This window comes from Micromonospora sp. NPDC005299 (assembly GCF_042872345.1).
GTDB lineage: Bacteria > Actinomycetota > Actinomycetes > Mycobacteriales > Micromonosporaceae > Micromonospora.
In genome coordinates, this window is the sequence record NZ_JBIAKG010000002.1 from 562,055 (window position 1) to 676,078 (window position 114,024).

At 74.1% G+C, this 114,024-nt stretch carries 100 protein-coding genes (2 of these 100 only partly in view); 41 read left to right on the forward strand and 59 right to left on the reverse strand.

Annotated features, from left to right (window positions below; genetic code table 11):
* The 7 genes in view from ACFYPD_RS07945 to ACFYPD_RS07975 are tightly spaced (at most 41 nt apart) and all read right to left on the reverse strand, a layout consistent with a single transcriptional unit that may run on beyond the window.
* On the reverse strand, positions 1-758 hold the beginning of the coding sequence (locus tag ACFYPD_RS07945) for a hypothetical protein (RefSeq protein WP_387110193.1). It extends 898 nt beyond the left edge of the window; 758 of the gene's 1,656 nt are visible here — the first part of the coding sequence; its start codon is at positions 756-758; the stop codon falls past the left edge of the window.
* Positions 755-2,551: a hypothetical protein gene (locus tag ACFYPD_RS07950; protein WP_387110195.1), complete on the reverse strand. Its 1,797-nt coding sequence runs from the start codon at positions 2,549-2,551 to the stop codon at positions 755-757. Before ACFYPD_RS07950 ends, ACFYPD_RS07945 begins: the two co-directional genes overlap by 4 nt.
* A gap of 41 nt (positions 2,552-2,592) precedes the next feature.
* Complete coding sequence (locus ACFYPD_RS07955; protein ID WP_387110197.1) at positions 2,593-4,434, reverse strand: hypothetical protein; 1,842 nt, start codon at positions 4,432-4,434, stop codon at positions 2,593-2,595.
* A complete protein-coding gene (locus ACFYPD_RS07960; protein WP_387110199.1) occupies positions 4,431-8,942 on the reverse strand; it encodes a hypothetical protein in 4,512 nt (1,503 codons plus the stop codon). Before ACFYPD_RS07960 ends, ACFYPD_RS07955 begins: the two co-directional genes overlap by 4 nt.
* The gene (locus ACFYPD_RS07965) at positions 8,939-13,744 is read right to left on the reverse strand and encodes a hypothetical protein (RefSeq protein ID WP_387110201.1); all 4,806 of its coding nucleotides are present in this window, start codon (positions 13,742-13,744) and stop codon (positions 8,939-8,941) included. The genes ACFYPD_RS07960 and ACFYPD_RS07965 overlap by 4 nt, the downstream gene beginning before the upstream one ends.
* A gap of 1 nt (position 13,745) precedes the next feature.
* Positions 13,746-17,363: a DUF6603 domain-containing protein gene (locus tag ACFYPD_RS07970; protein ID WP_387110202.1), complete on the reverse strand. Its 3,618-nt coding sequence runs from the start codon at positions 17,361-17,363 to the stop codon at positions 13,746-13,748.
* 28 nt (positions 17,364-17,391) lie between these two features.
* Entirely contained in the window at positions 17,392-21,756 is a 4,365-nt protein-coding gene (locus ACFYPD_RS07975; protein WP_387110203.1) for a peptidoglycan-binding protein, read from the reverse strand.
* A gap of 295 nt (positions 21,757-22,051) precedes the next feature.
* On the opposite strand from ACFYPD_RS07975, the gene ACFYPD_RS07980 reads away from it, so the two are divergent.
* Both ACFYPD_RS07980 and ACFYPD_RS07985 read left to right on the forward strand, forming a co-directional pair.
* On the forward strand, positions 22,052-22,681 hold the full coding sequence (locus ACFYPD_RS07980; protein WP_387110205.1) for a LuxR C-terminal-related transcriptional regulator: 630 nt from the start codon (positions 22,052-22,054) through the stop codon (positions 22,679-22,681).
* Positions 22,682-22,780: 99 nt separating this feature from the next.
* Entirely contained in the window at positions 22,781-23,404 is a 624-nt protein-coding gene (locus ACFYPD_RS07985) for a LuxR C-terminal-related transcriptional regulator (RefSeq protein WP_387110207.1), read from the forward strand.
* Here the strand turns inward: ACFYPD_RS07985 and ACFYPD_RS07990 are convergent.
* The 6 genes from ACFYPD_RS07990 to ACFYPD_RS08015 all read right to left on the reverse strand — a co-directional run bounded on the left by ACFYPD_RS07990 (position 23,334) and on the right by ACFYPD_RS08015 (position 30,930).
* Positions 23,334-25,118: an ATP-binding cassette domain-containing protein gene (locus ACFYPD_RS07990; RefSeq protein ID WP_387110209.1), complete on the reverse strand. Its 1,785-nt coding sequence runs from the start codon at positions 25,116-25,118 to the stop codon at positions 23,334-23,336. The genes ACFYPD_RS07985 and ACFYPD_RS07990 overlap by 71 nt on opposite strands.
* Positions 25,115-26,782, reverse strand: coding sequence for an ABC transporter ATP-binding protein (locus tag ACFYPD_RS07995; protein ID WP_387110211.1), 1,668 nt, complete (start codon positions 26,780-26,782; stop codon positions 25,115-25,117). Before ACFYPD_RS07995 ends, ACFYPD_RS07990 begins: the two co-directional genes overlap by 4 nt.
* Positions 26,783-26,846: 64 nt before the next feature.
* Positions 26,847-26,966 (reverse strand): SapB/AmfS family lanthipeptide, encoded by a 120-nt coding sequence (locus ACFYPD_RS08000; RefSeq protein ID WP_387110213.1) that lies wholly within the window; start codon positions 26,964-26,966, stop codon positions 26,847-26,849.
* A 73-nt stretch (positions 26,967-27,039) separates the two neighbouring features.
* Positions 27,040-27,159 carry a SapB/AmfS family lanthipeptide gene (locus ACFYPD_RS08005; RefSeq protein ID WP_088974649.1) on the reverse strand — a complete coding sequence of 40 codons (120 nt, stop codon included), beginning with the start codon at positions 27,157-27,159 and terminating at the stop codon, positions 27,040-27,042.
* Between the two features lie 5 nt (positions 27,160-27,164).
* Positions 27,165-29,804 carry a class III lanthionine synthetase LanKC gene (gene lanKC / locus ACFYPD_RS08010; protein ID WP_387110215.1) on the reverse strand — a complete coding sequence of 880 codons (2,640 nt, stop codon included), beginning with the start codon at positions 29,802-29,804 and terminating at the stop codon, positions 27,165-27,167.
* Between the two features lie 265 nt (positions 29,805-30,069).
* On the reverse strand, positions 30,070-30,930 hold the full coding sequence (locus tag ACFYPD_RS08015) for a S1 family peptidase (RefSeq protein ID WP_387110217.1): 861 nt from the start codon (positions 30,928-30,930) through the stop codon (positions 30,070-30,072).
* A gap of 188 nt (positions 30,931-31,118) precedes the next feature.
* On the opposite strand from ACFYPD_RS08015, the gene ACFYPD_RS08020 reads away from it, so the two are divergent.
* From ACFYPD_RS08020 to ACFYPD_RS08035, 4 genes are all read left to right on the forward strand, one after another.
* Positions 31,119-33,917, forward strand: coding sequence for an FAD-binding and (Fe-S)-binding domain-containing protein (locus tag ACFYPD_RS08020; protein ID WP_387110219.1), 2,799 nt, complete (start codon positions 31,119-31,121; stop codon positions 33,915-33,917).
* Positions 33,918-33,941: 24 nt separating this feature from the next.
* The gene (locus tag ACFYPD_RS08025; protein WP_387110221.1) at positions 33,942-34,364 is read left to right on the forward strand and encodes a glutaredoxin domain-containing protein; all 423 of its coding nucleotides are present in this window, start codon (positions 33,942-33,944) and stop codon (positions 34,362-34,364) included.
* Positions 34,365-34,412: 48 nt separating this feature from the next.
* A complete protein-coding gene (locus tag ACFYPD_RS08030; RefSeq protein WP_387110223.1) occupies positions 34,413-35,444 on the forward strand; it encodes a nitronate monooxygenase in 1,032 nt (343 codons plus the stop codon).
* Positions 35,445-35,555: 111 nt separating this feature from the next.
* Complete coding sequence (locus ACFYPD_RS08035) at positions 35,556-35,681, forward strand: hypothetical protein (RefSeq protein WP_387110225.1); 126 nt, start codon at positions 35,556-35,558, stop codon at positions 35,679-35,681.
* A gap of 48 nt (positions 35,682-35,729) precedes the next feature.
* Here ACFYPD_RS08035 and ACFYPD_RS08040 read toward each other — a convergent pair whose 3' ends face one another.
* From ACFYPD_RS08040 to ACFYPD_RS08060, 5 genes are read right to left on the reverse strand one after another with little or no spacing between them, the layout of a single operon-like run.
* Positions 35,730-36,968 carry a styrene monooxygenase/indole monooxygenase family protein gene (locus ACFYPD_RS08040; protein ID WP_387110227.1) on the reverse strand — a complete coding sequence of 413 codons (1,239 nt, stop codon included), beginning with the start codon at positions 36,966-36,968 and terminating at the stop codon, positions 35,730-35,732.
* 19 nt (positions 36,969-36,987) lie between these two features.
* Complete coding sequence (locus ACFYPD_RS08045; protein ID WP_387110229.1) at positions 36,988-37,593, reverse strand: ATP/GTP-binding protein; 606 nt, start codon at positions 37,591-37,593, stop codon at positions 36,988-36,990.
* Positions 37,571-37,906: a DUF742 domain-containing protein gene (locus ACFYPD_RS08050; protein ID WP_387110230.1), complete on the reverse strand. Its 336-nt coding sequence runs from the start codon at positions 37,904-37,906 to the stop codon at positions 37,571-37,573. The genes ACFYPD_RS08045 and ACFYPD_RS08050 overlap by 23 nt, the downstream gene beginning before the upstream one ends.
* Before the next feature lie 25 nt (positions 37,907-37,931).
* Entirely contained in the window at positions 37,932-38,381 is a 450-nt protein-coding gene (locus tag ACFYPD_RS08055; RefSeq protein WP_387110232.1) for a roadblock/LC7 domain-containing protein, read from the reverse strand.
* Positions 38,381-39,532: a sensor histidine kinase gene (locus ACFYPD_RS08060; RefSeq protein ID WP_387110234.1), complete on the reverse strand. Its 1,152-nt coding sequence runs from the start codon at positions 39,530-39,532 to the stop codon at positions 38,381-38,383. Before ACFYPD_RS08060 ends, ACFYPD_RS08055 begins: the two co-directional genes overlap by 1 nt.
* Before the next feature lie 256 nt (positions 39,533-39,788).
* Between ACFYPD_RS08060 and ACFYPD_RS08065 the strand changes: the two genes are divergently transcribed.
* Genes ACFYPD_RS08065 through ACFYPD_RS08075 form a run of 3 tightly spaced genes read left to right on the forward strand, consistent with a single transcriptional unit; the run spans position 39,789 to position 41,174 of the window.
* On the forward strand, positions 39,789-40,439 hold the full coding sequence (locus ACFYPD_RS08065; RefSeq protein WP_387110236.1) for an SGNH/GDSL hydrolase family protein: 651 nt from the start codon (positions 39,789-39,791) through the stop codon (positions 40,437-40,439).
* 37 nt (positions 40,440-40,476) lie between these two features.
* Positions 40,477-40,857, forward strand: a complete 381-nt coding sequence (locus ACFYPD_RS08070; RefSeq protein WP_387110238.1) for a VOC family protein — start codon at positions 40,477-40,479, stop codon at positions 40,855-40,857.
* Positions 40,858-40,907: 50 nt separating this feature from the next.
* Positions 40,908-41,174, forward strand: a complete 267-nt coding sequence (locus ACFYPD_RS08075) for a YegP family protein (RefSeq protein WP_387110240.1) — start codon at positions 40,908-40,910, stop codon at positions 41,172-41,174.
* Positions 41,175-41,184: 10 nt separating this feature from the next.
* Here ACFYPD_RS08075 and ACFYPD_RS08080 read toward each other — a convergent pair whose 3' ends face one another.
* Both ACFYPD_RS08080 and ACFYPD_RS08085 read right to left on the reverse strand, forming a co-directional pair.
* A complete protein-coding gene (locus ACFYPD_RS08080) occupies positions 41,185-42,294 on the reverse strand; it encodes a glutamate--cysteine ligase (protein WP_387110241.1) in 1,110 nt (369 codons plus the stop codon).
* Positions 42,295-42,464: 170 nt separating this feature from the next.
* A complete protein-coding gene (locus tag ACFYPD_RS08085) occupies positions 42,465-42,785 on the reverse strand; it encodes a hypothetical protein (RefSeq protein WP_387110243.1) in 321 nt (106 codons plus the stop codon).
* Positions 42,786-42,903: 118 nt separating this feature from the next.
* On the opposite strand from ACFYPD_RS08085, the gene ACFYPD_RS08090 reads away from it, so the two are divergent.
* Together ACFYPD_RS08090 and ACFYPD_RS08095 are read left to right on the forward strand one after the other, a co-directional pair.
* Complete coding sequence (locus ACFYPD_RS08090) at positions 42,904-43,524, forward strand: L-threonylcarbamoyladenylate synthase (protein WP_387110245.1); 621 nt, start codon at positions 42,904-42,906, stop codon at positions 43,522-43,524.
* A gap of 76 nt (positions 43,525-43,600) precedes the next feature.
* Entirely contained in the window at positions 43,601-45,175 is a 1,575-nt protein-coding gene (locus ACFYPD_RS08095) for a Na+/H+ antiporter (RefSeq protein WP_387110247.1), read from the forward strand.
* A gap of 62 nt (positions 45,176-45,237) precedes the next feature.
* Here ACFYPD_RS08095 and ACFYPD_RS08100 read toward each other — a convergent pair whose 3' ends face one another.
* The gene (locus ACFYPD_RS08100; RefSeq protein WP_387110249.1) at positions 45,238-46,650 is read right to left on the reverse strand and encodes an endo-1,4-beta-xylanase; all 1,413 of its coding nucleotides are present in this window, start codon (positions 46,648-46,650) and stop codon (positions 45,238-45,240) included.
* Between the two features lie 338 nt (positions 46,651-46,988).
* On the opposite strand from ACFYPD_RS08100, the gene ACFYPD_RS08105 reads away from it, so the two are divergent.
* On the forward strand, positions 46,989-47,828 hold the full coding sequence (locus tag ACFYPD_RS08105; protein ID WP_387110250.1) for a S1 family peptidase: 840 nt from the start codon (positions 46,989-46,991) through the stop codon (positions 47,826-47,828).
* A gap of 48 nt (positions 47,829-47,876) precedes the next feature.
* Here the strand turns inward: ACFYPD_RS08105 and ACFYPD_RS08110 are convergent, their stop codons facing one another.
* The 3 genes from ACFYPD_RS08110 to ACFYPD_RS08120 form a co-directional block, all read right to left on the reverse strand.
* A complete protein-coding gene (locus ACFYPD_RS08110; protein ID WP_387110252.1) occupies positions 47,877-48,236 on the reverse strand; it encodes a hypothetical protein in 360 nt (119 codons plus the stop codon).
* Positions 48,237-48,335: 99 nt separating this feature from the next.
* Complete coding sequence (locus ACFYPD_RS08115; protein WP_387110253.1) at positions 48,336-49,511, reverse strand: zinc-dependent alcohol dehydrogenase; 1,176 nt, start codon at positions 49,509-49,511, stop codon at positions 48,336-48,338.
* 10 nt (positions 49,512-49,521) lie between these two features.
* On the reverse strand, positions 49,522-50,502 hold the full coding sequence (locus ACFYPD_RS08120; protein WP_387110255.1) for an SRPBCC family protein: 981 nt from the start codon (positions 50,500-50,502) through the stop codon (positions 49,522-49,524).
* Positions 50,503-50,824: 322 nt separating this feature from the next.
* Here ACFYPD_RS08120 and ACFYPD_RS08125 point away from each other — a divergent pair, with 322 nt between their 5' ends.
* A complete protein-coding gene (locus tag ACFYPD_RS08125) occupies positions 50,825-52,459 on the forward strand; it encodes an MFS transporter (RefSeq protein WP_387110257.1) in 1,635 nt (544 codons plus the stop codon).
* Between the two features lie 14 nt (positions 52,460-52,473).
* Here the strand turns inward: ACFYPD_RS08125 and ACFYPD_RS08130 are convergent, their stop codons facing one another.
* Positions 52,474-52,806 carry a putative quinol monooxygenase gene (locus ACFYPD_RS08130; RefSeq protein ID WP_387110259.1) on the reverse strand — a complete coding sequence of 111 codons (333 nt, stop codon included), beginning with the start codon at positions 52,804-52,806 and terminating at the stop codon, positions 52,474-52,476.
* A 46-nt stretch (positions 52,807-52,852) separates the two neighbouring features.
* A complete protein-coding gene (locus ACFYPD_RS08135) occupies positions 52,853-53,809 on the reverse strand; it encodes a hypothetical protein (protein WP_387110261.1) in 957 nt (318 codons plus the stop codon).
* 313 nt (positions 53,810-54,122) lie between these two features.
* Between ACFYPD_RS08135 and ACFYPD_RS08140 the strand changes: the two genes are divergently transcribed.
* Positions 54,123-55,199: a DUF6081 family protein gene (locus ACFYPD_RS08140; RefSeq protein WP_387110263.1), complete on the forward strand. Its 1,077-nt coding sequence runs from the start codon at positions 54,123-54,125 to the stop codon at positions 55,197-55,199.
* A 62-nt stretch (positions 55,200-55,261) separates the two neighbouring features.
* A complete protein-coding gene (locus ACFYPD_RS08145) occupies positions 55,262-55,567 on the forward strand; it encodes a DUF1330 domain-containing protein (protein WP_387110264.1) in 306 nt (101 codons plus the stop codon).
* Between the two features lie 10 nt (positions 55,568-55,577).
* Here ACFYPD_RS08145 and ACFYPD_RS08150 read toward each other — a convergent pair whose 3' ends face one another.
* The 3 genes from ACFYPD_RS08150 to ACFYPD_RS08160 all read right to left on the reverse strand — a co-directional run bounded on the left by ACFYPD_RS08150 (position 55,578) and on the right by ACFYPD_RS08160 (position 60,719).
* Positions 55,578-56,321 (reverse strand): N-acetyltransferase, encoded by a 744-nt coding sequence (locus ACFYPD_RS08150; protein ID WP_387110266.1) that lies wholly within the window; start codon positions 56,319-56,321, stop codon positions 55,578-55,580.
* 111 nt (positions 56,322-56,432) lie between these two features.
* Positions 56,433-59,576, reverse strand: coding sequence for a GH92 family glycosyl hydrolase (locus ACFYPD_RS08155; protein ID WP_387110268.1), 3,144 nt, complete (start codon positions 59,574-59,576; stop codon positions 56,433-56,435).
* 105 nt (positions 59,577-59,681) lie between these two features.
* On the reverse strand, positions 59,682-60,719 hold the full coding sequence (locus ACFYPD_RS08160; RefSeq protein WP_387110269.1) for a LacI family DNA-binding transcriptional regulator: 1,038 nt from the start codon (positions 60,717-60,719) through the stop codon (positions 59,682-59,684).
* 360 nt (positions 60,720-61,079) lie between these two features.
* Between ACFYPD_RS08160 and mmsA the strand changes: the two genes are divergently transcribed.
* The 3 genes from mmsA to ACFYPD_RS08175 are packed head-to-tail and all read left to right on the forward strand — an operon-like array spanning position 61,080 to position 65,081.
* Complete coding sequence (gene mmsA / locus ACFYPD_RS08165; RefSeq protein ID WP_387110271.1) at positions 61,080-62,627, forward strand: multiple monosaccharide ABC transporter ATP-binding protein; 1,548 nt, start codon at positions 61,080-61,082, stop codon at positions 62,625-62,627.
* Positions 62,624-63,922, forward strand: a complete 1,299-nt coding sequence (mmsB, locus tag ACFYPD_RS08170; protein WP_387110273.1) for a multiple monosaccharide ABC transporter permease — start codon at positions 62,624-62,626, stop codon at positions 63,920-63,922. The genes mmsA and mmsB overlap by 4 nt, the downstream gene beginning before the upstream one ends.
* 55 nt (positions 63,923-63,977) lie before the next feature.
* Entirely contained in the window at positions 63,978-65,081 is a 1,104-nt protein-coding gene (locus tag ACFYPD_RS08175; protein ID WP_387110275.1) for a substrate-binding domain-containing protein, read from the forward strand.
* Positions 65,082-65,159: 78 nt separating this feature from the next.
* Here the strand turns inward: ACFYPD_RS08175 and ACFYPD_RS08180 are convergent, their stop codons facing one another.
* The gene (locus ACFYPD_RS08180; protein WP_387110277.1) at positions 65,160-70,619 is read right to left on the reverse strand and encodes a carboxyl transferase domain-containing protein; all 5,460 of its coding nucleotides are present in this window, start codon (positions 70,617-70,619) and stop codon (positions 65,160-65,162) included.
* A gap of 319 nt (positions 70,620-70,938) precedes the next feature.
* On the opposite strand from ACFYPD_RS08180, the gene ACFYPD_RS08185 reads away from it, so the two are divergent.
* Together ACFYPD_RS08185 and ACFYPD_RS08190 are read left to right on the forward strand one after the other, a co-directional pair.
* Positions 70,939-71,655 (forward strand): NADPH-dependent F420 reductase, encoded by a 717-nt coding sequence (locus ACFYPD_RS08185; protein WP_387110279.1) that lies wholly within the window; start codon positions 70,939-70,941, stop codon positions 71,653-71,655.
* A complete protein-coding gene (locus ACFYPD_RS08190) occupies positions 71,652-72,719 on the forward strand; it encodes an LLM class flavin-dependent oxidoreductase (protein ID WP_387110280.1) in 1,068 nt (355 codons plus the stop codon). The genes ACFYPD_RS08185 and ACFYPD_RS08190 overlap by 4 nt, the downstream gene beginning before the upstream one ends.
* Before the next feature lie 60 nt (positions 72,720-72,779).
* Here ACFYPD_RS08190 and ACFYPD_RS08195 read toward each other — a convergent pair whose 3' ends face one another.
* On the reverse strand, positions 72,780-73,244 hold the full coding sequence (locus tag ACFYPD_RS08195) for a MarR family winged helix-turn-helix transcriptional regulator (RefSeq protein ID WP_387110281.1): 465 nt from the start codon (positions 73,242-73,244) through the stop codon (positions 72,780-72,782).
* A gap of 137 nt (positions 73,245-73,381) precedes the next feature.
* On the opposite strand from ACFYPD_RS08195, the gene ACFYPD_RS08200 reads away from it, so the two are divergent.
* Positions 73,382-73,942, forward strand: a complete 561-nt coding sequence (locus ACFYPD_RS08200) for an NADPH-dependent FMN reductase (protein WP_387110283.1) — start codon at positions 73,382-73,384, stop codon at positions 73,940-73,942.
* Between the two features lie 115 nt (positions 73,943-74,057).
* Here ACFYPD_RS08200 and ACFYPD_RS08205 read toward each other — a convergent pair whose 3' ends face one another.
* Entirely contained in the window at positions 74,058-74,801 is a 744-nt protein-coding gene (locus ACFYPD_RS08205; RefSeq protein WP_387110285.1) for a GAF and ANTAR domain-containing protein, read from the reverse strand.
* A 221-nt stretch (positions 74,802-75,022) separates the two neighbouring features.
* Here ACFYPD_RS08205 and ACFYPD_RS08210 point away from each other — a divergent pair, with 221 nt between their 5' ends.
* Complete coding sequence (locus ACFYPD_RS08210) at positions 75,023-75,385, forward strand: STAS domain-containing protein (protein WP_387110287.1); 363 nt, start codon at positions 75,023-75,025, stop codon at positions 75,383-75,385.
* An 87-nt stretch (positions 75,386-75,472) separates the two neighbouring features.
* On the opposite strand, the gene ACFYPD_RS08215 is transcribed toward ACFYPD_RS08210, so the two are convergent.
* The 8 genes from ACFYPD_RS08215 to ACFYPD_RS08250 all read right to left on the reverse strand — a co-directional run bounded on the left by ACFYPD_RS08215 (position 75,473) and on the right by ACFYPD_RS08250 (position 82,872).
* The gene (locus tag ACFYPD_RS08215; RefSeq protein ID WP_387110289.1) at positions 75,473-76,765 is read right to left on the reverse strand and encodes a MalY/PatB family protein; all 1,293 of its coding nucleotides are present in this window, start codon (positions 76,763-76,765) and stop codon (positions 75,473-75,475) included.
* A 10-nt stretch (positions 76,766-76,775) separates the two neighbouring features.
* Positions 76,776-78,026: an acyl-CoA dehydrogenase family protein gene (locus ACFYPD_RS08220; RefSeq protein ID WP_387110291.1), complete on the reverse strand. Its 1,251-nt coding sequence runs from the start codon at positions 78,024-78,026 to the stop codon at positions 76,776-76,778.
* Entirely contained in the window at positions 78,026-79,054 is a 1,029-nt protein-coding gene (locus ACFYPD_RS08225; RefSeq protein WP_387110293.1) for a phosphotransferase family protein, read from the reverse strand. Before ACFYPD_RS08225 ends, ACFYPD_RS08220 begins: the two co-directional genes overlap by 1 nt.
* Positions 79,051-79,503, reverse strand: a complete 453-nt coding sequence (locus ACFYPD_RS08230; protein WP_387110295.1) for a MaoC family dehydratase — start codon at positions 79,501-79,503, stop codon at positions 79,051-79,053. Before ACFYPD_RS08230 ends, ACFYPD_RS08225 begins: the two co-directional genes overlap by 4 nt.
* 15 nt (positions 79,504-79,518) lie before the next feature.
* Positions 79,519-80,274: a 3-oxoacyl-ACP reductase FabG gene (fabG, locus tag ACFYPD_RS08235; protein ID WP_387110296.1), complete on the reverse strand. Its 756-nt coding sequence runs from the start codon at positions 80,272-80,274 to the stop codon at positions 79,519-79,521.
* A gap of 65 nt (positions 80,275-80,339) precedes the next feature.
* A complete protein-coding gene (locus ACFYPD_RS08240) occupies positions 80,340-81,323 on the reverse strand; it encodes an NADPH:quinone oxidoreductase family protein (protein ID WP_387110298.1) in 984 nt (327 codons plus the stop codon).
* On the reverse strand, positions 81,320-82,102 hold the full coding sequence (locus ACFYPD_RS08245; RefSeq protein ID WP_387110300.1) for an SDR family oxidoreductase: 783 nt from the start codon (positions 82,100-82,102) through the stop codon (positions 81,320-81,322). The genes ACFYPD_RS08240 and ACFYPD_RS08245 overlap by 4 nt, the downstream gene beginning before the upstream one ends.
* Entirely contained in the window at positions 82,102-82,872 is a 771-nt protein-coding gene (locus ACFYPD_RS08250) for an SDR family oxidoreductase (protein ID WP_387110302.1), read from the reverse strand. The genes ACFYPD_RS08245 and ACFYPD_RS08250 overlap by 1 nt, the downstream gene beginning before the upstream one ends.
* Before the next feature lie 137 nt (positions 82,873-83,009).
* Here ACFYPD_RS08250 and ACFYPD_RS08255 point away from each other — a divergent pair, with 137 nt between their 5' ends.
* Positions 83,010-83,609, forward strand: a complete 600-nt coding sequence (locus ACFYPD_RS08255) for a TetR family transcriptional regulator (protein ID WP_387110303.1) — start codon at positions 83,010-83,012, stop codon at positions 83,607-83,609.
* A gap of 78 nt (positions 83,610-83,687) precedes the next feature.
* Here ACFYPD_RS08255 and ACFYPD_RS08260 read toward each other — a convergent pair whose 3' ends face one another.
* Entirely contained in the window at positions 83,688-84,503 is an 816-nt protein-coding gene (locus ACFYPD_RS08260) for a hypothetical protein (RefSeq protein WP_387110305.1), read from the reverse strand.
* Positions 84,504-84,667: 164 nt separating this feature from the next.
* On the opposite strand from ACFYPD_RS08260, the gene ACFYPD_RS08265 reads away from it, so the two are divergent.
* The gene (locus ACFYPD_RS08265; protein WP_355665092.1) at positions 84,668-84,979 is read left to right on the forward strand and encodes a hypothetical protein; all 312 of its coding nucleotides are present in this window, start codon (positions 84,668-84,670) and stop codon (positions 84,977-84,979) included.
* The gene (locus tag ACFYPD_RS08270) at positions 84,973-85,275 is read left to right on the forward strand and encodes a hypothetical protein (protein WP_387110307.1); all 303 of its coding nucleotides are present in this window, start codon (positions 84,973-84,975) and stop codon (positions 85,273-85,275) included. The genes ACFYPD_RS08265 and ACFYPD_RS08270 overlap by 7 nt, the downstream gene beginning before the upstream one ends.
* Before the next feature lie 67 nt (positions 85,276-85,342).
* On the opposite strand, the gene ACFYPD_RS08275 is transcribed toward ACFYPD_RS08270, so the two are convergent.
* Both ACFYPD_RS08275 and ACFYPD_RS08280 read right to left on the reverse strand, forming a co-directional pair.
* Complete coding sequence (locus ACFYPD_RS08275) at positions 85,343-86,971, reverse strand: acyl-CoA dehydrogenase family protein (RefSeq protein ID WP_387110309.1); 1,629 nt, start codon at positions 86,969-86,971, stop codon at positions 85,343-85,345.
* Positions 86,968-87,567: a TetR/AcrR family transcriptional regulator gene (locus tag ACFYPD_RS08280; RefSeq protein WP_387110311.1), complete on the reverse strand. Its 600-nt coding sequence runs from the start codon at positions 87,565-87,567 to the stop codon at positions 86,968-86,970. The genes ACFYPD_RS08275 and ACFYPD_RS08280 overlap by 4 nt, the downstream gene beginning before the upstream one ends.
* 215 nt (positions 87,568-87,782) lie before the next feature.
* On the opposite strand from ACFYPD_RS08280, the gene ACFYPD_RS08285 reads away from it, so the two are divergent.
* From ACFYPD_RS08285 to ACFYPD_RS08335, 11 genes are all read left to right on the forward strand, one after another.
* A complete protein-coding gene (locus ACFYPD_RS08285) occupies positions 87,783-88,601 on the forward strand; it encodes a basic amino acid ABC transporter substrate-binding protein (RefSeq protein WP_387110313.1) in 819 nt (272 codons plus the stop codon).
* Positions 88,602-88,680: 79 nt separating this feature from the next.
* Entirely contained in the window at positions 88,681-89,475 is a 795-nt protein-coding gene (locus ACFYPD_RS08290) for an amino acid ABC transporter permease (protein WP_387110315.1), read from the forward strand.
* 5 nt (positions 89,476-89,480) lie between these two features.
* Entirely contained in the window at positions 89,481-90,311 is an 831-nt protein-coding gene (locus tag ACFYPD_RS08295; RefSeq protein WP_387110317.1) for an amino acid ABC transporter ATP-binding protein, read from the forward strand.
* Positions 90,312-90,351: 40 nt separating this feature from the next.
* The gene (locus ACFYPD_RS08300) at positions 90,352-90,774 is read left to right on the forward strand and encodes an acyl-CoA thioesterase (RefSeq protein WP_387110319.1); all 423 of its coding nucleotides are present in this window, start codon (positions 90,352-90,354) and stop codon (positions 90,772-90,774) included.
* A 71-nt stretch (positions 90,775-90,845) separates the two neighbouring features.
* The gene (locus ACFYPD_RS08305) at positions 90,846-91,031 is read left to right on the forward strand and encodes a hypothetical protein (protein ID WP_387110321.1); all 186 of its coding nucleotides are present in this window, start codon (positions 90,846-90,848) and stop codon (positions 91,029-91,031) included.
* Positions 91,032-91,035: 4 nt separating this feature from the next.
* Positions 91,036-91,323, forward strand: coding sequence for a DUF1905 domain-containing protein (locus ACFYPD_RS08310; RefSeq protein ID WP_387110323.1), 288 nt, complete (start codon positions 91,036-91,038; stop codon positions 91,321-91,323).
* Between the two features lie 24 nt (positions 91,324-91,347).
* Complete coding sequence (locus tag ACFYPD_RS08315; RefSeq protein ID WP_387110325.1) at positions 91,348-92,127, forward strand: NAD-dependent deacetylase; 780 nt, start codon at positions 91,348-91,350, stop codon at positions 92,125-92,127.
* 191 nt (positions 92,128-92,318) lie between these two features.
* A complete protein-coding gene (locus ACFYPD_RS08320) occupies positions 92,319-92,810 on the forward strand; it encodes a low temperature requirement protein A (protein WP_387110327.1) in 492 nt (163 codons plus the stop codon).
* 68 nt (positions 92,811-92,878) lie between these two features.
* Entirely contained in the window at positions 92,879-94,231 is a 1,353-nt protein-coding gene (locus ACFYPD_RS08325; protein WP_387110329.1) for an extracellular solute-binding protein, read from the forward strand.
* An 8-nt stretch (positions 94,232-94,239) separates the two neighbouring features.
* Positions 94,240-95,190, forward strand: a complete 951-nt coding sequence (locus ACFYPD_RS08330) for a carbohydrate ABC transporter permease (RefSeq protein WP_387110331.1) — start codon at positions 94,240-94,242, stop codon at positions 95,188-95,190.
* Positions 95,187-96,110 (forward strand): carbohydrate ABC transporter permease, encoded by a 924-nt coding sequence (locus ACFYPD_RS08335; RefSeq protein WP_387110332.1) that lies wholly within the window; start codon positions 95,187-95,189, stop codon positions 96,108-96,110. Before ACFYPD_RS08330 ends, ACFYPD_RS08335 begins: the two co-directional genes overlap by 4 nt.
* A gap of 6 nt (positions 96,111-96,116) precedes the next feature.
* Here ACFYPD_RS08335 and ACFYPD_RS08340 read toward each other — a convergent pair whose 3' ends face one another.
* A complete protein-coding gene (locus tag ACFYPD_RS08340) occupies positions 96,117-96,887 on the reverse strand; it encodes an alpha/beta fold hydrolase (RefSeq protein ID WP_387110606.1) in 771 nt (256 codons plus the stop codon).
* Positions 96,888-97,071: 184 nt separating this feature from the next.
* On the reverse strand, positions 97,072-97,836 hold the full coding sequence (locus ACFYPD_RS08345) for a DUF427 domain-containing protein (protein ID WP_387110334.1): 765 nt from the start codon (positions 97,834-97,836) through the stop codon (positions 97,072-97,074).
* A gap of 112 nt (positions 97,837-97,948) precedes the next feature.
* On the opposite strand from ACFYPD_RS08345, the gene ACFYPD_RS08350 reads away from it, so the two are divergent.
* Positions 97,949-99,226, forward strand: coding sequence for a multidrug effflux MFS transporter (locus ACFYPD_RS08350; RefSeq protein WP_387110336.1), 1,278 nt, complete (start codon positions 97,949-97,951; stop codon positions 99,224-99,226).
* A 62-nt stretch (positions 99,227-99,288) separates the two neighbouring features.
* Positions 99,289-100,218 carry a diacylglycerol/lipid kinase family protein gene (locus ACFYPD_RS08355; protein WP_387110338.1) on the forward strand — a complete coding sequence of 310 codons (930 nt, stop codon included), beginning with the start codon at positions 99,289-99,291 and terminating at the stop codon, positions 100,216-100,218.
* A 4-nt stretch (positions 100,219-100,222) separates the two neighbouring features.
* On the opposite strand, the gene ACFYPD_RS08360 is transcribed toward ACFYPD_RS08355, so the two are convergent.
* From ACFYPD_RS08360 to ACFYPD_RS08375, 4 genes are all read right to left on the reverse strand, one after another.
* Positions 100,223-100,492, reverse strand: a complete 270-nt coding sequence (locus ACFYPD_RS08360; protein WP_387110340.1) for a hypothetical protein — start codon at positions 100,490-100,492, stop codon at positions 100,223-100,225.
* Between the two features lie 16 nt (positions 100,493-100,508).
* Entirely contained in the window at positions 100,509-100,907 is a 399-nt protein-coding gene (locus ACFYPD_RS08365; RefSeq protein ID WP_387110342.1) for a DUF2267 domain-containing protein, read from the reverse strand.
* A gap of 112 nt (positions 100,908-101,019) precedes the next feature.
* Complete coding sequence (locus ACFYPD_RS08370; protein ID WP_387110344.1) at positions 101,020-101,763, reverse strand: peptidoglycan-binding protein; 744 nt, start codon at positions 101,761-101,763, stop codon at positions 101,020-101,022.
* Positions 101,764-101,844: 81 nt separating this feature from the next.
* Positions 101,845-102,183: a hypothetical protein gene (locus tag ACFYPD_RS08375; RefSeq protein WP_387110346.1), complete on the reverse strand. Its 339-nt coding sequence runs from the start codon at positions 102,181-102,183 to the stop codon at positions 101,845-101,847.
* A gap of 128 nt (positions 102,184-102,311) precedes the next feature.
* Between ACFYPD_RS08375 and ACFYPD_RS08380 the strand changes: the two genes are divergently transcribed.
* The 3 genes from ACFYPD_RS08380 (at position 102,312) to ACFYPD_RS08390 (ending at position 105,253) form a co-directional block, all read left to right on the forward strand.
* Complete coding sequence (locus ACFYPD_RS08380; RefSeq protein ID WP_387110347.1) at positions 102,312-103,064, forward strand: dienelactone hydrolase family protein; 753 nt, start codon at positions 102,312-102,314, stop codon at positions 103,062-103,064.
* A gap of 64 nt (positions 103,065-103,128) precedes the next feature.
* Positions 103,129-104,448 carry an aromatic acid exporter family protein gene (locus ACFYPD_RS08385; protein WP_387110349.1) on the forward strand — a complete coding sequence of 440 codons (1,320 nt, stop codon included), beginning with the start codon at positions 103,129-103,131 and terminating at the stop codon, positions 104,446-104,448.
* 91 nt (positions 104,449-104,539) lie between these two features.
* Positions 104,540-105,253 carry an RraA family protein gene (locus tag ACFYPD_RS08390; RefSeq protein WP_387110351.1) on the forward strand — a complete coding sequence of 238 codons (714 nt, stop codon included), beginning with the start codon at positions 104,540-104,542 and terminating at the stop codon, positions 105,251-105,253.
* A 13-nt stretch (positions 105,254-105,266) separates the two neighbouring features.
* Here ACFYPD_RS08390 and ACFYPD_RS08395 read toward each other — a convergent pair whose 3' ends face one another.
* The 10 genes from ACFYPD_RS08395 to ACFYPD_RS08440 all read right to left on the reverse strand — a co-directional run.
* Positions 105,267-105,893 (reverse strand): response regulator, encoded by a 627-nt coding sequence (locus tag ACFYPD_RS08395; protein WP_387110353.1) that lies wholly within the window; start codon positions 105,891-105,893, stop codon positions 105,267-105,269.
* Positions 105,890-107,152 carry a sensor histidine kinase gene (locus ACFYPD_RS08400; protein ID WP_387110355.1) on the reverse strand — a complete coding sequence of 421 codons (1,263 nt, stop codon included), beginning with the start codon at positions 107,150-107,152 and terminating at the stop codon, positions 105,890-105,892. The genes ACFYPD_RS08395 and ACFYPD_RS08400 overlap by 4 nt, the downstream gene beginning before the upstream one ends.
* A gap of 9 nt (positions 107,153-107,161) precedes the next feature.
* Positions 107,162-107,611: an ABA4-like family protein gene (locus ACFYPD_RS08405; RefSeq protein WP_387110357.1), complete on the reverse strand. Its 450-nt coding sequence runs from the start codon at positions 107,609-107,611 to the stop codon at positions 107,162-107,164.
* Entirely contained in the window at positions 107,608-108,540 is a 933-nt protein-coding gene (locus ACFYPD_RS08410; RefSeq protein ID WP_387110359.1) for a hypothetical protein, read from the reverse strand. The genes ACFYPD_RS08405 and ACFYPD_RS08410 overlap by 4 nt, the downstream gene beginning before the upstream one ends.
* Before the next feature lie 83 nt (positions 108,541-108,623).
* Positions 108,624-109,433, reverse strand: coding sequence for a TIGR02452 family protein (locus ACFYPD_RS08415; RefSeq protein WP_387110361.1), 810 nt, complete (start codon positions 109,431-109,433; stop codon positions 108,624-108,626).
* Entirely contained in the window at positions 109,430-109,825 is a 396-nt protein-coding gene (locus ACFYPD_RS08420; RefSeq protein ID WP_387110608.1) for a VOC family protein, read from the reverse strand. The genes ACFYPD_RS08415 and ACFYPD_RS08420 overlap by 4 nt, the downstream gene beginning before the upstream one ends.
* Positions 109,826-109,846: 21 nt before the next feature.
* Positions 109,847-111,034 (reverse strand): DNA polymerase IV, encoded by a 1,188-nt coding sequence (dinB, locus tag ACFYPD_RS08425; RefSeq protein WP_387110362.1) that lies wholly within the window; start codon positions 111,032-111,034, stop codon positions 109,847-109,849.
* A 38-nt stretch (positions 111,035-111,072) separates the two neighbouring features.
* Positions 111,073-111,990, reverse strand: coding sequence for an NADP-dependent oxidoreductase (locus ACFYPD_RS08430; protein ID WP_387110364.1), 918 nt, complete (start codon positions 111,988-111,990; stop codon positions 111,073-111,075).
* 111 nt (positions 111,991-112,101) lie between these two features.
* A complete protein-coding gene (locus ACFYPD_RS08435) occupies positions 112,102-112,596 on the reverse strand; it encodes a DUF2231 domain-containing protein (protein ID WP_387110366.1) in 495 nt (164 codons plus the stop codon).
* Positions 112,597-112,650: 54 nt separating this feature from the next.
* On the reverse strand, positions 112,651-114,024 hold the 3' portion of the coding sequence (locus ACFYPD_RS08440) for a glycogen debranching N-terminal domain-containing protein (protein ID WP_387110368.1). Its footprint extends 777 nt past the window's final position; only the last 1,374 of its 2,151 coding nucleotides appear in the window; its start codon lies beyond the right edge, outside the window — the gene reads right to left on this strand; its stop codon occupies positions 112,651-112,653.

Here is a 114,024-nt window from a genome sequence, read left to right on the forward strand (position 1 = left end):
CAGACCTCGCAGCCGTTCGCCTTCGCCCAGGCGTGCATTCGCCGGTACCAGGCGGCGCAGCGGCTGCCGTCCGGGTCCAGGTCGGCGGGGAAACCGCCCGCCGTGGTGATCCGCGGATGGTTGATCTCGGCGATGCCCCACGGCTTCCCGGTGGCCCGGGCCAGCTCCACCATGATCGCCAGGGCGGAGGCGGGTTCCTCGTAGCCGGCCGGGCGGAACGGGTTGCGGGCCGTCGGGTCGTACGGGTACCAGTCGGCGAGGACCAGGTCCACGGCGTCGGCCTCGTGCTCCGGCCACCAGGTGCGCCAGTCGTTGACCCGGCGTCCGGCGGCGTCGACCCGGCGTACCCATTGCAGGGTCCAGCAGACCGCGAGCCGCAACCGGCCGTCGTGCCGGGCGGGATGGTCACCCACCTGGGTGCGGGTCCGGGTCCACGAGGTGCGGAACGCGGCCGGGGCCGGGTCGCCGCCGGTCTGCTGCTCCGGCTCGTGGTGAGGCACCAGGATCAACCGGCCGGTCCGGCCGGTGGCCTGCCAGGCGGCGACGAACGCGGCGGCGTCCACCTCCGGGTCCTTGTGCGAGACGATCACGTCGGCGTCGGCGGGCGCCTGGGACAGCCGCTGCCGCGGGTCGGTCCAGGCCGCCGCGGGCAGCCCGTCGCCCGGCCCGAAGAAGATCCGCACGCAGCTCGTCCCCGGGTAGGTGCCGAGCATGCCGGTCACGGTGCGGGTGCCCGGGCACCAGCCGGTCGGCATCATGCCGGCACCTCCACCGCGAGCGGCTCCAGGTCGGCCCGGATCGCGGTGACCTGCCAGTGGAAGGCGTGCGAGGCGGGGGAGCCGTCGACCGTGCGGACGCGGAACGCCCCGTCCCGGACCCGGCCGGCGGCCAGCGCGGAAACCGGCTCGTCGTCCTCGAAGACCGGGGTGAGCTGCACGGTCCGCCCCTCCGTCCGGGTCAACGCCTCGAAGTACGCGGGCAGCTCCACCGTGGCCGTGCCGTCGTCCAGCCGGCCCTCGCCGCGGTAGTAGACGCCGTTCTCCGGCCCCTCCAGCGCAGCGTGGATGAGCTGCCGGCGCTGCGTGGCGTCCGGCGCGTCCAGCGGGTGGTCGATGGCGAACTGCTTCGACTTGCCCTTGATGACCCCGGTGCCGGCGTTGAGGCTGATGGTGTAGCCGGTGGACTCCCGGCCGAGGTAGATGGCGGCGGAGGCGAACAGGTCGAAGGTGCTGACGCCGCCGCCGCTCCAGGAGGCCGGCGGCGGGGTGTCGGGGCCGACCACCGCAGAGCCGCTGATCCTGACGTCGCTGCCGAAGGAGCCGCGCTTCTCGACGAAGAGGCTGCCGCTGTCGTTGCCGGCGACCCCGCCGAAGCCGACGTAGACGCCGGCGGCGTTGAGCAGGTGCAGGCGTTCCGGGCCGCCGATGTGCAGGCGGGTGCCCCCGTTGATCCAGCTCCAGTTCGGCAGGGTGAGATTGCCGTTCACCCACGCGCTGCCCTGGACGGTCAGGTCACCGTTGCCGCTGCCGTCCTTGACCACGCTGACCCCGCCGGTGGCCCGCAGGCCGAGCGCGCCCTCGGCGATCACCGACAGCCCGCCGCGCCCCCGCAGGGTCGCCGCGCGCAGCTCCTTCACGGCCAGGTCGGCGTACGGCTTGCTGCCCTCGGTGTAGGCCAGGTTCGGGCCGTCGGCGCTCCGGTCGACCAGCTCGAAGCCCTTGCCGGCGCGGAACGAGAACTGGGCGTGCTGCACACCCGGCCCCCAGAAACCGAGCGCGCTGACCACCTGCCCGGCGCTCACCACGGCGCCCTCCAGGCTGCCCACGTGCAGCATGCCGCCGCCGATGCGCAGCCGGTCCGCGCCGTACTGGGTGAACGCGATCAGGTCGTCGGGGTCGTTGTTGTTGGCGATCCGCAGAATCGTGTTCTCCCCGCTGTACGGCCAGTAGCGGACGTACGCCTCGTCGCCGGTGCCGCCGCCCGGGTCGGTGGGGAAGGTGATGCCGGCCTGCGACCCGGCGCCCACGGCCGGCACGATCGCGCCGACCGGCACCCGCAGCCCCGCGACCTGCCGGCCGGTGCCCTGCACGGTGACCGTGCCGCCGGTGCGGGCCACCTTGCCGAGCAGCACCGCGTGCGCCGCGTCGGTGGGGGCGGTGGCGCTGACCTTGACCAGCCCCTCCTCGGTCCACCGGGTCTCCGCGGCCACGCCGCCCTCGTCGCGCCGGTCGGTCAGGAACTCGTGGTACTCGATCCAGACGAAGAAGGTGCCGTCACCCGGAAGCGTGGCGCGCCGGTTCTCCGGCAGCACGATCACGTTGCCGTCGCCGTCGATCGCCACGCCCTGGCCGACCGTCACGTCGCCGCCGGTGGCGGTGAGGTCGAGGCCGCTGACCACGCCCACCGGCCGCAGCAGCCGGGCGGCCAGGTTCTGCCGGGCCAGCAGGTAGTCCAGCGCCTGGGTGAGGTCGTCGGCGCGCAGGTATTCGTAGTCGTAGTACCGGGGCCGCGCCATCGGCAGCGGCAGGTCCTTCTTCCAGGTGATCGTCATGAGCAGTTCTCCGCTGTCTGTGTCGGTCGCGGGCGGGATGGTCAGCGCGGTTGGACGGTGTCGTAGCGCAGGCCGCTGGAGACCTCGCCCGCGCCGAGGTGGCGGGTACGGCCGAGCCAGAGGTGCACCGAGCCGTCGGCCCACCGGGCCAGCTGCCACCGGCGCAGCACCCGGCTGCCGGCGCGGGGCACCTCCTCCTCGGGGAAGGCCAGCTCGACGAGGCGGCCGTCCCGCTCGCGCCAGTCGAGCAGCCGGCTGTAGCCGGTCACTGCGACCGGCGCGCCGTCCCGGTTCGGCTGTTGCAGGGGCACCCGGCGCAGCCGGACCACGTCGGGGCGGTCCTGCGTCGGGCCGGGCAGCAGCGGCACCCAGTTCTCCGGCACGGTGGTGGCGAAGGCGTACGACAGCGCCGGCACGTCGGCGTCGGGGTCGGCCGGCGGACGCGGCGGCACGGCCGCCCGGCCCACCTGGGCGGCGCGGTCGATCGGCCGGCCGGTGGCGCCGGTGACCGTCCGCTCGATCGCCCAGGCCAGGTTGGCCGTCTCGTCCCGGCCGAGCCGGACCTCCTCCACCGGCGCCGAGTCCAGGGTGGTGGCCGCGGTCGCGGGCAGGACCAGCACGTCGGCCGTTCCGCCGCCGGTGGCCCCGGCGGGCCGGAACAGCGCGACGCCCTCGGGGGCGGCCGGCACCAGCGTCTGGGTGCCGAAGGTGTCGGTGACCAGCAGCGAACGCACCCGGGTGGCCGAACCGACCGGCAGTTCCAGCGGGAGCAGGAAGTGGTCGTTGGCGTAGACCAGGCCGTACTCCAGCACGAACATCCGGGCCAGATCACCCGCCCCGGCGCCGATGCCGGCCAGGTTGACCCGGGCGTCCTCCAGCTCCCAGAACCGGGTGGACGGCATGCCGGCGTACGCGACCGGGGTGGGCAGCAGCACCTTCACCACGTCCTGGACGGCCGGCCGGGCCTCCAGCGTGGTGCCCGGCTCGTGGTCGAAGTGGTACCAGTCCAGCCGGTTCCCGTCGTACTCGTGGGCGGTGAGGACCAGTTCGGCCCGGCCGTCGTGGGCGGCGACGGCCGCCTCGTGCTCCAGCCGCTCCCGCAGCCACGCCGACCCCTCCAGGCCGGGCGTGCTGAACAGCGGGGTGAAGTCGGCCGGCGGCCACGGCGGCGCGGCCGGCCGGGTGCCGCCCGGCGCCAGCACGGCGGGCAGTTGCAGCAGGTAGCCGGGTCGGGGTCCGGCCGGTCGCGCGGGGACGCCCAGCCAGGCGTACCACTCGGCGACGGCCCGGTCCACGGCGGCGGCGAGCGCCGCCGGCACCGCGACCTCGCGGGCGAACCGCCCCTCGGCGCAGGCCCGCAGCGCCAGGTCGCCGTGCGGCACCCGGCCAGCGGCGATGCGCAGGTAGCCGACCGTCTCCGGGTCGGCCGCCGAGGCGCCGTCGGGCGGGGTCGCCGGCACCGGGTACGTGGCGCACACCCGGCCGGCCAGCTCACCCGCCCCGGCGGCGGCCAGCAGCCGCAGCAGGTGCTGGCCGCTCTCCACGGCGTGGCGCAGGTCCCCGGCGGTCGCCGCCGGCTCCCGCTCCACCAGCGCCTCCCACGGCACCCCCGCGGGCAGCCCGACCGCACCGGCGTACGGGCCGGGCCGGTATCGGGTGAACCGGGCGACCTCGGCGTGCACCCGGGCGGTGACCGGGGAGCCGGCGTCCTCGCCGGTGAACTCGCCGAGCTGCCACTGGCGGGCGAGCAGCCAGAGCGGGTCGGCGATCCGGGCGTCCACGGCCGGCGCCAGGTCGGCCCGCCGGGTCCGCGGCTCCAGCCGGGTCCAGGTGGTGACCGACGGCGGATCGGTGACCGTGAGCTGCTCTTCGACGGTCGTCATCGGGCCTCCTGTCCGCCCTGCGGCGTCAGCGTCGCGTCCGGCACGAAGTCGGTGGTGGTCGTGGTCTCGGCCACGTTGGTGGGGAAGTAGAGGGCGGGCAGGAACTGCCCGGCCGCGCCGAGCGAGTCCAGGTCGACGGCCCGGGCCAGGGCCAGGTCCAGCGCCTCGTCCAGCACCTGCGCCAGACCGGCCGGCTGCCAGTTCGTGGCGCCCTGCGGGGCCAGGCCGAGCAGCACCGCCTGCGGGGCGGCCGCGCCGGGCGCGTCGTACTCGAAGGTGAGCCCGGTCTGCACCTGCTCGGCCGGCACCACCTCGGTCCACTCGTCGACCACGACGCCCTGCACGGGGCGGGTCGGGTCGATCCCGCCGGGGGCGACCACCACCAGCGACAGCGGCTCGGTGCCGGCCTTCGGCGCCGCCTCGCCGACCCAGCGGTCGCCCGGGGCGTACGGCAGCTGCGCCACCGTGACCGTGGCGGGCACCCGCACCACGCCCCCGGCGTCGAGCGCGTCGGCGCTGGTGAGCACCTCCTGGAGCCGGCCGACGGCGGGGCGCACCCGGCCGTAGCGGGACAGCCAGCGGCGTACCGGATGGGGTGACCCGCCCTGGAGCGCGTCGCTGGCGGCCAGCGCGGTGGCCAGCTGGGCCGGTTCCGGCGCGATCGCCTTGGGCAGCACCGGCATGTCCGGGCCGAGCAGGGCGCGCACCCGGGCGATCTGTGCCTCCCGGCGGCGGGCCGGCGGGGCGTCCGGCCGGTCGAAGTCGGTGGCCGGGTCGCAGGTGCAGCCGCCGGGCGGGCAGGGGATGCGGTCGTGCAGCTCGGCGAGGACCCGGCAGTGCGCGGCGAGCCGGCGGTCCAGCTCGAACCGGGCGGTGGCCGCGGTGTCCGCGACCGCGCCCGCCACACCCGGCCGGGCGGGCGGGGGCACCGCGCCGACCACGCCGAGGCCCGCGGCTACGGTGAGCAGGTTCCGGGCGGTCGGCTCGTCCCAGCCGGCCGCGTCCGGTGCGGGCAGCGCGGCCAGCCCGGCGGCGGCCTGCCGGGCCGCCTGCCAGGTCTCGTCGGCCTGCGCCCGGGTGGTCGCGTCCATCTGGGGCGGAACCGACGGGTCGACGCCGAGGTCGGCGGCGACCGCCGGCCGGGACCGGCCGAACAGGTCGCGCAGCACGGTGACCGCGTGCAGGAACTCGGCGAGGCTGACCCGCTCCAGCGGCCAGGCGGGGTCCCGGTCGTAGTCCAGTTCGAGGGTCCAGTCGTCGCGGACCTCGGCGGGCCGCAGCGGACCCCAGGCGTCCAGGGCGATTCGCCGGTCCAGCTCGGCGTCGTCGGGCCGGCCGGGGTGCGGCGGCGCGGCGAGCAGGTCCACCGCCGGGATCTGCATCCGGTCCAGGCTGGCGGGCCGCCAGACGGTGGCGGTGACTCCGTCCGGAGCGTGCCACCGGTAGCGCCAGAACACCCGGAACGACGGTGGCAGCAGCATGCTGGCGAGGGCGTCCACGGCGGCCCCGGCGAGCCGCGGGTGGTGGCCGCGGGCCGCAGGCCAGTCCTGGCGGAGCCGGTCGAAGCGCCCGTCCACGTTCACCAGCAGCAGCACCCGGTGGGTCAGCGCCGCGCCGGTCGCCGGGGTCCGGGTGACGTGCAGCTCGGGCGGGTTGGTGGCCGCGCCGGAGGCGGCGTCCACGGCCGCGGCGGCCCGGTTCGTGTCGCCCAGGGCGAGCTGGTGCACGCTCTCGGCGAGCAGCGTGTCGGAGACCGCGTCGACCGCCTCGGCCAGGTCGGCGAGCACGTCCCGGACCGCGGCGCGTTCGCCGGCCGGCCGGGCGGCCAGCCAGCCGTCGAGCCCGCCGGCGGTGTGCAGCCGGTGCAGCTCCAGACCGTCCACTATGGCCGTCGACTCGACCGTGACCGCGACCCGGGTGCGGCCGTCCTCGGCGGGGTCGAGCCGGTGGGCGCGGACCGGTGCGAGCCGGCGCAGGGCGGGCAGCAGCTGGTCCCACGGGCCGGCCGGGTGGTCGTGCAGGCCGCGCTCGAACCGGTAGCCGAGCAGCGCGCCGAGGCTCTGCCCGGCGCGGACGCCGTCGAGGAGCTGTTCGGCGAGGCGGACCCGGCGCGAGGAGAGCTCCACCGCGAGGGCCCGGTCGCCGCCGTGGCTGCGCGACGCGCTGCGCAGCACCGCGGCGGTCACCGCCTGCGCGGGGGAGGGCGCGTGCACGTGGCCGGCACCGGTGGGCGCGAGCGGCAGCGTCGGCGGAGCCACCGACGCGGGGATGTCCGCGGGCCGGTCCACCATGGTCGGCTTGCCGGCCGGCGCGAGGTCGACCACCCAGCCGTAGCCGCCGACGTGCACACCGGGCGCCGGGCCGGCGGTCACCTGGGCGAGCCGGCGGGTTGCCAGCGAGGTGATCCAGGCGTCCAGCCGGTGACTGGCCAGCCCGAGCGTGCCCGCCACGTGCCGGCCCAGGTCGGCGACGGGCAGGCCGTCGTCGAGGGCGTCGCGCAGCCCGGTCAGCGCGGTGCGGAAGTCCCGCAGGTCGGCGGTGGCCCGCACCTGCCGGGGGTCGGTGGAGCCGCCGGCCAGGTAGGGGCCGACGGTCTGGTCCGTGCCGGGCACCGGCAGGGCGAGCCGCCGGCGCAGCACCGAGGTGCGCTCGTGCGGCCGGATGTCGACCAGCTCCGGCTCGGGCAGCTCCGCCGCACCGGGCAGGTTCGCCTCGGCGGCGAACGCGTCCGCGGCGGCCGAGTGCTCGGCGATCAGGGCCGCCCGCAACAGCCGGTGGAACAGCGGCACCGGCCCGCCGCCGGGGGCGGCCGGCACCTCGTCGCCGCGCAGCCCGACCGCGGCCAGCGCGTCCAGGTACGCCCGCACCCGCCCCGCCCGGGGCGCGCCGGGCCCGTCCAGCAACGGGGTGCCCAGCGCGTACGCCTGCTTGGCGAAGACCGCCAGGGACAGCCGAGGGTCGGTGGGAGCGCCCAGCCCGAGCGCCGCGAGCAGGTCCCGGGCGGGCTCGACCACCTGCTCCCGCCAGTCCGGGCCGAGGCCCAGCCGGGCGAAGCGCCACAGCCAGCTCACGTACTCGTTGCCGAGCATGCTGCGGGCCCGCACCTCCAGCACCCGGGCGTCGGTGCCGAGGATCTCCAGCAGGGTGGCCTCCGGGTCGGCCAGGCCGGGCACGATCCGCGGCACGGGGGAGGCGAGCCAGACCTTGCGCCACAGGTTGGTCAGCAGCGCCACCGCCTTCGCCTCGCCCGGCCCGGCCGGCTGCCAGTCCCGCAGACTGGCCACCGGCAGCAGCCCGTACGGCTGCCGGCCGATCCGCAGCGTCGGCAGCGGACCCTCGGCGTGCACGTGCGCGACGAAGTGCGCGCGGACCGCGGCCCGCTCGGCCGGGGTGGCCACCGGCAGCAGGTGGCGCAGCAGGCCGCCGAAGCTGGCCGGCCAGAGCAGCCGGCGGACCAGCCGCCCGGCGGGCCGGTCGACGGCGGTGGCGCCGCCGCCGCGGGCCAGCCCGGTCGGCGCGCCGGCGCGGGCCGGGGCGCGGCGGGCGGCCGTGAGGGCGTCGTCCGGCGCGGCGGTCAACGGGACGCCCAGCGCGGCGGCGGCCAGCGCGGCGGCCGCCTCGGGCGCGGCGGCCCCGGCGGCGCTGTCCGCGGTGGACACCGCCGCGACGGTCGGCGCGGCGGCCGGTGCGTCCGTGCCGGTGTTGTTGGTCGGGGTGTCGGGGGCGAGGAAGGCCAGCCCATCGGTGGCGGCGTGCGCCTCGAGCAGCCGGGCCAGCGCCCGGGCCGACCCGGCCGGGCCGGTGACGGCGTCGAGGCCGAACACCACCAGCCGCTCGATCCGCTCCGGCTCGCCCTTGGCGTCGAGCGGCACGGTCACGGTGAATGCCATGCCGGCGGCCTTGGCGGCGGCGAAGTCGACCGTCCAGCGCATCCCGGCGTCGATCGGCAGCGCCTCGTCGGCCGGGTCGATGGTGCCGGCCGCGGTGTCGGGCACCGGGCTGGGACCGACCGCCAGGTCCCGGGTCACCGGGTCGGAGGTGCCGCTGATCAGCCTGCCGCCGGCGGTGCGGCCGACCGCGTACCACTGGGTGGGCAACAGCCGGGCCCGGGCCGGCTCGCACCAGGGCCCGGTGCGGGGCAGCGGGTCGGGGAAGACCCCGCCGACCGGTTCGAGGACCCGGGCGATCCAGCCGGCCCGGGGCGCGCCGAAGCGGCGGACCAGGTCGGTCCAGGCCGCCTCGTCCGGGTTGCCCGTCGGCCCGCCCGGCCGCCCGTCCCCCCAGTACGCCCGCCCGGCCGCGATCTCCTCCACGGTCAGCCCGGGCTCGTGGTCGTCCACGTGGATCTGGTCGGGGTAGACGCGGATCTTCAGGGTGGCGCCGGCGAACCGGGTCTCCAGGCGGACCGGGAGCAGCACGGCCGGGGCGGCGGCGGTCAGGGTCCACGGTGTTCCGGTCAGCGCGCCGGACAGCGGCGGCCGGTCGGCGGCGTACGTCGAGGTGCTCATGACTGGCTCTCCGGCGTCGGTAGCAGGTCACTGGCGTGGCGGGCCAGGAGGACGGGGCGTTGCAGCACCGCGCGGGCGGTGTCGGCGGCGTTGCGGCCCTGCCGGGCGGCGAACACCACCGCGTCCGGCGGCGGCGGGTCGCCGGTGAGGTCCACCCCGAAGCGGGGCGCGGCGGGCTGCTCGCGGAGCACGAAGAAGTGCCCGGCCGCCCCGTCGTCCGGGCGGGCCGCCCCGCGGGCCACCTCGGCCGTGTACGGGAAGCCGAACAGCAGCAGGTCGGGGGAGAGCCAGGCGTTGAAGATCGGCAGCACGTCCGGCCCGGTCGGGGTGCGCTCCTCGGCGCCGGTCCAGGTGGCCGCCCGCATGGTGACCACCGTGGACGGGTAGCGGCGCAGCAGCTCGCCGCGGATGACCAGCACCAGCGACTGCTCGCCGGGCGCGCCCACCGCGGTCAGGTGGCTGCCGAGCGGCCCGTTGCGCCAGGCCGGGTCGGTCAGCGGCGGGATGTCGGTCAGCGGCGCGCCGGCCGACACGGCGCCGCGGACGTCCCAGAACTGCCGGAACCAGGTCTGCCTCGGGTCGGCGGGGAACTCCCGCCACAGCATCTCCCGGCTCATCTCGTGGTTGAGCCCGACCAGGAAGGCCTCGATGAAGCGCGGGTTGGCGGCCAGCGCGGTCATCGTCTCCGGCGCCACGGCCGGCAGGTTCGGCACCACGTGCTCCTGCGACAGCCCGCGCAGCAGCTCGTAGGCGGGCACGTCGAAGGTGACCCCGGCGAGCAGCCGGCGCAGCGGGTCGCCGCTGTCCGGCAGGGCGTCGACCAGGTCGCCGTCGCCGAGGGTGAGCCCGGCCAGCACCTCGCCGGCCACGGCGGTCTCCGGGCGGACCGTCTCGCGGACCGCGGCGGCGGCGTCGTCCAGCGCGACCGGGGCCGGGTGGTGGTCGCGGGCCAGCGCCTGCGCCGGGGCGAGCCGGCCCTGGTGGGCGGCGGCCGCGGCCATGAAGTCGTCGCCCATCCTCGCCCGGTCGGCGACCAGGTCGGCGCGCAGGTCGGCGACCGTGACCGCGCAGCCGCGGGCGCCCGCGTCGGCGGCGCCGGTCGCGGTGAGGGCGGCGGTCCAGCTCACCGGGACGCCGTCGGGGTCGAGGTCGAAGGCGGCCCGCCAGGTGACGGTGGCGCCGTTGCGCCGGGCCACCACCAGGTCGGGGCGGCGGGTGCCGGTGATGTCGGCGACCGCCACGCCGGCCCCCTCCGCGGTCGCGAACGCCGCCTCGTCCGGCACCGGCCGGGCCACGGTCCACCCGCCGACGACCCGGCCGCGCCGGTTGACGCCCTTCCCGGTGAGGTAGCGGGCCACCGGCGTGCCGCCCACCGCACCGGCGGCGAAGACCAGCAGGTCCGGCGTCTGGTCACCGGTCATGTCGACCACGTCGACGCCGACCGCGTTGACGGAACCGAGCTGCATCGGGGTGGGCAGCGAGTCGGTCCAGCCGTCGGCGACCGCGCCGGTCTCGTCCAGCCGCCAGCCGATCCGGTAGAACACCTGGTTGTCGGTGCGGCCGGCACGGTTCACCGCGTAGGCCACGATCAGCTCGGGCCGGCCGTCGCCGTCCAGGTCGGCCAGGGCCACGTCGAGCCCGGCGGCCTCCGCGCTGACCGGGTCGGGCAGCTCGAACGGCCCGGTCCAGCCGCCCGCCGCCGACCCGTTCGCGTCCGCCTCCCGCCCCACCCAGTACGCGATGCGGCAGGTGCCGGCCGCCGTGCCGGGCAGCAGGGCGGCGGTGACCAGGGTGGGCCGGGCGGTGGGCAGCACGGCGCCGAGGGTGGTGGCGGTGGCCCGGGCGACCGCCGGGACGGCCGGCCCGTCCACCGCGGCGGTGAGCGCCGGCTCCCGTACCGCGCCGTCCTCGGCGAGGCTGTGGGCGACCTGGGTACGCGCCCGGCTGCCGGCGCCCTGGGTGACGGTGTGGGTGAAGACCAGCGAGGACAGCAGCCCCACCTTCGGGGCGAACCGCACGTGCGCCGGCGCGGGCGCGTCGGCCGGTCCGCCGCCCCGCGGGTCGGCGGGCGTGCCGTGGTCGACCCAGGCGGTCGGCCGCGGGTAACCCCAGCGCCACGAGGTGAGCCGGCCGTCCGCGGTGACCGCGAAGAGTTCGCCGTCGCGCGAGTCGCCGACCAGCGGTCCGGGCCGGTGCGCGCCGAGCCCGCCGGCCGGGACCTGGGTGGTCTCGGTGCGCCAGGCCCAGAGGTAGCGCTCCTGGATGTCGTGGTACCAGAGGTAGCGGGTCATCAGGCGGTCGTCGGCCGCGTTGGTCGGGTTCGCGCCGAGGGTGACGATCGCCAGTTCCTCCTCGTTGCCGAACGGCGCCGCCTCCTGGGCCAGCGACACCACCCGGCGGCCCTCGGGCGCCGGGTCGTGCAGGTACGTCGACCCGTCCGCGAACAGCGACACCAGCCGGCCGTCCGGCGTGACGTACTCGATCCCGTACTGCCGGTTGGGGTAGGGGTGCTCGGCGGCCGGGGAGCCCCAGGTGGCCGGGCCGGTGAACCCCCGCCACTGCCCGTTGTGGGCGAACAGCCGGTTGCTGCTGGTGGCGACGAGGACGCCGACGAAGGACGGCCGGGGCGTGCCCCAGAGTCGCTCGTTGCCGCCGACCGGGGTGCCCAGCGAGGTCCAGGAGCGGGCCGTCGGGTCGAACCGCCACAGCGCGGTGTCGCCGCCGAGCACGTAGATCAGCCCGCCGCCGGCCGCCGGGCGACTGTGCACGCCGCCGGCCGGTGCGCCGCAGTCCGTCCACACCCAGCGGTCGCCGTCCCAGCTCCGCTCGAAGAGCCGACTGTCGCGGGTCCGCACGTACACCCGGCCGGGGGCCAGGACGGCGCCGGAGGTGGCCACCGCGGTTCCGGGCGGGGCGCCGTGGTCCCGCCACACCCACCGGTCCGGGCCGAGCCGGCGCCGCTCGAACAGCCGGCCGTCGGCCGCGCCGAGGAAGAACCGGTCCCCGGTGAGCAGGTCGCCGCCGTTGGTCACCACCCGGGTGACCGGGTCGTCGGCGGCCAGCGCGGTGGGCGGGGCGGCGAGGGCGCGTACGCCGGTGGCGGCGGTGTGCCACCACGGGTTCGCGGCGGCCGCCTCGATCACCGCGCGGGTCAGGTCGCCCACCCCGCGCCCGCCGCTGACCAGCGCGTCCAGCACGGCGCCGCCGGCCGGCACCCGGGCGGCCGGCACGGCGCTGGCGCCGCCGGCCAGCCGGGTCAGCGCCGCCGCGCCGTCGGTGTCGACCCGCCGGGCGAGGGGGCCGCGCGGGCGCAGCAGCCGGCGCACCGACGCGGAGGTCGCCGCCGCCGCGCCCGGGTTGCCGGCGAGGCGCCGGTCCAGCGGCTCGGCGGTGTCGGCGGCCAGGCCCGGTTGCGGCACCTCGACCAGGTCGTGCACCGGCCGGGTGAGGGCGACCAGCCGGTCGTCGCCGACCGTCGCGCCGGGCGCGTCCGGGTCGACCCGGCGGGCGTACAGGGCTTCGGCGGTGTCCCGGGCGGCCTGGCCACGGCGCAGCTGCTCGTTGGCCTCGCGGATCTCGGCGGCCCGCTGCCAGGCCGCCGCCGCCAGGTCCTCCTGGTGCCGCTGCACCACCTGGGTGCCGAGCGCGGCGGCGGCGCGGTGCCGCGGGTCCAGGCTCAGCCCGGCCAGCCAGCGGGGTTCCGCGCCGGGTGCGGGGAGCTGGGTCTCCTGGCTGTGCAGGTCGCCGTAGAGCGGCGGGGTGAGCCGGTCGGCGGAGTGCCGCAGCAGTCCGGTCAGGGCGCCCTGCCAGGCGGCGCGGACGTCGTCGGCCCAGGCGGTCGGGGTCATCGCGGGCGAGGCCAGCGCGCCCTCGAAGCCGAGCACCGACCGGCCCTCGACGCCCTCCTCGGCCTGCGCCGGCAGGCCGCCGCCGGGCGCGGCGACGTCCACCGGCTGCCGGCCGACGTCGGCCGGCAGCGGCCGGGCCCGCAGCCGGCGCGCGAGGGACTCGAAGTCGCCGTCCGGCCCGGTGCGGAAGGTCCAGTGGTGGTAGACGGGCAGCAGCACGGCGTCGTCCGGCCCGGGGTGGCCGGACCCGGGTCCCCAGGCCGGGGCGAGGGGTCCCGTGTCGACCACCGGCTCGCCGAGTCCGGCCCGTACGCCCGCCTCGAACGCCGGGACCACCGCGGCCAGGTACTCGGCGCCGGCGGCGAGCCGGCGGGGGCAGACCAGCCGGGACAGGGTCCGCTCCGGCGCGCTGGCGATCACCCCGGCGACGTCCTCGTCCTCGGTGGCGACCAGCACCTGGGCGTGCGCCCAGGACCACGACTCGGCCAGCGCCGGCAGCTGCCGGACGGTGGTGGCCAGCCGGGCCAGCGCCTGACCGGCCTCGGTGCGCAGCTCGCCACCGCCGTCGAGCGGCACGACGACCAGCACCAGCCAGGGGCGCAGCCCGCCGTTGGCGTCCGGCCGGGCCGGGGTGTAGAGCCAGGGCAGGTCGGGGCGGTCGAACTCGACGGCCGCGAACATCGACACCTCGACGTTCTCCGCGCCCGGGGCGGGGAAACTGCGGATGATCTCCTCGGGGTCCACGCCGACCACGTCGCCGGGGCCGTGCAGCAGCGCCGTCGAGGTGCCGGTGATCTCCCGGGTCGCCCCGGTCGCGGTCTCGGTGCCCAGCGCGGTGACGGTGAGGTCGACCGCGGACCGGGCGCGCGGCAGGGCCCCGGCGAGCGGGTCGGTGTCGGCGACGACGCGGGCGACGCCGTCGCGTACCCAGGGCAGGAAACGCAGGCCACCCATGTCAGCGGACCTCCAGTTCGGCGGGGACGATCCGGGGGCGCGGCACGCGGACCCGGGGCCGGCGCAGCGTTCCGGCACGGCGGGGCGGTTCGGTGGCGTCGGCCGCGGTACGCGGCGCGGGCACCGGCCCCCGGGCGGCGGCGCGCCGCGGCGCGGACCCGGTGAATCCGGCGTCGCCGGGGCGGGCGTCGGCGAGGCCGAGGGCCGGGCCGGTGAACCGGGCCGGCCCGGCGCGGCGGCTGCCGGCGAACGCGGCGGGCGCGGTGGCCGCGAACCGGGCCAGCAGGTCGCCGCCGCGGGCCGCGGCCAGGCCGCGCGCCGCGGGCAGCGGCCGGCCGGCGGCGTCCGGGTCGTCGATGACGATCCGGTCGTACGCCGAGTCGTCGCTCAGCGCGGCGAACGCGGTGAGCGCGGTGTCGGGCAGCGCCGTGCCGTCGGGCAGCGCCACCGTGCGGCCGGCCGCCAGGCGGACGAACCCGGGGGTGGTGAGCTGCTCCTCGGGCGACAGGTCGCGGAACTGGCCGGGGGCGAAGTCGTCCTCGACCGGCTCGCCCAGCGCGCCGGCCAGCGTGTCGTCGCCGGCCCCGACGCTCACCCCGGTCAGGGTGAACCGGTTCGGGCCGCTGATCCGCGAGGTGCCCATCCGGGACAGGTCGGTGTCCAGCGGCAGCACGTTCTCCCGCACCGAGAGCAGGGCGCCCGGTTGCAGCAGCACCGGGCCGCTCCAGCCGGCCAGGTCGCGCAGGGTCACCGGCTCCCCGGCGGTGATGGCCGGCCGGACCTCCCAGGCATCCGGGGCGGACAGCGCCGCGCGCAGCGCCTCCCCGGCGTCGACGGAGGTGGGCTCGTCGGCCGCGGCGGTGTCCCCGTCGGTCCAGCTGAACTTCGCCGACACCTCCCAGAACAGGAACCTGATGCGCGCCTCGCCCCACGCCTTCCACGGGCCGGGACCGCTGATCCCGACCAGCAGGTTGACCGCCAGCAGCTCCTTGTCCTTGAACTTCAGCGACACCGTGGCGCCGATCTCGGCGGTGAACCAGAACGGCTTGAACTGGAACATCACGTCCAGCCAGGCGCGGCCGTCGAGGACGAACCCGCCGCCCTCGAAGTGCAGCTTCAGCTCCGCGCCGAACTGGGCGGTGTTGCTGGTCACCGCGAGGTACGCGGTCAGGTTCAACCCCTTGCCCGACTTCTGCAGGGCGATGGCGAACCGTTTGACCGGTGGGAAGCCCGGCGGTGGGTTGTAGCGCGGGTGGAAGCCGCCGATGGAGACCGCGAAGGTGCTGCCCGCGCCCCACCGGGCGCGCAGCGCCATCTCGCCGGAGACCGGCCGACCGAACAGCTTCGAGTCGATCAGCGCGGCGTCGACGCTGATCTCCCGCTTGGCGAAGTCCACGATGCCGGCCGAGTCGAGCCGGAACTTCCCGGCCTCCTTGAAGTCGATCACCAGCTTGCCGAGCAGCAGGATGCGCACCGGGTCGGGGAACTCGACCAACACCGCCAGGTCGGCGACGACCTGGCCGGCGAGGAAGTTGAGCCGGACCATTGCGCCGAGCACAGTGCCGGTGGTGTCGACCGGGAAGATCCGGCTCAGCGTGGCGATGACCGCGGGCGCGTTGCCGACCGGGTCCTGGGGAAAGAGCAGGGCGTCCAGGGTGCCGGCGCGGGCGGCGTTGCGCACCTCCTCCGGGTTGGTCCGCCGGTTCCAGCCGACGACCAGGCCCAGGCCGGTGATGGAGATGCCCCAGAACAGCATCAGCCCGGGGAACCACTCGTACGTGCCGGCCAGCAGCAGCGAGAAGGTGTGCCCGCCGTCGGCCTCGGTGAGCCGGCTGCCGTCCGGGTTGCGCGTGTTCAGGATCGCGGTGGCCTGGAGCCGGAAGCCCTTCATGGGGGCCAGCGGCGTGGTGGAGGTCATGCCGAGCTGGAGTACCCCGGCGTACATGCCGCGGGCCTCGTCGACGAAGAGGTAGCCGCCGCCGGAGACGATGCCGTTGTCCATCCGCAGCCCGACGCCGTCCGGGCCCTTGAACCGGGGGCGCAGGTCGGCGGCGCCCAGGTTGCCGCCGGTGGCCCGGTCCCCGGACTCGGCGGGCAGCGCGGGCGGGAAGGTCAGGTCGGCCGCGACGCCGATGTTCTGCACCACGGCGTGCAGCGGGCCCAGCGTGGCCCGGACCGTGGTGGTCAGGGTCAGGCTCACCGCGCGGGTGGCGGTGGACGCCTCCAGCGCGATCCGCAGCCCCTCGAGGCCCAGCCCGTGCCAGGACAGGTGCACCGGATATTCGGCGGCGAGCGCGGCCGCCCCGGACAGGTGCAGCCCGCCCCGCATCGACCAGGCCAGGCCGAGGTCGAGGCCGACCCGCAACCCGTCGGCGGGGAGCAGCTTGGCCAGCAGGCCGTCGCCGTCGCCGGCCCGGACCACCAGTTCCGCCCGGCCGGCGCGGATGCTCAGCTCGACGTCGTCGCGGCCGGCGCCGAGGGTGGCCCGGCCGCCGATGACGAGCTGCTCGACGGCAAGGTGGGTGCCGCCAGGGGAGCCGAGGATCCAGCCGGGCTGCCCGGCCGGGGCGATCCGGGCGACCTCGGCGGCCCACTTCACCACCGCGGCGTCGCCGCTGAAGGTCACGCCCGTGCTGTTGATGGCCAGGGCCGGTCCGGCGCCGCTCAACTCGGTGGCGACGGTCCACCTGCCGATCGCGCCGTCCAGGCGCGCCTCGCCGGTCGGGGCGAGGATCACCGTGAACCGGCCGTCCCAACTGGCCAGTCCGAGGGTGGCACCGAGGCCGAAGGTGGGGTTCCAGGGCGCCAGCCCGGCCCCGGGCGGCGGCGTGCCGTCGGGGGTGCGCAGGCCGCTGAACCGCAGCCGCAGCAGGCTGTCGGCCAGGCGCCGGCCGACCTCGCCCTGGTCGGGACCGAGGTCGGGCCGGACGCCCTGGTCGGCGTCGAGGCCGAGGGCCCGCAGCGCCCGGGCCAGTCGGGGCAGCAGCCGGGCGGAGAACTCGGCCACCCCCTCGGGGGTGTCCAGCCCCTGCGGGGCGTACCGCTGCCGGAAGTAGTCGCCGGGGTCGCGGACCAGGTCGACCACCCGGTCCAGGTGCAGCTCGTCGCGGCGCTTCGGCAGCCGGACCGGCGAGTCGCCCGGCGGCATCGGCGCGCTGGGCGGGTTGGCGGCGGCCGGGTCGACCAGGCCGAGCAGATCGAGCACCGGCACCACCCAGGGCGCCCGGCGCAGCAGGTAGGTCAGCACCAGCAGGTCGACCAGGTCGTCGGCCAGCTCCTCGGCGAGCCCGGCCACGTCCGGCAGGCCGTTCTTCACCGTCGGCAGGTCGCCGATCTTGCCGACCACCCCGCCGACCGCCTCACCCAGCTTGGTGAGGCCGGCGAGGCTGTCGAGCTTGGCGTCGTCGCGCACCGCCGAGAGCGCCTCCAGGGCGTCCCCGACGGTGTCCGCCCACTCCTCGAAGCGGGCGGCGTCGAAGCCGCTGACCGCCTCCAGGTCCCAGCCGAGCGCGCGCATCAGCCGGGCCCGCCGCCACGGGTCGTACGCGGCCAGCACCGGCTCGGCGAACAGCCGGATCTCGTCCCAGAGCAGGGCGAGCACGTTCTTCGGCTCGGTCATCGCAGCTCCCGTCCTTGCGTGCCGCCGGTCATGCCGTCACCCGCGGCAGGTCGCTCAGGTCCAGCCGCAGCGAGCCGCGGGCGGCCGAGAGGGTCCGCTCACCCGCGGGCAGCGCCGGGACGGGCAGCGTGTAGCGGTGCCCGGTCGGCCAGGCGGGCCAGTCGACCAGCCGGGCCAGCGCGGTGGCCACCGGCGCGTCGGGGCTCACCACCTGCCGGATCGCGCCGATGAGGGCGTTCTCGTGGGCGTCGGTCCACCCGGTGGGCGGGCCGTCAAAGTTCTGCAGCGCCTTGGCCCGGGTCAGCACGGTGTGCAGCTCGCTGGCCGCCCGGGGCCGGGAGCGGAACTCCGGCTTCTCACCCACCGAGGCCGGCGGTCCGACCGCGACGAGCTGGTGCGCCCGGTACTGCTGCCAGCAGGCGAGCAGGGCGACCGACCGTTCGGAGGTGAACAGGTCCCCGATCCGGGCCCGGCGGGGCTGCCCGTCCGCCCCGGTCACCCCGGGCACCGTCGGGGTGGCCGCCGGGTCCGGCGAGTCCCAGTCGGTGACGAGCAGGTCGTGCAGCCGCTGCCGGGCGACCGCCCACAGGCCCCGGCGCACCCCGTCGTGGCCGCGCAGGGCCAGCGCGTAGCGGTGCAGCCAGTGCCAGGAGCGCAGCCCGAGCAGCTCCAGCGTGGTGCCCACGGACTCGCGGGCGGCGCCGGTCGAGTCGGTCTCCGCCGGGCGGGCCCGCAGCACCCGCAGCTCCGGGTGGAGCAGCCCGCCGCCGTCCTTGCCCCAGCCGGGCACCGCGTTGATCCCGCCGAGCCCGGCGAGGGCGTCGTACGCGTCCCGGTCGGTGGCCCGCAGGAAGGCCAGGTACGCCCACATCTCGCCCGGCTCGGCGTCGATGTCCAGCGCCGGGGGCAGCGTGGTGGGCGCGGTCCGCGGCCCGTCCGCCCGCCAGCCGAACGGGCCGAACCGGAGCACCGCCGGGTCGTCGGCCGCGACGGCGTCGAACCAGCCGCCGGCCGCGTCGGGCACCCGGTTCTCGGCGACCGCGCGGAGCACCTTGAACGTGGAGAGCTGGCGCGCGGCAGCGGCGCCGGCCTCGCCGCCGGCCGCGATGGCCGCGGCCAGCACGGTCAGCGTCGGGCCGCCGCCGTGGTCCTGCGGCCGGGGCAGCAGCGCCTCCGGCAGCACCTCCGACTCGGGGTCGAGCACCGGCCCGCTCCACTCGGCGTCGGTGGCGTGCCCCCGGTACGCGCCGAGCCGGATCAGCTCCGGGTGCCCGGGCGGGGGGTTGCCCGCGCCGGCCGGCCGGCCGGTCACCACCCGCGAGTAGAGCCGCTGGTCGGTGGCGGTGACCTCGTCGAAGAGCCAGACGTTCGGCTGCGCCAGCCGCTGCGGGGTGTCCCCGGCGACCTGCCAGGACTCCACCACCACGGGACAGCGCCAGCGCTTGTCCAGCCAGTGCCTGATCGCTACCTGGGTGGCCAGGTCGGCCACCCCGCTGACCGGCCCGAGGTAGCGCTCGGACTCCGGCACGTCGACCGCTTGCAGCCGGTCCGACCACCGGGGCGCCGTGGCACCGGCCGGCTCGACCGCCGCGCGCTCCCGCCGGGCGTACGCCTGGAACTCCCGCACCGCCCAGTAGGTGATCAGGCCGTACGTGCCGTCGGTCGCCCCGGGGCCGCGGAAGCCCAGCGTGGCCAGGTCCTGCTGGAGACGGCTCACCCAGCGCTCGGTGACCAGCTTCGCCGGCCGCTCCACCCCGTCGTAGCGGGCGAGCGCGCTGCCGGTGGCGTCCTGGTCGTCGGCGCGCAGCACGAACCCGCCGTACGGGGCCGGGGTGGTCAGCGAGCAGCCGAACGACAGGTCCACGGTGTACGTGGTGAGCGCGGCGGCCCGGTTCTCCCCGGGCAGGTGCCACCAGAGCCGCTGGGTGGCGGTCTTGCACTCGCCGGCCGGCCAGTTGAAGGTGATCTCACCGAGGTTGTTCCGGCCGACGATCTCCTTGCCGTTGCCCCAGGAGCCCTTGTAGTGGTCCAGGTTGCGGGCCGCCGCCAGGTACTGGGCGAGCGCCTGGTCGCGGGGCAGCCCCGCCGGGTCCATCACGGCCTCCGGGGTGCCGTCCCGGCGGACCTCCGGGTCGGCCTCGTCGTGCCGGAGGAACTGGACGTACACGTTCCACTCGGGCTGCCGGCCGAGGACCTTCAGCGCGTCGTAGTCACTGACCGACGGGCGGCCGGAGACCCACCAGCCGGTGGTGGCGTCGGCGCCGAGGGTCACCCGCACGCCGGCCTGCATCCGCTGGCCCTCCTTGTCGGGCAGCTCATTGGCCCAGCCCACCAGGTCGATCCGGCCGGTCACGTCGAGCAGCGGCACGTAGCCGACGTCGTGCAGCGCCCGCGTCGCCGTGTCCTCGTTGCGGAACGCGCTGGACACGAAGCCGGCGAGCACGCCCTCGGTGCGGTTGACCCCCTCGTACGGCTTGGCCCGGTCGGGGCCGCAGGCGTAGGGGAGCGTCGCCGAGTAGCGGATCCGCTCGGCCGAGCCGAAGTGGATGTCCCCGCCGAGCAGCACCAGCCGCCGGCGGCGTACCCCGTCCGGGCCGGGCGGCGCGGCGGCGAAGAGCCGGGCCATGATCTTGTGGACGGCGGCGTCGCTGGCCACCCAGGCGTCCTCGGCGTCGGCGGTCCACCGTCCCGCGGCCGCCTTGGCCAGCGGCTGGGCGAACTGTTCCAGGATCGGCACGCCGAACAGCGCCACCGGCTGGGCGATCACGGTGACGGCGTCGTCGCCGAGAACCCCGCCGCCGGTGAGCATCTCGTCGAGCGGGTTGTCGTCCAGCAGCAGCCCGCCGGGGTGGCCGGGGCCGCCCGGATACTGCCGCCAGGTCCGGGTGTCCAGCGCGATCAGCTGGTACCGCGGCCAGGTCACCGCGTAGTGGTAGGTCAGCGCGCCGGCCGGGCGGGCCAGCTTCCCCTCCGGGGTGACCCCGGTGGGCAACCCCAACCGGGTGCGCAGGGCCAGGTCGTCGGCGTCGTTCGGCGCGGCCGACCAGCCGCGCAGGGCGGTGAGCGCGGCCCGGCCGGCCTCCCCGGCGGGGCCGCTCTCGGCGAACCGCTCCGGGGTGTTGCCCCAGGCCTGGAAGACCACGAAGGCGGCCATCGCGTTGCGCACGATCCGCCGGCCCAGCGCCGAGTTGACCACCGCGTCGGTCACCCAGGACCGGGTCATGTTCCAGTCGTCGGTGACCTCGTGGTCGTCGGCGACCATGTAGGTCGTCACGTTGGCGAGCTGCCGGCGCACCGCGGCCAGGCCGGCCCGGAAACCGGTGAGCGCGAGGGCCTGCCGCTGCCACCGCTCCCAGCGCTCGATGATCTCCTTCTGCTGGGCGCTGGGCGAGTAGGGCCGGCCGGCGCGCATCAGGTCGTAGACCGTCTCGCCGGGCCGGCGGTCCTGCGGGTCCTTGAGGATCCGGGTGTCCGCGGGCAGCACGTGCTCGAAGGTCGGCCAGCTCGTCGGCCAGAGCACATCCGACCAGGCCAGCAGGTACATGCACAGGTACTCGCGCAGCGACATGAGGTGGCTGTCGGCGTACCCGGAGGTGAACTTGGCGTCCCGGCCAATGGCGACGGCCCGCTTGCCCGGCAGGTAGGTCAGGTCGGTCGGCGGCGAGCTGGTGCCGACCGGCATCGCTTCCGGCGCCAGCCCGAGCCGGGCCGCCACCCCCTGGTAGGCGGGCACCGCCGGGTCGCTGCCGACGGGCGGTAGCGCGTCGTGGCCGTGGATGATGCCGAGCAGCGGATCCGCCACGTCGTCGGCGTAGATCTGGTCGCCGCCGAGAACGAGTTGGTGGGGGCGGCGCGCCGGGTCCCCGCCGGCGGCCGCGATGATCGGGTCGAGGACGGGGAAGGCGTCCTGTCCCTCACCGTGCGGCTTGCGGCACGAGCCGTGGAAGATCCGCAGCTGGTTCGGGTCGGTCGGCGGGGTGACGAAGGTGGGCACCGCCGGCACCGCGGCCGGCGCCTGCGGGTGACCCTGGTAGGTCAGCGCGGTCCGGGCGGCCGCGGCGGTGGCGGCGACCACGTCGGGGTCGAACAGGCTGCCCGCGCTCATCCCGCCGGCGAACGCCAGGTCGTAGCCGTAGAGGGTGCCCGGGGCGAGGGTCACCCCGGTGACGGTCACCGCGGCCACGTGCAGCCGGTCGGCGAGCTTGACGGTGGCCCGGCTCCCGGTGCCGACGGTGGCGCCGCGGGCGTAGCCGGGGGCGGCGCCGACCGCGAAGACGGTCAGCGTCACCGTGCACTCGGCGCGCAGGGCGACGAATACGGTGACGTTGGTCGGGTCGACGCGGCGCACGATCGGGCCGCAGAGTACGAGGGGCAGGCCGGTCGGAGCGGTCATGCGGTGTTCCCTTCACCCGCGGCCGGTGTTCGTTCCGGCCTTGATTGAAGTCACTGCGTAACCGCTCGACCACCCTCGCAACAGCGCGAAGGTTCGACCGTGCCGGATGACAACCATCGGGCCGACGACGGGCGGGACCGCCTGACCGTCCAGGCTGAACGTCCACTCAGGTCTTTTCACTGACGGAGACCCGACGCCCGCTTGTTCCGGGCGGCCAGGGCGCGCTAGGACCGGGGGCGCGGGACAGCACCGAGCGAACTCGACTAATCGCCGGCCTTTCGGGCAAGGTGTCCCGGTGGGCGACGTACGGGATGGGACGGTGTCCGCGCCGGTGCGGGTGGCGGTGGTCGCGGAGCCGAGCCTGCTGCGGACGGTCGTGGTCGCGGTCCTCGCCGCCACGCCGGACTTCGACGTGGTCGGCGAGACCGAGCCGGATCGGAGCGTCCCGGCGTTGCTCGCCGCCTGCCGTCCCGACCTGCTGCTGGTGGACCTCGACGCGGTGGGCGACCCGGGCGCGGTCACCGGACCGCCGGGTGCCGACGCGTGTGCGGTCGTCGTGCTGACCGCCCGGCGAACCGCCCGGGTGCTGCGCCGGGCTCTCGGCGCCCGGGTCCGCGGGGTGGTCGCCACGGACGTGCCGCCGGAGGAACTGGTCGAGCTGTTGCGGGCGGTCGCCCGCGGGCAGCGGATGATCGACCCGCTGACGGCGCTCGCCGCCCTCGACGCCGCGGTGAACCCGCTCAGCGAACGGGAGCGCGAGGTGGCCGCGGCGGCGGCGAAGGGGTTGCGGACCGCGGAGATCGCGAAGCTGCTGCATCTCGCGCCGGGCACGGTCCGCAACCACGTGTCGAGCCTGTTGCGCAAGACCGGGACCCGCAGCCGCTGGGAGGCGGTTCAGCGGGCCCGGGACGCGTGCTGGATCTGACGACACGCGGATCACGGGGTGTTGCGCAGCGGTCACCTTCGATTAAATTCCTGACGGTGCGTCACCAGGCGCGCACGTCACGTCAGGAATCGGGGGGTCATGTCCGGAGTCGCGATGGTCCGCACGCTGCTCGCGCTCAAGGGTGGGTTGATCCGGGGCGCCCTCGCCCACCTGCTGGCCGCGGAGGACGACATCGACATCGTCGGCGAGGCGGCGACGGCGCACGCGTTGCGTGACGCCCTGGCGGACGACCGGCCCGACGTCGCCGTCGTCGACGCCGACCTCGTACCGCTGCACCAGCTCGCCCGGATCGCCGCCGCCGCCCCCGACGGCGGCGGGCGGCTGCTGGTCCTGGTCGAACAGCGCCGCGCCGCCCGGGTCCGCCCGGTGCTCGCCGAGCACGGACGACAGATCGGCTTCCTCAGCCGGGACGTGCCGCCGCAGCGGATCGCCGAGGGCGTACGACTGCTCGCCCGCGGCCAGGTGGTGCTCGACCCGGACCTGGTGGTCGCGGCGCTGGAGGTCACCGACAGCCCGCTGACCCCCCGCGAGCGGGAGGTGCTCGACGTGGCGGCCGAGGGGCATCCGGTCCGGGACATCGCCGAGAAGCTGGCGGTCTCGGCGGGGACGGTGCGCAACCACCTGTCCCGGATCATGGCGAAGACCGGTGCGCGGACCCGCTTGGAAGCGGTGCGGATCGCTCGGGAGTCCGGCTGGATCTGACCGGCTCCGCCCCGCCTTCCCAGTAGCCCACCAGTTCCCGGTACGCGGCCGAACGGGCCAGCAGCTCCTGGTGGTTGTCGAGCAGCGCGTGGTGGCCGTCGAGCAGCAGCACCCGGCGGGCGCGCAGTGCGGAACTGACCCGGTGTGCGATCACCACGAGCGTGCCGGGCCGGTCGGCGAACGCGGTCTCCAGCCGCGCCTCGGTGGCCGGGTCGAGGTGGCAGGTGGCCTCGTCGAGGATCACCAGGGGCGCCGGCGAGAGCCAGGCGCGCAGCAGGGCCAGTTGCTGGCGCTCCCCGGCGGACAGGCCGGCCGGACGCAGCGTCGCGTCCAGGCCGCCGAGGCGGTCGACCAGCCCGGACAGGCCCAGCCGGGCCGCCGCCCGGACGATCGCCGGGTCCGCCAGATCGGGCCGCAGGTAGCGGAGGTTGTCCCGGACGCTGCCGGTGAAGACGTAGGCCTCCTGCGGGATCAGCACCCGTCGCCGCGCCAGCTCGGTGGCCGTCGCACCGGCCACCGGCGTCCCGCCCACCTCGATGGTGCCGGACTGCGGACGGAGCACCCCGGCGATCACCGCGGCCAGAGTGGACTTGCCGATCCCGCTGGCACCCACCACCACCAGGTGGTCGCCGTCGGGCACGTCGAGGTCGAGGCTGTCGAGCACCGGGTCGGCGTGTGGCCCGTACCGGAACGTCACGTCGCGCAGGGACAACGCGGGCGGGTCCCGCCGCGCGGTCCGCACCGCGTCGGTCGGGGGCGTGTGCTCGGCGGTCGGGACGCAGGTGCGCAGCAGCCGGTCCAGGGTGACGGTGAACCGGAGCCCTCCGGCGGCCACCCCCTGGACGAGGGTGTGCAGGGCCGGTTGCACGCCGCGGACGACGTAGACCAGGGCGCCTAGCACCGCGCCCGGCCCGAGGCCCTGCCGGACCAGCCAGGGGGCGGCGAGGACCACCACCGGCACCGGTAGCCATCCGCCGAGGGCCAGACTCAGTCCACGGGTGGCGGCCATCGTGGCCAGCCGTCCCTCCACCCGCGCCTGTGCGTCGACGTGGCGCCCGAGCCACCGGCTGACCTGGTCCCGCGCGCCGCTGACCGAGACGTCGCGGTGACCGGCGACCGCGGTGACCGCGGCCCGGGTGAGGCGTTCGTCGGCGAGCACGTACTCGCGCTGGCGGGCGATCATCGCCGGCACGGCCGCCGCGAACAGGCCCAGGCCGGCCAGCACCGGCACGATGACGAGCAGGGCGACCGGAGCGGCGAGGGAGAACAGCCCGACGATCGCGGCGCACGCGGCGAAGAGGAAGCCGCGAACCACCGTCAGCAGGCCGGCCCAGGTGTCCCGGACGATCTCCACCTGGTGCGTCAGGCGGCCGACTGCCGCGTCGTCGACCCGGCCGTCCGTCGCGCCGGCCAGCGCGCCGGCCACCACCCGGCGCAGCAGGTCGTCGCGGAACGGCTCCACCACGTCGCCGAGACACGCGTACGCGCGGTTGGTGCCCACAGCGCCGACCAGCACGGCGGCCGCGAGCAGCCCCAGCCAGAGCAGCCCGACCGCCGGGCGGCCGGCCAGGAAGCCGGCGTCCACGGCCCGGGCGGTCAGCAACCCCGTCAGCGCCGCCGGCAGCGCCTCGGCCACCGACCAGGCCGCCAGCCGGGAGAGCGCCGCCCGCCGCGCCCGCAGCGCGGACCGGATCACCGCACCGACCCCGGTCACGACCGGAACACCGCCCGGTAGCCAGGGTCGTCCCACAGCACGGCGTGCGGACCGACCGCGCGGATCCGCCCACCCTCCACCCAGACCACGAGGTCGGCCCGGGCGGCGGTGCCGACCCGGTGAGTCACCACCATCCGGGTACGTCGGTCCGCCCGGTCGGTCAGCGCCCGGCTCACCCGGTGCTCGGTCACGGTGTCCAGGCTGGACGTCGCGTCGTCGAGGATGAGCAGCCGCTCGGCCCGCAGTGCGCGGGCGAGGCCGAGCCGCTGGCGTTCCCCGCCCGACATGGCGACGTCGGCCAACGACGTGCGGTACCGGTCGGGCAGCCGCTCGACGAAGTCGTCGATGGCCGCCGCCCGGGCCAGCGGCGCCGGGTCCGCGCCGCACCCGACGGCGGCGCCCACCGTCTCGCCGACCAGCACCGGCCGTTCGAATCCGTAGCCGACCGCCGCGTGCAGCGCCGCCGCCGACAGCTCGGGCAGCGGCGTCCCGTCCAGCCGCACCTCACCGGCGTCGGGGTCGCGCAGCCGGCCGGCGACGGCGGCGAGCAGCGACTTGCCGGCGCCGGACGGGCCGACCACGGCGAGCAACGCGCCGCCCGGCACCCGCAGGTCCACCCGGTCGAGCAGCGGCCGCCCGTCGTCGGCCCGCACGCTGACCCCGCGCAGTTCGAGGCAGCCGGGACCGGGGGGCAGGGTTCGATCGCCGTACCGGCGGGCGGGTTCGGTGAGCACCTCCGCGGCGCGACGACAGCCGGCGCGGACCCGGACGGCCTTGTTGAGGGTGCCGACCACGGTGCCCAGACCGGCGCCGAGCGCGGCGTACTGGAGGGCGGCCAGCAGGTCTCCGGGCGTCAGCCGCCCGGCGGCCAGGGAGAGCCCGCCCACCGTGACGATCGCCAGTTGCAGCATCGGGCTGAGCACGGCGCCCCGGGTCGCCGCTCCGGCCAGCACGGTCCACGTCCGCGTGCCGTGCCGCCGCAGCTCCGCGACCGGGGCCAGGACCCGGTCGACCTCCCGCCCGGAGGTGCCGGCGGCGGCGATGGTCCGCGCCCCGGCCAGCGCCTCCACCAACAGTCCCGCGAGCTTCCCCTGGGCCCGCTGGTAACCGGCGACCGCGGCGGACGCGTCGGCGACGAATCCGCGCAGCAGCACGCCCAGCAGCACCAGCCCGACGACGAAGGTCGCCCCGAGCCACGGGTCGATCATGGTGAGGGCCACCAGGCTGCCCACCGGCGGCACCAGCACGGTGCCGGCCAGCACGAGGGTCGGGGCCGCCTGCCCGGCGTCGGCCACCTGGCCCACCAGGCGGCCCACCAGGTCGCCCACCGGGTGGCGGGCAGCGGTCCGGGGGTCGAGCGCGAGGACGTGGCCGATCAGCGTGTGGCGCAGGCCGGCGACGGAACGGGCGCTGGCCGCGCCGGTGCCGTAGTCGCGGACCACGCCCGTGCCGGCCAGCAGGACAACCAGCCCACCCACCACGGCCAGCCACCGTGCGGCCGACTCTCCCGCGGTGGTTCCGACGGCGGCGTCGACCGCCCGCCCGAGCGCGGCGGGCAGCGCCAGTTCGGCCGCCGCACCGGCCACGGTGACCAGGGCCAGCGCCGGGGTCCACCAACCGGCGGACCCGACGGCACGCCACAGGAGCCGATCGGCCGGGGTCATCGCACCTCCACGGGCGCGGCCCCGGACCGGCGTGAAGCCGGCCCGGGGCCAGGCGAACTGATCGTCAGTGACAGGTGGTGACGCTCAGCGAGCTGTCGCCGCAGAGCAGCAGGCTGGCCTGGCTGCCACCGCCGTTACGCTCGGCGGCCGGCAGTTCCATCCCCTGGAGGTCGAGCAGTGCCATGACAGTCCTCTTTCTCTCGTGATGATGCTGGTCGGATCTCGTGGCGCGGCCATCGCTGTCGATGGCCACCGGGTCACTTGCAGGTGGTGACGCTCAGCGAGCTGTCGCCGCAGAGCAGCAGGCTGGCCTGGCTGCCACCGCCGGTACGCTCGGCGGCCGGCAGCTCCATCCCCTGGAGGTCGAGCAGGGCCATGTCGTTCACCTCCTTCCGCGCGCGTCGGGTCGGACCGCCCCGGGGTGACCCCCGGGGAGCTGGGTGCGCCGGGCGGGCGCGGCGCCGGGCAGTGGCGTGAGGAACGGCAGGTGCCCGGTGCTCGCCTGCCGGATCGCCACGAGGGCGCTCAGCACACCGGCGGTGCCGGTGGCCAGGTCCATGGAGAGCCGCAGCAACTGGTCGCCGGGAAAGGCGGTCGCCCCCCGGTACGGCAGCGCGTGCCAGCTCAGCAGCCGGGCCTGCTCGCGAGCCGGTGCGACCTCACCTCGTTCCGCCAGGTAGGTGACGATCCCGGCGCGGCCGGCGAACAGCCCGGACTGGGCATAAAACGGGAAGTCGGCGCAGCGGCGGACGGCCTCGGCGGCGGTGCGCAGGTCCTCGTCGCCGCGGTGGCGCAGGTACTGGTCGAGCACCAGGCCGATGCCCACGCTGCCCTCGGCGAGATAGGGCATCGTCCGCCAGCCCTCGTTGACCTCCAGGTGGCCGGCGTCGCGCCGTACGCACCGGCGGAGGTCCTGCCGCAGCGCGGTCGCGGCGTGGTCCAGCAGGCTGCCGTCGTGGTCCAGTTCGTACCTGCGCAGCAGCATCAGCGCCACGCCGGCGCCGCCCCGGAACAGCCCCGCGTACGGGTGGCGGCCACCGCTGACCTCGGCGACCGACTCGACCCCGCCGAGCCGGCCGACGACCAGGTCGACCGCCTGCCGGGCCGCGTCGGCGTACCGCCGGTCGCCGGTGAGCCCGGCGAAGTGGGTCAGGTTGAGCGCCACACCGGACAGGCCGCTCATCAGGTCGACGCCAAGTTCCGTCCACGGTTCGTCGAGGCAGCGGCCGAGCAGCCGCAGCGCCTCGGCGCGGTGCCCGAGCAGGTCCAGCACGTACGCGACGCCGTGCAGCCCGTCGTAGAAGCCGAGCCGGCTGCCCGACGCCGGTTCCCGTACCCGGTCGATCAGCCATCGTTCGTGCCCGGGGTCGGTGCCGGCGCCGCTGGCGTGCAGCGCCCACAGCACCCCGGCCGCGCCGTGGGCCAGGTTGAGCCCGCCGTCGGCCCCGGCGAACTGCCGGATGTCGCCGGGGAAGAGGCGGTCGTCGCGGTGCGGGGTGGCGCTCGCGGTGATCGCGGCGGCGAGCCGGTCCCGCAGTGCCGGCCAGTCGTCCGGGTCGATCCGTACCCTGTCCGGGTGGCCGGGCTGGTGCTCGGCTTCGGTCTCAGCCTCGGACTCGGTCCCGGTCTCGCCGAGGATCACGGCGACCGCCTCGTCGAGCAGGTCCCGGGGGACGGGGAACTGTTCCGCCACCACCTCGGCCAGGTGGGCCGCCTTGCCCGGCGCCAGCCGGAGCATCGCGGTCAGCGGCAGGAAGAGGGCCAGTCGCAGGCAGGCCAGGGCGTACCGGTCGACGTCGAAGCCGGTCCGGTCTCGGGGGGCGGCGAAGGCCTGGTTGCGCAGTGCCGGCCGCGCGGCCGCCGCGGCGGGTGTCGCCACCTCGAAGTCGATCAGTGTGACGTCCCCGTCCTCGCCGACCATGATGTTGAGCATGTGCAGGTCGCCGTAGACCACGCCGTGGGCGTGGATGGCGTCCACCGCCTCGGCGACCTGCCGGTGGATGTCCAGGGCCCACCGGGTGTACGCGTCCCGGTCGGCGTCGAGGTGGACCAGCGGGTAGCGCTCCACCACCAGCTGGTTCAGCGGGCGCCCCTCGACGAACGTCAGCGCCAGGAACTCGTGCCCGCCGAAGCTGAACTCGTCGTGCACCCGCACCAGGTGCGGCACCCCGGCGAGCCGGCGCAGCGTCTCGGCCTCCCGGCGCAGCCGGGTCACCGCGTCCGCGCCGGTGGCGTCCAGCCCGGCGTGCGGGCGGGCCTCCTTCAGCACCACCCGGTCCCCGGTGCGGGTGTCCCGGGCCTCGTAGAGACCGCCGCCGTTGGAGAAGTGGATGACCTTCTCGATCCGGTAGGGCAGGTCGGTGGTGGTCGCGGCGTTCCGGGCGGCCAGGTGCGGGGCGAGGAAGTCGGGCAGGGTGACCCACTCGGGCACGTGGAAGACCGGGTCGCGCCGGTCGGGCACCAGGGTGCCGGTGGCATCCTCGATCGCCGGCACCACCTGGCCCTCGGGGGAGAGGCAGTACCGGGCGGCGAAACCGCCGTAGCGCAGGTACACCGGGCCGTCGCCGTACCGCAGGTCGCTCAGGATGTACGGCCCGCTCTCCCCGTCGAGCAGCGCGCCCAGCTCCTTGGCGGTCAGCTCCAGTTCCGCGTCGTCGCGTGGGTAGACGGTGATGAACTTGCCGCTGGCGGCCCGGCGGGCGTACTTGCTGTTGCGCATGAGCAGCATCCGCGGACCGCGCAGGTGCTTGAACGGGATGCCGCGGGGCCGGCAGTAGTCCATCACCCGGGCCAGCACCCGCTCGGCGTTGTCCAGCCGGGCCGACACGTGGATCTTCCACCCCTGGGACGGGAGGGAACCGCCGACCGGACCGTGGACCAGCCAGTCGTCCTTGACCTCGCACTCCCAGCCGGGCGCCGGCGGGCGGTCCGCCGCGTAGCCGGGGGCCTCGACGTCCGAGCTGGCGAGCGAGTCGTAGAACAGCGGATCGACCGCGCAGTACGAGTCGTACCGTTCGTCCATGTCGTCTGCCTCCACCGGCTGATCGGTTGAGGTCAATCCTGCGGACGGCGGAGCAGTGAGCAAAGTGTGATGAGTCATGACCGGTCAGTGATTTTCGCACCCCGAAATCGTGACAACGGCGGAGTTTGAACTCGCGAATGCCGCGCCACCAGTGCCGGCGTGCGCCGTCGGTGCCCGGCGGAGAGAGCGAGGACCCGCACCGGCTCGGCCGGTGCGGGTCCGCGGGTGTCACGGGTGCGGCCCGCCGGTGGCGGGCCGCGCCGGCTCAGTAGACGGTCACGCCGTACGCGCTCGCCGCCTCGGTGACCGGCTGGAAGAAGGTGGTGCCGCCGGTGCGGCAGTCACCGCTGCCGCCGGAGGTGATGCCCAGCGCCTTGGTGCCGTCGTAGAGCGGGCCGCCGGAGTCGCCCGGCTCGGCGCAGACGGTGGTCTGGATCATGCCCCGGACCGTGCCGCCACCCTGGTAACGGACGGTCACGTTCAACGCGGTCACCGTGCCGCTGTGGGTCCCGGTGGTGGACCCGGTCCGCTTCACCGACTCACCCACGACGGCGTTCGCGGCCGAGTAGCCGCCCGGGTGGCTGAGCGCGGCGTTGTCGTAGCGGACCAGGGCGTAGTCGTTGCCGGGGAAGCTGGAGCTGATCGTCGGGCCGATCAGCGTCTTGAGCCCCGAGTCGGTGTACCAGGTCTTGGCGACGTTGCCGCAATGCCCGGCGGTGAGGAAGTAGTAGACACCGGACTTCACCGCGTTGAAGCCGAGCGAGCAGCGGTAGCCGCCACCGTAGATGGCGTTGCCGGCCGACAGCAGCGGACGGAAGGTGCCCCGGGCCCGGTCGACCCGGATCGCGCCCGCCGCGGCGCCGGCGTTCTTCTTGATGGTGGCGACCTCGGCGGCGGACACGCTGTCGTCGGCGGTGACCACGACGCGGCCGGAGCCCGCGTCCACGCGCCAGGCGATGCCCTGCACGCCGGAGGCGGCGACGGCGGCGTCGACCCGGGCCAGCTGGTCGGCGGTGAAGCTCGGCGCGGCGGCCGAGGCGGCGCCGGGAACGGCGAAGGCGCCGGCGGCCACCAGGCCGACGGTCGCGGCGAGCAGGGGGGTGAGTCGGCTTCGGCGGATTCTCACGGTCTTCTCCTCGGACGGTGAAGGCCGCCGGTTGCGTCGGCGTCCATGCCGGGTCGCCGGGATCAGTTCGGGGTGTGACCTCGGCGAACGCTGTGGCGGCGAGTATCCACCCGGGTCGATGCTAGGGCAAGGGGTTGGCGGCGCGTCGTCCGGTGCTGACTAGGGTGGGCCGGGGAGGTGCGGCGACCATGGCGGAGCTGAGCGGGGACGCGCGGGCCGGACTGGAGGCGGTGGTGCCCGGCGGGGTGGCCACCCGGGCCGCGGACCGGCTCAGGCTGGCCCACGACGCATCGCACTACCTGCTGCACCCGAGCGCCGTGGTCACCCCGGCCGACGCCGACCAGGTCGCCGCCCTGCTGCGGCACAGCCGCCGCACCGGCACGCCGCTGACGTTCCGCTCCGGCGGCACCAGCCTCAGCGGCCAGGCGGTCACCGACCGGCTGCTCGTCGACACCCGGCGGCACTTCCGCGACCTCGCCGTCCTCGACGACGGCCGGCGGGTGCGGGTGCAGCCCGGCGTGGTGCTGCGGCAGGTCAACGCCCGGCTCGCCCCCTACGGCCGCAAGCTCGGCCCGGACCCGGCCAGCGAGTCCGCCTGCACGGTCGGCGGCGTGGTCGCCAACAACTCCAGCGGGATGACCTGCGGCACCGAGTTCAACACCTACCGGACCCTGGAATCACTGCTGCTGGTGCTGCCCAGCGGCACCGTGCTCGACACCGGCGCCCCGGACGCCGACGCCCGGCTGCGCGCCGCCGAGCCGGAGCTGCACGCCGGCCTGCTGCGGCTGCGCGACCGGGTCCGCGGCAACCCCGACTCGGTGCGCCGGATCCGCGCCCAGTACGCCATGAAGAACACCATGGGGTACGGCGTGAACGCCTTCCTCGACCACGACGACCCCGCCGACCTGCTCACCCGGCTGGTGGTGGGCAGCGAGGGCACCCTCGCCTTCGTCGCGGCGGCGACCTTCCGCACCGTACCCGTGCACCGGCACGCCGCGACCGGGCTGCTGGTCTTCGACACCCTGGCCGCGGCGATGGCCGCCATGCCGGCGCTGGTGGCCGCCGGGCCGGCGGCGATCGAGCTGCTCGACGCGGCCGCCCTGCGGGTCGCCCAGCGGGACCCGCGGGCGGACGCCGCGCTGCGCGGCCTGCCGGTCCGCGAGCACGCGGCGCTGCTGGTCGAGTGGCAGGAGTCCGACCCGGAGGCGCTGGCCGAGCGCGTCGCCACCACCCGGCCGGTGCTGGCCGACCTGCCGCTGACCACCCCGGCCCGGCTCAGCGGCGAGGCCGCCGCCCGCGCCGCGCTCTGGCACATCCGCAAGGGTTTGTACGCGGCGGTGGCCGGCGCCCGCCCGTCCGGCACCACCGCGCTGCTGGAGGACATCGCCGTCCCGGTCGAGGCCCTCGCCGACACCTGCGCCGCGCTCGCCGACCTCTTCGACCGGCACCGGTACGAGGAGAGCGTCATCTTCGGCCACGCCAAGGACGGCAACCTGCACTTCATGCTGAACGAGCGGTTCGCCGGCGGCGCGGCCCCGGCGCGCTACGCCGACTTCACCGAGGAGATGGTCGACCTGGTCCTCGGCCACGGCGGCACGCTCAAGGCCGAGCACGGCACCGGCCGGGTGATGGCCCCCTACGTGCGCCGCCAGTTCGGCGACGAGCTGTACGCGGTGATGCGCGAGGTCAAGACGCTCTGCGACCCGGACGGCGTGCTCAACCCGGGGGTGCTGCTCAGTGACGACCCGGAGATCCACCTGCGGCACCTGAAGACCGTGCCGACCGTGGAGGAGGAGGTGGACCGCTGCGTCGAGTGCGGCTACTGCGAGCCGGTCTGCCCCAGCCGCGACCTCACCACCACGCCCCGGCAGCGGATCGTGCTGCGCCGGGAGATCGCCGCCGCCCGCGCCGCCGGCGACCCGGCTCTGGCCAGCGAGCTGGAGGACGCCTACGACTACGACGCGGTGGACACCTGCGCCGTCGACGGCATGTGCGCCACCGCCTGCCCGGTCCTCATCAACACGGGCGACCTGGTGAAGCGGCTCCGGACCGACCGGAACGGCGGGACCGCGCAGGCCGGGTGGCGGGGCGCCGCGCGCCGCTGGGGCGCCACCACCCGGGGCATGGCCCGCGGGCTGGACCTGGCCGGCGCGCTGCCGCCCGCGCTGCCCGAGGCGGCCACCCGGGCCGCCCGCGCGGTCCTCGGCGCCGAGCGGGTCCCGCAGTGGCAGCGCGACCTGCCCCTGGGCGGCCGGCCGCGCCGGCCCCGCCCGGTCGGCGAGCCGGACGCCGTCTTCGTCCCGTCCTGCCTCGGCACCCTGTTCGCGCCGGCCGAGGGCGGCTCCGGCGTGGCCGCCGCCCTGCTCACCCTCGCCGACCGGGCCGGCGTACGCCTGCTCGTGCCCGACGGGGTCGACAGCATGTGCTGCGGCACGCCCTGGTCCTCCAAGGGCCTCACTGCCGGCTACCAGGCGGTGCGCGACCGGGTGCCGCCGGCGCTGCGGGCGGCCAGCCGCGACGGCGCCCTGCCGGTGGTCAGCGACGCCGCCTCCTGCACCGAGGGCTTCACCAAGCTGCTCGCCGACGCCGACGCCGGCGGCCTGCGGGTGGTCGACGCCGTCGCGTACGCGGCCACCGAACTGCTGCCCCGGCTCACCGTGCGCCACCGGCTCGGCTCCCTGGCACTGCACCCGACCTGCTCGTCCACCCGGCTCGGGCTGGACGACGCGCTGCTCGCCGTGGCCCGCGCCGTCGCCGACGAGGTGGTGGTCCCGGAGGGCTGGCAGTGCTGCGGCTTCGCCGGCGACCGCGGGCTGCTGCACCCCGAGCTGACCGCGTCGGCCACCCGCGCCGAGGCCGCCGCCGTCGCCGCCCGCTCCTTCGACGGGTACGCCTCGGTGAACCGCACCTGCGAGATCGGCATGGCCCGGGCCACCGGGCAGCCGTACCGCCACCTGCTCGAACTGCTGGCCGACGCGACGGCCTGACCGGGGCGGGTAGCATCCGGCGACGTGCTGCGCAATTGGTGGATGGCCGGCCTGATGCTGGTGTGCGGGGTGCTCGTCGCGGTCCGCGGGGACCCCCCGGTGGTGGCCGTCGTCGAGTTCCTGGTCTTCGTGGTGCTGGCGGTGCTGTTCTCGCCGCTGGTGTTCCCGAGGTCGCTGCCCGCCGCCGAGGCGCGGGAGCGCAGCGCGCGCGACGGCCGCCCGGTCGTCTACTGGCGGCCCGGCTGCCGCTACTGCCTGCGCCTGCGCCTGCGGCTGGGTCGCCGCGCCGGGCGGGCGTACTGGGTGAACATCTGGCGCGATCCCGAGGGGGCGGCGGCGGTCCGGGCGGTCACCGGCGGCGACGAGACGGTCCCGACCGTGGTGCTGCCCGACCAGGCCGTGGTGAACCCGGCACCGGCCTGGCTGCGCGAACGCCTGCCGTCCTGACCGGAGGACCGCAGCAGGTGACCGGCGTTGGGCGGGCAGACTGGTGCGGTGGACGGGATACGGGAACTGCTCGGGGTGGACCTGCCGGTGGTGGCCGCGCCGATGGCCGGTGGGCCGACCACCACCGGGCTGGCGACGGCGGTGGGCGCGGCCGGAGCGTTCGCGTTCCTGGCCGCCGGCTACAAGACACCGGAGGCGGTGTCGGCGGAGATCGCCGAGCTGCGCGCCGCCGGCCGGCCGTTCGGGGTGAACGTCTTCGTGCCCACCCCGGTGCCCGTGGCGGAGGCGGAGTTCCGCCGTTACGCGAGCCGGATCGCCCCCGAGGGCACGCCGTACGGCCTCGACCTGGCGGCCGCTGCGCGCTCCGAGGACGACGACCACTGGGCGGCGAAACTCGACCTGCTCCTCGCCGATCCGGTGCCGGTGGTCAGCTTCACGTTCGGCCTGCCTCCGGCTGCGGTGATCCGGGACCTGCGACGGGCCGGCAGCCGGGTGCTGGTCACCGTGACCGACCCGGCCGAGGCGGCGGCCGCGGCCGACCTCGGGGTGGACGGGCTGGTCGCGCAGAGCGGCGCCGCCGGCGGGCACCTGGGCACCTTCACCCCGGACGCCCCGCCGCCGCCGCGCCCGCTGCCTGACCTGGTCGCGCTGGTCGCCGGCCGCGCCGGGTTGCCCGTGCTCGGCGCGGGCGGGGTCGGCAGGCCCGGTGACGTCCGGGGCGCGCTGGCCGCCGGCGCCGTCGGCGTGCTGGTCGGCACGCTGCTGCTGCGGGCGGACGAGAGCGGCACCGGCCGGACCCACCGTGACGCGCTGGCCGACCCGCGACGGGACCGGACGGTGGTCACCCGCGCCTTCACCGGCCGGCCGGCGCGGGGGTTGCGCAACGACTTCATCGAGCGCCACGAGGGGGCCGCCCCGCTCGGCTACCCGGCGCTGCACCACCTGACCCGGCCGCTGCGCGTCGCCGCCGCCCAGGCCGGTGACGCCGACCGCCTGCACCTGTGGGCCGGCACCGGCTGGCGCGGCGCCCGGTCCGCCCCGGCCGCCGACATCGTCACGGAGCTGACCCACACCCTCTGAACGCGACAGCACCGCGCAGGCCATCGTCGAGGGCGGGAAGTCGCCGTCCGGGGACCCCGCCGCCGACGAGCGGCCGCGGTCGAGGCCCTGCGGGCGAAGACCCCGCTGGGGGTGCCGTGGGTCCAGCCCGAGGACGTCGCGCCGCTGGTGGTGTTCCTCGCCTCGGACGGCGCGCGGATGGTCAGCGGCACCTCCTTCGCCGCCACGGCCGGCGACAGCGCCCACGTGACCGCCTGACCGGCCGGCCGGGAGCCACCCGAGGGGCGGCTCCCGACCGTCGGGCGGTCAGCCGGCGACCGAGGCCAGATAGCGCTCGGCGGCCTCCGGGGTCAGGAACCAGTCCCGGAAGTCGTTCGGGTCGGCGAACCCGTTGGCGAATCGCCGGGCCACCACCGGGTTGCCGGCGGCCGCCCCGAGCACCTGCTGTACGTGCGGCGGCAACGGTTGCAGCATGGCGTTCGTCCAGCCGGTGACGGCCTCGCCGGTCGCGGCCCAGAAGCGCTCGAAGGTCTGCGTCATCCAGTCCCGGTCGAAGGGCCGGTCGCCGTGCTCCAGGATCGACCCCAGGTACGCGTGCGCGCACTTGGCGGCGGTGTTGCTGCCCTGGCCGGTGATCGGGTCGTTGGCCACCACCACGTCGGCCATGCCCAGCACCAGCCCGCCCGAGGGCAGCTCCGCCACCGGGTGGCGCACCGTCGGGGTGTACCGCCCGGACAGGGTGGCCCGCCCGTCGGTCAGCTCCACCTCGGCGCACCGCTCGTAGATCCACGGCGTGTAGCGGCGGGCCAGGTCGAGGGTGAGCTTCAGGTGCTCGGCCGGGTCGCGCCGCTCGGTCCACAGGTCCAGCGGCCCACCGGGCACCGCCTCCCAGAACAGGATCTCGCAGGGGCCGGAGTGGGTCAGTCCGGGGATGACGAACAGCTCGCCCAGCCCGGGCACCGCGTTGAAGCTGACGTGCGGCACCGGCAGCAGCGGGTCCGGGGTCATCCCGTGCACGTACGCCACGGCCAGCCCACGCTGCGGCGCGTCGTACACCGAGCGGGCCGGATCGCGGTCGAAGACGCCGACCAGGTCGCCCTTGCCGGCCGCCACCACGGTCAGGTCGTAGCGGCCGAGCCGGGCCAGGCCGTCCAGGTCGCTGGTGGTCACCGTCTGGTAGAGCACCGTCCCGCCGCGCTGCTCGAACAGCTCCAGCCAGTCGGCCATCTTGATCCGCTGGTCGGTGCTCTGCGCCGACTCGTCGAGGGGGCACGCGATGCGCAGCGCCCGCTCGCCGGGCGGCGCGGAGAGCGAGACCTGCAGCCCCTCGATCCGGGGCGCCCGGTCCTGCCACAGGTCCAGCCCGTACCGGCGTTCGGTGGCGAGCGCGGGGCCGAACATGGCCTGGGTGCTCATCACCCAGCCCCGGCGGATCTCGTCGGGCGTCCGGGCGGACATCACCGTGACGTCGTACCCCTCGGCCTGCAGGCTCAGGGCGAGCTGGAGCCCGGACTGTCCGGCCCCGACGGTCAGGATTCTGCGCATGGTTCCTCCAGGGGTTGAGCTATCGCGCCGCGAGCGCGCCCGCGGTGGGCCGGGGGGTGCGGGACATGGCGTGTTCCACGACCATGAGCAGCGCCCGCGCCACCGACGACGGGTCGCGGGCGTCGCAGGCGGTCAGGGGTACGTGGGCCGGCAGCGCGAGCGCGGCGCGGACGTCGTCGAGCGGGTGGTGCAGCACCCCGTCGAAGAGGTTCACGCAGACCACGAAGGGCATGTCGCTGTCCTGCTCGAAGTAGTTGACCGCCGGGAACGAGGCGGCCAGGTCCCGGGTGTCGGCGAGCACCAGCGCGCCGACCGCGCCCCGGCACAGGTCGTCCCACATCGGCCAGAACCGGGGCTGGCCCGGCGTGCCGAACAGGTAGAGCACCAGGTCGGGGCCGATGGTCAGCCGGCCGAAGTCCATGGCCACGGTGGTGGTCGTCTTGTCGATGCCGGGGTCCAGCCGGTCGATGGTCTCGCTGGCCGCCGTCATCCACGCCTCGGTGTTGATCGGCGGGATCTCCGAGATGGACCCGACGCAGGTGGTCTTGCCGACCCCGAAGCCGCCGGCGATGACGATCTTCGCCGAGGTCAGCAGCGGGCTGTCAGGCAAGTTTGCGGAGGCCATCGCGCAGTCTCTCCAGGAGGCGGAAGTCGACGTTGTCGTGGTCGGTGTGCACCAGCAGCCGGTCGGTGGCGGCCAGGTCGTCGACGACGACCCGGGTGACGCCCAGGGAGATCCCGCACACCGCGGAGAGTTCGGCCACCGAGCGGGCCGCCCGGCGGGCCTGCTCGTAGAGCGAGCGGGCCTCGGGCAGCAGCCCGGCGGCGAACACGGCGTCGTAGTAGGGCACCGACACCAGGGTGTGCACCAGAAGCGGTTGCCGGGTGCGGGTGCGGCCGGCGGTCAGCACGTACGGCCGCACCTTCCAGTACCTCATCGGCATGATCGTCGTCCTCCGGCCGTCAGCGGGCCTGCGCGGCGGTCATCCGGTGCAGCTCGTGCCGGACGGCCGGCGTGAGGGCGTGCCACACCGCGCCGACGAACTGCGTCATCCGGTACGACACGACCCGCAGGTCGCAGCCGGGCGCGGCGGCCACCGCCAGGCCCGCGGACTCGCCCACCCGCATGAAGAGCAGGTGCCCGCGGGGCAACCGGACGGTCAGGTACTCGGCGGCCCCCAGCTCCAGCAGGGCGGCGCTGCGGTCGGCCATGCTGAGCAGGCCGGCGGTCAGCGCGGCGAGCTGGTCGCCCAGGTCGCGGCCGACACCGTGCGAGGCGGCCAGTTGCAGGCCGTCCAGTGACACCAGCATGGCGTGGTTGACCCCGGGCACGTCCTCGACGAACTGCCGGATCAGCCAGGCGCAGTCGGGCAGCCCGTTGCCCGTGCCGGTTCCCGGGTACGCGTGGTTCATCACTGCCGTCCTTCGTGGTCGGTGGGGGTGCGGGCGTCGCTGATGCCGGCCGCGAAGGCGGCCGTCTCGTCCGGCCACGCCTCGGGCGGGGAGCCCGCGCCGGGGTCGGCGGGGGGTCGGGGCGCCGGGACCCGGTCGCGGACGCTCTCGGGCACCCGTCGGGGCAGCCCGGCGGTGGCCGGCGAGTCGCCGGCCGGCCCGTCGAGGGTGGTGAGCCGGACGGTCGGCCCGTTGGTGCCGTCGTGGGGCGCGGCCATCGGCGTACTCCAGGGGTCGGTCCCGCGCCGGCCGGGTGGCCAGGCCGGCGGCGGCGCGGGCGCGGCGGTGGCCGGCTGCGGGGCGGGGATCTCGCAGAGCAGCGCGCCGGGGACGGCCACGGACGCGGTGGTCCCGCCGGCGGGCCGGGTGGTGAGGGTGACCCGCAGGTGGTGGGCGACGGCCAGGTGGGCCACCACGGCGAGCCCGAGGTGGGCCGCGGGGTCGAGGGTGACCGGTGTGGCCGGCCGGCCGCTGAGCAGCGCGTTGAGCTGGATGAGGTGGTCGGGGTGCAGGCCCACCCCGGCGTCCTCGACCCGCAGCAGGACGCCGCCGTCCTCGGTGACGAACGCGGACACGGTCACGGCCGCGGTGGGCGGGGAGAACCGGGTGGCGTTGTCGAGCAGTTCGGTGAGCACGCGGATCACGTCGTCGGCCGCGAACTCGACCACCGCGAGCTCGACCACGTGCCCCACCCGGATGCGCGGGTAGTGCTCGACCGCCGAGGCGGCGGCGCGGACCACGTCGACCAGGGGGACGGTCTGCGGGTCGGCGTCCTCGACCCGGCGGCCCAGCAGCACCTGGAGGTTCTCCGCGTGCCGCCGGATCCGGGTGTTCGCGTGGTCGATGCGGTAGAGCCGCTCCAGGCGTTCGGGGTCCTGCTCGTCGGCCTCGACGGCCTCCAGGTGGGTGCCCATCTGGTACGCGGCGGCGAGGATCCGCAGGGCGAACTGGTCGCAGATGGCGGGCCACGGGCCGGGCCCCGGGTCCTCGCTGGGCGGCGGTTCGGGTGCCTCCGGTGGTGCGACGTCCCACCGGGCGACGGTCGGATCCAACCAGCGGGCCGCCCGTTGCCGCCAGGTGGCCCGCCGCCGGGTGATGTCCGTGCTTCTCACGAAAGAACCGACCTGTCCGTGAATTTCGGCTCTGGCATGGTGCAGCAGTCAACCATCGGGTGTGCGCCAATTGCAACGTTGGAGGGCAACTTGGTGAGGTTTTCACACTCCGGTCGCCGCGCTGCCACGGTTGTGTGATCGGTCCGCGGTCGCAAAACGCAACAGCCGGACGGCGGATTTTTCCCGGCGGGTCGGCCGGCACCCCGCACCCCGTCCGGATCACCCGCACCGGGTGCGGCATGATCATGGAAACGGCGTGACGCGGGAAGGGGCCGGGCGGATGACGGTGGAGGTGCCGCGCGGCGGCCGGGTGCTCTTCATCGGCGACAGCATCACCGACGCCGGCCGGGACCGGTCCTGTGGCGACGACCTCGGCACCGGGTACGCCATGATGGCCTCCGCCTGGTTCACCGCCCGCCACCCCGGCCACCGGGCCACCTTCCTCAACCGCGGGATCAGCGGCGACCGGGTACGCGACCTGCGGGCCCGCTGGGAGACCGACTGCCTGGCCCTCGCCCCGCAGGTGGTGTCGGTGCTGATCGGCATCAACGACACCTGGCGGCGCTACACCCGCGACGACCCGACCAGCGCCGCCGACTTCGCCCGCGACTACCGTCACCTGCTCGAGGCCACCCGGCCCCTGGGCGCCCGGCTGGTCCTCGTCGAGCCCTTCGTCGTCCCGCTGGACGACGCGCAGCACGCCTGGCGGGAGGACCTCGACCCGAAGGTCGAGGTGGTCCGCACGCTCGCCGCCGAGTTCGACGCAACCCTCGTGGCGGTGGACGAGCTGTTCCGGGCCGCCGGCGTGGACGGCCGGGTGTGGACCCGCGACGGGGTGCACCCCACCCCGTTCGGCCACGCGCTGATCGCCCAGGCGTGGCTGCGCGCGGTCAGCCCGTCGGCGTGAGCCTGCCATCGACGCTGATCGTGGTTAAGCTCGGCCGATGCACCGCTCCCGGCTGTACGCCCTGATCCTCGACGCGCCCCGCGACGCGGCCGCGCCGGCGGTCGAGTTCTGGTCCGCGGCGCTCGGCGCGCCGACCCGCACCGACCCGGCCGAGCCGCAGTTCACCGACCTGGTCGAGGTGGTGCCCGGGCTGGTCACCGCCGTCCAGTCGGTGGACGACGCGCCCCGGCACCACCTGGACATCGAAACCGACGACGTGGCCGCCGAGGTGGACCGGCTGGTCCGGCTCGGCGCCACCCCGGTCACCCGCTGGCTCGACTGCCACGTGCTGCGGGCGCCGGGCGGTCACCTGCTCTGCGTGATCCCGGTGGCCAGCGACCCGGAGCTGTTCGCCGCGACGGCCACCCGGTGGGACTGACGGCCGGGCCCGGGGGGTGTCGCCGCCCGCCCTCCGGGTAAGGGCCGGGGATGAAGTTCCTCCTCGCCGCGGCCGACACCGGCACCTACGGGTTCACCCTGCTCGGCGACGACGGCCAGGTCATCGCCACCGGCCGGCAGTATCCCGACAAGGCCGCCGCCCTCGCGGTCGTCGCGGACATGATGCGTGAGATCGGCAGCGCCGAGATCGAGGAGCGGACCGAGCCGGCCGAGCCGACCGGGACGCCGCCCAGCCGGACGGTCGACGGGGAACCCGACCTGGCCCGGATCGGGCGGTCGGGCATCCCGCCCGTCTGACCGCCGGCGCTCAGGCGTCGAGGGTCCGGGCGGCCAGCTCGTCCAGGACCGCCCGGACGTCCCCGTCCGTGTCAACCAGGACCCGCCGCTGCCGGGTCGCGCCGTTGCCGTCGCGGCGCAGCCGGTCGAGCTGGTGAGTCACCAGGTTCAGGTCCCCGTAGCCGGTCAGCGCGGGAGTCACGGTGGCGACCAGGTCGTCGATGAGCTCCCAGGCCGGTCGGGACCCGCCCGCCAGCAGGTCGACCAGGTCTCCGTCCACTCCGTCGTGCGCGGCGCGCCAGTGCGCGGCGGCCACCAGACAGTCCCGGATCCGGGGCGCGGGCCGGCCGGCCTGCACGTCCCCGGCCGTCGTGGCGACCAGCGCCCGCAGCAGGGCGGCGACCAGCACGGTGTCGTCCACCGTCGGGCAGACGTCGCCCACCCGGACCTCCACGGTGGGGTAGGCGACGGACGGGCGGGCGTACCAGTAGACCATCTGGGGGTCCAGCATGATGCCGGCGTCGACGAGATCCCGCACCGTCCGGTCGTAGTCGGCGGCGGACTCGAAGTGTGGCGTCGGCCCGACGCTCGGCCAGCGGTCGAACTGGATGGCGCGCCAGCTCGCGTGCCCGGTGTCCCGCCCGTCGTGCAGCGGAGAGTTGGCGGTGAGCGCCTGCACCACCGGCAGCCAGGGCCGAAGGTGGTTGCAGATCTGCACGGCCAGTTCCCGGTCCGGCACCCCGACGTGGACGTGACACCCGCAGACCGCCGGGTCGTGCGCCACCGGCCCGAACCGGTGCGACATGGCGCGGTAGCGGTCCTTGTCCGGCACCGAGCGGTGCGGCTCGCACACCGGCGTCGCGGCGACCGCCACCAGCCGTGCCCCCGCCGCCGCGGCCGCCGCGGCCGCCGCCCGGCGGAGCACCACCAGGTGCTCCCGCAGCTCGGCCAGGTCGGTGCAGATCGGCGTCACCATCTCGACCATGCTGTGCCGGAACTCCTGCCGGCTCTGCTCCCGGCCCGGGCCGGAGAGCGCGGCGAGCACCCGGTCGGCCACCGGCAGGCTCTGCCCGGTCACCGGATCCAGGAGCAGGTACTCCTCCTCCACGCCGAGCGTGCGAACCGCCGGGACGGGGGCCACAGGCTCACCTCCGGGTACGGCGGGCACGCGGCGCGGCGGACGCGTGCCGGCGTACCGCGCGGGGCAGGGCGCGACGGACGCACCGGAGGGTGCGCCGGTCGGCTCACCTCACGGTACGGTCCGTCCCCGGCACCCGGTGACCGTTTGCCCTGATCACCGCCGTGGTGCCGTCAGGCGGCGGTGACGGCGAGCGGCTCCGCCCGGACGGCCGGCGCCTCGTCGGTGGACCACCCGGTCGAGGGGTTCTGGCCCGGCTCGGTGGGCGTGTCGGCGGCCGCCGACACGGGACGCGGCGCCCGGGCGGCGCGCAGCCCCTCCTGCGCCTTCTCCCAGGCGGCGCACGGCCAGGCTGCGCCGACGCAGCTCGGGCTGACGCAGACCCGGTCGTCGTCGGGCTGGTGGGCGTCGGCCACCGCCGCGGACAGGCCCCACAACAGCGGATCGGTCACCTCGGCCGGACGATCGGCGCGGTCTGTACTGGCTTCGGACATGGTCAGGTCCCCCCTCGTTGAGCCGCCCCTCTGTTTCCAGAACGCCCGCACGGCAAACCTGGTCACGCCGGATCTTCTGCGTTCGCCCGCACCCGGCCGGCGGCATAGGCTGACGGACGTGGCGAGGTACTACGACGTGCACCCCGACAATCCGCAGCCCCGGGTGCTCCGGCAGGTCGTGGACCTGCTGCGCGGCGACGGCCTGATCGCCTACCCGACGGACTCCTGCTACGCCCTCGGCTGCCAGCTCGGCAACCGTGGCGGGGTCGAGCGGATCCGGGAGATCCGCCGGCTCGACGAGCGGCACCCGTTCACCCTGGTGTGCCGCGACTTCGCCCAGCTCGGCCAGTTCGTCAAGCTCAGCAACGCGGTCTTCCGCCAGGTCAAGGCGGCCATCCCGGGCAGCTACACGTTCATCCTGCCGGCCACCCCCGAGGTGCCCCGGCGCCTCCAGGACCCGCGGCGGCGGGTCGTCGGGGTCCGCGTACCGAAGCACACGGTGACCCAGGCGCTGCTGGCCGAACTCGGCGAGCCGTTGCTGTCCAGCACCCTGCTGCTTCCCGGCGAGGAGGAGCCGCTGACCCAGGGGTGGGAGATCAAGGAGCGGCTCGACCACCTGGTCGACGCCGTGGTCGACGCGGGGGACTGCCGCCTGGAGCCGACCACCGTGGTCGACCTGTCCGGGCCGGAGCCGGAGATCCTGCGCCGCGGCGCCGGCGACCCGTCCCGCTTCGAGTAGCGATCGGGCCGTTCCACCCCGTCGTGGCCCGCGGTGCGGCACCGTGGGATCCGGCGGACGGTGACGGGGGTACGGCATGAGCACACTCGTGCTGATCGCGGTGCTCGGCGCCACCGTGCTCATCGGCACCACCATCGGCGGCCGGTACAGCGTCGCCCCGCCCGTGCTGCTCATCGCCATGGGGGCGGGGCTCGGCCTGCTACCGCCGTTCGAGAACGTGATCCTCGAGCCCGAGGTGGTGCTGCTGCTCTTCCTCCCGGCGATCCTCTACCGGGAGAGCCTGGTCATCAGCCTCCGCGAGATCCGGGCCAACCTCGTGGTGATCGCCCTCCTCGCTGTCGCGCTGGTGATCCTCACGATGGTCGCCGTGGCGTACGTGGCCCAGGCCCTCGGCGTCGAGCCGGCGGCCGCCTGGGTGCTCGGCGCGGTGCTCGCGCCCACCGACGCCGCCGCCGTGGCCGGCCTGGCCAAGCGGATGCCCCGCGGCATCCTGACCACGCTGCGCACGGAGAGCCTTGTCAACGACGGCACGGCGCTGGTGCTCTTCTCGGTGGCCGTCGGGGTGATCGCCGGTGGGAGGGTGCCCAACGGGTTCGAGCTGGGTGGACAGTTCGTCGGCAAGGCGCTCGGGGGGATCCTCGCGGGTGTGCTCGTCGGCGGCGTGGTCATCCTGATCCGCAAGCACGTCGACGACCCGCTGCGCGAGGGCGGGCTGAGCATCCTCACCCCGTTCGTCGCCTTCCTGCTCGCCGACGCGGTGCACGCCAGCGGGGTGCTCGGGGTCGTGGTGGCCGGCCTGCTGCTCTCCTACGCGGGGCCCCGGGTGATCCGGGCCCGCTCCCGGCTCACCGCGTACGCGTTCTGGGACCTCTCCACCTTCATGATCAACGGCAGTCTCTTCGTGCTGCTGGGCATGCAGGTGCCCCGGTCGCTGCGCAGCATCACCAGCCACTCGCCGTTGGAGTCGTTCGGCATCGCGGTGCTGGTCGCCCTGGTCGTGGTGGCCACCCGGATGATCTGGGTGCATGTGGCGGTGGGGGGGTTGCAGGGCATCGACCGACGGGAGTCCCGCCGCGCCCGCCGCTTCGACGCCCGGGTCCGCACCGCCGCTGGCTGGGCCGGGTTCCGGGGCGCGGTCTCGCTCGCCGCCGCGCTGGCCGTGCCGGTCACCACGCACGCCGGGGCACCCGTGCAGGAACGCGACCTGATCATTTTCGTCACCGTGGTGGTGATCGTGCTGATCATGCTGGTGCAGGGCACCACCCTGCCGGCCGTGGTCGCCTGGGCCGGCCTGACAGGCGACCGGGAACGCGAGCACGAGGTGCGCTGGGCCCGGATCCGGGCCACCGAGGCTGCCCTGGACGCGCTGCCCCAGGTCGCCGCCGAACTCGGCGCGTCCCCGGACACCGTCGACCGGCTCCGCGCCGACTACCAGGACCACCTGGCGGACGTCCGCTCCCCGCGCAGCGACGAGGCCGACGAGGAGCGCGAGATGGGCCGGCGGTTGCGCCTCGGCGTGCTGGACCGCAAACGGCAGGAGGTCACCCGGCTGCGCAACACCAACCAGATCGACGACGTGGTGCTGCGGCAGATCCAGGCCGCCATCGACATCGAGGAGATCCGGCTGCTCGGCCCCGAACCGGAGGACTGAGCGCCGGCCGCCGGACGGCGGCGGTGGCCCGGCGCGGCGACACCCGCGCCGGGCCCGGACGGTCAGCCCGCGGTGCAGGTGGGGGTGCCGGAGGGGGCGGTGCCCGTGCCCTGGAAACCGAACTCGGTGCTGCCGCCCGCGCCGACCTGGCCGTTGTAGGCCACGTTGCGGAAGGTCAGCGCGCCGCTGGTGCCGCTCGGCTGGGCGTTCCAGGTGTTGACCAGGCTCGCGCCGGTCGGCAGCGTCAGCCCGACGGCCCACCCGTTGAGTCCGGCGGCGCCGGCGGTGATCCGGACGGTGGTGACGAAGCCGCCCTGCCACTGGTTGGTGGTGAGCGACGCGGTGCAGCCGTTGCCCGACGGCGGCGGGGTGGTCGGCGGGTTGCTGGTGGGCGGCGGGGTCGTCGGGGTGGTGGGCGGCGGGGTGGTGCCGCCCGCGTTCAGCGCGTCGAGCACCGCCGTGTACGCCGGTTTCTTGTTGCCGTTGCCGTCGAAGAGCAGCGGGGTGCCGCTGGCCCGCCACGAGTCGGTGTCCCGGATGCCCCACACGGTGATGCCGGTGCAGCGGGACACGGCCAGGCAGTCCCTGACGACGTTGCCGTAGGTGGTGGCCTGGGTGGTGCCGGAGCCCTCGATGTCCAGTTCGGTGATCTGCACGTCGACGCCGAGCGCGGCGAAGTTCTGCAGGGTGGTGCGGTAGTTGCTCGGGTACGGCGAGCCGCTGTTGAAGTGCGACTGCAGGCCGACGCAGTCGATCGGGACGCCACGTGCCGTGAAGTCCTTGACCATGTTGTACACGGCCTGCGTCTTTTGCCAGGTCCAGTTGTCGGTGTTGTAGTCGTTGTAGCAGAGCTTGGCGGCCGGGTCGGCGGCCCGAGCGGTGCGGAAGGCCACCTCGATCCAGTCGTTGCCGGTGCGCTGGAGGTTGGAGTCGCGGCGGCCGCCACCGCTGTCGGCGAACGCCTCGTTCACCACGTCCCAGGCGTAGATCTTGCCCTTGTAGTGGGTGGCGACCTGGGTGATGTGGTTGATCATCGCCTGGCGCAGCGCGGTGCCGGACAGGTTCTGCGCCCAGCCCGGCTGCTGGGAGTGCCAGGCCAGCGCGTGGCCGCGGACCCGCATGCCGTTGGCCTGAGCGTGGCTGACGATCCGGTCGGCGCTGGTGTAGGTGAACTGGCCCTGGGACGGCTCGGTGGCGTCCCACTTCATCTCGTTCTCGGGGGTGACCATGTTGAACTCGCGGTTCAGGATGCCGACATACGTGGCGTCCGACAGCTTGTTCGCGGCCACCGCGGTGCCGAAGTAACGGCCCTTCTCGGCCGCCGACGCCCCGAGCGTCGTCCCGGCGCTGGCGCTGGTCGCCACCGCCACCGTCGTGGCGATCATCGCGACGCCGGCCAACATCGACACCACCGCGGTCCGCGGGCGCGACCGGGCCGCCGCGCTCCCGCTGCCGCGGGCGAGCACCTTGTCCATCTGAAAGCCTCTCCTAGCCGTATCGGTGTGGTCAGCCCGCCCCGGCCACTGCCCGCCACGGTGGTCGGCTCGGTGCGCGGCCGCCCGGAGGCCGCGCGGGGTGGGGAGGGCACTCCCCGCCACCGTGAGTTGATCGAAGCGAATCTCTGGAGCGAGACTACCGGAATGGTTCCGAAAACTTAACAGCGTCGATGGGGATGTGTTCTCCCGTGCGGACTCCGTGGCGTGCTGGCCCGGCGGGCGCGGAGGCTCCGAAACTTTCGGCCATGGTTGAACGGAGGGTGGTCAGGGCGGATGCTGGAGGACATCGATCCGTGACGATGGAGGTGGCATCCCGCATGCGCCGTTCGCTCGCCGTCCTCGCCTTGGCCGCCCTGCTCGCCGGCACCCCGACCGCCGCCCGGGCCGGCACCGCCCCGGAATTCACGCCCACCGGGCTCGCCGCCGTGCGAACCGCCGGCACCGCGTGGGGAATCGACCCGGCCAGCGGCCGGCTGACGCTCACCGTCGACGACACCGTCACCGGCGTCGAGCTCGCGGCGCTGCGGCGCACCGCGGCCCGAGCCGGCGCGGCGCTCCGCCACGAACCCGGCCGGCTGCGCACCCTGATCGCCGGCGGCCAGGCGATCTACGGCGGGGGAGGACGCTGCTCGCTCGGCGCGAACGTGCGCAGCGGCAGCACCTACTACCTCGTCACCGCCGGGCACTGCACCAACCTGGCCGGCATCTGGTACGCCGACAGCGCCCGCACCACGGTGCTCGGCAGCCGGACCGGCACCAGTTTCCCCGGCAACGACTACGGGGTGGTCCGCTACACCGGCACGATCGCCCACCCCAGTGCGGTGTACACCTATACCGGCCAGGTCACCATCTACGGTGCCGGCAACGCGTACGTCGGCCAGGCGGTCTGCCGCAGCGGCGCCACCACCGGCGTGCGGTGCGGCTCGGTCACCGGCCTGAACCAGACCGTCAACTACGCCGAGGGCGCCGTGTCCGGGCTGATCCGCACCAACATCTGCGCGGAACCCGGGGACAGCGGCGGCCCGCTCTACGTGGCGTCGACCGGCACGGTGATCGGGATCCTCTCCGGCGGCAGCGGCAACTGCACCTCCGGGGGCACCAGCTACTACCAGCCGATCACGGAGATCCTCGCCGCGTACGGCCTCACCATCCCCTGAGCGGGCCGGGCGGGGGTGCCGAGAGCATCCCCCGCCCGGTCCGTCCGGTCAGCCGGCGCAGTTGTTGTTGCGCGCCGGCTGGGTGAGCTTCTCCTGCGTGCCGAACTTGGCGTACAGCCGCAGGTAGCACGGCAGTTCGACGTCGCCGTAGTAGCTGACGACCTGGTCGTCGTAGTGCGTGGTGCCGCTCTCGGTGACCTGCCAGCTGCCGCCGTCGCTGGACTGGATCTCCCAGTAGACGTCGCCGGAGCAGCCCTCCAGGCCGCGGGCCCAGGCGATGATGTTGGCCCCGTTGTAGATCTCGGACTGCACCAGGGTGCAGGCCGCCGCCTGCGCCGGTGCGGCGCCGACGAACAGTCCCGCCGTCAGCAACGCCCCCGCACCGACCGCCGACATCAGCTTGCGCATGGTCCGACCCCTCCAAGGTGGATAGTGGATCACTTCCCCGGAGAGTAGCCGCTGGTGCAAACAAGTTTCAATATCGAGTCTGCTGATCGTTGGAAATCTTCAGGGCTTGAGCACCACCTTTAGGCAGTCGTCCTGCTTGTTCTTGAAGATGTCATAGCCGTGCGGCGTGTCGTCGAGCCGCATGGTGTGGGTGATGATGAAGCTCGGGTCGATCTCACCCTTGCGGATGCGCTCCAGCAGCGGGCGCATGTAGCGCTGCACGTGGGCCTGCCCGGAGCGCAGGGTCAGCGACCGGTTCATGAACGAACCCATCGGGAACTTGTCGATGAACCCGCCGTACGCCCCGATCGCCGAGACGGTGCCGCCGTTGCGGCAGGCCAGGATCGCCTCGCGCAGCGCGTGCGGCCGGTCGGTCTCCGCCTTCACCGCCTGCTTCGCCCGGTCGTACGCGTGCAATGCCGCCGAGGCGTGGTGCCCCTCCATGCCGACGGCGTCGATGCAGACGTCCGGCCCGCGGCCGGCGGTCATCTCGCGCAGCGTGTCCAGGACGTCGGTCTCCTCGTAGTTGATTGTCTCCGCGCCGGCCTTGTCCCGCGCGATCCGCAGCCGATACGGGAACCGGTCGATGACGACCACCTGTTCGGCGCCGAGCAGAAAGGCGCTCACCGCGGCGAACTGGCCGACCGGACCCGCGCCCCAGACCGCCACCACGTCCCCGGGCTTGACGTCGCCGATCTCGGCGGCCATGTAACCGGTGGGCAGCACGTCGGACAGGAACAGCACCTGCTCGTCCGCCAGGCCGTCCTCGATCTTGAGCGCCCCGACGTCGGCGTACGGCACCCGGACGTACTCGGCCTGCCCGCCCGCGTACCCGCCCATCAGGTGCGAGTAACCGAAGATGCCGGCGGGAGTGTGGCCCATCGCGGTCTCGGCGATCGCCGCGTTCGGGTTGGAGTTCTCGCAGACCGAGTAGAGGCCGCGTTGGCACGAGGCGCAGTCCCCGCAGGCGATGGGGAAGCCGACCACCACCCGGTCGCCGACGCGCAGCCCGTCCCGCGCCCCGGAGCCCAGTTCGACGATCTCGCCCATGAACTCGTGGCCCAGCACGTCGCCGCGCTTCATGGCCGGGATCAATCCGTCGAGCAGGTGCAGGTCGGATCCGCAGATCGCGGCCGAGGTGACCTTGACGACCGCGTCACGCGGGTTGAGGACCGTCGGGTCCGGTACCTCCTCGATGGCCACCCGGTTCGGCGCGACCCAGCAGTTGGCCTTCACGGTGCCTCCCTCACGCGGTCCGGTGGGCCGCCAGCGGGCGGGCCGGACGCTGCTTAGCCTGGTTTTGGATGCTCGTGCCGTCGGGCGTCCCGTCCGACCGGGTCAGCTCGCCGGTCTCGATGACCTGCTTGAACCGCCGCAGGTCGTCGCAGATCTGCTGCTGCGGGTTCTCGCCGAACGCCTTCGCGACCAGCGTGCCCACCCGGCGGCCCGGCACCGCGTACTCCAGTTCCACCCGCACCTCGGTGCCGTTGCCACCGGCGGCCGGGGTGAACCGGACCGTGCCGGAGTTGGGCACCCGGGAGCCGTCGACGGAGCGCCACCTGATGAGCTCGTCGGGGCGCTCCTCGACGATCTCCGCCTCCCACTCGACTGTCCGGCCGGCCGGCGCCTTCGCCGACCAGTGGGAGCGTTGCGGGCCGGTGTTGGTCACCGACTGGAGGTGGTACATGAACCGGGGCAGGTTCTCGAAGTCGTGCCAGAAGCGGTACGCCTCCTCGGGGGTGCGGTTGACCGTCACGGAGCCGTGCGCGAAGCCCTCCGGCCTGACCCGCCGGTTGCGGGTGGCGCGCACCGAGGCGTAGAGGTCGAGGGCGGTGATCCCGCCCAGGACGGCGAGGGTGAGACCGGCCCGCCGGCGCCGGTCGCCGCACCGGTTGCGGTACGCCTGGCCGGTCGCGGCCAGGTCCAGCACGTCACCCGCCACCCGGGTCCAGGGCCCCAGCCCGGCCCGCCGCGGCACCAGCAGCACCGCGGCGTGGCCGATCTCCCGGATCCCGGTGGCCCGCAACACCGTCCGAGCCGTGCGCGAGTCGTCCACGCCGGCCGCCCGGGCCAGCCGTGACCCCGCCGCGAGCGCGGTCACGCCGAGGCCGAGGCTGAACCAGCCGAGGAAGCGAGCCAGTCCCTCCGACCCCTGGTCCCGGGTCGCCCGTTGGATCCCGAGATTGTCGGTCACCGAGCGGACGCCCATGGTCGTCTCTCGTGTCATACGTCGTCACCCCGTGTTCGAGAAGGTGTCGGTGACCGTTCCCCGGTCGAGTGGGAGGTCGGGTACCGACAGGCCGCCGTGCCTTTCCCGCTAATCCCGGCCGCACACCCGGGCGGCCGGCCGGAGTGTGGAACCGGTGGCGGCGGGAACGCGGCGGCACGAAAGCGCGGACCCGCGCGGGGGCGGCGACACGGGGGAGAGGTATGGGCGCGAGGACTTCCACGGTGAGGCAGCGCCACCCCGGCCCGCTGCCGGGCGGGCCGCGGAACCGGGCCGGCGACGGGTTCCGCTCCGGCGAGCGCGTGCGACGCGCGGGCGGTCGGTGACCGCCGCCACCGACGCCACCGCCGAGCAGGGGTTCTCGGCCTGGTCGCCACTGCGCACGGCGGTCTATCGCAACCTGTGGTTGGCGCTGCTCGCGGCGAACATCGGCACCTGGATGCAGACGGTCGGCGCGCAGTGGCTGCTGGTGCACCAGTCCAACGCCTCCACGCTGGTCGCCCTGGTGCAGACCGCCAGCCTGCTGCCGATGCTGCTGCTCGCGCTGCCGTCGGGCGCGCTCGCGGACACCTTCGATCGCAGGCACCTGCTGATCTCCGTGCAGCTGTTCCTGGTGGCGGTGGCCGTGGCCCTGACCCTGCTCACGGCGGCGGGGCGGATGCCGCCGGCGTTGCTGCTCACCCTCACCTTCGCCTTCGGCGTCGGGCAGGCGCTGACCCTGCCGGCCTGGGCCTCGATCATCCCGGAGCTGGTGCCTCGCGAGCAGCTGCGGGCGGCCTCCGCGTTGGGCGCGATCAGCGTCAACGCGGCCCGTGCCGTCGGGCCCGCCGCCGCCGGTGTGCTGATCGCCCGGGTGGGCGTGGCCCCGGTCTTCGGACTCAACGCGGTGGCCTACCTGATCTTTGCGCTGGCCCTGGTCCGGTGGCGTGCCGGCGGCGCCCGGGCCGTCGAGGTGCCCGAGCGGTTCACCGCCGCGCTGCGCGCCGGCGGCCGCTACGTGCGGCACTCGCCGACGGTGCGCCGGCTGCTGCGCCGGGCGCTGGTGTTCATCATCCCGGCCAGCGCCCTGTGGGCGCTGCTGCCGCTGGTGGCGAGCCGTCGGCTCGGCCTGGGCTCCGGCGGGTACGGCCTGCTGCTGGCGGCCCTGGGGGTGGGCGCCATCCTGGGTGGGCTGCTGCTGTCGTGGACCCGCACTGCGATGAGGCCCAACCAGTTCCTGCTGCTGGCCGGGGCGGTGTACGGGGCGACGCTGATCGTGGTGGGCACGGTCCGGAGCGTTCCGGTGGTGCTGGTCGCCCTGCTGCCGGCCGGGTTGGCGTGGGTGACCGTGCTCTCCAACGTCAACGCCGAGATCCAGCTCTTCCTCCCCGGCTGGGTACGCGCCCGTGGCCTGGCCGTCTATCAGGTGGTCCAGGGCGGCGGCCAGGCCGTCGGCGCGCTGCTCTGGGGCGTGGTGGCCGACCTCACCGGGCTGGTCGCCGCCTTCGGAGTGGCGGCCGCCCTGATGCTGGTCGGTGCGGTGACGTCGCAGGTCTGGCCGCTGCCCGACCTGCGCGGACTGACCCGGGACCCGACCGCCTACCGGCCGCCCCTGGCCCTCATGCTCCAGCCGGATCCCCGGGTGGGACCGGTGCTGGTGACGGTCACCTACACGGTCCGGCCCGAGCAGGAGGGGGAGTTCCTCGACGCGATGAACCGCGTCCGCGGGTCGCGGCAGCGCACCGGGGCGATGCGGTGGGGGCTGTTCCGCGCCGGCGAGACGCCCGACCAGTTCACCGAGGTCTACCTGGTGCCCTCCTGGGACGAGCACCTGCGCCAGCACGGCGGCCGGCTGACCGAGGCCGACCGGCAGGCGGAGGACCGGGCGCGGGACCTGTCCGACGGCGCGCCGGTGGTACGCCACCTGCTGCCGGCGGCCGTCGGCCGGGCGGAGGCGGCCGGCGAGCAGGTGTGCTGACGGTCGACCCGGCGTCAGTCGCCCTCGGGGACGGCCATCTCGCCGAGCCGCGACCAGTCCTGCTGCGGCACGGTCGTGTTGACGATCCGGGGCGTCTCGGCCAGGTGCGGCGGGAGGGTCCGCTGGGCCTCGCGGAAATGCGCGGACTGCACGTGCGACGCGCCGGCGTCGTCGTCGCGGAACGCTTCGACCAGCACGTACTCCGTCGGGTCGTCCAGGCTGCGGGACCAGTCGAACCAGAGGCAGCCCGGCTCGGCCCGGGTGGCCTCGGTGAACTCGGCGGCGATCTGCGGCCAGCGGTCGGCGTCCTCGGGCCGGACCCGGAACTTCGCGGTAATGAAGATCATGCGCCTAAGGCTACCCAGGCCGGCGCCGGCTCGCCGTTGTCGCCGGTCAGCCCTTCGTGACCGGGGCGAGCAGCTCCGACGCCCGGCGGTCGGCGAACGCGGTGACCGCCTGCTGCCCGGCGCCGAAGACGATGGCGACGCCCAGCAGGGCGGCGGTGCTGTTTACCGTGGTCTCCACCAGGCCGCCGATCACCAGCATGATCCCGACGACCGCTACCAGCGGACCGATCGCCAGCTTCAGCAGGCCCTGCTGGAAGGGCAGCTTGTAGGGCAGGCCGCCGGAGCGCGAGGTGATCATCGAGGGCAGGGCGCTGATGAACGCCCCGAGCGCCCCGGCGATGAGCACGAAGAAGAGCAGCCGCCAGGCCGGCACCCCGGCCGCGTCGGTCGGCGGCTTGAGCAGCTGAACGTCCCGGCTGCGCCACTGCACCAGCACCATCAGCACCTCGGCGACCAGCGCGAAGACCGACAGCCCCAGCATCCGGTTGCGCAACCGGCGCACCGACTCGTGGAACTCGTCCGACGCGGAGTGGTAGCGCAGCAGCAGCGCCTGCACCTTGGCCTGGAACCGCGCCGACGCGGCAACGTCCGCCGACGCGTCGAAGTCGGTCAGCACCTTGTCGTCGGCCTTCAGGAACTGCGCGGCCGCGCCCTGGTACGCCGGCAGCAGACCGAGCAGCTCCTCCGGCGTCCGCAGCCCCGCCATGGCGCGTTCCACCGAGTGGATGGTCTGCCAGGCGTACTCCAGGTTGCCGCCGCGCAGCCACTCGACCACCCCGCTGCGGCCCAGCACGGACTCCACGCCGGACAGTTGGGCGCGCAGCGCGGCGACCCGGCCGGGGTTCACGGTGCCGCCGGCCGCCAGGCCGCCGAGTTGCTGGTACAGGTCGTCCAGCTTGGTCCGTACCCGCACCTGCCAGACCGCGGTGGGCACGGTGGACCCGGGCGGCGCCGGCGCCGGAGTCTCCGGGGTGGTCCCGAGCTGGGTCTCCTGGTCGATCATGGCGACTGCCCCCCAACCGGCGCAGCTCGGCGGCTGGCCTCTCGTCCAGTATCCGCAGGTCAGGGGCGGAATGGCCAGGGCGATTCGGGCAGTTGACAGCTTCCGTGCCGCAGGGGTCCCCGACCCGACGGTCCATGGTGGCGGAGCCCGGCGGCGCCCTGCCAACGCCGCCCCGGCGGTGCGGCCGGGCCGTCCGGGCCGACGGGCCGCGCCGGGCGGTGGATGTCGGGACGGCATCCACCTCGGACGATGGTTCGAGGTGGAGCGGCGAGGACCGGCGCGGCTCGGCGAGCACGGACGCAGGGAGGACGATGTGCGCAGACACGACAGGTTCCGACGGGTGCTGGGCGCCGCGACGGTCGTGGTGGTCATCGGCGGTCCGGGAGTGGCGTCGCCGGCCGCCGCGGCGGCGCCGGGATCGCGGCCCAGCGTCGTGCACTACGACTCGGCGGACCTGGCCGAGTACGAGCGGAAGTGGTCGAACATCTACGGGCCGCTGGACGGAGCGACCCGTGACGTCGACGACGGGGTGCTCACCGTCAGCGACGTGCCGTTCAAGACCGGTGTGGACTTCAGCGTCTACGACCACCTCAAGTACATGGCCGTCAGCAACCGGACCTTCCCGGTGCCCCGGCAGGGGGCGGTCGAGTTCTCCGTGGACATCACCGCGCGCACCCCCGGCGCGATCGGCGGGCACGTGGTGCACGGCCGGTACGGGCCGCCCGGCTCCGCGGCCGTCGCCGGCCCCACCGCCCGCCCCTACGCCGACGCCGTGCTGGAGGGCCAGCAGGCGGCCGTCGTGCTCAACATGATCGACTTCTGCACCGGGCAGCTCTTCGACTGGTTCGTCTCCGGCACCCGGGCGTTCCCGCTGATCGAGCGGCTGCCCAGCACGGTCACCGGCAACACCACCAACCCGGACTGCCCGGGCGCCACCGAGGTCGGCCTGGACCGGGCGTACACGCAGATCATCCGGGAGGTGCCGATCACGCCGGGCGTGCCGCACCGGGCCGCGATCCGCTATCGCGAGGCGGGCGGGCACGCCAGCGTGACGTACCTGCTCGACGGCGTGGTGGTCGCGCGGGTCGGGCAGGTGGGCGTGCCGCTGGACCGGCAGCGCGTCAGCTACACCGGCACGTACCCGTCGCTGGGCCCCGGTGAGCCGCTGGCCGGGAAGATCCGGTCGTTCTCCCTGGCGCACGGCCTGTTCAGCCTGCTCGACGCGTTCCCGTTCCAGTACGGCTGCACCCCGCCGGACGCCACCGGCCCGGGCATCTGCGACCCGCGGTACGCGCCCTACAGCGTCTCCATCCCGCCCGCCGAGCGGACCTTCGGCCAGGGCGCGATCGGCTCGTTCCGCAACTTCACCGTCCGCACGGTCGGCCGGTAGGCGGCCCCGAGCCGCCGGGCCGGGGGACACCGGCGGCGCGTACCGGTCGGTAGCCTGGGTCGGTGACCGTCTACGCCCTCGCGCAGATCACCGTCCACGACCGACAGCGCTACGACCGGTACGTCGCGGCCTTCCTGCCCGTCCTGGCCCGGCACGGCGGCCGGCTGCTCGCCGCCGACGCGTCCCCGCGGGTGGTCGAGGGGAATTGGCCGCACGAGAAGGCCGTGCTCATGTCCTTCGACAACCGGGAGGACTTCGAGCGGTGGTCGACCTCGCCGGAATACCGGGAGATCTCCCGGGACCGGGAGGCGGCCACCGAGGGAGTCGTCCTCCTGCTCGACGGGATCGGCCACGCCTGGCCGGCCTGACCGCCGCCCGTCACAGCCGGTGCCGCACCCAGACGTTCGGCTCGACGTAGGCGGCGTGGTCGTGGGCCACGTCGACCAGCACCGGCGCCAGCGCGCCCGGCACGTGCACCGGCCCGCTGGTGGCGAACGGCAGCCCGGTCCACCGCCGCCAGTCGGCGAGGGTGCCGGTGATCGCCATCGATCGGGGCGCCACCCGTTCGATCACCCCGCCGGCCCGGACGTGCACCCGCAGCCACGGGTCGACCGGCAGGCCGTCGGGGCGCACCCGTGCCGCGTACTCGGTCATCGGTAGGTCGGGGACGGCGGCCTTGCCGTTCGGGCGCACCGGTGCCACCAGGGTGTCGAAGCCCTGCCGGGCGACCGCCTCGCGCATCGCCGTGAGCACCAGCCCGGACACCCCGCCGCCGCGCCGCTCCGGCCGCACGCAGATCTCCAGCGCGGAGACCAGGTTCGGGGTGGCGCCGGCGAGGCGGTTGACGGCGGCCCGCTGGATCATCCGGTCCCAGCCGCCGTCGGGCAGCTCGTCCTCCGTCCAGCGCAGCGGCACCGCGTACGCCCGGGCGACGGCGCGACCCGGCTCGGCCGGGTCCACGGCGGCGAAGACGAACTCCGGGTAGAGGTCGTGGGCGACGCTGTAGTACACCGACCCCATCGGGTCCCAGAGCATGAACTGCGGCCAGGCGCCGTCGAAATCCTTGTCGAGCAGCGGCGCCAGCTCGGGGCGCTCCGCCAGGCTCACGATGTCCAGGGTCACGCCGGGCACGGTAGAGCGGTCACCGCCTGATCCGCACGCCCTTTTCCGCTCCGGCGGCGGCCGGCGCCCCGCAGGCGCCGGCCGCCGTCCGAGCGGGTGTCGGCGCTGCGGTCAGGTGCCGTAGACCTCGACCTCGTAGAGGCGGGCGGCCGCGTCGGTGGTCTGGGTGGGGGTGAGCACCTTGACCAGCACGTACCTGCCGTCGACGGACATCGGATGGCTGCTCACGCCCGCCGTGTTGCCGCGGACCTGGGCGACGGTCGTCCACGTCGACCCGTCCGGGGAGACCTGGAGGTCGAAGTCCCGGGTGTTCCAGGCGGGATCCTCGCCACCGGCGGCGGCGTGGTGGACGGTGATCGACTGGATGCGGTGGCCGGCGCCCAGGTCGATGCGGAGGGACTTCGTGGCGCCGGTCGAGCACCACTTGTCGGAGTTGCCGCCGGAGGTGCTGCCGTTGACGGCCTTCTCAGGCCCCTCCGTGCTGGCGCACTGCGAGTCGGCGGTGGCGGGCCGGTTCAGCGCCAGGTTCGTCGCGCCGGCCGTGCCGTACACCTCGAACTCGCCGATGCGGGCCGCGGTGTTGCCGTTGTTGGTGGGCGTGGTGATGCTGAGCCGGACGTACCGGGCGGTCACGGCCGGGACGGGGTGGTAGGTGCGGCTCGCGCGGTTTCCCGTGACGGTGGCGCGGGTCGTCCAACCGCTGCCGTCGGTGCTGGTCTGGATGGTGAAGTCACCGGTGTTCCAGCCGGTGTTCTCCCCGCCGAGCCCGGCGTGCTTGACGACGAAGCAGCGGACGGTCTGGTTCGCTCCGAGGTCGACCTGGAGGAACTTCGTGCCCGCCGCGAGCGAGCACCACTTGCTGGTGCTGCCGAGGCGTCCGTCGAACGCCTTCTCCGGACCCTCGGCGGTGTTGCACGCGGCCGAGCCGCTGGCCGGCTTGCCGGCGGCCAGGTTGGTGCCCAGCTCCGGTGCGGCGGCCGGCGGGGTGGACCCATCGGTGAACGACGGCGGCACGTCGGCGGGAGTGGTGCCCCACGAGGACGGGGCGCCGCCCATCGTGTACGACAGGGTCGCGCCGCCCGCGAGGTCGCCGTAGCGCAGCCAGGTGCGCTGGGTGGCCGCCCCGTTGACGGCGAGGCTCTGCACGTACTGGTTGCCCTGGCCGGCGTTGGCGGCGGTGATCTGGACGTCACCGGCCGGCCGGTCGACGAGGATCGACGGGAAGAGCGGGCCGTGCAGGGCGAGGGTGTCCGCCCCCGGGGTGGGCGGGTACATGCCGAGGGCCGACCAGACGTACCAGGCGGAGGTGGCGCCGAGGTCGTCGTTGCCGGGCAGCCCGCCGGGGCCGGTGGTGAACGACTCGTTCATGATCCGCCGGACCGCGGCGCTGGTGCCGGCCGGCGCCGCCGCGAAGTGGTAGGCCCACGGGACGCCGTGCTCCGGCTCGTTGCCGATGTAGAAGTACGGCTGCGACTGGCCGCCGTTGGTCTGGGTGAAGTGGTGGTCGAGCCGCTGGACGGCGGTCTGCCGTCCGCCCATGAGGTCGATCAGGGCGGCGAAGTTGTAGGGGACCATCCAGGTGTACTGCGACGCGTTGCCCTCGACGAAATTCGACTGGCTGGCCGGGTCGAGCGGCCACGGCCAGGTGCCGTCGGCGTTGCGCGGGTGGACGTAGCCCGATTCGGGGTTGAACGTGTTGCGCCACCACTGCGCCCGCGCCATGTGGGTGTCGTACGTGGCCGTGTCGCCGAGGGCGCGGGCGAACTGGGCCACCGCGAAGTCGCTGGCGGAGTATTCCAGCGAGTCCGACGGATCGCCGTCGATGTAGTGGCGTTGGACGTAGCCGCTCTGCCGGCCGCGGATCGGGCTGCCCTGGGTGGTGCCGCCGGCGGAACTCTTCTTCATCAGGGCCAGCGCCGCCGCGGTGTCGAACCCCCGTACGCCGAACTGGTACATGCTGTCGACGATGATCGGGCCGGGGTCGCCGGTCATGACGAAGGCCTCGTTGGTGTTGTGCGACCACTTCGGCAGCAGGCCGCCCTGCTGCCCGTCGAGCACCATGGACCGGGCGATGTCGGCCGCCTCGGCGGGCGCGAGGAAGGCGATCAGCGCGGCCCAGGAACGGTAGATGTCCCAACCGGAGTAGTTCTGGTAGACCGGGTGGCCGGCGGTGTGAACGGCGTTGTCGAAGCCGCGGTACTGCCCGTCGACGTCGCTGGCCAGGTTGGGGTTGATGAACACGCGGTACAGCGCGGCGTAGAACTTCTGCAGGTCGGCGGCGGCGCCACCGGTGACCTGCACCCGGTTGAGGATCGCGTTCCACTGGGCGTCGGCGTTGGCGCGGACGGTGTCGAAGGCGAAGCCGGACTGCTCGGCGGCCAGGTTGGCCTGCGCGCCCGCCGGGCTGACGAAGGAGATGCCGACCTTGACCTGCACCACGGGGTTGCCGGAGGTGTCGAAGGTCAGGTACCCGCCGGAGTTGGTGCCGCTGGCGTTCGTGGAGCCGGCGGTGACGGTGCCGCCGAGCCAGGTGCCGACGCCGCTGGGGGCGCGGTCGAACTCCATCCGGTAGAAGATCTGGTAGGTCCTGCTGTTGCCGCAGAAGCCGCCGCCGGTGACGCTGCCGGTCACGGTGGAGCCGCTGATCTGGATCGAGCCGGCACGGCTGCCGGTGGCGCTGCGACTGGTGTTGATCAGCACCCGCGCGGTGCTGGTCGCGGGATAGGTGAGGCGCAGGACGGCGCTGCGCTGGGTGGCCGACGCCTCGACGCGGGTGTTGCCGTAGTTGCTGAGCACGGTCCGGTAGAAGCCGGGACGGGCCTGTTCCTGTGCCTTGTCCTGGGTGGCGCGGTAGGAGGTCCACGAGGTGCCCGGCGAGGCGCCGAGCGCGCCGGTGACGGGCAGGATCCCGAGGTCCTCGTTGTTGGCGCAGCCGGCGCCGTTGAAGTGGGTGAGGCTGAACTCCTCGATCTGGGTGTCGGCGAAGCGGTAGCCGGAGGGCGAGGCGGTGGGGGTGTCCGGGCTCAGCTGCACCATGCCGAAGGGCTGCACCGGGCCGGGGACGGTGCTGCCGCCGGCGCCGCCGCCGACGGGGTTCGGCGCGTTGCTGTCGTCGGTGCCGATGAACGGGTTCACGTACGGAGTGAGGTTGAGCGGCGCCGCTGCGGCGGGTGAGGCGACCGCGACGAGCGCGGACGCGCCGGTGATGGCGGTGGCCACCAGGGTGAGCAGACGGGACGGGCCTGATCGGAGCATGAGGCGATCCTCCTTCGAGGCGCGGACGACACTCTGTGACATCGTTGTCATCGACAGGTGTCATGGTCCTGTGTAGAGCCCCGGGAGGTGCGTGTCAATGGGGGACTAGGTGCCGGCTGTCCCCGCCGAGGTCGGCGGCCGTTCGCCCGAGCCACGGGCGAGCAGCCGGGTCGGGATCACCACCTGCCGGGCCGGTCCGCGATGGCCGTCGATCCGGTCGAGCAGCAGTCCCGCCGCCCGCCGGCCCATCTCCTCCGGGTCGTGCGCGACGACGCTCACGCCCAGGACGTCGCCGAGGTCCACCTCGTCGAAGCCCACCAGCGCGGGCGGGGCGGGGTGCCCCCGCAGGGCCCGCAGGGCGCCCAGCGTGATCCGGTTGTTCATGGTGAATAGGGCGGTCGGAGGGGCGGCGCGGCCCAGCAACCCGAGCACGGCCGCTTCGGCGGCGGGGACGTCGTGCGCGTTCTCCACCAGGTAGTCCGCCCAGTTCGCCACGCCGGCCGCGCGCATGGCCTCGGCGAAGCCGTCCAGCCGGTCCCGATGGGTGCTCAGGCGGGACAGGTCGCCCACCACTCCGATCCGCCGGTGACCGGCCGCGGTCAGGTGGGCGCCGGCCTGCCGGGCGCCGTGGTGGTTGTCCAGCAGCACGGTGTCCGCGGCCAGCTCGACCGGCGGCCGGTCCACGAACACGAACGGGATGCCGTGGCGGTGTTCGGCCGCGAAGTGGGCGTGCTCGGTCGCGGTCGAGGCGATCACCAGCCCGCGGACCCGCCGTTCCAGCAGCGCGTCGGCGAGCCGCCGCTCCCACTCCGGATCCTCGTCGGTGCTCGCGGTGATCAACTGGAGGCCCCGCATGCGCAGGTCGCGCTCCAGGCCCCCCGCCAGCCGGGAGTAGAACGGGTTCGCCAGGTCGCCGATGAGCAGGCCGACCAGGGTGGAGGTGCTCGCGCCGCGGCGGAGCTCCCGGGCCACCCCGTTCAGTCGGTAGCCGAGCTGGTCGGCGGCGTCGCGCACCCGCAACCGGGTCTCCGGGGCCACCCGCGGCTCGCCGGCGAGGGCCCGGGAGGCCGTCTTGACCGACACCCCGGACAGCGCCGCGACCTGGGCCAGGCCCGGTCGACCAGCCTTCCGGTCAGCGGTCATGGCGGGAATTATGACACCCGGGTGTCGGGTGGTCGCCGGCTCGGGCCGGCGGTCGGCGGCACGACGTGACCAGGCGGACCCGGGTCATGAAGGTGCCTCGGAACGGCGGCGGTATACGATGCGCGTCAACGATGTCATGGGTTGATCAGTAGCACCACCGGGGCGCTTCTCGGCAACCCGCAGGTGCGTCGCGAAGGTCACTCACCGTGGCGGTCGATATTACCGACTTGTTACGTAAATGAGCGACTTGAGCACTTGCGGAAGGGCCCCGGACGAGATTGGGTTGCCCACGACAACGAAAAGTGAGCGTCTGTCATAACCCGCGGAGGCGGCCATGACGTTGGCAAGGTGGTGGGAGCGATGAGCGATCTGCCCGTCCTCCTGGAGATGCGCTCCATCACCAAGGAGTTCCCCGGCGTCAAGGCCCTGGCCGACGTCAACCTGGTGGTCCGCGCCGGCGAGATCCACGCCATCGTCGGCGAGAACGGCGCCGGCAAGTCGACGCTGATGAAGGTGCTCAGCGGCGTCTACCCGTACGGCAGCTACGACGGCCAGATCAGCTACCAGGGCGCCGAGACCCGCTTCTCGGACATCCGGGCGAGCGAGAACGCCGGGATCGTGATCATCCACCAGGAGCTCGCGCTCATCCCGGGCATGTCGATCGCCGAGAACATCTTCCTCGGCAACGAGCCGCGCAAGCACGGGGCGATCGACTGGAAGGCCGCCAACCGGATGGCGCTGGACCTGATGGCCCGGGTCGGCCTGCGGGAGGACCCGGACACCCTGGTCAAGGACATCGGTGTCGGCAAGCAGCAGCTGGTGGAGATCGCCAAGGCGTTCGCCAAGGACGTCAAGCTGCTCATCCTGGACGAGCCGACGGCCGCGCTCAACGAGGCCGACTCGCAGCACCTGCTGGACCTGCTGCGCGGATTCCGCTCGCGGGGCATCACCTCGATCATGATCTCGCACAAGCTCAACGAGATCGAGGCGATCGCCGACCAGATCACCATCCTGCGCGACGGCCGGACCGTCGAGACGCTGGACGTCAAGGCGAACGGCGTCGACGAGGACCGGATCGTGCGGGGCATGGTCGGTCGCGAGCTGAGCAGCCGCTTCCCCGACCACACCCCGAAGATCGGCGAGGTCTTCTTCGAGGTACGCGACTGGAACGTCCGGCACCCGATCTCCGCCGAGCGGCAGGTCTGCAAGAACGAGAGCTTCACGGTGCGGCGCGGCGAGATCGTCGGCTTCGCCGGCCTGATGGGCGCCGGCCGCACCGAGCTGGCCATGAGCGTCTTCGGCCGCTCCTACGGGGTGTACGAGTCGGGCACGATCATCAAGGACGGCAAGGAGATCGTCCTGAAGTCGGTGGCGGACGCGATCGCCCACGGGCTCGCCTACGTCAGCGAGGACCGCAAGGCGATCGGCCTGAACCTGCTCGACGACATCAAGACCTCCACGGTCGCCGCCAAGCTGTCGAAGATCTCGCGCCACGGCGTCCTGGACGAGGTCGCCGAGTACACGGCGGCCGAGTCCTACCGCCGGGAACTGCGCACCAAGGCGCCGACGGTCGACGAGGGCGTCTCCAAGCTCTCGGGCGGCAACCAGCAGAAGGTCGTCCTGGCGAAGTGGATGTTCACGGACCCGGACCTCCTGATCCTCGACGAGCCGACCCGCGGCATCGACGTGGGCGCCAAGTACGAGATCTACAGCATCATCCAGCGGCTCGCCGACCAGGGGAAGGGCGTCGTCGTCATCTCCTCGGAGCTGCCCGAGCTGATCGGGCTCTGCGACCGCATCTACACCGTGTTCGAAGGCACCATCACCGGCGAGATCGCCCGGCAGGACGCGGACCCGGAAACCCTCATGAAGCAGATGACCTCGACGAAGAAGATGCAGACACGATGAGCCGAATCAAGGACCTGCAGAAGAACCTCTTCGGAGGGACCACGTCCAACGCCCGCCAGTTCGGGATGATCTTCACCCTGGTGGCGATCGTCGTCCTGTTCCAGATCCTGACGGACGGCCTGACCCTGCGATCGGACAACCTGATCGCGCTGTTCAACCAGAACTCGTACATCCTCATCCTGGCCATCGGCATGCTGATGGTGATCGTGGCCGGGCACATCGACCTCTCGGTCGGCTCGATCGCCGCCTTTACGGGCATCCTGGTGGCCAAGTCGATGGCGGAGTGGTCGCTGCCCTGGCCCGTCGCCATTCTGTTCGGCCTGGTGATCGGCGCGATCATCGGCGCCTGGCAGGGCTTCTGGGTCGCCTACGTCGGGGTGCCGGCGTTCATCGTCACCCTGGCCGGCATGCTGCTCTTCCGGGGCGGCAACCAGTTCATCGGCAACGCGAACACGATCTCGGTGCCGGAGGGCTTCCGGGTGATCGGCTCGGGCTTCCTGCCCGAGGCCGGCCCGGACACCGGCTACAACAACCTGACGCTCCTGCTCGGCCTCGCCGCGTGCGTGGCCGTGGTGTGGCGGGAGTTCCAGGCCCGCAAGACCCGCCGGGAGATGGACGCCGAGCCGGCCCCGATGTGGATCTCGGTGCTCCGGATGGCCGTCATGGTCGGTGTGATCGTCTTCGCCGCGCTCCGCTTCGCCAGCGGCCGGGTCGGCACGAGCTTCCCGGTCTCCGGCATCATCCTGCTGGCGCTGGTGCTGGCGTACTCCTTCTACACCCGGAACACCGCCGGCGGCCGGCACATCTACGCCGTCGGTGGCAACTCCCGGGCCGCGGAGCTCTCCGGTGTGAAGCTCAAGCGGGTCAACTTCTTCGTCATGATGAACATGGCCGTCCTGGCCTCCCTGGCCGGCATGATCTTCGTGGCCCGTTCGGCGGCCTCCGGTCCGCAGGACGGCAACGGCTGGGAACTGGACGCGATCGCCGCGGTCTTCATCGGTGGCGCGGCCGTCTCGGGCGGCATCGGCACCATCAGCGGCTCGATCGTCGGCGGTCTGGTGATGGCCGTGCTGAACAACGGCCTGCAACTGCTCGGCGTCGGCACCGACCGGGTCCAGATCATCAAGGGCCTGGTGCTGCTGCTGGCCGTCGCGCTGGACGTCTACAACAAGAAGCAGGGCCGGTTCTCGATCATCGGCAGCCTCACCCGCTCGTTCCGCCGCGACACCCCGACCCCGCCCACGGCGCCACCGGACGCGGAACGGGAGACCGCCCGCACGGCCGTGCCGAGCTGACGTTCCACCCCGCCTCACACCCCGTATCACCTCTCCAGAAGGGCACCATCCAGCCATGCGTAATCTGATCGGCAAATCGGTGGCCATCGGCGCCATCGCCGCGCTGGCCCTGACCGCCACCGCCTGCGGCTCCGGCCGCGACGGCGACACCGGCGGCTCGGGCGACACCAAGGGCTTCGCGAAGGACGCCCTGATCGGCGTCGCCCTGCCGTCGAAGACCTCGGAGAACTGGGTCCTCGCCGGTGACCTGTTCACCAACGGCCTCAAGGAGGCCGGTTTCAAGAGCGACGTGCAGTACGCCGGCGCGTCGACCACCGTCGCGGACCAGCAGGCCCAGATCACCGCCATGGTGACCAAGGGCGCCAAGGTCATCGTCATCGGCGCGACCGACGCCGCGCAGCTGTCCACCCAGGTGGCCGCCGCGCACGCCGCCGGCGCGAAGGTCATCGCGTACGACCGGCTGATCACCAACACCCCGGACCTCGACTACTACGTCGCGTTCGACAACTTCAAGGTCGGCCAGCTCCAGGGCCAGGCCCTGCTGGACGGCATGAAGGCCAAGAAGCCGAACGGCCCGTACAACATCGAGCTCTTCTCCGGCTCGCCGGACGACAACAACGCCGGTGTCTTCTTCAACGGCGCCATGAGCGTGCTCAAGCCGGAGATCGACAAGGGCAACGTGGTCGTCGCCTCGAAGCAGACCGACGTCAAGCAGACCGCGATCCAGGGCTGGAAGGCCGAGGGCGCCCAGGCCCGCATGGACCAGCTGCTGACCTCGACCTACGGCAACAAGGAGCTGGACGGCGTCCTCTCCCCGAACGACACCCTGGCCCGCGCGATCATCACGTCGATCAAGGGTGCCGGCAAGCCGATCCCGGTCGTCAGCGGTCAGGACTCTGAGGTCGAGTCGGTCAAGTCGATCATGGCTGGCGAGCAGTACATGACGATCAACAAGGACACCCGGAACCTGGTCAAGCAGACCATCGAGATGGTGAAGTCCCTGCAGGCCGGTAACACCCCCGAGGTGAACGACACCAAGTCGTACAACAACGGCGTCAAGGTCGTGGACACCTACCTGCTGCCGCCGGTGGCCGTCACCAAGGCCAACGCGGCCGAGGCGTACGCCAACGACCCGAAGCTCGGCCCGCTCACCAAGTAATCCGCTCGCACGACGAAGGGCCCCGGAGTTCGCTCCGGGGCCCTTCGTCATGGTCGGGGGCGGCACCCGCCCCGGCGGTCACCGCAGGTGGGACTCGATGGCGTCGATGATGCGCGGACGGAGTTCCGCCGCGCGGATGACGGCGTCGACCGAGCCGACCTCGACGGCGCGCTGGATGTGGTGCACCCGGTCGAACTCCGTGGCCACCTCGCCGAGCTTCTCCGCCCGGACCGACGAGCGCAGCTCGTCCAGTTCCGCGGTCAGCGCGGCGCGGTCGGCGCCGGCGGCGGCCGCCACGCGGGCCTCCAGGTCCCGCACCCGCGGGTCGGCCGCGGTGCGGGCGTTGACGTCGCCGGAGAAGACCACCGCGGCGGCCGGGGCGCCGCCCAGCACCGAGGCGAACGAGCCCTCCAGCGCCAACACGGTCATGTTGGGGTTCAACGCCTTGGAGAACACCACGAACGCGCCGCCGTGGTAGCGCGAGATCACGCAGAACACGATGGGCCCGCGGAAGTTCACGATGGCCCGGCCGATCTCGGCGCCGTACTCCAGTTGCAGCTTGCGCATCGACTCGGGCGAGCCGTCGAAGCCCGACAGGTTCGCCAGCACCACCAGCGGCCGGTTGCCGCTGGCCGCGTTGATCGCCCGCGCGGCCTTCTTCGACGAGCGCGGGAACAGGGTGCCCGCCGTGTAGGTGTCCGGCCCGTCCGTGGGCGGGAAGCCGCGGCGCGGCACCGCCCGCGACTCGATGCCGAGCAGGCACACGGGGATGCCGCCGAGGTGCACGTCCTGCACCACCGCGGTCTCCGCGTCGGCCATGCCCGCCCAGCGTTCCAGCACCGGGTGGTCCTGGTCGGAGAGCGCCCGCATCACGGTCCGGATGTCGAACGGCTTCTTCCGGTCCGGGTTGGCCGCGGCGGAGAAGATCTCGCCGACCGTGGTGAAGTCGCTGCCGTCCACGGTGTGCGGGAAGGCCGAGATGTCCCGGTCGACGGGGTCGGTCGTCGTCGCCCGCCGCGGCGCCGACTCGCCGGGTGCCACGTACGTGTGCTCGTAGTGCGCCATCAGCACGTCCCGGGCGGCGGGGAGGTTCGGCGCCCAGTACTGAGCCTGCCCGTTCGGGCCCATCACCCGGTCGTAGCCGCCGATGCCGAAGTTGTCCTCGGCCGACACGCCGCCGGAGAAGTCGAGCGACTGCTTGCCGGTGAGCACCATCGCCGAGTCCGGCGTCATCACCAGGACGCCCCGGGTGTGCATGAGCATCGTCGCCTCGGCGTTCCAGTACGGCTGCGCGCCGACGTTGATGCCCGCCACCACGATGTTGATCTCACCGCCGTCCTGGGTGAACTCGACGATCCGCTTGAGCGCGGCCGCCACCCAGTCCATGTTCTCCGTGCCGGAGGTCATGGAGATCCGTGCGCCGGCGGACAGCGCGTACCACTCCAGCGGCACCCCCATCCGCTCGGCCAGGTCCAGCGCGGCGATCACGCGGCGGCACTCCGCCTCGGACAGCGCGCCGAGCGACTTCGTGGGATCGCCGAGCAGCACGACCCGGGTGACGCCCTGCGGGTGCCGCGGGGTCGGCGTGGTGACCACACCCGCGACGATCGCCGCGGTGTTGCGCCCCCTGGGCCGGTCGACCGGCACCAGCGCGTGCCGGTCGTCGAGGTCGTGCTCGACGAAGTCGCCGAGCAGGCCGGTCAGCTCGTACGGGTACACCGTGTTGCGGCTGCTCGCGCGCAGCACCTTCAGCCGGTAGTCGTCCAGCGGCTCGATCGGTTCGACCGGCGGCTCGCCGACGCTCAGCTCGGCGCCGCCGGTGGCGTTGAACGAGATGCGTACGGCGATCTTGGTCAGCTCGCCGGTCCTCCGGTCGCGCTGCCGCGCGATGAACAGGATCTCCTCCAGGCCGGCGCCCGCGGTCGTCGGGCGTACCCGCCCGGCGATCATCTCCATCTCCTCGCGGGTCAGCTCGCTCGGCGGCCAGACGTAGATCACGATGCGGTTGGTCTGGAAGCGCGTCTTCGCCGGTCGCCGCGACTGTGCCCGGCGGATCGAGTCGAGGCAGGCGGCGACGGTGTCCTCGGTCGTCGGCAACGCGACCAGCCGCCCGTCGTGCTCGCGCAGCGCGGTCAGGTCGCGCACCTGCGCGAACGCGACCAGGCGCTGGTCCGACGGGTTCTCCCGCGCCACGCACTGGAAGAGGTAGACCTCCTCGTCCGACGACGGCAGCCGGGTCAGGTCGAACTCGCGCAGCCGCTCCAGCTGCATCCGCTGGGCGATGTACGGGTGCAGGCCGCGGATCAGCCGCTCCTCGGCCATCCCGCTGCCGGACGGGCGGAAGGTGAAGTGGTGGTGCATGACCGCGCCGGCACGGCCCGCGACGGTGGTGGTGACCCGGCGAACCTGCGGCGGCAGCGGGTGCGCCTCGATGACCTCGCGCAGCGCGGCGGCCATCACGTCGAAGTCCTCGGGCTGGTCCTCCCACGCGAGGTAGATGTCGGCGTCGATGGCGTCCGCGCCGCCCGCGAGCTCGGCGAGCCCGCGCAGCGCGCCGCCGAGCGCGTCGAAGCGCACCGCGGCGGAGACCACGCTGGAGTCCGCGCGCTCGGCGACCACGAAGGTGCAACCCGCGACCTCGCGGGTGTGGACGCCGGTGAGCCCCTTGTTGCCGTAGTACCGCCGGGTCAGCACCTCCAGCATCACCGCGTTGTCGAGGTGGTCGCGCACGAGCCGCTGGCCGAGCAGCCGCACCAGCGGCTCGGTGCTGCGTACCATCTCGGCGATGCGGTCGCCGCGGTCCGCGGCGTCCGGGTGCGCGTCCAGGTGGCGCAGGTGCCTGCGGACCTCGGCGTAGACGCGGGCGCGGTTGCGGCGCAGCAGCGGCTGGGCGAACCAGGCGAACACCACGCCGCGGGCGAGGTCGGCGACCACCGGGAAGCGGACCTGTGTCGCGGCCACGAGCCGCTCCAGCGCGAGGCCCGCGGGCTCGCGCAGGCTCTCGTCCGGCGGCGGCTCCCGCAGCCACGACCGCAGCAGCGTCGCGACGACCGTGGCGTCGGCGGACGCCCGCTGCTGGGCGAGGAAGATCCGGAACACGGCGGCTTCGAGCGCGGGGGAGCGCTCCAGGTCGGCGACACCGTAGTGGCCGAGCGCCTTGGCGAGCTTGGCCTGGAACGCGTTCGGCAGGCCGGCCCGCTCGATGTCCAGGCTCTGCAGGTAGGTGTGGAAGTACTCGCGGGCGCTGGGGACGTGGCCGTCGCCGTCCTCGCCGGTCGGCCGGTTGCGGCTCAGCTCGGCGAGGTCGGCGAACACGTTGACGAGGTCGAGCTCCTCGGCCAGCGGCCGGTGGCCCTCCTCGATGGCCGTCCGGCGGGCGGCGAGGTAGTCGTCGAGCACCCGCCGGTCGTCGTGCGGGTCGACGTCGAAGCCCAGCAGCAGGCCGCGCAGGTCCTCCTGGCCGCGCGCGGCCCGCGTGCGCGCCGGGACCTCATCGGGCTCGGCGGGCAGGTCCAGCTCGACGGCGGCCGCGGCCGGGTCGTCGGCGGCCTCGGCGCCCTCGTCGGCGAGCGGCTCCAGCCGCAGCAGCGGTGCGCCGGCCTCCACCTGGCTGCCCACGGAGACGGCGCATTCCTTCAGTCGCGCCCTGAACGGCGCCCGCAGCACCGTCTCCATCTTCATGGCCTCCAGCACCAGCACGGGCGCGCCCGCCTCGACCTCGGTGCCGACCGCCAGCGGCGTGGCCACGACCAGCGCGGGCATGGGGGAGCGCAGCACCCCGCCCTCGTCGCGGCTGACCCGGTGCGTGACCCCGTCCACCTCGACCAGGTGGATCGGCCCGTACGTGTCGGTGAGCAGGCGGTACCGGACGCCGTTGACGACGATCTGCCCGGTGTGCCGGTCGAAGCGATCCAGCTCGACGTCGGCGGTGCGGACGCCGCCGGGCGTCTCGATGCCGACCCGGAACCGGTGCGCGCCGACGCGCGCCACGCGCATCCGGTAGCCGACGCCGCGGAGCTTGAGGTCCAGCGGCCGGCCGCTCTTGTGCTGCACCTGCGGGCGGCCGCCGAACGCCGTCGACAGCAGCCGCTGCCGCTCGACGCGCTCCTCCTCCTCGTACGCCTCGATGGCGGCGGCCGCCAGCGCGACGGCGGAGTGCCGGTGCGCGACGAGCCGGCCCTCGCCGCGGACCCGGTCGATCCAGCCGGTGTCCGCGCTGGCGTCGATCACCTCGGGCTGGTCGAGCAGGTCGAGCACGAAGCTCTTGTTCGTCGCGCCGCCCTCGATGATCACCGTGGTGTTCGCCAGGGCTCGGCGCAGCCGGCCGAGTGCCTCGTCGCGGTCGCGGCCGTAGGCGATGATCTTCGCGATCATCGAGTCGAAGTCGGCGGGGATGGTGTCGCCCTCGCTGACGCCGGTGTCCACCCGGATGCCCGGCCCGGCGGGCAGGTCCAGCCGGGCGATGCGACCCGGGGAGGGCGCGAAGTCGCGGTCGGGGTCCTCGGCGTTCAGCCGGGCCTCGATGGCGTGCCCCCGCTCCGCGGGCGGCTCGCCGTCGAGGCGCCCGCCCGCGGCGACGTGCAGCTGCGCCTTGACCAGGTCGAACCCGGTGGTGGACTCGGTGATCGGGTGCTCGACCTGCAGGCGGGTGTTGACCTCGAGGAACGCGAACAGCCGGTCGCCGGGGTGGTAGAGGAACTCGACGGTCGCCGCGCCGCGGTAGCCGACGGCGACCGCCAGCCGCTCGGCCGACGCCTTGAGTTCCGCGGCCTGCGCCGGGCTGAGCACCGGCGACGCCGATTCCTCGATGACCTTCTGGTTGCGCCGCTGCACCGAGCAGTCCCGGACCCCGAGCGCCCACGCGGTGCCCTGGCCGTCGGCGATCACCTGGACCTCGACGTGCCGGGCGCCGGTGACCAGGCGCTCCAGGAACACGATGCCGCTGCCGAACGCCCGCGCCGCCTCCTGGCTGGTGCGCTCGTACGCGTCGGCCAGCTCGGCCTCGTTCGTGATCACGCGGATGCCGCGCCCGCCGCCGCCGGCGGTGGCCTTCAGCATCAGCGGGTAGCCGATCTCGGCCGCCGCCGCCCGGGCGGCGTCCAGGGTCTCGACCGCGCCGCGGCTCCACGGCGCGACCGGCACGCCGACCTCCTCGGCGATTAGCTTCGCGCCGATCTTGTCACCGAGCTGGCGCATGGCCTCCGGGCTCGGCCCGACGAAGGTGACCCCGACCTTCTCGCACAGCTCGGCGAACGCCGGGTCCTCGGCGACGAAACCCCAGCCGACCCAGGCGGCGTCGGCCCGGGTCTCCACGAGCGCGCGCTCCAGCACGGTCAGGTTCAGGTACGGGCGCGCGGACGCGGGACCGAGGTCGTAGGCGAGGTCCGCCTCACGCACGAACGTGGCGTCGCGGTCGACGTCGGTGTGCAGGGCGACGGTCTCGATCCGGATCCCGGTCTCCGCGGCCAGCTCCCGGACGGCGTGGATGAGCCGCATCGCGGCCTCCCCACGGTTGACGATGGCGATACGGCTGAACACCCGACCGACCCCTCCGTTGGACCCACGATGTACGCGCCGCGAGGCGGCGGCCCCCGGCAGTGATCACCTTTCCGTCTGCCGGCTGGTAGCGCCATGTCGTAAACGCCGAAGCCTGAGCGGCGCCAGTTGTAGGAACCGAACAAAACTTTTTGGCGGTCAGCGGGCATCGCGGCGCGGGAACACGATCAACCGCGCGGTGACCGCCGCGGCGGCGGACCCGGGCCCGGGATCACCTCGGCCCCGAGAGTGTGATCGAGAAATCCTTGACCGGTCAAGCACTGGAGATATGTTTGACCGGTCAAGGAAATGAGGTGCAGGTATGGGTGACGAGGACCCCGACCCGGCGGGCGTCGCCCCGGCCGCGACGACGAGCCTGTCGTCCCGGCCGCGGACGGCCGTGCTCGGCGCCGGGCACACCGGACCGGTCATCGCCCGGGTGGCGATGGCCGCCGGGTACCCGGTGACGATCGCCGCCTCCGGCGACCCCGCGAGCATCGCCCTGATCACCGACGTGCTGGCCCCCGGCGCCGAGGCGCGCTGGGCGGCCGACGCCGTCGCGGACGCCGGGGTCGTCGTGCTGGCGATACCGCTGCACCGGTTCCCGGACCTCGACCCCGCCCTGCTCGCCGGCAAGGTCGTGGTCGACACGATGAACTACTGGCCGCCCGTCGGCGGCGTCCAGGAGATGTTCGACGACCCGCGGCACGGCAGCAGCGAGATCGTCCAGCGGCGTCTCGCCCGGTCGACGGTCGTGAAGACGTTGAACCACATCGGCTACCACGAGCTCGAGGACGACCGCCGCCCGGCGGGCGCGCCGGACCGCCGCGCGCTGGGCGTCGCCGGAGACGACCCCGCCGCGGTGCGGACCGTGGCGGACCTCATCGAGCACATGGGCTACGACGCGGTCCGGCTGGACAGCCTGCGCGCGGGCCGCCTGCTGCAACCCGGCGGTCCGGTCTTCGGCGTTCCGCTGGGCCGGGCCGAGTTCAGGCGGGCGCTCGCCCGCACCCACCACAGAGACAGAGGCTCATCGTGACGTCAGCAGCGTCGGCCCCGGTACGCCCGGCCGCCTTTCCCCTCGTGCTCGGCCTGGACACCTTCGGCGACGTCACCCACGACGCCGACGACCGCCCGCTCTCGCACGCCCGCACGATCCGCGACATCGTCGAGCAGGGTGTCCTCGCGGACCAGGTCGGCGTGGACTTCTTCGGCATCGGTGAACACCACACCGACGACTTCCCGCTCTCCGCCGCCGACGTGGTGCTGGGTGCGATCGCCGCCCGCACCACCCGGATCCGCCTCGGGTCGGCCGTCACGGTGCTCAGCTCCGACGACCCGGTACGGGTCTTCCAGCGCTACTCCACCCTCGACGCGGTCTCCGGCGGCCGGGCCGAGGTGATCCTCGGCCGCGGGTCCAGCGTCGACTCGTTCCCGCTGTTCGGCTACGACCTGGCCGACTACGAGCAGCTCTTCGAGGAGAAGGCGCAGCTCTTCGCCGAGCTGCGCAAGGGTGGGCCGGTGACCTGGAAGGGCACGATGCGGGCGCCGCTGCACGAGCAGGACGTCGTGCCGCACACCGAGTCGGGACCCTTCCCCGCCTGGATCGGGGTGGGCGGCAACCCCCAGTCGGTGATCCGGGCCGCGCGCTACGACTACGGCCTGATGCTCGCGATCATCGGCGGGTCGCCGGCCCGCTTCGCCCCCTTCTCCCGCCTGTTCCACCAGGCGCTCACGCAGCTCGGCAAGGATCCGCTGCCGATCGGCGTGCACTCGCCCGGACATGTCGCCGCCGCCGACGAGCAGGCCCGCGAGGAGTTCTTCCCCCGCTACCAGCAGGTCCTCCGCCGGGTCGCCCGGACCCGTGGCTTCGCCGTCCCGACCCGGGAGTCCTTCCTGCGCGAGGTCGGGCCGCAGGGCGCGCTGTACGTGGGATCGCCCGAGACCGTCGCCCGGAAGATCGCCGCGAACCTCACCGTGCTCGGCGCGAACCGCTTCGAGATGAAGTACGGCATGGGTGGGCTCTCGCACGGGTCCCTGATGACGGCTATCGAGCTCTACGGAACCCGGGTCCTCCCGCGCGTGCGGGAGCTGCTGAGCTGACCGGCTCCCGGTCCGGCCGTCCGCGCCGCGGTCGGCCGGACGGGGTATCTGCGCGAGGGCTCAGTCGGCCGTTCCGACGCGCTCGAAGGCGCGGGCCAGCCGGACGAGGTCGATGCCCTCGAAGTGGTCGAGGAACCGCCGCCGCACGCTGGCCAGGTGGCTCGGCCAGGACTCCTGGAGCCGGGCGAGACCGGTGTCGGTGAGGACGGCGTTCCAACCGCGCGCGTCCTCGGAGCACTTGACCCGCTCGACCAGGCCCTGCGTCTCCAGCCGACCGATCGTGCGGGTCATCCCGCTCAGGGAGAGCTGGCACGCGGCGGCGAGTTCGCTCATCCGCATCCGCCGGTCGGGCGCCTCGGAGAGGTGCATCAGCGCCGTGTACTCGGTCAGGGGCAGTTGGCGGTCGCCCACCATGTCCGCGTCGATCGCGCGGGGCAGGACGTACATGAGCCGGCCCAGCGAGCGGACCAGCGCTTCCTCCTCGGCGTCGAGGGGGCGCAGCGATTTCGGTGCGGCGGCGGACATGCCGCCATCCTACTTGCTTGATCGAGCAATGACATCTCGGAACCGTGACGACCGCCACGGCCCCGCGAGATTGCTTGACGAAGCAACAAACGGCGCTTCTACTTGACCAGGCAAGGACTTCGGAAGGGCACCACGACATGACCAGGATCGGAATCATCCTCGGCAGCACCCGCCCGGGGCGCAACGGCGAGTCGGTCGCCCGCTGGGTGGTCGACGTCGCCAAGCAGCGCGGCGACGCGGAGTTCGAGCTCGTCGACCTGCTCGACCACCAGCTACCGCACCTGGACGAGGCGTACCCGCCGGCGATGGGCCAGTACACCCAGCCGCACACGCTGCGCTGGGCCAGCACCATCGCGTCGTTCGACGGGTTCGTGATGGTCACCCCGGAGTACAACCACTCCACCTCGGGCGCCCTGAAGAACGCCATCGACTTCCTCTACGCGGAGTGGAACAACAAGGCCGTCGGTTTCGTCAGCTACGGCTCCGCGGGCGGCACCCGGGCCGTGGAGCACCTGCGGCTGATCGCCGGCGAGCTGCAGATGGCCGACGTGCGGTCCCAGGTGGCGCTGTCGCTCTTCACCGACTTCGAGAACTTCAGCGTCTTCAAGCCCAGCCAGTTCCAGCGCGACGCGCTCAACACGACCCTCGACCAGGTCGTGGCGTGGAGCACCGCGCTCGCCCCGCTGCGCAACCGCTGAACACCTTCCGGCGCCTACCGGCGACGGCCGCGACATCGTCCGCGGCCGTCGCCGTGCCCGTCGAGGCCGCCGTCGACCGGGCCGCGCCGCGACCCCTTGCCGCCAGTCACGACTGCTAACGGGACGGCACGAATTCGGGAGCCGGCTGCGGGGACTCGCCGGTGACCTGGGTGATGATCTCCGCGGCCACGTCACGCAGCTTGCGGTTGCGGTTCTGCGACGCCTGCCGGAGCAGGGTGAAGGCCTCCGCCGCGGTGCACCGCTGCTGGCCCATGACCACCCCGAGGGCCTGGTCGATGACGCTGCGGGAGACCATCGCGTCGTTGAGTTGCCGATGCAGAAGGGCCTGGTCGGCCTGGCGAAGGATGACGCCCAGCGCCGCGGACCCCTGGTCCGTGAACGCCAGGGCCCGCCGGCGTGCCGCGTCGGTGAAGGCGCGCGGCCGGGTGGCGTAGAGGTTCAACGCCCCGACGGTCTCGCCGTCGACCGTCATCGGCAGCGACAGTGAGCTGCGGATGCCGAGCCGGAGCGCGTGCTCCCGGTAGCCGCACCAGCGGTCATCCTCACGCAGGTCGAACACCTCGACGACATGCCCCTGGCGCAGAGCTTCGAGGCAGGGGCCCTCGTCGGCTCCGTACTGGATCTCGTCGCCCTGGGCGGCGAGATCGCCGCTGCTGGCGACGGTGAACGCGCCGTCGTCCCGGCGCACCGTCAAACCGCAGGCCACGGCGGGGACGACGACCTCCGTCGCGACCCGGACCATCTGGTCCAGGAACACGTCGACGTGGGGCGAATCGGCGAGCAGCGTCAACAACCGGCTGTAGGCCGAGGCCAGATGCCGGTCAGTATCGGACGGCACCGCTACCTCCTGAACTCCATGTGCCAGCCCCCTGAGGGAGCAGGGATCACTGCTTTCTTTGTCGAGGAGCAAAGATTTCCCCGCCCGGCAGGATGCCAATCGGGCGGGACACCGCTAGGGTCGAGGTGGGTTCGGACATGAGCCCAGGACCAGTGCCGGGCCGCCGACGGCGAGCCCGGGCATCAACCCGGTCCGGCCAACCTCGTCCCGAGGAGCAGCTCATGTCCGTCGATCACGCGCCGCACCCGGCCGCGCCGGAGAACACCCGCCCGCCGGCACTGTCCCTTGCGCTTGCCCGGGAAGGCCCGGCGGTCGTGGTGCAGGTCGGGGGCCCGGTCGACATGGCGACCGTCGACCCGCTCGTCGGCCTCGTCGACCGGCTGCTGTCCGGCCATGCGCCCCCGGTGCTGGTGCTCGACCTGAGCCGGGTGAGCTTCTTCTGCGCCGCCGGCGTCAACGCGCTGCTGACGGTCCGTCGGCGAGCCGGCTCGGCCGGGTGCACCCTGGTGCTGCGCAGGCCCTCCCGGATCACCGTCGCGGTCCTCGACATCGTCGGCCTCACGGATGACTTCACCACCGAGTGACCCTGCCCTTCCCTCCACGGCTGTCGCGGACGGCGGCGGTCCCCTCGGACTCCTACCGGCCGGCAGGCCGCAGATACCCGAGGTGGGTCAACCCGAAACGGCGGAACACCCGTGAGCCGAGCCACGGGCGGTTCCTCCCGCCGCCCCGGGAACCGGGGGCTCAAGCGCGTCGACGGCCCGGCCCATCCGGGTGACGGCCTCGGTGAGGATCGCGGGGGAGGTGGCGAAGTTGAGGCGTACGAAGCCGGCGCCGCCGGTGCCGAAGACGTGCCCGGAGCTGAGGGCGACCCGCGCCCGGTCGAGGAACATCTTCGCGGGCCCGGCGACGTCGCTGGCCACCCCGGGCTCGCCGGACGACTGTTCGGTGGCGACGCCCAGCGCGGTGCAGTCCAGCCAGGCGAGGTAGGTGCCCTCGGGACGGTGGTGGGTGACGGCCGGGAGGTGCGTCGCCAGCAGGGTCTCCAGCAGGGTGCGGTTGGCGTCGAGGCCGTCGAGGAGGAGATCGAGCCACGGACCGCCGGCACGGAACGCGGCGGTGTGCGCGAGGACGCCCAGGTGGCTGGGACCGTGGCCGACCTCTTCCGGCATGCGACGCAGGTCGGCGGCGGCCCACGGCCCGGCGACCGCGAGCGCCGCCTTGAGGCCGGCGAGGTTCCACGCCTTGGAGGCGGAGGTGAGGGCGAAGGCGTCCTCGGCACCGGCCACCGTCAGGTACGGGGTGAAGTGCGCCCCGGGGAGCACCAGCGGGGCGTGGATCTCGTCGGAGATCACCCGTACGCCGTGCCGGTTGGCCAGCTCGGCCACGGCGTCGAGCTCGTCCCGGCGGTGGACCACACCGGTCGGGTTGTGCGGGTTGCACAGCAGGAACGCGGGCCGGCGACCGAGGGCCCGGGCCCGGCGGAACGCCTCGTCCAGAGCGTCGCGGTCGATCCGCAGGTCCGGCCCGAGCGGGGCCTCGATCACCTGCCGGCCGGCGTGGCTGACGAAGGCGTAGAAGGGCGGGTAGACGGGGGAGCAGACCACCACGGCGTCGCCGGGACCGGTCACCAGCCGGAGCACCTCGACGATGCCCATCATCACGTCGGGAACGACGGTGGTGTGGTCGACGCGGAAGCCGTGCCAGCCCCAGCGGTCGGCGGCGAACTCACCGAGCGCCTCGGCGTACGCCGTCCCGTGCGCGTAGCCGGTGTCGCCGAGGTCCACCGCGCGGCGCAGCGCGTCGGCCACCGGCGGTGCGAGGGGCACGTCCTGCTCGGCGACCCAGAGGGGGAGCACGTCCGGCGGGTGCATCCGCCACTTCACGCTGCTGCGCTGCCGAAGGTCGTCGAGGGTGAGCACGGTGAGCGGATTCCGGGCGGCGGAGGGGGCGGGGCCTGCCATGCCCACCACCCTAGGCCGTCGGGCGGGCGGCGTCGTTCCGCTGCCGCGCGGCGGCCTGCCGGCGCAGCTCGTGACGGGCCAGGGCGTTCCGGTGCACCTCGTCGGGCCCGTCGGCGAACCGCAGGGTGCGGATGCCGGCGTACGCGGCGGCCAGCGGGAAGTCCTGGGACAGTCCGGCGGCGCCGTGCACCTGGATCGCCTTGTCCAGGATCCACTGCACGGTCGCCGGGGTGGCGATCTTGATGGCCTGGATCTCGGTGTGCGCGCCCTTGTTGCCGACCGTGTCCATCAGCCAGGCCGTCTTGAGCACCAGCAGGCGCAGCTGCTCGATCCGCACCCGCGACTCGGCGATCCACTCCCGGACCACGCCCTGCTCGGCCAGCGGCCGGCCGAACGCGACCCGCTGCTCGGCGCGGGCGCACATCAGCTCGACCGCCCGCTCGGCCAGGCCGATCGAGCGCATGCAGTGGTGGATGCGGCCGGGGCCGAGCCGGGCCTGCGCGATGGCGAAGCCGTCGCCCTCGGCGCCGATCAGGTTCTCCACCGGCACCCGTACGTCGTGGAACGCCAGCTCGGCGTGGCCGCCGTGGTCGTGGTCGTCGTACCCGAACACCTCCATGCCGCGGATGATCTCCAGGCCCGGGGTCTCCCGCGGGACGAGCACCATGGACTGCTGGCGGTGCCGCTCGGCGCGCGGATCGGTCTTGCCCATGACGATGAAGATCCGCGCGTTCGGGTTCATCGCCCCGGTGATCCACCACTTCCGGCCGTTGATCACATAGTGGTCGCCGTCCCGCTCGATCCGGGTGGCGATGTTCGTGGCGTCCGACGAGGCCACGTCGGGCTCCGTCATGGCGAACGACGACCGGATCTCCCCGTCCAGCAACGGTTCCAGCCACTGCTTGCGCTGCTGGCCGGTGCCGAACATCGCCAGCACCTCCATGTTGCCGGTGTCCGGGGCGGCGCAGTTCAGCACGGCGGGCGCCAGGTGGCTCCGCCCGGTGATCTCCGCGAGCGGGGCGTACTGGAGGTTGGTCAGGCCGGCGCCGTGCTCGCCCGGCAGGAACAGGTTCCACAGGCCCCGCTTCCGCGCGGCGCTGCGCAGCTGCGCGAGCACGGGCACCGAGTCCCACGCCCACCGGTCGCCGAGCTGACCGAGCTGCTCGTGGAAGACCGGCTCGGCCGGGTGGATGTGGCGGTCCATGAAGTCGAGGAGGTTGTCGCGCAGCCCCTCGGTCCGCGGGTCCAGGGAGAAGTCCATCAGTGCTCCTTCAGGTAGGTCAGGCCGGCGTCGAGGAGGACCTCGGTGACCTCGCCGAGCTGCGCGAAGCCGGCGCCGACGGTCTGGCCACGCAGGTGGCGGACATGGATGCCCTCGAGGATCGCGGCCAGCTTGAAGGCCGCCAGGCCGAGGTGAAAACCGAGTGGCGGGAGGGCGCGTCCGCTCGCCGCCGCGTACCGTTCGAGGATCTCGTCCTCGGTCAGGAAGCCGGGAGCGGACGACGCCTCGGCCACCGCCGTTCCGACGAGCCGGCCGAGACGCTGGTAGAGCACCAGCAGCGCCAGGTCGGTGAGCGGGTCGCCGAGCGTGGCCATTTCCCAGTCGATGACCGCCGCCAGGCGGTCGCGATCGTCGACGAGGACGTTGTCGAGGCGGTAGTCGCCGTGCACGATGCCCGGCGCCGAATCGGCCGGCACGCCGGACGCCAGGCGCGCGTACAGCTCGTCGCCGGCGGGCAGGTCCCGGCAGTACGACGCGTCGAGCTGCTTCTTCCACCGCCGCACCTGCCGGCCCAGGAATCCCGCGGGCCGGCCGAAGTCGGCCAGTCCCACGGCCTGCGGGTCGACCGCGTGCAGGGTGGCGAGGGTGTCGACCAGCCTGGCCGAGATACCCCGGGTGCGTTCCGGGCCGAGCGGCTCCAGCTCGGCCGCCTGCCGGTACGCCGTGCCGGCGACCCGCTCCATCACGTAGAACGGCGCGCCCAGCACGCCGGCGTCCACACAGAGCGCGTAGGTCGCCGGCACCGGCACGTCGGTGGCGCGCAGCGCCGACATGACCCGGTACTCCCGGGCCATGTCGTGCGCGGTCGACAGCACGTGGCCCAGCGGAGGCCGGCGCACGATCCAGGTCGTCCGCCCGTCACCCACCTCATAGGTGAGGTTGGACTTCCCGCCGGCGACCAGCCGGGCGGTCACCAGCACCGCCGCCCCGGGCACCGTGGCGGCGAACCAGTCGCCGAGCCGGGCCAGGTCGAGGCCCGGCGGGTCCTGGGGCGCCGGGCCGGTCACGGGACCAGGACGCTGACGGTCTCGACGACACAGGCCGGCTTCGCCGCGCCGGCCAGCTCGACGGTCACCTTCGCGGTCAGCTGGTAGCCACCGCCGCCGGGCACCAGCGACAGCAGCTCCACACCGGCCCGCAGCTCGGAGTCGACGGGGACCGGAGCGGGGAAGCGGAGCTTGTTGGCGCCGTAGTTCACACCCATGCTCACGCCCTGGACCCGGTAGACCTGCCAGACCAGCATCGGCACCAGCGACAGCGTCAGGTAGCCGTGGGCGATGGTGCCGCCGAACGGGCTCTCCGCCGCCCGCACCGGGTCGACGTGGATCCACTGGTGGTCGCCGGTGGCCTCGGCGAAGGCGTCGATCTGCTGCTGCGTGATCCGGTGCCAGCCGGAGTGCCCGAGGTGGGTGCCGACCGCCTGCTCCAGTTCCTCGATGCCCTGGAAGACCTTCATCGTCTCTTCCTCCACTCAGGCCTTCGGCCCACCGGCGACGTACAGCACCTGGCCCGACACGAAGCCGGCGGCCTCGCTGACGAAGAACGACACCGCGTGCGCGATGTCCTCCGGCGTGCCGGTGCGGGCGACCGGGATCTGCGCCGCGGCGGCCCGCTTGAACTCCTCGAACGGCACGCCGAGCCGGGCCGCGGTGGCGGCCGTCATCTCGGTCTCGATGAAGCCAGGGGCGATCGCGTTGGCCGTGACCCCGAACTTCCCGAGTTCGAGGGCGAGGGTCTTGGTGAAGCCCTGCAGCCCCGCCTTCGCGGCCGCGTAGTTGGCCTGACCGCGGTTGCCCAGTGCGGACGTGCTGGACAGGTTCACGATCCGCCCCCAGCCGGCCTTGGTCATGTGGCCCTGCACGGCGCGGGTCATCAGGAACGCGCCCCGCAGGTGCACGTTCATGACCGCGTCCCACTCGTCGGCGGTCATCTTGAACAGCAGGTTGTCCCGGGTGATGCCGGCGTTGTTGACCAGGATCGTGGGCTCGGCCAGCTCCCCGGCGATCCGGTCCACGGCCGCCTGCACCGCCTGCTCGTCGGCGACGTCGGCGCCGACGGCCAGGGCCCGGCCGCCGGCGGACCGGATCTCCTCGACGACCGGCTCGCCGGCGGCCTCGTCCAGGTCGACGACGGCGACGGCGAAGCCGTCGCGGGCCAGGCGCCTCGCGACGCCGGCCCCGATGCCGCGGGCCGCTCCGGTGACGACAGCGGTGCGGGTGATGGTCATGGCGGGTCAGCTCCTCGATGGGTACGGATGGGGCAGGTCGGCGCCGCGGTGTGGCCCTGGGCCGGTCACGGGACGTACACCACCCGGCCGACGGTGGAGCCGTCGGCGAGCCGCTGCACCCCGGCGGCCACCTCGTCGAGCGGGAGGCGCTCGCTGACCAGGGGCCGTACGGCGCCGTGTGCGGCCAGCGCGGTGAGGGCACGATGGCACTCGGCGACGGCGGCCGGGTCGTGGCGCTGGTAGAGGCCCCAGTGCAGGCCGACGATCGAGTAGTTCTTCACCAGGGCGTGGTTGAGCGCGGCGGACTGGATCTGGCCACCGGCGAAGCCGACCACGACGATCCGGCCCTCGAAGGCGACGCACCTGGTCGAACGTTGGTAGGTGTCCCCGCCGACCGGGTCGTAGACGACGTCGGCGCCCCGGCCACCGGTCTCGGCCTTGACCACCTCGACGAAGTCCTCGGCGCGCCGGTCCACCACCACGTCGGCGCCGAGGGCGCGGGCCACCGCCGCCTTGTCCGGCCCACCCACCACACCGATGACCCGGGCGCCGGCCGCCTTGCCGAGCTGGACCGCAGCGCTGCCGACGCCGCCGGCCGCGGCGTGCACCAGCAGCGTCTCGCCGGAGCGCAGCCCGGCCCGCCGGTGCAGGCCGAACCAGCCGGTCTGGTAGCCGATGTAGAGGGCGGCCGCCTCGGCGTCGTCGAGCGCCGCGGGCGCGGGGAACGTGGTCGCCGCGTCCAGCAGCGCGAATTCGGCGAACCCGCCGTACGGCAGCGTCGCGCCGCCGAGCACCCGGTCGCCGACGGCGAACCCGTCCACGCCCGCGCCGAGGGCGACGACCTCGCCGCACAGCTCCACCCCCGGGGTGAACGGGAGTTCCGGCCGGACCTGGTATTCGCCGCGGCACATCAGGACGTCCGGGAAGTTGGCCGGACTGGCCAGCACCCGGACCACGAGCTGCCCGGGGCCCGGGGTCGGATCCGTCACGTCGACGAGCCGCAGCACGTCGACGGGCTCGCCGAGCGCGGTCACCCGCCATGCCTTCATCGGAGGCCCCCCTGGTCCTCGAGCTGCCGCTGGAGCGTGTTCATGCCGTCGAGCCAGCGGTCGGTGTCGGTGGCACGGTGCCGGTAGTAGTCGGCCACCCGGGGATGCGGCAGGACCAGGAAACGGTCGTCGTGCAGGGCCTGCCACGCCGCCTCGGCCACGTCCTCCGGGGTGAGCGCGCCGTCGCGGCTGAGCAGGTCCCGCAGCGGTCCGGTGTTGTCGAGCATCCGGGTCCGCACGCCCTGGGGACAGATGGCCTGCACCACGACCCCGCGATGTCGGTAGGTCGCCGACAGCCACTCGGCGAACGCCACGCAGGCGTGCTTGCTGACCGCGTACGCCGGGTTCCCGAGCGTCGTGAGCAGCCCGGCCGCGGACGCGGTCACCACGAAGCGGCCAGCGCCGCGCTCGATCCACGCGGGGATCAGCAGTCGCGCGGCGCGTACGTGCGCCAGGACATTCACCTCGTGGCTGGCGGCCCACTCCGCCTCGGCGGCGTCCAGCCCGCGCCCGCGGTCGATCCCGGCGTTGCCGAACCAGATGTCGATGCTGCCCAGGTGGCCCCGGGCGGTCTCGACCAGCGCGGCGACGCCCGGCTCGCCGGCGGCGTCGCCGGGAGCCGCGAAGCCGCCGATCGCCTCGGCCACCCGCAGGGCCGCCTCGGCGTCGAGGTCGTTGACCACGACCCGCGCGCCCTCGGCGGCGAGCCGGGTGGCCAGCGCGCGGCCGATGCCGTGCCCCGCGCCGGTGACGACGACGCCGCTGTCCCGTACCGGCATCAGACACCGCCGGTCAGGGTGAGGCCGCCGTCGACGACGAGCAGCTGGCCGGTGATCCAGGCCGCGTCCTCGGAGAGCAGGAACGCGACGACGCTGCCGACGTCGGTGGGGACGCCGAGTCGCCGGAGCGGGTACGCCGCCGCGACCTCCTCCTCGCGACCCTCGTAGAGGGCGGTGGCGAACCTCGTCTTCACCACGGCCGGGGCGACCGCGTTCACCCGGATGTCCGGGCCCAGCTCGACGGCGAGCTGCTGGGTGAGGTGGGTGAGCATCGCCTTGCTGGCGCCGTAGAAGCCGATGCCGGACGCCGGCCGGACGCCGGCTACCGAGGAGATGTTGACGACCGCGCCACCGTGTTCGCGCATCCAGGCGCGGTGGGCCTGCTGCACCCAGGACAGCGCGGCGAGGCAGTTCACCTCGAAGACCTTGCGGGCGGCGGTCAGGTCCAGCTCGACCAGCGGGCCGTACGCCGGGTTGATGCCGGTGTTGTTGACCAGGAAGTCCGCGCCGCCGAAGGTCTCGACCGCCCGGGTCACCACCTCGGCCTGGTGGTCGGGATCGTCGGCGTGGCCGGCGACGCCGACGGCGTGCTCGGCGCCCAGCCGGGCGACCGCCTGGTCCAGCGCCTCCTGCTTGCGGCCCGTGACGACCACCGTGGCGCCCTCGGCGACCAGCCGTTCGGCGACGGCCAGGCCGATGCCGCGGCTGGCACCGGTGACGATCGCCGTACGACCGGCGAATCTGCTCGACGCGGCCTCCGACACGGCCACCCCCTCCGAAGTTACTAAGCGCTTGCTTAGAATGTGTCTGAGGGAGTGTGCGACAGCCTGACGCGCGTCGTCAACAGGTCGGGCCCGGCCGGTTTGTGGTATCAATGCCGGCCGAGGCTCAGGAGGGAAGGACGGACATGGTGACCGACAGCGCCGAGCAGTCCCGCGCCGACGCGACGCGCGCCCGGCTGCTCGACGCGGCCGTCACCGCGTTCGCCGAGCGGGGCTTTCACGGCACGACGACCCGCGACATCGCGGCCGCGGCCGGGCTGAGCCCCGCGGCGCTCTACGTGCACCACCGGTCCAAGGAGGAACTGCTCTACCTGATCTCGCGGTCCGGGCACGAGCACGTGCTGCGGCTGGTGCGGGAGGCAGTCGCGTCGTCCGCCGACCCGGCCACGGCGCTGCGGCGGGTGGTCCACGACTTCGTCGTGACCCACGCGCGGGACCACACCACCACCCGGGTGGTGAACTACGAGCTGGCCGCGCTCAGCCCCGCGCACCTGGCCGAGATCCGCGAGATCCGCCACCACATCGAGCAGGCGATCCGGCAACTCGTGGAGGCGGGCGTCACCGCCGGGGTGTTCGAGACCCCGGACCCGCGCATGGCGGCCGCGGCCCTGCTGTCCCTCGGCGTCGACGTGGGCCGGTGGTACCGGGACGGCGGAGACCTGGTCCCCGAGTACATCGCCGCCCGGTACGCCGAGATGGCGCTGCGGATCGTCGGCGCCCGCTGAGCACCACGTCGACGCGCGGTCAGGCTCCGCGGCGGCCGTAACCGGCGGGATCGGGTTCAGGACGACCCCGGGGGCAGGTCACCACACGCAGGATCGGGGCAGGAACGCCCAGGCGATGCCGGCGGCGAAGCGGTTCCCGCGCCACTTTGCCATGATCCACTGGCGGTCCTTGGTGACGTAGCGGATGTCGATCTGTGCGCCGGCGGGGGCCGTGCCGAGCGGGTGGACGGCGACGGCGGGTCCTGACCCGTACGCTGCGGCGGCGCCGATGTTGCCGTATGCGCTGCAGGTCGTGCGGGCGGTGGTGGCCCTGAGCCCGCCGCCCTTGTTCTCGCTCCACACCCCGTAGGGGCTGCACAGCGGGTCGACGCCGTTGGCGGTGCAGAAGACCTGCTCGGAATGCCACCAGCGCAGTTGGTCCGGGGAGCCGTCGGCGTTGCTGGAGCCGATCACATTGGGGCCGCCGGCGCAGCTCGGGGACGAGAAGCCGGTGCGCTCGATGGCGAACTTGCGCGTGCCGTAGGCGTAGGCGCACCCGTCGAAGCTGCCGCCGGCGTAGCCCCAGGGCCAACGGGTGATGCCCTCGGTGTTGCCGGCGCTCGCGTCGCCGGTGTCGCGGATGTCCATGTGGTCGAAGCTGGACTTGACGGCGCCGTCGGCGAAGACGAAGTCACGGGCGAAGAGGTAGCCGACCATGGGCCCGTTGGCCTTGTAGCTCAGCAGCACCCAGCCCGGTCCCATCCCGGTCTGCGCCCAGGAGTCCTCCGCCGCCGTCTGTACCCGGTTGACGCCGTACCCCCAGGCGGCGGCGGGGGACGGGGCGGTCAGGGCGGTCACCGCCAGGACGGCGGCCAGCACCGTCGCGAACCAGGTCACGCTACGCCACCGAGCCATCGCCACTCCTCGATCCGAGCCTGGCGGAAACCTACATCGTTCTAGGTGGATATGGCAATCTCCTTCTCCCGTCGTCGCAGGAAACCTGCCGATGGTGTCCGCGTCTTGCACCTATCTTTCATGGCCTGCTACCTTGCGCGCACCGTCTAGCGAAAGAGCTAAATATGCGAATGTCCACCAAGGCGGTCGCGTTGGCAACAGCACTGGGCATCGTGCTGGGCGCACCCCCCGCCGCCCAGGCCTACGTGGTGCCGCGCCACGCCGTCAACATCTGCCAGAGCGCCAGCTTCTACGACAACTACGACTCGGCCTCCGGCCCCTACGGCCTCAAACGGGTGCTGGAGTACGGAAACAAGATCGGTCACACACCCGGTGCCCACCCGGTCTACAACGGCTGGGCGGCGACGTTCGACTTCGGCCCCAACGACTGGGGCTACATGCGCATCGAGTGCATCGGAGGGTACGACTCATGGTGACCTCGTCATCCCGGTCCGCGCGGCTGGCCCGCCTGGGGGTCGCCGCCGCAACGGCTGCCGCGCTGCTGGCGGTGTCGTCGCCGGCGCAGGCCGCCAACGGCACCATCGGTGTGCGGGAGACCGTGTGCGCCGAGTCGTTGTTCGTCCGCACCGAACCCCTGGGCGCCTGGATGGGCACCCTGTACGCCGGGCAGACCTTCCAGGTGAAGGGGCCCAGGAGCGGCGGCTACATCTACGGCTTCGCCTACGGCCACGTCAACCGCAACGGCTGGGTGCAGGACGGCTGGTTCTGCTGAACCGGGGTAGGCCTGCGTCGGATCGGCGCAGGCCCACCGCCCACCGCGCGCCGCGCCGCGGTTCGGGTCAGCCCACCTTGGGAACGCCACGGGAGATGATCGCGGCGAAGTCGACGCCGCTCGGCAGGGTGCCGAACGCCTGGCCGTGGTCGCCGCCGAGGCGGGAGGCGCAGAAGGCGTCGGCGACGGCCGGGTGGCCGTGCCGCACCAGCAGCGCGCCCTGCAGGACCAGGGCGAGCCGCTCGACGACCCGGCGGGCCCGCAGTTCGAGGTCGTCGTGGTCGGACAGGTCGGCCTGCACCTGGCGCAACGCGGCGTCCAGCCGCGGGTCCGCGCCGGCGGCGGCGGTCACCTCGGCCCGGAACGCCTCCACGACCTGGGGCTCCCTGGCGACCGCGCGCAGCACGTCCAGTGCGGCGACGTTGCCGGAGCCTTCCCAGATCGAGTTCAGCGGCGACTCGCGGAACAGCCGGGGCAGGCCCGACTCCTCGACGTAGCCGTTGCCGCCCAGGCATTCGAGGGCCTCGGCGGCGTGTGCCGGCCAGCGCTTGCACACCCAGTACTTGCCCACGGCGAGGGCGAGCCGCTTGAACGCCGTCTCGCCGGCGTCGCCGCGGGCGGACCGGTCGGTGGCCCCCGCGAGCCGCATCATGAGGACGGTGGCGGCCTCGGACTCGACCGCGAGGTCGGCGAGCACGTTGCGCATCAGCGGCTGATCGACGAGGTACCGGCCGAAGGTGCGCCGGTGGGTGGCGTGGTGGGCGGCGGTGATCAGCCCCTGGCGCATCCCGGCCGCCGCCCCGATGACGCAGTCGAGGCGGGTCAGGTTGACCATGTCGATGATGGTGCGCACGCCCCGGCCCTCGTCGCCGACGCGCCAGGCGACGGCGTGCTCGTACTCGATCTCGGCCGAGGCGTTGGACCGGTTGCCGAGCTTGTCCTTGAGGCGCATCAGCCGCATCAGGTTGCGTGTGCCGTCCGGCAGGACCCGCGGGACGAGGAAGCAGGTGAGGCCGCCCGGTGCCTGGGCGAGGGTGAGGAAGAGGTCGCACATCGGCGCCGACGTGAACCACTTGTGCCCGACGAGCCGGTAGGTGCCGTCCGGGTCGGGGTGCGCCACGGTGCTGTTGGCGCGCACGTCCGACCCGCCCTGCTTCTCCGTCATCGACATGCCGGCCAGCAGGCCCTGCTTGGTCAGCGGCGGGCGCAGCCCGAAGTCGTACGCCGTCGCGGTGAGCAGCGGCTCGTACCGCGCGGCCAGGTCCGGGCTGTGCCGCAGCGCGGGCACGGCGGCGTAGGTCATCGAGATCGGGCAGCCGTGGCCGGCGTCGGGTCGCCAGGCGTAGAACTTGGCCGCCCGGGCCACGTGTGCGCCCGGCCGGTCGTCGGCCCACGGCGCGGCGTGCAGCCCGTGGGTGACCGCCGTGCGCATGAGCTCGTGCCAGGCCGGGTGGAACTCCACCTCGTCGATCCGGTGGCCGTAGCGGTCGTGGGTGCGCAGGACCGGCGGGTGCTCGTTCGCCAGCCGCCCGTGCTCGATCGCCGACGCGGCGCCGCCGAGCCGGCCGAGTTCGTGCACCTCGGCGGCGGCCCAGCCGGCGCCCTCCCGGTCCAGCCCGTCGAGCAGGGCCGGGTCGTCCGCCGCGTCGTGACCGGCCAGCGGGGGAACCTGGTTGAACACCTCGTGTGTCGTCACGGCGATACTCCCAGCGCGCGGTGGATGAACCTGATCAGGTCGGGGATGGTGCCCGGGCCGGCGACCCCGGCGGCCAGCGGGCCGACCATGGCCTCGGCCAGGGCGCCGACGAGCGCGGTCGCGGTCAACTCGGGGTCCTGCGCCGGCAGTTCACCGCTCGCCACCCCGGCCGCCACGTGACCGGCGATCAGATCGGCGTAGGCGCGGCGGAAGGTGAGCCGCTCGGCGTCGACCGCCGGGTCGACCGGCTCGGCGAGCAGCGCGTACGCCAGCCGTGGGGACTGCAGGGCGCGGCCGGCGAACGTCTCGACGACGGCCGACATCTGCGCGGCGACGGTGGCCCGCAGCGCTGCGGCGCGTGCGACGGCGTCCACCTCGCGCTGCGAGGCGGTGCGGAACACCTCGGCGAAGAGGTCGGCCTTGGTGGGGAAGTGGCGGTAGACGGTGCCCGTCGCGACCCCGGCGCGCTCGGCCACGGCCGCGACCGAGCAGCCCGCGTAGCCGTGGCCGGCCATGATCTCCAGCGCGGCGGCGATGATCCGCTCCCGGGAGGCGCTCAGCCGCGCCTTCACCCGCTCGGTGCTCCGGTACGCCACCCAAGAAGTGAACCACCATTCAGTCCTTGGTCGCAAGGTCCGTCCGGTTGCGTGCCGGGTGCCGGGATCACCCGGCGGAATCGGTCACAGCTTGGCTGCGGTCGCCCGTCATGATCTTGGTGTGGCTCCACCGATCAGGTACCGTCCCCTGTCACACCGTCTTTGCACCAGCCCTGGCTGGCTGTCATACCAGGGTCGATCGGAGGGACACTGCCGTGACTTTCCAGAGCGCAGTCCGCAGGGCTGGCATTGTCGTGGCGATCGCCGCCCTCGCGGCGAGCGCGGGATGCGCCAAAAAGGAGGACGGCGAGACCCAGGCGAGCGGGGTCAAGCTCGTCGAGAAGGGCAAGCTCACCGTCTGCACCCACCTGCCGTACGCGCCGTTCCAGTCCAAGGACTCCGCCGGCAAGGTGGTCGGGTTCGACGTCGACGTGATGGACCTGGTCGCCAAGGACCTGGGCGTCGAGCAGAAGATCGTCGACACGCCGTTCGAGGGGATCAAGTCCGGCCAGGACCTGAACACCGGCAAGTGCGACGCCGCCGCCGCCGGCATGACGATCACCGAGGAACGGCAGAAGGTCATGAACTTCTCCGATCCGTACTTCGACGCGACCCAGGCCATGCTGGTCAAGACCGGCAAGGCGTACAAGTCGCTCGACGACCTCCGGGGCAAGAAGCTCGGCGTCCAGGCCGCGACCACCGGCCGCGACTACGCCAAGAAGGTCGCCGACGAGAAGGGCCTGCAGCTCGTCGAGTTCGAGGATCTCGCCGCCGAGCAGCAGGCACTGGCCAACGGCCAGATCGAGGCCGCCATCAACGACCTCCCGGTCTGGACCGAGTACATCAAGGAGCACGCGGGCGGCTTCGAGGTGGCAGCCGAGTTCGACACCGGTGAGCAGTACGGCTTCTCGGTGAAGAAGGACGGCAACCCGGAGCTGGTCAAGAAGATCAACGAGGTGCTCGCCAAGGCGAAGCAGGACGGCACCTACGACACGATCTACGAGAAGTGGATCGGCAAGAAGCCGACCGCCTGAGCCACCCACCCGGCCGGAGGGCGCGCCCGGCGCGCCCTCCGCCCCGGCACCCCTCCGCACCTCTCAAGGAGCGCCGAACGTGAAGCTGCGACGCCGCCAACGAGAGCGGCTGTCCCTCTGGCTCCAGTACCTGGCCTTCGTGGCCGTCATCGCCGTGGTGATCTTCGCGGCGGACTGGGGCCGGCTGCGGGAAGCGTTCTTCCGCGTCGACATCATCGAGTCGATGTTCCCGACGATCATCACCGTCGCGCTGCGCAACACGATCCTCTACACGCTGGGCGCGTTCGCCTTCGGCCTGGTCTTCGGCACCGTCCTGGCGCTGATGCGACTGTCCCGGGTGGCGCCGTACCGCTGGGTGGCGACGGCGTACATCGAGCTGTTCCGGGGCCTGCCCGCGCTGCTGGTGCTCTTCCTGGTCGGGTACGGCATCCCCATCGCGTTCCCGGAGCGGGAGATCCCCGGTGGCGTGTTCGGGTCGATCGCGATCGGCCTCGGGCTGACCGCCGCGGCGTACATGGCCGAGACCATCCGGGCCGGCATCCAGGCCGTGCCGAAGGGGCAGATGGAGGCGGCGCGCACCCTCGGCATGTCGCACTTCACCGCGATGCGCACGATCGTCATCCCGCAGGCCTTCCGGATCGTGATCCCGCCGCTGACCAACGAACTGATCCTGCTCACCAAGGACTCGTCGCTCGCCTACGTGCTCGGCGTGACGGCGCAGACCATCGAGGTCACGAAGTTCGGCCGGGACACGCTCAACGACCGGGTGAACGCCACCCCGCTGCTGGTGGCCGGGCTCACCTACCTGGTCATCACCCTGCCGCTCTCCCAGGTGGTACGCCGCCTCGAACTCCGCTACGCCAAGGCTCGGTGACCCCCATGACGACCAGCCAGTCCCAGCCCGCCGTCGAGATCCGCGACCTGCACAAGTCCTTCGGGCCACTCGAAGTGCTCAAGGGCATCGACTTCGAGGTCGGCCACGGCGAGGTGGTCTGCGTCATCGGACCGTCCGGGTCCGGCAAGTCCACGCTGCTGCGGTGCGTCAACCTGCTGGAGGAGCCGACCGCCGGCAGGATCTGGGTGAACGGCACCGAGATGACCGACCCGGACGTCGAGATCGACTCTGTTCGTCGCGGCATCGGCATGGTCTTCCAGTCGTTCAACCTCTTCCCGCACCTGACCGTGCTGGACAACCTCACCATCGCCCAGCGCCGGGTGCTCCGGCGCCGTCGGGCCGAGGCGGAGCGGGTCGCGCGGGCCAACCTGGACCGGGTCGGCCTGAGCGACAAGGCCGGCGCGTTCCCGGCGCAGCTGTCCGGCGGGCAGCAGCAGCGGGTCGCCATCGCCCGGTCGCTGTCGATGGACCCCGAGCTGATGCTTTTCGACGAGCCGACCTCAGCGCTCGACCCCGAGTTGGTCGGCGACGTCCTCACCGTCATGCGCAAGCTGGCCGAGGACGGCATGACCATGATGGTGGTGACCCACGAGATGGCGTTCGCCCGGGACGTCGCCGACCGGGTGGTGTTCATGGACGGTGGCGTGGTGGTCGAGCAGGGGCCGCCCGACGAGGTCCTGGGCGCGCCGCGGCACGAGCGGACCCGCTCGTTCCTCTCCCGGGTCCTCGACCCGACCCACGTCGCGCAGCTCGGGCGGCCCGACGAGTCCGCCGAGCCGCCCGGGCTGCCGGCCGACGACCGCCACCAGCTGTGACCGCCGCGGCGGTGTCGTACCCCTGGTTAGGCTCGACCCCATGGGAGATCCGTTCCGGGTCCGCGTCACCGTCCGCGGCTACGAACTCGACACGCAGGGCCACCTGAACCAGGCCGTCTACCTCCAGTACGGCGAGCACGCCCGGTGGGAGTGCCTGCGCGCCGCCGGCATCCGGCAGGACCGGCTTCTCGCCGGCGGCGTGGGGCCGGTGGCCCTGGAGGTCACCCTGCGCTACCTGCGGGAGCTGCGCGGCGGCGACGAGGTGGACGTGTCCTGCGAGTTCCGCTGGGGCGAGGGGAAGACGTTCCAGATCGTGCAGGACCTGACCCGCCCGGACGGCACCCCGGTCGCCGGCATCACCGGGGTGGGCGGCCTGCTGGACCTGGCCTCCCGTCGGCTGGTGCCCGACCCGCGCGTGCGGTTCCGTCAGCTGGCCAGCGACCCGGCGCCGATGAACCTCTGAGTCGCCTAACGGCCGGCGCGCAGGTAGGCGAGCACAGCCAGCACCCGCCGGCGGTCGCGGTGCTGGGCGGGATGCGGGCGGCCAGGCTGGTCCTCGGGTCCACCGGGGTGGCCGGCGTGGTGCTCTTCATGGGGCAGGTCGACCTGGGCATCGGGGTCGGCGGGATGGAGCGGGTGGCGGTGTTCCCGCTGCTGCTGTGGACGGTGCTGGTCGGGGTGCGGGTGTTTCGGGCCGGGCGGGATCGACGCCTATCCTGAGCGGGTGGAGTGGGAGTTCAGCGGCGAGGTGTGGTTCTGGCGGGGGCCCGCACCCTGGCACTTCGTCACCGTTCCCGACGAGCTGTGCGGGGAGTTGGAGGCGGCCTCGGCGTCGGTCACGTACGGCTGGGGGATGATCCCGGTGACCGCGCGGATCGGCGGGACCGGATGGGAGACGTCGCTCTGGCCCAAGGACGGGCGCTACGTCGTGCCGGTGAAGACCGCGGTCCGCAGGGCCGAGGGGATCGCGCTGGGCGACCGGGTGGACGTCCACCTGAGCGTCGCGCGGTGACCGGTCGACGGGGAGCGGGAGCGGATGGAACCCTCGGGCACGGCGGAAGCGGCGACGCTGCTCGCGCAGGCGCGGCGGCTGGTCGTCTTCACCGGCGCGGGCATGTCGGCCGAGAGCGGCGTACCCACCTTCCGTGACGCGCTCACCGGCCTCTGGGAACAGTTCGACCCCCGGGCGCTGGCCACCCCGGAGGCGTTCCGCGCCGATCCCGCGCTGGTCTGGGGCTGGTACGAGTGGCGGCGCGGCGCCGTCCGCCGGGCCGAACCGAACCCGGGGCACCGGGCCGTGGCCGTCATGGCGGCCCGGGTGCCGGAGACGGTGGTGGTCACCCAGAACGTCGACGACCTGCACGAGCGCGCCGGCTCCGCCGCCCCGATCCACCTGCACGGCAGCCTGTTCGCGCCGCGCTGTTCGGCCTGCGCCGAGCCGGCGCCCGTGCCCGGGGCCGGGGAGGAGCCGGGGGAGGGTCGGCGGCTGACACCGCCCCGCTGCGGGCGCTGCGAGGCACCCGTCCGGCCGGGGGTGGTGTGGTTCGGTGAGGCGCTGCCGGAGCAGGCCTTCGAGGCCGCCGTGGAGGCGGCGTACCGCTGCGACGTGCTGCTCACCGTCGGCACGTCCGGCCTGGTGTATCCCGCCGCCGAGATCCCGCAGGTCGCGGCCCGCCGGGGCGGCACGGTGATCCAGGTCAACCCGGAGGAGACGCCGCTGGACGCGGTGTGCGCGGTGAACCTGCACGGACGGGCGGCGCGCGTGCTCCCGGCCCTCGTACGGGGCGCCTGGGGTGACGCCGCCGCCCCGGCGTGACCGGGGACGGGCCGCCGCGTACCGACCGGCAATCACCGGAATCCGCGAATCGTCGCACGTCGTGCGGCCTACCGTCGGCGGAGGCGATCGGTCGGTCGGGATGACGGAAGGCGACGGACGTGGGGCGGGACGGGGGACGGCGGGGGCCGGTGTGGCCGCGCCCGCCCGCTCCGGCGCCGGCCGGGCGCCGCGTGACGCCGTTGGACCGGATCGCCTCGGACGCCTACAGCCAGACCCACCTGCTGCTGATCACCGGGGTCATCTACCTGGCCCTCGGCGTCGAGCAGGTGCTCGGGCTCGTCGCCGGGGTGCACGGGGCCGACGAGCACGCCGCCAGGTTGACCTGGTCCGCCTCGGTCGCCCTGCACGGGGGCGCCGCGCTCTTCCTGGGCGGCCGGCTGCTGTTCCTCCGGCTCACCGGGCAGCCGGTCCCGCCGGCGCAGCGGGCCGTCGTCGTGCTGGTCCTGCTCCTGCTGCCGCTCGGTTGCTGCTGCCGCCCGCCGCGGCGCTCGGCGTGCTCGGCCTGCTCCTGCTCGCCGCGGTCGCCGTCGAGCGGCTGTCCGGGCGGCGCGGGGCGTCCACCCCGGCCGCCGCCTCCTGAGACCGGCCCGTCCGCCGCCGGGAGCCGCCGCCGGGAGGCCGGCGGGTACCGGATGATCAACGTTTCTCCGGTCCTGGTTTGAAATTCCCGCGAAGCGGAGAAGTGCAGGTCGCGCGGGCAGGGTGGCCCGCGTGACTACGGGAGGTGGCCATGTCACGGAGACTGCGGGCGACCGCGTTGGCAGGGGTGCTGACCCTGGCGATCAGCGGCTGCGGCGGAGTGGGCGGCGGGGGTGACTCCGGCGGTGGCGCCACCAAGGGCAGCGGTGCCCTGAGCACCATGGGGTTCGGCCTCTCGGACGAGATCGCCAAGACGCGGGTGGACGCCTTCAAGAAGGACCACCCGGACGTCCAGCTGAAGATCACCGAGGGTGCCTTCGACGAGCAGCAGTTCCTCTCCGCGGTGGCCTCCGGCAACCCGCCGGACCTGGTGTACATGGACCGCAAGCTGATCGGCACGTACGCCAAGCGCGGCTCGATCCAGCCGTTGACCGACTGCGTCGAGAAGCAGCAGATCGACCTGGGGCAGTACCGGCAGGCCGCCAAGGACCAGGTCACCCTCGACGGCACCGTCTACGGCATCCCGGAGTTCTCCCAGGTGCGGGTGCTCTACCTCAACGAGGCGCTGCTGAAGCAGGCCGGCCTCACCGCCGACGACGTGAACCTCGCCGACTGGGCGGGCCTGCCGGCGGTCAACGCGAAGCTGGCCAAGGTCTCCGGCGGCCGGCTCAGCCGGATCGGCATCGACCCGAAGATCCCCGAGTTCCTGCCGATGTGGGCCAAGGCCAACGGCGCCGAGATGATCTCGGCGGACGGGGCCAAGGCCAACCTGACCGACCCGAAGGTGGTCGAGGCGCTGACCACCGGCGTCACGCTCATCCAGGACCAGGGCGGCTGGGGCAAGTTCAAGTCCTTCCGGGACACCTTCGACTTCTTCGGCGCCGGGAACCCCCTGGCCAAGAACCAGATCGCGGCGTGGCCCATGGAGGACTGGTTCCTCAACCAGGCCGCCAAGAACAGCCCCAAGGCCGAGCTGGTCGTGAAGCCCTTCGTGGACCGGCAGGGCAAGCCGCTGAGCATGTCCTCCGGCCAGGCGTGGGTGGTCACCAAGGGAGCGAAGAACCCGGAGGCGGCCTGCGCCTTCGTCAAGCAGATGACCGCCACCGACACCTGGTTCGCCGCCGCGAAGGCGCGGGCCGAGGCCCGCAAGGCGGCCAACCTGCCCTTCACCGGCGTCTGGACCGGCAACACCGCCGCCGACAAGAAGATCTTCGACGAGCTGTACCAGCCGACCGGCAACAAGCGGTTCGACGACGCGGTGGCCACCATCCGTGCGGCCCAGGACGCCGCGTTCGCGATGCCCGCCTCGCCGGCCGGCGCCGAGTTCGACAAGGCCTGGACCGAGGCGGTCAACCGGGTGCTCTCCGGGCAGGCCCAGCCGGCCGAGGCGCTGGCCCGGGCCCAGCAGGAGGCGACCGCCGCGCTGGACAAGGCCGCGGGCTGACCCCGGCCATGGCCACCACCGTCACCCCTGACGTTCCGGGCCGGCGGCGCCGCACGCCGCTGGCCCGGCGGGAGGCCCGCTGGGCGTACGTGTTCCTGGCGCCCTGGATCGTCGGGTTCCTCGCGTTCACCGCCGGTCCGATGGTCGCCAGCCTCTGGCTCAGCTTCACCGAGTACGACGTCATCAACGCGCCGCGCTGGAACGGGCTGGACAACTACCGGCAGCTCGTGTCCGACCCCCAGGTGGCGCGCAGCCTCGGCAACACCGTCTACTACACCGCGCTGCACGTGCCGCTGGTGATGCTGATCTCGCTGGGGCTGGCCCTGCTGCTCAAGCGGGTCGGCCGCTGGCAGGGCTTCTTCCGTACCGTGTTCTACCTGCCGGTGATGACCCCGGCGGTGGCCGTCGGCATCCTCTTCCTGCTGCTGCTCAACACCCAGGACGGCCTGATCAACCGCGGCCTGGCGCTGCTCGGGATCGACGGTCCGAGCTGGACCACCGACCCGGACTGGGTGATGCCCGGGATCGTGCTCATGAGCCTGTGGAGCCTCGGCTCCACGGTGATCATCTACCTGGCCGCGTTGCAGAACGTGCCCCGCGACCTGTACGAGGCCGCCGACCTCGACGGGGCCGGCGCGTGGGCGCGGTTCCGCCACGTGACCCTGCCGATGATCTCCGGCTCGCTCTTCTTCACGTTGATCGTCAACACCATCGCGTCGCTGCAGATGTTCACCGAGGTCTACACCATGTACTTCGGGAACCGGCAGACCCAGGGCTCGTTCAGCAGCGATGCGGCGTCGTTCTACGTGATCCATCTGTTCCAGGAGGCGTTCCAGTTCCTGCACATGGGCTTCGCCTCGGCGATGGCCTGGCTGCTCTTCCTGATCATCCTGATCATCACGGCGGTGCAGGTGAAGCTGAGCAACCGGTTCGTCTACTACGAGGGGGAGGACCGGTGACCACGACGAGTCAGCCGGTGGGCGACGGCGTCGCGAGCACCGTGGTGGCGCCGGTGGCGGCGCCCCGGCCCGATGCCCGCGAGGAGGGCCGGCGGCCGCGCTGGCAGCGCATCCTGTTCGTGGTCGCCCTGGTGGGCGCGGCGGTGATCTTCCTGCTGCCGTTCGTCTGGCTGGTCAGCGCCTCGCTGCGGCCCCGGGAGTACGTCTTCGCCCCCGGCTTCCTGCCCACGCCGTTCGCGCCGGACAACTACGCCGAGGCCTGGCAGGCCATGCCACTGCTCACCTGGCTGTTCAACAGCGTGGTGGTCGGGGTGGCGGCGGCCGCCGCGGCGACCCTCTCCAGCGCCTGGGTGGCGTTCGGGTTCGCGTACTTCCGGTTTCCCGGCCGGAACCTGCTCTTCGGCCTGGTCCTCGCCACCATGATGCTGCCGTTCGCGGTCACCATGATCCCGACCTACCTGATCTGGAACCGGCTCGGCCTCGTCGACACCCAGGTGCCGCTCTGGGCCGGCAACCTCTTCGGGTCGGCGTTCTACATCTTCCTGCTGCGGCAGTTCTTCCTCAGCCTGCCGCGGGAGTATTTCGAGGCGGCCCGGGTCGACGGGGCGAGCTATCCGCAGCTGTTCTGGAAAATGGCCTTCCCGCTGATCCGCCCGGCCCTGCTGGTGGCGTTCGTCTTCGAGTTCAAGGCGAGCTGGACCGACCTGATCAAGCCGCTGATCTACCTGCGCAACGAGCAGCTCTACACCCTGCCCCGCGGGCTCAAGGTGATCCTCGACCGGTTCGGGTACGGCGGCGAGCAGCAGTGGGAGATCGTCCTCGCCGGCAGCGTGATCGCCACCGTACCCATGATCATCCTGTTCTTCCTGGCCCAGCGGCACTTCGTGGAGGGCATCGCCACCACCGGCCGCAAGGGATGACCGCCCTCAGCCCGCCGGTTCGTCGAGGAAGGAGAGAGCGGCCGCGGCGAACAGCGGCGAGCTGAAGATGCTGTAGTGGGTCAGCCCGGGCAGGATGGCCAGCGCGTGCCCGCCCTTGGGCCGGCCCTCGCCCGTCCAACCGCCGTCGCGCAGGCCGCCGTCGAGCAGCCGGAACACCTCCACGTAGTGGCTCGGCGGCGCCATGTCGGCGTCGGCGGCGACGATCAGCGTCGGCACCCGCAGGCCGCTGACCTCCTCGGTCAGGTCGAAGTCCTCCGCCATCAGCGCGCCGATCTTGTCGAGCAGCCGGGGGAAGTCCTCCGGGCGCGGCGCCACCCGCTGGTAGAGCTGGTACATCGGGGTGTCCGTCATGAACTGCGCGGCGGCACCCGTCACCTGGCCCTGCTGCGCGCGCATCTCGGCGTAGATGGCGTCCGACCGCACGTGCGCGGACGCCGCGACGAGCCGGCCGATCTTCTCCGGGTGCGCCACCGCGGCGCGCAGCGCCACGCCGCCGCCGAGCGAGTAGCCCACCAGATCGGGCCGGTCCAGCCCGAGGTGGTCGATGAGCGCGGCGATGTCGTCGGCCATCGTCCCCAGATCGAGCGGGCGGTCGACGTCGGCGGTGCGGCCGTGACCCTGCAGGTCGACGGCGATGACCTGGTGCCGCGCGGCCAGCGCGGGCAGCACCGGCCCGAACATCTCGCCCGACCCGAGCCCGCCGTGCAACAGGATCAGCGGGTGCCCGGTGCCGTGCGTCTCGTAGTAGAGGTTGATGCCGTTGACCTCGGCGTAACGGCCGACGCCCGCGACGTCGGCGGTCCAGTCGGTGGCGGTCACGGTGGCGCTCCTCCCGTGTGGGGACGTGCGGGGCGGACCCCGACGGCGCCGGCCGCGAGGTCACGGACTGCGGCCTCACCCTACGCAGCCGGAGCGGCCCCGCGCTGCCCGCCGCGCCGGGTCAGGAGAAGTGCGTCCGCGGCCGGGGAAGGCGTTCCCCGGCCACCACCAGGTCGACCTTCTCGTTGTAGAAGGCCACCAGCCCGGCAATCGGCAACAGCGCGGCCGTGGGGAAGTCGTACGACCAGGCCAGGTCCGGATGCACCCGATCGCCGGCGCGCACCGACCAGTAGCCGCTGGTGCGGCCCTTGTACGGGCAGGCGGTCCGGGTCCGCGACGGCACGAGGTGCCCGAACCGCACGTCGGTGCGGCTCAGGTAGTAGCGGGTCGGCAGGCCGGTCTCGAAGACCAGCACCGGCGAGGTCGACTCGGCCAGCACCGTCCCGCCCAACTCCACCCGGACGTGCCGGGTGGAGCGCAACGCGTCCACCCGGGAGTACGGGCTGCGGGGGTGGACGAAGACCTCCTCGTCCTCCTCGAACCAGGCGTCCAGCGCGGCCCAGTCGAACCGGATGGTGTCCGCCAGCCCGGGCGGCGCGTCGTCCCCGTACCACCGGGCGCAGCCGGCCCGCGCGAACTCGCCGACCCGCAGCCCGTGCAGCCGCGCGGTGCCGCGCCGGGTCTCCTCGGTGCGTCCCTCGTCGACCAGCAGGTCCCGACGGACGTCGGCGGCGGGCACGTAGTACTGCGGGTAGGGCGGCCACTCCCAGACGTAGCGGGCACGGGCGGTGTCGAGCACCAACTCGCCGGACAGGAAGGCGCGGATCCGGCGGGGCGCCGGCTCGATCCGGCCGACCTCGGCGGCCGGCTGCGGGTAGTCGGGCACGGTGTCTCCTCGCGTGGGAATGTGCGGCGGACGGTTCAACGAGCCGATGTGACCTGGGGCACCTTCGGCGGTGGTGGGAATGAGACCGGCCGCCGGGGATTTGCTGCCAGGTGTGACCACTGCGCAGTCCTCCCCCGCCCCGACCGCCGAGACACCCGGTGACCTGATGAGCCGCGGGCAGCAACTGCGCCTCGTGCTGGTGCTCGGCTCGCTGATCGCGATCGGGCCGCTGACCATCGACATGTACCTGCCCGCGCTGCCGGCCATCACCGCCGACCTGGAGACCACCTCGGCGGCCGTGCAGCTCACCCTCACCGGCACCCTCGCCGGGCTGGCCCTCGGCCAACTGCTGATCGGCCCGCTCTCCGACGCGGTGGGCCGGCGCCTGCCGCTGCTCGCCGGGATCGCGCTGCACATCCTGGCCTCGCTGCTCTGCATGGTCGCGCCGACCGTCCAGGTGGTGGGCGTGCTCCGGGTGCTGCAGGGACTGGGCGTGGCGGCCACGACGGTGGTCGCGACGGCCGTGGTCCGCGACCTGTTCAGCGGCGCCGCCTTCGCCCGGCTCTTCTCCCGGCTCATGCTGGTGATGGGTGCGGCACCGATCCTGGCGCCCACCCTCGGCAGCGGGCTGCTGCGCTGGTCGGACTGGCGGGGCGTGTTCGTGGCCCTCGCCGTCTTCGGGCTCCTGCTGGCCGTGGTCGCGGCGGTCGGGCTCCGGGAGACCCTGCCGCCGGAGCGCCGCCGGCACGGCGGCGTCGCCGCCGTCGGCCGGGACTACCGCGCGCTGCTGCGGGACCGGACCTTCGTCGGGCTCGTGCTGGTCGCCGGGCTCGCCATGGCGGCGCTCTTCGCGTACGTGGCCGGGTCGTCGTTCGTCTTCCAGGAGCGGTACGGGCTGGACGAGCAGCAGTTCGGGCTGGCATTCGGCGCCGGGGCGGTCGGCCTGATCACCGCCACCCAGCTCAACGTGCGGCTGCTGCGCCGGTACACCCCGCAGCGGATCCTGGTCACCGCGCTCACCCTCGGCACCGGGGCCGGGCTGGTCCTGGTGAGCTTCGCCGCCACCGGCGTCGGCGGCCTGCCGGCCGTGCTGGCCTCCCTCTGGGTGGTACTCGCCGCGGCCGGTCTGGCCATGCCGAACGCGCCGGCCCTGGCGCTGTCCCGGCACGGGGAGGCCGCCGGCACCGCCGCGGCGCTGCTGGGCGCCGTCCAGTTCGGCGTCGGCGCGCTCGCCGCGCCGCTGGTCGGCGTGCTCGGCACCGGCAGCGTGGCGATGGCCGCCGTGGTGGCCGGTGGCATGGCGGTGGCCCTGATCGTGCTGCTCACCGTCGTCCGGCCGGCGCGGCTGGCCGAGGTCGAGCCGGCCGCGGTCGCCGTCGCCGTGCACTGACCGCGGGCGCCGGCCCGCCGTTGCCCGCCTGAGCGGCGGGCCGGCGGATAGGGTCGGGAACCGTGCGGACCAAGCAGGAGCTGGGGGCGGCCATCCGGGAGCGGCGACGGGCGGCGCTGGTCGTCAACGCGCACTCCCGCCGGGGCCGCCGGCTCTACGAGACCGTCCACTCCCGACTGCGCGCGGCCGGCTTCACGCTGCTCGGCGCGTACCCGGTCGACCGGCCCGGTGAGCTGGACCGGGTGCTCGCCGAGGCCGCCGACCTCGGGCCGGACCTGCTCGTCGCCGGGGGCGGCGACGGCACCATCGGCGCCGCGGCCCGGCTGCTCGCCCACCGGGACATGGCGCTGGGCCTGCTGCCGCTGGGCACCACCAACAACTTCGCCCGCACCGTCGGCGTCCCGCTCGACCTCGACGCCGCCGTCGGGCTGCTCACCGACGGCAAGGTGATCGACGTCGACCTGGGGCTCATCGGCGACACCCGGTTCACCAACCACGTCGGGATCGGGCTGTCGGCCGACATCATGCTGACCGCGCCGCCGCGGCTGAAGCGGGTGGTGGGCCGGCTCGCGTACCCGCTGACCGCGTTGGGGCTGCTGGCCCGGCACCGGCCGCTGCGGGTCACCGTGCGCGCCGAGGGCCGGGAGCACGGCTTCGACACCCACCAGGTGTACGTGGCCAACGGCGGTTTCCACGCCGGCCGGCCGATCACCGCGGACGCCAACGCCGACGACCGGCTGCTGGTCGCGTACCCGGTGGGCGGGCCGACCCGGCGCGGCCTGCTGCGCGAGACGGCGCGCAACGCGGCGGCCGGGCACCGCCGCACCCTCGGCGACGAGCCGTTCCTGGCGGTCCGCCAGCTCTGGCTGGAGACGGACCGGCCCGCGCGGATCGAGGTCGACGGCGAGCCCTACGGCCAGACGCCGGTGCGCATCGGGCTGGACCCGAACGCGCTGCGCCTGATGGCCGCGGCGGACAGCCCGGACCGCTGAGCGGTCAGTCCCGGCGGTCCTCGTCGGGGGTGGGGATCTCCTGGTTCTGCTCCACCGCGTCGGCCGGGGTGACGTCGTCGCGCACCGCGTCGGCCAGGCCGGTGTCGTCGCTCGGCGGCGTCAGCACGCCCTGCTCGGCCAGGTCCGCCTCGGTCGCCTCCGGCACCGCGTCGGAGATCGTGTCCGGCGGGCCGACCACCGTCTCGTCCTGCCGCTGCTCCTGCGCGTCGGCCTCCGGCGGCCGGCGCAGCGGATCCTCGTCGCCGACGCTCATCGCGGTCCCGCGCCCGTCACCGGCTGCGCTGCACGAACGGGGCGGTCTGGTCGGCCACCTCGCCGTACTCGGTGGGAAGTTGGGCGACCACGTCCCCGTAGCCGGCGGGGTCGATGGCGTCGCGGAGCACGTCGAACACGGCGGTGACCCCGTCCTTGGCCCGGTCCACGTCGAGGTCGGCGCGCTCGCTGACGCGTTCCACGAAGACGTCGAGCCCGAACCGCTCGCCGGTCTCGCTCCCGCCGAAGGCGTACGCCCGCAGCGCCTCGGGAAGCCGGTCGGCCAGGTCCCGGGCCTCCCCGCCGTCGATCCGTTCCGCCAGTGTGGTCAACGTGGCCTGCGTGACGGCCGTGGCCTGCTCCGACGACATGCCGCAGCGTTTCGCCACCGAGCCGATGAACTCGTCCTGGTCCACCTCGACGCCTCCCTCTCGGCTGGGAGAAGCCGTCTTCCCGCGCTCCGCCGCCGCAAACGAGGGGCTGCGGCGGCCCCGGGGATCGACCTCCGGGGCCGCCGTCGGGCTACCGTCAGCGGTAGACGTGCACCGGGGTGCCGATGCGGATGGTGGTCCAGAGCCGGTCCATCGCCGGGACGGGCACCCGGACGCAGCCGTGGCTGGCCGGGTAGGTGGGCACGGAGTTCGCGCCGTGCACCGCGTAGCCCCGGTAGAAGTAGTTCGGCCGCCACAGCAGGCCGAGGTCGCTCTGCCGCCAGCCGTCGATGCGCCGTTGCACCGTCCAGTTGCCGGTCGGCGTCGGGGTGCTGGCCTTGCCGCTGGAGGCGTCCAGGATCCGGACCACCGCCCCGCCCTTGGCCAGGTAGACCACCTGCCGGGTGAGGTTGGCCTCGACCGAGTAGCCCGGGTGGGTGTACTTCGGTTTCGGGACGACCGGACGGTCGAGCGCCGCCCAGGTGCGTGGCCCGACGATGCCGTCGCGGGCCAGGCCGTTGACCTTCTGGAAGGCGACGACCGCGTGGTGCGTCGACGGCCCGAAGATGCCGTCGACCCCGCCCACGTCGTAGCGCAGGGCCGTGAGCCGCGTCTGCAGCGTGGTGACCGCCGCGCCCCGGGAGCCCTGCCGAAGGGTCGGCTGGCTGGTGGCGGCGAGCGTGACGGCCGCGCCGGTGGTCGGGCCGGCGGCCGATGCGGGGGCCGCCGAGGCGGGGCCCGCCGGGACGGCCAGGCCGGCCAGGCCGGCGGCGACCAGGAGAGCCGTCCCGAACGCGGCGGGATGGCGGTGGCGCCTGGTGTGTGACGAGACGGGAATCATCGTCCCTCCCTTCCGAACTCCTACCCCGAAGGTAGTTCGCGGACGAGGAAAAGTCCGCGCCTTCGTCCGGTTTTGGCCCTGTCAGGCGACCCGCGGCGCCGGCAGGGTCGGCAGGGCCATGCGCCGGGCCGTACCCGAGATGTCGCCGGTGCGCTCCACGGACGCCTCCGGGGCCGGGGCCGCGCCCTCGACGACGGCCGTGCCCGGCCCGGCCGCGTCACCCCCGTCGGCGGCGGTCCCGACGGAGGTGAGCAGCGCGACCAGCCGGTCCACGTCGTCGGCGGGCATCCGGAACGAGCCGCGGCACATCGTGCCGCTCCACAGCGACAGCACGACGGCGCCGCGGTCCGGGTGGTAGCTGACCCGGAGCGTCCGGTCCTCGCCGCGCAGGTCGGTGAACAGGTCCCCGAAGGTGGGCATCGGTCGCACCTCTCCCATCCACCCAGGATGCCCCGCCGCCGTGGTCAGCGGAAGGGCTCGCCGTGCCGGGCCCCGGGGGCGGGGGTAGCGTGCACCGCGGAAACGCGCAGCGCAGGGAGGTCCGGAGAGTGCAGACGACGACCGTGGACGTGCCGACCGGCGACGGAGCGGCGGACGCCCTTCTCGCCCGACCCGACGGGGACGGGCCCTTCCCGGCGGTCCTGGTCTTCATGGACGCCTTCGGGCTCCGACCGAGGATGGCCGAGATGGCCGGGACGATCGCCGCCCGCGGGTACGTCGTGCTGGTGCCGAACCTGTTCCACCGCTTCGGCCGCGCCCCGCTGGTCGACCTCGCCGGCCTGCACGACGAGAACCGGCGCGGCGAGCTGTTCGAGAAGATCTCCCCGATGATCGGCGCGCTCACTCCGGACGTCATCGCCCGGGACACCGCCGCCTACCTGGACTTCCTCGCCGCGCAGCCCGGCGTCGCGCCCGGCACCGCGGCCCTCACCGGCTACTGCATGGGCGGCACCAACGCCCTGCGGGCCATCGAGGCGCACCCGGACCGGATCGCCGCGGTGGCCGCCTTCCACGCCGGGCGCGTGGTGACCGACGCCCCGGACAGCCCGCACCTGGGCGTCGGCGCGGTCACCGGCGAGCTGTACTTCGGCCACGCCGACCAGGACCCGTCGATGACCGCCGAGCAGATCGCCACGCTGGAGAAGGCCCTGGACGCGGCCGGCGTCACCTACCGCTCGGAGGTCTACGCGGGGGCCCGCCACGGCTACACCCAGTCCGACACCCCGATGTACGACGAGGCGGCCACCGACCGGCACTGGTCCGCCCTGTTCGACCTGCTCGACCGCACCTTCCGGCGCTGATCCGGCCCCCCCGGGCCGACCGCAACCGGACGATTCACGCGCGCCGCGCCGGGTAACCGCCGCCATGGCCGACGAGCGCCCCGACTCCGTCCGCTCGCCCCTCGACCAGGCTGCCGAGCGAGCCGGGCGGGAGCTGGCCCACGTCCGCGCCGAGAGCTCCGCGGCGGGCCGGCTGCGGCTGCGCCAGCTGGAGCTCACCGTCGTGATCGCCGTCCAGGCCGGGCTGGCCGCGGCGCTCGCCGCGCTGCTCGCCCAGCGCCTGCTCGGGTCCGGCGCGCACGTCTTTGCGCCCGCCGCCGCGGTCGGCACCATCGCCACCGCCATCGGCCAGCGGGCCCGGCGCACCTTCGAACTGCTGGTCGGGGTGGGGCTCGGCATCGTGGTCGGCGACGTGCTGCGCGACCTGCTCGGCTCCGGGTCCTGGCAGACCGGCCTGGTGGTGACCCTGGCCGTCGCTACCGCGCTGCTGGTCGCCGGGCGCGGCGGCGCCCTGGTCGGCCAGGCCGGCGGTACGGCCGTGCTGATCGCCACCCTCGCCCCCGTCGAACCCGGCCTGGAGCTGCCCCGGATCTTCGACGCGCTGGTCGGCGGCCTGGTCGGCCTCTTCGTGGTGGCGCTGCTGCTGCCGGTCAACCCGCTGCGGGTGCTCGACCGGGCGACCGAGCCGATCGTCACCGCGCTCACCACCGAACTCGACGCCGTCGCCCGGGCGCTGACCACCCGGGACGCCGACGCGGCCGTCCACTCGCTGGACCGGATGCGGGGGCTCGACGCCGACGTGGGGCGGCTCAACGAGGCGCTCAGCGGGGCCGAGGAGGTGGTCACCCTGGCGCCGGTCCGCTGGCGCCGGCGCGCCCGGTTCCACCGGTACGCTGCCGCCGCGCAACACCTGGAGCGGGTGATCCTGTACGCCCGCTCGGTGGCCCGCCGCTCCGCCACCGCCCTGCAGTACGACGAGCCGATCCCGCCGACCCTGGCCGACGCCGTGACCCGACTCGGCGAGGCCGTCCGGGTGATGCGCCGCGAGTGCCGCGACGGCGAGGACCTGACCGACACCCGCCGGCTGATCCGGGAGAGCGCCGAACTGGCCGGCCGGGCCTGGGCGCAGGGCGCCCGCTCCTACGGCGACGGCGTGATCACCGACCTGCGTACGGCCGACAGCGAGCTGCTGCGGGCCACCGGCTGCGACCCGAACGAGGCCAACCGGATGGTGCGCACGGCGGCCGGCGCGGGCGAGGCGGAACTGCGCCCGCCGCTCCGGGCGCGCATGCCGAGGGCGGTCTCGCGCACCCCCCGGGCCCGTCGGCGCACCCGGATGGCCCGGCACACCCGTGGCCGCCCCGACCCGTTCCGCCCGCCGACGCGCACACCCCGCCAGAGCTGATCCCGGTGCTGCCGCGAGCGGGCGGCAAACCGGAGCCACGAGCCCGGAACTGGCCGCTCCCACGGCCGCGCCCGCTGGCTAGCGTCGGCCCATGAGCATCGACCGCGCAGAGCTGTCCCGGCGGTTCGCCGCGTTGACGACCGCCCACGTCGCCGACGCCTGCCTGCGGGCCGCCGTCCCGGTGCGCTGCGCCCCGGCCGGCGTCCGGCCGGTGCTGGCCGGGGGCCGGCTGGCCGGGCGGGTGCTGCCGGCCCGGCACGTCGGCAGCGTCGACATCTTCCTCGAGGCGATCGACCGGGCGGCCCCCGGCGACGTGCTGGTGGTGGACAACGACGGGCGCACCGACGAGGCGTGCGTCGGCGACCTCGTGGTGCTGGAGGCGCAGGCCGCCGGCCTGGCCGGCCTGGTGGTCTGGGGGCTGCACCGGGACACCGACGACATCCGGGCGGTCGGGCTGCCGGTGTTCAGCCTCGGTGCCACCCCCACCGGTCCGCAGCGGCTGGATCCGAGGCCGGTCGAGGCGCTGGCCTCGGCGCGGGTCGGGCGGTGGACGGTCGACCCCGACGACGTGGCCCTGGCCGACGAGGACGGGGTGCTCTTCGTGCCGACCGGCCGGGCCGGCGAGCTTTTCGACCTCGCGGAGTCCATCCGGGACACCGAGCGACGGCAGGCCGACCGGATCCGGGCCGGTGAGCCGCTGCGGGCACAGGTCGGGTTCGGGGCGTACCTGGCCGGCCGGGCGGAGAACCCGGCGCTGACCTTCCGGGAGCATCTGCGCGCGGTGGGCGGCGCCATCGAGGAGTGAGGTCGGCCGGCGCTCAGGCGCCGCGGGCCCAGAGGGCCAGGCGTACCCGGTTGGGGCTGTCGGTCTTGGTCATGAGGCTGGTGATGTGGGTCTTGACCGTCGTGACGCCGATGTGCAGCCGGTCGGCGATCTCGGTGTTGGACAGGCCCTCGGCCACGAGGTTCAGCACGTCCCGCTCGCGCGTGGTGAGGCCGTGCACCGGTCGGGGCACCTCGGCGCGCGCGTGCACCGCCCGCTGGACGAGCCGCCGCAGCACCTCCGGGCTGAACGGGCTGTCCCCGGCAGCCGCCCGGCGTACGCCGTCGAGCAGGTCGGCGGGGGGTGCGTCCTTCAGCAGGAACCCGCAGGCGCCGGCGGTCAGCGCGGGGTAGAGGTGGTCGTCGTCGCCGAACGTGGTGAGCACCAGCACCCGGGTGGCGGGGCGCTCGGCGAGGATCCGGCTGGTCGCGGTGATGCCGTCGACGCCGGGCATCCGCAGGTCCATCACGACCACGTCGGGCAGCAGCCGCGCGGCCAGGCCGATCGCCTCCCGGCCGTTGTCGGCCTCGCCGACCACCTCCAGGTCGGGCTGGGCGTCGCAGAGCATGCGCAGGCCGGCGCGGATGAGGTGCTGGTCGTCGACCAGCAGGACGCGGATCACGCCGGCTCCGGCGCGTGGGGTCCGGCGGGACGGGGGCGGGGCGCCGCCGTCTCGGGCGGGCGGGCCGGGGAACCGGGTGGCCCGTCCGGTGCGGGGGCCCCGGCGGGCAGGACCGTCCGTACCCGCCAGCCGGCGTCGGTGGGGCCGGCCTCCAGCCGCCCGCCGAGAACCTCGACCCGTTCCCGCATCCCGGTGAGGCCGTGGCCGCCGCCGGCCGGCACCGCGGCCGGCACCGGCCCCCGCCCGTCGTCCGACACCTCCCAGTGCACGGCTCCGTCGACCACCGACACGGTCAGCCGGGCCCGCGCCGCGGTGCCGGCGTGTTTGGCCACGTTGGTCAGCGCCTCCTGGGTCAGCCGGAGGACCGCCTGGCTCCGCACCGCGTCCAGCGTCCCGACGGACGAGTCGACGTCGGCCTCCACGGTGACGCCGGCCTGGCGGGCCCGGTCCACCGCCGCGTCCAGCGCCGCCGGGAGCGCCGACGGCTCGATTGCGGTGAGTGCGGCGTCGCGTACCCCGTCGGGGCCGCGCAGCACCGCCACCAGGCGGCGCAGGTCGTTCAGAGCCGCCGTCCCGGTGCTGTGCACGTCGTCGAACACCTCGCCCACCCGCGGATCCAGGTCCGGCAGCACGTGCCGGGCCACGCCGACCCGCAGCACCATCGACGCGACGTGGTGCGCCACGACATCGTGGAGCTCGCGGGCGATGGCGCTGCGCTCGTCGGCGCGGGCGGCGCGGCTCTCCGACTCCCGCCGGCGCTGCTCCGCCGCGGCCCGCTCCTCGGCCTGCCGGGCCAGCTCCCGGGTGGTCCGGATGACCAGGCCGAGCAGCAGCGGCAGGCCGACCTCGACGGTCAGCCCGAAGACGCCGGAGAGCAGCCGCCGGACCGGGTCACCGATCGAGTCGGTCATGTCCACCGCGGCCAGCAGCGCGGCGGCCAGCCAGATGGTCCGGGGCCGCTCGGCCCACATGGTCAGCTCCAGCAGCGCCCAGCTGGCTCCGACCTGGTTGATCGTCGTGTCGTCGACCAGCGGGAAGGCGACCGCCAGCAGCGCGGCCTGCGCCACCAGGTTCACCAGCGGCCGGCGGTGGAACAGGAGCGCGACGGCGAACGCGACCAGGGCCAGCGCCCACTGCGTGGTCGTCGGCGCGTGGTGGCCCTGCGCGCCGAAGACCAGGTAGCCGAGGCCGCTGAGGTCCAGCAGCAGCATCCGCGCGAGCGTGTCCCGCGCGTCGAACAGGCGTCCCACCCAGCCCATGACGCCAGCCTAGGCGGTGCGATCGGGAGCCGGGGGGACCGCCGGCCGGGCCCACGCGGAGCGCAGCCCGAGGTGGACGGCCAGGCCGAGCGGCCCGAGCAGGATGGTCAGCACCAGCACCGGCGCCATGAGCAGCGCCGGCATGCCCCGCTCGCGGCTGTCCCGCCACATCCACCGGCCGACGAACAGGTCGAAGCCGATCATGTGGGCCCAGGCCGCCGCCGCGCCGTCCACACTGCCCAACAGGTCCCGGACGCCGGCCAGGGTCGGTGCGGTGACCACCGGCAGCACCCGGCCGAGCGCCGGGAGGACCAGGATCGCGTAGATCAGCAGGACCGGGAGCACGATCAGCGGCGAGCCGACGATCCGGGCCGTCCACGACCAGCGGGGCGCCAGGATCATCAGCGCCCAGAACGGCGCGGCGACCGCGAACGTCAGGGTGAACAGCGTCCCGGTCATGCGACCACCACCACGTCCGGGCGGCGCTGCCCGCCGGCCAGGACGGCACCGGCGGCGGTCGCCGTCGCCGCCACCAGGGCCGCCGCGACGGCCAGGGTGAGCGCGTCCGGGCGCAGCAGCGGCTGCCCGCGCAGCGCCTGCCAGGTGAGCAGCAGCGTGACCGCGCCGTACGCCGCGCCGGCGACGAGCAGCAGGCGGGCCCGGGTCGGCTCGTCCAGCCGGGTGGCGAGGAAGCGGTTGAGCAGCATCGCCAGCAGCGGCAGCGCCTGGAGGGCGTGCAGCCCGACGAAGTGCCCGATCCGCAGGTCGCCGCCGGTGGTGCTCCAGCCGACCAGGGGCAGCCCCGGCCCGCCGTCCGCCACGCCGACGCTGTGCGCCCCGCTGATCCCCTCGGCCGCCGACTCCGGCGTGCGGGTCACCATCGGGACGGCGACCAGCATGCCGAGCAGGGACAGGCCGAGGCCCAGGCGGACGGCGTATCCGGCGACCCGGTCGGCCGTGGGCCGCAGCAGCGCCACGATCCCGATGACCAGCTGGGCGACGAAGAGCACCATGATCGCCGCGCCCATGGCCGAGAACAGCGCGGCGTTGAGCGGAGTGGTGCCGTTGAAGTGGCTGGTGGTGCCGCGCAGCACCTGCGTGACGATGATCGCCATCTCCACCACGGCCACCGCGACGATCACCGTGGCCGCCCACTCGGCGACCCGGCTGCGGCGCGGCAGCAGGGTGAGCATCCAGGCGAGGGTGACGCCGTAGAGCACGAACGAGACGGCGAACTTCAGCGGCTTGAGCCAGATCGGCGCGCCGGTGAGCACCTGCGGGTCGGCCACGACGCCGACCGCCGCGACGACGGTGAGCGCCGTCATCGCCGCGACGAAGAGCATCAGGGGGCGGTGCCAGCGCGCCGCCCGGTTCAGCACGGTAGTCATGCCTGTAGATGCTGGTGGGCCGGCCGCCCGGTCGCGCCCGACCGGAGGCCCCGATGCCGGCCGCAGGTCGGAGACGCCGCCTCCTACCGGGGGAGGAGGCGGCGCGCGAACGCCGCGTACGTGGGCCCGTCGGCCCGGTCGAGGACGGCGAAGGTGACCAGGTCGAACCGGCCCGCCGCGTCGGCCAGGGCGGTCGCGAACGCCTCCGCCACGGTGCCCGGGTCGTTGCGGAACACCCCGCAGCCCCAGGCGCCGAGCACCAGCCGCCGGTGGCCGTGCGCGGCGGCGACGGCGAGCACCCGCCGCGCCCGGGCACGCAGCACCGGGGCCACCCGGTCGGCGTCGGCGGGCTGCTGGCGCAGCAGGGCGCCGCGGTTGGGCGCGGCGGCGGTCAGGAACGACACCTCGTGGAAGGCGTCGAGCAGCCGCCCCCGGTCGTCGCGGAACACCGGCACCCGGGGCGAATGGATCACCCGGTCGCTGTAGAGCAGGTCCCGCTGCTCCCGGTGGTACGCGTAGAAGTCGGGAACCGCCGTCAGGCAGGGGAACAGCGCCGAGGCGCGGGCGATGCTCTCCTCCTGCGCCTGTGCCCCGGTGCGGAAGCCGCCGCCCGGGTTCTTCGCCGAGGCGAAGACCAGCGCGGCGACCTCGCCGTCGGCGGCGAGCCGGCGGGCGGCGTCCAGCGTGCTCTCCCCGGTCACCTCGACCGTCGGGGCGCCGCCACCGGGCGCGGGGGCGGGCAGCGGCTCGGCGGGCAGGTGCAGCCGGGTGCCGGCGACGGCGGCCCGCACCGGCTCGGCGAGCGGGACGGTCCGGCCCTGGCCGTTGACGTATCCGCCGGCGTCGAGGACGGCCAGTGTGTCGTGGGCCAGCGCCCGCAGCCGCGCGCTCACGACGGGCCGGCCGGCAGGTGCTGGACGAGTTGGACCGGGTTGCCGTCCGGGTCGGCCGTCCAGGCGATGAGCAGCCGGTCCAGCCAGACGTGCGGGGCGGCGAGCGCCGGCGCCCCCGCGGCGGTCAGCGTCGCGTACGCGGCCGCGGTGTCGTCGGTCCAGAGCACCACGGCCGCGCGCTGCCCGCGCGGCACCGGGTCCAGCCCGTGGTCGTCGCGGGTCGACGCCACCGAGGCGATGCCGATCCGGTAGGCGTCCAGCGTCAGGTCGACGTGGATCGGCGTGCCCTCGGCGGGCATCCGGAACGTCTCGGTGAAGCCCAGCCCGGCGTAGAAGGCGGCGGCCCGGGGCACGTCCTCGCTGAACAGGATCACCTGCGGGGTGCGGAACATCGACACCGGTGGACCGTACCGTCAGTCGGGCAGCATGGGCATCTCGAATCCGGGGTCGCGGCCGAGCAGCACCCCGCGGGTCAGCGCCCGCGAGCCGAACCGGTCCCGCACGGCGTCCACGGCGGCGTCCAGCGCCGGCCCCGGGTCGCGGGTGAACGGCAGGGTGAGCTGCACGTGCCCGTCGTCCAGGTTGCCGACGGCGACCCCGATCAGGGTGACGCCCCGGGTCTCGATCTCCGGCAGCGCGGCGCGCAGCAGCGACCGGGCGGCGGCCCGTAGCGGCCCGGTCTGCGCGGTCGGCTTGTCCAGCGTGTGCGCCCGGGTGGCCCGGGTGTAGTCGGCGAAGCGCAGCCGCAGGGTCACCGTGCGGCCGGTGCGCCGGGCCGCCCGCAGCCGCCCGGTCACCCGGTCGACCAGACCGGCCAGCACGGCGTCCAGCTCGGCGGGGGAGTGCGGCTCACGGCCCAGGGCGTGCTGCGCGCCCATCGAGGAGCGCCGCCGGCCGACCTGCACGGCGCGCGGGTCGCGGTTGTGGGCGAGGGCGTGCAGGTGGCGGCCGGCACCCGCGCCGAGCAGCGACACCAGGGTCGGCTCGTCAAGGCGGGCCACCTGCCCGACGGTGCGCAGGCCCCGCTCGCGGAGCTTCGCGGCGGTGACCGGGCCGACGCCCCAGAGCCGTTCCACCGGCAGCGGGTGCAGGAAGGCCAGCTCGCCCTCCGGCGCGACGACCAGCAGCCCGTCCGGCTTGGCCACCCCGCTGGCCACCTTGGCGAGGAACTTGGTCCGGGCCACCCCGACGGTGATCGGCAGGCCGACCTGCCGGCGTACCTCCCGGCGCAGCTCGGCCGCGATCCCGACGGGCGGGCCGACCAGCCGGCGCAGCCCGCCCACGTCGAGGAACGCCTCGTCGATGCTGAGCCCCTCGACCAGCGGCGTGGTCCGCCGGAAGATCTCGAACACCGCCCGGCTGGCCGCCGTGTAGGCCGCCATCCGGGGCGGCACCACGACGGCGTCCGGGCAGAGCCGCCGCGCCTGCCGGCCACCCATGGCACTGCGCACCCCGCGCGCCTTCGCCTCGTAGCTGGCGGCGAGGACCACGCCGCCGCCGACGATCACCGGCCGGCCGCGCAGCCCGGGGTCGTCACGTTGCTCGACGGAGGCGTAGAACGCGTCCAGGTCGGCGTGCAGGATGGTGGCCTCGCTCGACACGGGACCATGTTCGCACAGATGTTCGAACGGCGGGCCGGTCAGGGCATACTGATCGCCAGTTTGCCCAGGGCACCGGCGAACTCGGTCAGGGCCCGGGGCACCTCGTCCAGCTCGTAGCGGCGGCCGACCGGCACCCGGACGCGACCGGCCAGCACGTCGTCGGCGATCCGGTCGAGGGTCCTCCGCTCCGGTTTGCCGAAGATCGAGACGGCCGCCGGGTGCTGCTCGGGGCCGAAGCCGATGGTGGAGGCCAGCCGCCCGTCGGCGGCCAGCAACCCGGCCAGCGGTGCGCCCTCGCCGGCCAGGTGCACCACCGCCGAGACGCCGTCCGGGGCGAGCGCGCGCACCTGCCCGGTCAGGTCGCCGGTGTAGTCGACCACCTCGGCGGCGCCCAGGTCGCGGACGAAGTCGGTGGCGGGGCCGGGGCGGGCCGTGGCGACGACCCGGGCGCCGGCGAGTCGGGCGTACTGCACGGCCAGCGCGCCGACACCGCCGGTCGCCCCGGCCACCAGCACCGTGTCGCCGGGCCGGACGGCCAGCGCGTCGAGCGTGTCGATGGCGGTGGCGCCGGCCAGCCCGAGCACGCCCGCCGTGGAGAGCTCGATGCCGTCGGGGACGCGGGCGATGCCGTCGCCGCCGCCCACGCTCACGTACTCGGCCCACGTGCCGTCGCCCAGGTAGGGGCGCATGAGCACCCCGAACACCGGATCGCCGACCCGGAACTCGCTGGTGCCGCCGATCGCCTCGACCTCGCCGGCGAAGTCCTTGCCGAGTACCACCGGGTACCGGTAGTCCATCGCCCCGCGCATCGCCCCGTCCGCCGCCTTGCGGTCGAAGGCGTTGACCGAGGACGCCCGCACCCGGACCAGCACCTCGTCCGGGCCGGGACTCGGTCGGGCCAGGTCGTCCCGGGCGGTCGGCGCCGCCCCGTCCCGGTCGAGAGTGATCGCCCGCATCCGCTCGTCCCTTCTCCTGCGCCCGGCGGCGCCCGTCGGCCGCCCGGGCCGGGGCGGGTTTCCCGCCGGGGCAGCGGCTACACCCGGCCCGGTCCGGCGAGGGCGGGCCGGTCAGGCGCCGCGGGCGCGGGGCCGGCGGGACAGCGAACTCGGCGCGTTCACGCCCGCCTCGTCGCTCACGCTCATCCCCAGCCGCTCGACCAGTTCGCCGCCCAGCCAGCCGGTGAACCCGGCCAGCACGATGCCGGCGAAGCTGCAGACCAGCGCGCCGGCGTTCGGTTCCCAGTTGTCGGCGCCCCGGCGCAGCAGCCAGCTCACCGCGAACAGCACCAGCACGACCACGTTGCCGAGGCCGTGCGTCGCGCCGACCCGCTTGGCGCGGGTGCCGGCCGGGATGGCCCGCCAGTCGATCAGGCCGAACACCGCCGCGACCAGGCCGCCGATGATGCCGGCGGCGATGGTGTACGCGGCGGAGACCTGGAAGCCCGTCCGGTCGGTGATCAGGTACAGGATGTCGAAGATCACCGAGGTGGCGAGCAGTCCGAGCGGGAACACGATCAGGATGGGGTGGATTGCGTGCCCCATCGACTTCGCGCGACTCTCCATGCCGGTCCTTCCTTCTCGGCCCCAGGCGCGGCCGGTTTCCCCGCTCGGCGCCGACTACACCTCCCGCCGGGCGAGGGTGATGGCCTGCCGGGGCGGGCGGCGGACCACCGCGAGCCGGTCGCCACGCACCCGCACCGAGGTACGCCCGCCGTGCCGCCGCCGCACCGTCAGGTCGACCGTCGCGCCGCCCACCCGTACGCCCTCCAGCCGAAGGTCGGGCAGCCACTCGGGCAGGTGCGGGTCGATGAGGACCGCGTGCAGCGGCGCGGCCGGGCGCACCGCCAGCAGGGCCTGGACCAGGGCGACCACGGCGCTGGCCGACCAGGCCTGCGGGGAGCACGAGTTCGGGTAGACGCCCGGGTGCGGGTGGGCCGCGTCCCGGGGCAGGCCGCTGAGCACCTCCGGCAGCCGGTGTTCGGTGAAGAGCGCCGCGGCGCCGAACATGCCCTCGGCCAGCCGGTGCAGGTGCGGCCAGCAGCCGTACCGGGCCAGCCCCACGCCGATGGTGCCCGCCTCCACCGGCCAGACGCTGCCCCGGTGGTAGCTGAACGGGTTGTAGGCCGGGTGCTCCGCCGACAGGGTCCGCACGCCCCAGCCGCTGAACATGTCCGGGGCGAGCAGCCGGTCGGCCACCCGCTCGGCGACCCGGGTGGGCACGATGCCCGTGGCGAGCAGGTGACCGTCGTTGGAGTTGGTCGAGCGCACCGGGCGCTTGTCCGGCCCCAGCGCCATCGCGTAGCAGCCCCGGTCGGGCAGCCAGTACGCCCGGTGGAACCGCCGGCGCAGCGCCCGGGCCCGGGCCAGCAGGGCGGCGCCCCGGGCCGGGTGCCCCGTCACGGTGAACACGACGGCGGCGTGCCGGAGGGCGGCGTACCAGTAGCCCTGCAGCTCGCTGCTGGCGATCGGGTTCGGCACCACCTCGCCCCGCTCGTCGACGATCGCCGTGTCCGAGTCCTTCCAGCCCTGGTTCTTCAGCCCGCCGGGGGAGCGGCAGTGGTAGTCGAGGAAGCCGTCGCCGTCCGGGTCGCCGTACCGGTCGATCCACTCCAGCGCCCGGCGTGCCGTGGGCAGCAGCTCCCGCACGGTGTCCAGGTCGCCGGTCCAGGCCAGGTACTGGCCGAGGAACACCAGGAAGTCCGGCGCCGTGGACCAGTCGCCGTAGTAACCGGTGAAGGGGTTCAGCCCGAGCAGCGACACCGGCCCCTGCCGGGCCTCGTGCAGCGGCTTGCCGGGTTCCTCGTCCCGCCAGTCGTCCAGCCGCCGGCCCAGGTGCTCCGCGTTGAGGCGGAGGCTGTCGGCCAGCATGGTGGGGCCGGCCAGCAGGGCCTGCCAGGAGGCGGTCATCGTGTCCCGACCGAAGATCTCCTGGTAGATGGGGAGGCCGGCGATCGGCGCCGTCGGGCCGGCCGGCTCGCCGAGTGGCAGCAC

Excerpts from the sequence above, each read along its gene's own strand:
- ACFYPD_RS07995 (WP_387110211.1), bottom strand. The coding sequence starts at position 26,782 with ATGACCCCGGCCGATCGGCTCCTGTGGCGTGCCGTCGGGTCCGCCGGT.
- ACFYPD_RS08085 (WP_387110243.1), bottom strand. The coding sequence starts at position 42,785 with ATGTCCGAAGCCAGTACAGACCGCGCCGATCGTCCGGCCGAGGTGACC.
- ACFYPD_RS08100 (WP_387110249.1), bottom strand. The coding sequence starts at position 46,650 with ATGGACAAGGTGCTCGCCCGCGGCAGCGGGAGCGCGGCGGCCCGGTCG.
- ACFYPD_RS08050 (WP_387110230.1), bottom strand. The coding sequence starts at position 37,906 with ATGAGGTACTGGAAGGTGCGGCCGTACGTGCTGACCGCCGGCCGCACC.
- ACFYPD_RS08260 (WP_387110305.1), bottom strand. The coding sequence starts at position 84,503 with ATGGCTCGGTGGCGTAGCGTGACCTGGTTCGCGACGGTGCTGGCCGCC.
- ACFYPD_RS08045 (WP_387110229.1), bottom strand. The coding sequence starts at position 37,593 with ATGGCCTCCGCAAACTTGCCTGACAGCCCGCTGCTGACCTCGGCGAAG.
- ACFYPD_RS08385 (WP_387110349.1), top strand. The coding sequence starts at position 103,129 with ATGGCCGACGAGCGCCCCGACTCCGTCCGCTCGCCCCTCGACCAGGCT.
- ACFYPD_RS08095 (WP_387110247.1), top strand. The coding sequence starts at position 43,601 with ATGAGCACACTCGTGCTGATCGCGGTGCTCGGCGCCACCGTGCTCATC.
- ACFYPD_RS08055 (WP_387110232.1), bottom strand. The coding sequence starts at position 38,381 with ATGAACCACGCGTACCCGGGAACCGGCACGGGCAACGGGCTGCCCGAC.
- ACFYPD_RS07985 (WP_387110207.1), top strand. The coding sequence starts at position 22,781 with ATGTCCGGAGTCGCGATGGTCCGCACGCTGCTCGCGCTCAAGGGTGGG.
- ACFYPD_RS08240 (WP_387110298.1), bottom strand. The coding sequence starts at position 81,323 with ATGAAGGCATGGCGGGTGACCGCGCTCGGCGAGCCCGTCGACGTGCTG.
- ACFYPD_RS08375 (WP_387110346.1), bottom strand. The coding sequence starts at position 102,183 with ATGCCCACCTTCGGGGACCTGTTCACCGACCTGCGCGGCGAGGACCGG.
- ACFYPD_RS08070 (WP_387110238.1), top strand. The coding sequence starts at position 40,477 with ATGCACCGCTCCCGGCTGTACGCCCTGATCCTCGACGCGCCCCGCGAC.
- mmsA (WP_387110271.1), top strand. The coding sequence starts at position 61,080 with ATGAGCGATCTGCCCGTCCTCCTGGAGATGCGCTCCATCACCAAGGAG.
- ACFYPD_RS08135 (WP_387110261.1), bottom strand. The coding sequence starts at position 53,809 with ATGATCGACCAGGAGACCCAGCTCGGGACCACCCCGGAGACTCCGGCG.
- ACFYPD_RS07955 (WP_387110197.1), bottom strand. The coding sequence starts at position 4,434 with ATGACGACCGTCGAAGAGCAGCTCACGGTCACCGATCCGCCGTCGGTC.
- ACFYPD_RS08400 (WP_387110355.1), bottom strand. The coding sequence starts at position 107,152 with ATGGGCTGGGTGGGACGCCTGTTCGACGCGCGGGACACGCTCGCGCGG.
- mmsB (WP_387110273.1), top strand. The coding sequence starts at position 62,624 with ATGAGCCGAATCAAGGACCTGCAGAAGAACCTCTTCGGAGGGACCACG.
- ACFYPD_RS08210 (WP_387110287.1), top strand. The coding sequence starts at position 75,023 with ATGTCCGTCGATCACGCGCCGCACCCGGCCGCGCCGGAGAACACCCGC.
- ACFYPD_RS07950 (WP_387110195.1), bottom strand. The coding sequence starts at position 2,551 with ATGACGATCACCTGGAAGAAGGACCTGCCGCTGCCGATGGCGCGGCCC.
- ACFYPD_RS08305 (WP_387110321.1), top strand. The coding sequence starts at position 90,846 with ATGCGGGCGGCCAGGCTGGTCCTCGGGTCCACCGGGGTGGCCGGCGTG.
- ACFYPD_RS08370 (WP_387110344.1), bottom strand. The coding sequence starts at position 101,763 with ATGATTCCCGTCTCGTCACACACCAGGCGCCACCGCCATCCCGCCGCG.
- ACFYPD_RS08215 (WP_387110289.1), bottom strand. The coding sequence starts at position 76,765 with ATGGCAGGCCCCGCCCCCTCCGCCGCCCGGAATCCGCTCACCGTGCTC.
- ACFYPD_RS08390 (WP_387110351.1), top strand. The coding sequence starts at position 104,540 with ATGAGCATCGACCGCGCAGAGCTGTCCCGGCGGTTCGCCGCGTTGACG.
- ACFYPD_RS08430 (WP_387110364.1), bottom strand. The coding sequence starts at position 111,990 with ATGCGGGCGATCACTCTCGACCGGGACGGGGCGGCGCCGACCGCCCGG.
- ACFYPD_RS08265 (WP_355665092.1), top strand. The coding sequence starts at position 84,668 with ATGCGAATGTCCACCAAGGCGGTCGCGTTGGCAACAGCACTGGGCATC.
- ACFYPD_RS08000 (WP_387110213.1), bottom strand. The coding sequence starts at position 26,966 with ATGGCACTGCTCGACCTCCAGGGGATGGAACTGCCGGCCGCCGAGCGT.
- ACFYPD_RS08020 (WP_387110219.1), top strand. The coding sequence starts at position 31,119 with ATGGCGGAGCTGAGCGGGGACGCGCGGGCCGGACTGGAGGCGGTGGTG.
- ACFYPD_RS08315 (WP_387110325.1), top strand. The coding sequence starts at position 91,348 with ATGGAACCCTCGGGCACGGCGGAAGCGGCGACGCTGCTCGCGCAGGCG.
- ACFYPD_RS08155 (WP_387110268.1), bottom strand. The coding sequence starts at position 59,576 with ATGCTCCGATCAGGCCCGTCCCGTCTGCTCACCCTGGTGGCCACCGCC.
- ACFYPD_RS08410 (WP_387110359.1), bottom strand. The coding sequence starts at position 108,540 with ATGACTACCGTGCTGAACCGGGCGGCGCGCTGGCACCGCCCCCTGATG.
- lanKC (WP_387110215.1), bottom strand. The coding sequence starts at position 29,804 with ATGGACGAACGGTACGACTCGTACTGCGCGGTCGATCCGCTGTTCTAC.
- ACFYPD_RS08185 (WP_387110279.1), top strand. The coding sequence starts at position 70,939 with ATGGGTGACGAGGACCCCGACCCGGCGGGCGTCGCCCCGGCCGCGACG.
- ACFYPD_RS08160 (WP_387110269.1), bottom strand. The coding sequence starts at position 60,719 with ATGACCGCTGACCGGAAGGCTGGTCGACCGGGCCTGGCCCAGGTCGCG.
- ACFYPD_RS08325 (WP_387110329.1), top strand. The coding sequence starts at position 92,879 with ATGTCACGGAGACTGCGGGCGACCGCGTTGGCAGGGGTGCTGACCCTG.
- ACFYPD_RS08405 (WP_387110357.1), bottom strand. The coding sequence starts at position 107,611 with ATGACCGGGACGCTGTTCACCCTGACGTTCGCGGTCGCCGCGCCGTTC.
- ACFYPD_RS08200 (WP_387110283.1), top strand. The coding sequence starts at position 73,382 with ATGACCAGGATCGGAATCATCCTCGGCAGCACCCGCCCGGGGCGCAAC.
- ACFYPD_RS08110 (WP_387110252.1), bottom strand. The coding sequence starts at position 48,236 with ATGCGCAAGCTGATGTCGGCGGTCGGTGCGGGGGCGTTGCTGACGGCG.
- ACFYPD_RS08195 (WP_387110281.1), bottom strand. The coding sequence starts at position 73,244 with ATGTCCGCCGCCGCACCGAAATCGCTGCGCCCCCTCGACGCCGAGGAG.
- ACFYPD_RS08040 (WP_387110227.1), bottom strand. The coding sequence starts at position 36,968 with ATGCGCAGAATCCTGACCGTCGGGGCCGGACAGTCCGGGCTCCAGCTC.
- ACFYPD_RS08270 (WP_387110307.1), top strand. The coding sequence starts at position 84,973 with ATGGTGACCTCGTCATCCCGGTCCGCGCGGCTGGCCCGCCTGGGGGTC.
- ACFYPD_RS08175 (WP_387110275.1), top strand. The coding sequence starts at position 63,978 with ATGCGTAATCTGATCGGCAAATCGGTGGCCATCGGCGCCATCGCCGCG.
- fabG (WP_387110296.1), bottom strand. The coding sequence starts at position 80,274 with ATGACCATCACCCGCACCGCTGTCGTCACCGGAGCGGCCCGCGGCATC.
- ACFYPD_RS07970 (WP_387110202.1), bottom strand. The coding sequence starts at position 17,363 with ATGACCGAGCCGAAGAACGTGCTCGCCCTGCTCTGGGACGAGATCCGG.
- ACFYPD_RS07975 (WP_387110203.1), bottom strand. The coding sequence starts at position 21,756 with ATGACCGCTCCGACCGGCCTGCCCCTCGTACTCTGCGGCCCGATCGTG.
- ACFYPD_RS07965 (WP_387110201.1), bottom strand. The coding sequence starts at position 13,744 with ATGGGTGGCCTGCGTTTCCTGCCCTGGGTACGCGACGGCGTCGCCCGC.
- ACFYPD_RS08105 (WP_387110250.1), top strand. The coding sequence starts at position 46,989 with ATGCGCCGTTCGCTCGCCGTCCTCGCCTTGGCCGCCCTGCTCGCCGGC.
- ACFYPD_RS08420 (WP_387110608.1), bottom strand. The coding sequence starts at position 109,825 with ATGTTCCGCACCCCGCAGGTGATCCTGTTCAGCGAGGACGTGCCCCGG.
- ACFYPD_RS08330 (WP_387110331.1), top strand. The coding sequence starts at position 94,240 with ATGGCCACCACCGTCACCCCTGACGTTCCGGGCCGGCGGCGCCGCACG.
- ACFYPD_RS08220 (WP_387110291.1), bottom strand. The coding sequence starts at position 78,026 with ATGGACTTCTCCCTGGACCCGCGGACCGAGGGGCTGCGCGACAACCTC.
- ACFYPD_RS08120 (WP_387110255.1), bottom strand. The coding sequence starts at position 50,502 with ATGACACGAGAGACGACCATGGGCGTCCGCTCGGTGACCGACAATCTC.
- ACFYPD_RS08005 (WP_088974649.1), bottom strand. The coding sequence starts at position 27,159 with ATGGCCCTGCTCGACCTCCAGGGGATGGAGCTGCCGGCCGCCGAGCGT.
- ACFYPD_RS08230 (WP_387110295.1), bottom strand. The coding sequence starts at position 79,503 with ATGAAGGTCTTCCAGGGCATCGAGGAACTGGAGCAGGCGGTCGGCACC.
- ACFYPD_RS08255 (WP_387110303.1), top strand. The coding sequence starts at position 83,010 with ATGGTGACCGACAGCGCCGAGCAGTCCCGCGCCGACGCGACGCGCGCC.
- ACFYPD_RS08075 (WP_387110240.1), top strand. The coding sequence starts at position 40,908 with ATGAAGTTCCTCCTCGCCGCGGCCGACACCGGCACCTACGGGTTCACC.
- ACFYPD_RS07960 (WP_387110199.1), bottom strand. The coding sequence starts at position 8,942 with ATGAGCACCTCGACGTACGCCGCCGACCGGCCGCCGCTGTCCGGCGCG.
- ACFYPD_RS08130 (WP_387110259.1), bottom strand. The coding sequence starts at position 52,806 with ATGATCTTCATTACCGCGAAGTTCCGGGTCCGGCCCGAGGACGCCGAC.
- ACFYPD_RS08360 (WP_387110340.1), bottom strand. The coding sequence starts at position 100,492 with ATGAGCGTCGGCGACGAGGATCCGCTGCGCCGGCCGCCGGAGGCCGAC.
- ACFYPD_RS08295 (WP_387110317.1), top strand. The coding sequence starts at position 89,481 with ATGACGACCAGCCAGTCCCAGCCCGCCGTCGAGATCCGCGACCTGCAC.
- ACFYPD_RS08435 (WP_387110366.1), bottom strand. The coding sequence starts at position 112,596 with ATGGAGAGTCGCGCGAAGTCGATGGGGCACGCAATCCACCCCATCCTG.
- ACFYPD_RS08300 (WP_387110319.1), top strand. The coding sequence starts at position 90,352 with ATGGGAGATCCGTTCCGGGTCCGCGTCACCGTCCGCGGCTACGAACTC.
- ACFYPD_RS08245 (WP_387110300.1), bottom strand. The coding sequence starts at position 82,102 with ATGCCGGTACGGGACAGCGGCGTCGTCGTCACCGGCGCGGGGCACGGC.